This is a genomic window from Marinobacterium weihaiense, assembly GCF_019061305.1.
GTDB lineage: Bacteria > Pseudomonadota > Gammaproteobacteria > Pseudomonadales > Balneatricaceae > Marinobacterium > Marinobacterium weihaiense.
This window is the reverse complement of the sequence record NZ_JAHQZT010000004.1, coordinates 114,189-208,817: the sequence shown is the minus strand read 5'-3', so window position 1 is coordinate 208,817 and position 94,629 is coordinate 114,189. Positions and strand designations below refer to the sequence as shown.

Annotated in this window: 82 protein-coding genes and 4 tRNA genes (1 of these 86 cut by a window edge); 34 read left to right on the top strand and 52 right to left on the bottom strand. The window is 61.7% G+C overall.

Annotation, left to right across the window (positions count from 1 at the left end):
- Positions 1–119: 119 nt before the first annotated feature.
- The 6 genes from KTN04_RS04840 to KTN04_RS04815 form a co-directional block, all read right to left on the bottom strand.
- Positions 120–725 (bottom strand): transglycosylase SLT domain-containing protein, encoded by a 606-nt coding sequence (locus tag KTN04_RS04840; RefSeq protein ID WP_217334071.1) that lies wholly within the window; start codon positions 723–725, stop codon positions 120–122.
- Positions 726–827: 102 nt separating this feature from the next.
- Positions 828–1,694 (bottom strand): bifunctional methionine sulfoxide reductase B/A protein, encoded by an 867-nt coding sequence (locus KTN04_RS04835; protein WP_217334070.1) that lies wholly within the window; start codon positions 1,692–1,694, stop codon positions 828–830.
- An 85-nt stretch (positions 1,695–1,779) separates the two neighbouring features.
- Entirely contained in the window at positions 1,780–2,424 is a 645-nt protein-coding gene (locus tag KTN04_RS04830; protein ID WP_217334069.1) for an ABC-type transport auxiliary lipoprotein family protein, read from the bottom strand.
- A 10-nt stretch (positions 2,425–2,434) separates the two neighbouring features.
- Entirely contained in the window at positions 2,435–3,373 is a 939-nt protein-coding gene (locus KTN04_RS04825) for an MlaD family protein (RefSeq protein ID WP_217334068.1), read from the bottom strand.
- Position 3,374: 1 nt separating this feature from the next.
- Positions 3,375–4,151, bottom strand: coding sequence for an ABC transporter ATP-binding protein (locus tag KTN04_RS04820; protein WP_217334067.1), 777 nt, complete (start codon positions 4,149–4,151; stop codon positions 3,375–3,377).
- Positions 4,148–5,275, bottom strand: a complete 1,128-nt coding sequence (locus KTN04_RS04815; protein ID WP_217334066.1) for an MlaE family ABC transporter permease — start codon at positions 5,273–5,275, stop codon at positions 4,148–4,150. The genes KTN04_RS04820 and KTN04_RS04815 overlap by 4 nt, the downstream gene beginning before the upstream one ends.
- 199 nt (positions 5,276–5,474) lie before the next feature.
- Between KTN04_RS04815 and KTN04_RS04810 the strand changes: the two genes are divergently transcribed.
- Together KTN04_RS04810 and KTN04_RS04805 are read left to right on the top strand one after the other, a co-directional pair.
- Complete coding sequence (locus KTN04_RS04810) at positions 5,475–8,357, top strand: valine--tRNA ligase (protein ID WP_217334065.1); 2,883 nt, start codon at positions 5,475–5,477, stop codon at positions 8,355–8,357.
- A gap of 87 nt (positions 8,358–8,444) precedes the next feature.
- Positions 8,445–8,945 carry a host attachment protein gene (locus KTN04_RS04805; RefSeq protein ID WP_217334088.1) on the top strand — a complete coding sequence of 167 codons (501 nt, stop codon included), beginning with the start codon at positions 8,445–8,447 and terminating at the stop codon, positions 8,943–8,945.
- Positions 8,946–8,951: 6 nt separating this feature from the next.
- On the opposite strand, the gene KTN04_RS04800 is transcribed toward KTN04_RS04805, so the two are convergent.
- A complete protein-coding gene (locus KTN04_RS04800; RefSeq protein WP_217334064.1) occupies positions 8,952–9,335 on the bottom strand; it encodes a group II truncated hemoglobin in 384 nt (127 codons plus the stop codon).
- Positions 9,336–9,526: 191 nt separating this feature from the next.
- Between KTN04_RS04800 and fabG the strand changes: the two genes are divergently transcribed.
- Both fabG and KTN04_RS04790 read left to right on the top strand, forming a co-directional pair.
- Entirely contained in the window at positions 9,527–10,282 is a 756-nt protein-coding gene (fabG, locus tag KTN04_RS04795; RefSeq protein WP_217334063.1) for a 3-oxoacyl-ACP reductase FabG, read from the top strand.
- A complete protein-coding gene (locus KTN04_RS04790; RefSeq protein ID WP_254262369.1) occupies positions 10,269–10,754 on the top strand; it encodes a gamma-glutamylcyclotransferase family protein in 486 nt (161 codons plus the stop codon). Before fabG ends, KTN04_RS04790 begins: the two co-directional genes overlap by 14 nt.
- Here the strand turns inward: KTN04_RS04790 and KTN04_RS04785 are convergent.
- A complete protein-coding gene (locus KTN04_RS04785) occupies positions 10,698–11,012 on the bottom strand; it encodes a DMT family transporter (RefSeq protein ID WP_217334062.1) in 315 nt (104 codons plus the stop codon). The genes KTN04_RS04790 and KTN04_RS04785 overlap by 57 nt on opposite strands.
- 68 nt (positions 11,013–11,080) lie before the next feature.
- Here KTN04_RS04785 and KTN04_RS04780 point away from each other — a divergent pair, with 68 nt between their 5' ends.
- Entirely contained in the window at positions 11,081–11,575 is a 495-nt protein-coding gene (locus KTN04_RS04780) for a MarR family winged helix-turn-helix transcriptional regulator (RefSeq protein ID WP_217334061.1), read from the top strand.
- On the opposite strand, the gene KTN04_RS04775 is transcribed toward KTN04_RS04780, so the two are convergent.
- Positions 11,553–12,479: a LysR family transcriptional regulator gene (locus KTN04_RS04775; RefSeq protein ID WP_217334060.1), complete on the bottom strand. Its 927-nt coding sequence runs from the start codon at positions 12,477–12,479 to the stop codon at positions 11,553–11,555. The two genes, KTN04_RS04780 and KTN04_RS04775, sit on opposite strands and share 23 nt — an antisense overlap.
- A 188-nt stretch (positions 12,480–12,667) precedes the next feature.
- On the opposite strand from KTN04_RS04775, the gene KTN04_RS04770 reads away from it, so the two are divergent.
- Together KTN04_RS04770 and KTN04_RS04765 are read left to right on the top strand one after the other, a co-directional pair.
- On the top strand, positions 12,668–15,172 hold the full coding sequence (locus tag KTN04_RS04770) for a penicillin acylase family protein (RefSeq protein ID WP_254262368.1): 2,505 nt from the start codon (positions 12,668–12,670) through the stop codon (positions 15,170–15,172).
- A gap of 18 nt (positions 15,173–15,190) precedes the next feature.
- Positions 15,191–16,213 (top strand): porin, encoded by a 1,023-nt coding sequence (locus tag KTN04_RS04765; RefSeq protein ID WP_217334059.1) that lies wholly within the window; start codon positions 15,191–15,193, stop codon positions 16,211–16,213.
- Positions 16,214–16,283: 70 nt separating this feature from the next.
- Here the strand turns inward: KTN04_RS04765 and KTN04_RS04760 are convergent, their stop codons facing one another.
- The 9 genes from KTN04_RS04760 to KTN04_RS04720 form a co-directional block, all read right to left on the bottom strand.
- Positions 16,284–17,243 carry an Acg family FMN-binding oxidoreductase gene (locus KTN04_RS04760; protein WP_217334058.1) on the bottom strand — a complete coding sequence of 320 codons (960 nt, stop codon included), beginning with the start codon at positions 17,241–17,243 and terminating at the stop codon, positions 16,284–16,286.
- Between the two features lie 48 nt (positions 17,244–17,291).
- Positions 17,292–18,002, bottom strand: a complete 711-nt coding sequence (locus KTN04_RS04755) for a ZIP family metal transporter (RefSeq protein WP_217334057.1) — start codon at positions 18,000–18,002, stop codon at positions 17,292–17,294.
- Positions 18,003–18,103: 101 nt separating this feature from the next.
- Positions 18,104–18,571 (bottom strand): Cys-tRNA(Pro) deacylase, encoded by a 468-nt coding sequence (gene ybaK, locus KTN04_RS04750; RefSeq protein ID WP_217334056.1) that lies wholly within the window; start codon positions 18,569–18,571, stop codon positions 18,104–18,106.
- Positions 18,572–18,600: 29 nt separating this feature from the next.
- Positions 18,601–19,878 (bottom strand): DEAD/DEAH box helicase, encoded by a 1,278-nt coding sequence (locus KTN04_RS04745; RefSeq protein ID WP_328515959.1) that lies wholly within the window; start codon positions 19,876–19,878, stop codon positions 18,601–18,603.
- Positions 19,879–19,986: 108 nt separating this feature from the next.
- Entirely contained in the window at positions 19,987–21,354 is a 1,368-nt protein-coding gene (locus KTN04_RS04740; RefSeq protein WP_217334055.1) for an SPFH domain-containing protein, read from the bottom strand.
- 47 nt (positions 21,355–21,401) lie between these two features.
- The gene (locus KTN04_RS04735; RefSeq protein ID WP_217334054.1) at positions 21,402–22,241 is read right to left on the bottom strand and encodes an SPFH domain-containing protein; all 840 of its coding nucleotides are present in this window, start codon (positions 22,239–22,241) and stop codon (positions 21,402–21,404) included.
- Between the two features lie 136 nt (positions 22,242–22,377).
- Positions 22,378–23,964, bottom strand: a complete 1,587-nt coding sequence (locus KTN04_RS04730; RefSeq protein ID WP_217334053.1) for an ABC-F family ATPase — start codon at positions 23,962–23,964, stop codon at positions 22,378–22,380.
- Positions 23,965–24,135: 171 nt separating this feature from the next.
- Positions 24,136–24,540: a putative signal transducing protein gene (locus KTN04_RS04725; protein WP_217334052.1), complete on the bottom strand. Its 405-nt coding sequence runs from the start codon at positions 24,538–24,540 to the stop codon at positions 24,136–24,138.
- Positions 24,541–24,587: 47 nt separating this feature from the next.
- Positions 24,588–25,073, bottom strand: coding sequence for a nucleoside deaminase (locus KTN04_RS04720; protein ID WP_217334051.1), 486 nt, complete (start codon positions 25,071–25,073; stop codon positions 24,588–24,590).
- A 124-nt stretch (positions 25,074–25,197) separates the two neighbouring features.
- Between KTN04_RS04720 and KTN04_RS04715 the strand changes: the two genes are divergently transcribed.
- Complete coding sequence (locus KTN04_RS04715) at positions 25,198–25,740, top strand: DUF3087 family protein (protein WP_217334050.1); 543 nt, start codon at positions 25,198–25,200, stop codon at positions 25,738–25,740.
- 101 nt (positions 25,741–25,841) lie between these two features.
- Here the strand turns inward: KTN04_RS04715 and KTN04_RS04710 are convergent, their stop codons facing one another.
- The 4 genes from KTN04_RS04710 to KTN04_RS04695 form a co-directional block, all read right to left on the bottom strand.
- Positions 25,842–26,690, bottom strand: a complete 849-nt coding sequence (locus KTN04_RS04710; RefSeq protein WP_217334049.1) for a pirin family protein — start codon at positions 26,688–26,690, stop codon at positions 25,842–25,844.
- Positions 26,691–26,864: 174 nt separating this feature from the next.
- Positions 26,865–27,278: an alternative ribosome rescue aminoacyl-tRNA hydrolase ArfB gene (arfB, locus tag KTN04_RS04705; protein WP_217334048.1), complete on the bottom strand. Its 414-nt coding sequence runs from the start codon at positions 27,276–27,278 to the stop codon at positions 26,865–26,867.
- A gap of 7 nt (positions 27,279–27,285) precedes the next feature.
- Entirely contained in the window at positions 27,286–27,852 is a 567-nt protein-coding gene (locus KTN04_RS04700) for an NMCC_0638 family (lipo)protein (RefSeq protein ID WP_217334047.1), read from the bottom strand.
- 132 nt (positions 27,853–27,984) lie between these two features.
- The gene (locus tag KTN04_RS04695; RefSeq protein WP_217334046.1) at positions 27,985–28,368 is read right to left on the bottom strand and encodes a DNA-J related domain-containing protein; all 384 of its coding nucleotides are present in this window, start codon (positions 28,366–28,368) and stop codon (positions 27,985–27,987) included.
- A gap of 119 nt (positions 28,369–28,487) precedes the next feature.
- On the opposite strand from KTN04_RS04695, the gene KTN04_RS04690 reads away from it, so the two are divergent.
- Positions 28,488–31,205 (top strand): DUF2339 domain-containing protein, encoded by a 2,718-nt coding sequence (locus KTN04_RS04690; protein WP_217334045.1) that lies wholly within the window; start codon positions 28,488–28,490, stop codon positions 31,203–31,205.
- A 68-nt stretch (positions 31,206–31,273) separates the two neighbouring features.
- Here KTN04_RS04690 and KTN04_RS04685 read toward each other — a convergent pair whose 3' ends face one another.
- From KTN04_RS04685 to KTN04_RS04670, 4 genes are all read right to left on the bottom strand, one after another.
- Positions 31,274–34,405 carry an efflux RND transporter permease subunit gene (locus KTN04_RS04685; protein WP_217334044.1) on the bottom strand — a complete coding sequence of 1,044 codons (3,132 nt, stop codon included), beginning with the start codon at positions 34,403–34,405 and terminating at the stop codon, positions 31,274–31,276.
- Positions 34,402–35,646, bottom strand: coding sequence for an efflux RND transporter periplasmic adaptor subunit (locus KTN04_RS04680; RefSeq protein ID WP_217334043.1), 1,245 nt, complete (start codon positions 35,644–35,646; stop codon positions 34,402–34,404). The genes KTN04_RS04685 and KTN04_RS04680 overlap by 4 nt, the downstream gene beginning before the upstream one ends.
- A complete protein-coding gene (locus KTN04_RS04675) occupies positions 35,643–37,016 on the bottom strand; it encodes an efflux transporter outer membrane subunit (RefSeq protein WP_217334042.1) in 1,374 nt (457 codons plus the stop codon). The genes KTN04_RS04680 and KTN04_RS04675 overlap by 4 nt, the downstream gene beginning before the upstream one ends.
- Positions 37,017–37,117: 101 nt before the next feature.
- Positions 37,118–37,717, bottom strand: a complete 600-nt coding sequence (locus KTN04_RS04670) for a DNA-J related domain-containing protein (protein ID WP_217334041.1) — start codon at positions 37,715–37,717, stop codon at positions 37,118–37,120.
- 95 nt (positions 37,718–37,812) lie between these two features.
- Between KTN04_RS04670 and dacB the strand changes: the two genes are divergently transcribed.
- Positions 37,813–39,225, top strand: a complete 1,413-nt coding sequence (gene dacB, locus KTN04_RS04665) for a D-alanyl-D-alanine carboxypeptidase/D-alanyl-D-alanine endopeptidase (protein WP_217334040.1) — start codon at positions 37,813–37,815, stop codon at positions 39,223–39,225.
- A gap of 77 nt (positions 39,226–39,302) precedes the next feature.
- On the opposite strand, the gene KTN04_RS04660 is transcribed toward dacB, so the two are convergent.
- A complete protein-coding gene (locus tag KTN04_RS04660) occupies positions 39,303–39,443 on the bottom strand; it encodes a hypothetical protein (RefSeq protein WP_217334039.1) in 141 nt (46 codons plus the stop codon).
- A gap of 186 nt (positions 39,444–39,629) precedes the next feature.
- Here KTN04_RS04660 and KTN04_RS04655 point away from each other — a divergent pair, with 186 nt between their 5' ends.
- Positions 39,630–39,824 carry a hypothetical protein gene (locus KTN04_RS04655; RefSeq protein WP_217334038.1) on the top strand — a complete coding sequence of 65 codons (195 nt, stop codon included), beginning with the start codon at positions 39,630–39,632 and terminating at the stop codon, positions 39,822–39,824.
- A gap of 102 nt (positions 39,825–39,926) precedes the next feature.
- Here KTN04_RS04655 and pdxH read toward each other — a convergent pair whose 3' ends face one another.
- The gene (gene pdxH / locus KTN04_RS04650; protein ID WP_217334037.1) at positions 39,927–40,574 is read right to left on the bottom strand and encodes a pyridoxamine 5'-phosphate oxidase; all 648 of its coding nucleotides are present in this window, start codon (positions 40,572–40,574) and stop codon (positions 39,927–39,929) included.
- Positions 40,575–40,688: 114 nt separating this feature from the next.
- On the opposite strand from pdxH, the gene KTN04_RS04645 reads away from it, so the two are divergent.
- Positions 40,689–41,381 (top strand): hypothetical protein, encoded by a 693-nt coding sequence (locus KTN04_RS04645; RefSeq protein WP_217334036.1) that lies wholly within the window; start codon positions 40,689–40,691, stop codon positions 41,379–41,381.
- Positions 41,382–41,383: 2 nt separating this feature from the next.
- Here KTN04_RS04645 and KTN04_RS04640 read toward each other — a convergent pair whose 3' ends face one another.
- The gene (locus KTN04_RS04640; protein WP_217334035.1) at positions 41,384–42,385 is read right to left on the bottom strand and encodes a hypothetical protein; all 1,002 of its coding nucleotides are present in this window, start codon (positions 42,383–42,385) and stop codon (positions 41,384–41,386) included.
- Between the two features lie 189 nt (positions 42,386–42,574).
- On the opposite strand from KTN04_RS04640, the gene KTN04_RS04635 reads away from it, so the two are divergent.
- The 11 genes from KTN04_RS04635 (at position 42,575) to KTN04_RS04585 (ending at position 54,770) form a co-directional block, all read left to right on the top strand.
- Complete coding sequence (locus KTN04_RS04635) at positions 42,575–43,837, top strand: efflux RND transporter periplasmic adaptor subunit (RefSeq protein WP_217334034.1); 1,263 nt, start codon at positions 42,575–42,577, stop codon at positions 43,835–43,837.
- Between the two features lie 3 nt (positions 43,838–43,840).
- Entirely contained in the window at positions 43,841–46,975 is a 3,135-nt protein-coding gene (locus KTN04_RS04630; protein WP_217334033.1) for an efflux RND transporter permease subunit, read from the top strand.
- On the top strand, positions 46,965–48,341 hold the full coding sequence (locus KTN04_RS04625) for a class II fumarate hydratase (RefSeq protein WP_217334032.1): 1,377 nt from the start codon (positions 46,965–46,967) through the stop codon (positions 48,339–48,341). The genes KTN04_RS04630 and KTN04_RS04625 overlap by 11 nt, the downstream gene beginning before the upstream one ends.
- A gap of 75 nt (positions 48,342–48,416) precedes the next feature.
- The gene (gene dapC / locus KTN04_RS04620) at positions 48,417–49,613 is read left to right on the top strand and encodes a succinyldiaminopimelate transaminase (protein ID WP_217334031.1); all 1,197 of its coding nucleotides are present in this window, start codon (positions 48,417–48,419) and stop codon (positions 49,611–49,613) included.
- Between the two features lie 10 nt (positions 49,614–49,623).
- The gene (locus KTN04_RS17025; RefSeq protein WP_217334030.1) at positions 49,624–49,974 is read left to right on the top strand and encodes an ArsC family reductase; all 351 of its coding nucleotides are present in this window, start codon (positions 49,624–49,626) and stop codon (positions 49,972–49,974) included.
- A 64-nt stretch (positions 49,975–50,038) separates the two neighbouring features.
- Positions 50,039–51,070: a 2,3,4,5-tetrahydropyridine-2,6-dicarboxylate N-succinyltransferase gene (gene dapD, locus KTN04_RS04610; RefSeq protein ID WP_217334029.1), complete on the top strand. Its 1,032-nt coding sequence runs from the start codon at positions 50,039–50,041 to the stop codon at positions 51,068–51,070.
- An 81-nt stretch (positions 51,071–51,151) separates the two neighbouring features.
- Entirely contained in the window at positions 51,152–52,294 is a 1,143-nt protein-coding gene (gene dapE / locus KTN04_RS04605) for a succinyl-diaminopimelate desuccinylase (protein WP_217334028.1), read from the top strand.
- Entirely contained in the window at positions 52,291–53,121 is an 831-nt protein-coding gene (locus KTN04_RS04600) for a putative RNA methyltransferase (protein WP_217334027.1), read from the top strand. The genes dapE and KTN04_RS04600 overlap by 4 nt, the downstream gene beginning before the upstream one ends.
- Positions 53,122–53,124: 3 nt before the next feature.
- Positions 53,125–53,421 (top strand): hypothetical protein, encoded by a 297-nt coding sequence (locus tag KTN04_RS04595; protein WP_217334026.1) that lies wholly within the window; start codon positions 53,125–53,127, stop codon positions 53,419–53,421.
- Positions 53,390–53,779 (top strand): hypothetical protein, encoded by a 390-nt coding sequence (locus KTN04_RS04590; protein ID WP_217334025.1) that lies wholly within the window; start codon positions 53,390–53,392, stop codon positions 53,777–53,779. The genes KTN04_RS04595 and KTN04_RS04590 overlap by 32 nt, the downstream gene beginning before the upstream one ends.
- Before the next feature lie 16 nt (positions 53,780–53,795).
- On the top strand, positions 53,796–54,770 hold the full coding sequence (locus KTN04_RS04585) for a zinc transporter ZntB (protein WP_217334024.1): 975 nt from the start codon (positions 53,796–53,798) through the stop codon (positions 54,768–54,770).
- Here the strand turns inward: KTN04_RS04585 and KTN04_RS04580 are convergent.
- Both KTN04_RS04580 and KTN04_RS04575 read right to left on the bottom strand, forming a co-directional pair.
- Positions 54,735–55,652, bottom strand: a complete 918-nt coding sequence (locus tag KTN04_RS04580; RefSeq protein ID WP_217334023.1) for a DMT family transporter — start codon at positions 55,650–55,652, stop codon at positions 54,735–54,737. The two genes, KTN04_RS04585 and KTN04_RS04580, sit on opposite strands and share 36 nt — an antisense overlap.
- 58 nt (positions 55,653–55,710) lie before the next feature.
- Positions 55,711–56,136, bottom strand: coding sequence for a hypothetical protein (locus tag KTN04_RS04575; RefSeq protein ID WP_217334022.1), 426 nt, complete (start codon positions 56,134–56,136; stop codon positions 55,711–55,713).
- A 92-nt stretch (positions 56,137–56,228) separates the two neighbouring features.
- Here KTN04_RS04575 and greB point away from each other — a divergent pair, with 92 nt between their 5' ends.
- Positions 56,229–56,726 carry a transcription elongation factor GreB gene (gene greB, locus KTN04_RS04570; RefSeq protein WP_217334021.1) on the top strand — a complete coding sequence of 166 codons (498 nt, stop codon included), beginning with the start codon at positions 56,229–56,231 and terminating at the stop codon, positions 56,724–56,726.
- Between the two features lie 109 nt (positions 56,727–56,835).
- On the opposite strand, the gene KTN04_RS04565 is transcribed toward greB, so the two are convergent.
- From KTN04_RS04565 to KTN04_RS04530, 8 genes are all read right to left on the bottom strand, one after another.
- Positions 56,836–56,911: transfer RNA gene (locus tag KTN04_RS04565), tRNA-Lys, on the bottom strand.
- A gap of 15 nt (positions 56,912–56,926) precedes the next feature.
- Positions 56,927–57,002: transfer RNA gene (locus tag KTN04_RS04560), tRNA-Lys, on the bottom strand.
- A gap of 43 nt (positions 57,003–57,045) precedes the next feature.
- Positions 57,046–57,121, bottom strand: a tRNA-Asn gene (locus KTN04_RS04555).
- 23 nt (positions 57,122–57,144) lie between these two features.
- A tRNA-Ser gene (locus KTN04_RS04550) sits at positions 57,145–57,232 on the bottom strand.
- An 82-nt stretch (positions 57,233–57,314) separates the two neighbouring features.
- A complete protein-coding gene (locus tag KTN04_RS04545) occupies positions 57,315–60,098 on the bottom strand; it encodes an EAL domain-containing protein (RefSeq protein WP_217334020.1) in 2,784 nt (927 codons plus the stop codon).
- 8 nt (positions 60,099–60,106) lie between these two features.
- Complete coding sequence (locus KTN04_RS04540; protein WP_217334019.1) at positions 60,107–61,060, bottom strand: ABC transporter substrate-binding protein; 954 nt, start codon at positions 61,058–61,060, stop codon at positions 60,107–60,109.
- Positions 61,061–61,501: 441 nt separating this feature from the next.
- On the bottom strand, positions 61,502–61,987 hold the full coding sequence (locus KTN04_RS04535; RefSeq protein WP_217334018.1) for a C40 family peptidase: 486 nt from the start codon (positions 61,985–61,987) through the stop codon (positions 61,502–61,504).
- A 150-nt stretch (positions 61,988–62,137) separates the two neighbouring features.
- Complete coding sequence (locus tag KTN04_RS04530) at positions 62,138–62,878, bottom strand: glutathione peroxidase (protein WP_217334017.1); 741 nt, start codon at positions 62,876–62,878, stop codon at positions 62,138–62,140.
- A gap of 332 nt (positions 62,879–63,210) precedes the next feature.
- Between KTN04_RS04530 and KTN04_RS04525 the strand changes: the two genes are divergently transcribed.
- On the top strand, positions 63,211–64,557 hold the full coding sequence (locus tag KTN04_RS04525) for a DEAD/DEAH box helicase (RefSeq protein WP_217334016.1): 1,347 nt from the start codon (positions 63,211–63,213) through the stop codon (positions 64,555–64,557).
- Positions 64,558–64,892: 335 nt separating this feature from the next.
- Entirely contained in the window at positions 64,893–66,410 is a 1,518-nt protein-coding gene (locus tag KTN04_RS04520; RefSeq protein ID WP_217334015.1) for an acetyl-CoA hydrolase/transferase family protein, read from the top strand.
- A gap of 60 nt (positions 66,411–66,470) precedes the next feature.
- Here KTN04_RS04520 and KTN04_RS04515 read toward each other — a convergent pair whose 3' ends face one another.
- The 3 genes from KTN04_RS04515 to KTN04_RS04505 form a co-directional block, all read right to left on the bottom strand.
- Positions 66,471–68,207, bottom strand: a complete 1,737-nt coding sequence (locus KTN04_RS04515; protein ID WP_217334014.1) for a metallophosphoesterase family protein — start codon at positions 68,205–68,207, stop codon at positions 66,471–66,473.
- 66 nt (positions 68,208–68,273) lie between these two features.
- On the bottom strand, positions 68,274–68,684 hold the full coding sequence (locus KTN04_RS04510; protein ID WP_217334013.1) for a hypothetical protein: 411 nt from the start codon (positions 68,682–68,684) through the stop codon (positions 68,274–68,276).
- 39 nt (positions 68,685–68,723) lie between these two features.
- Entirely contained in the window at positions 68,724–69,998 is a 1,275-nt protein-coding gene (locus KTN04_RS04505) for a hypothetical protein (protein WP_217334012.1), read from the bottom strand.
- A gap of 340 nt (positions 69,999–70,338) precedes the next feature.
- Here KTN04_RS04505 and KTN04_RS04500 point away from each other — a divergent pair, with 340 nt between their 5' ends.
- The 3 genes from KTN04_RS04500 to acnA all read left to right on the top strand — a co-directional run bounded on the left by KTN04_RS04500 (position 70,339) and on the right by acnA (position 76,804).
- Positions 70,339–71,589 (top strand): MgtC/SapB family protein, encoded by a 1,251-nt coding sequence (locus KTN04_RS04500; protein ID WP_217334011.1) that lies wholly within the window; start codon positions 70,339–70,341, stop codon positions 71,587–71,589.
- A gap of 15 nt (positions 71,590–71,604) precedes the next feature.
- Positions 71,605–73,995 (top strand): Lon protease family protein, encoded by a 2,391-nt coding sequence (locus tag KTN04_RS04495; RefSeq protein WP_217334010.1) that lies wholly within the window; start codon positions 71,605–71,607, stop codon positions 73,993–73,995.
- A 94-nt stretch (positions 73,996–74,089) separates the two neighbouring features.
- Positions 74,090–76,804 carry an aconitate hydratase AcnA gene (acnA, locus tag KTN04_RS04490; RefSeq protein ID WP_217334009.1) on the top strand — a complete coding sequence of 905 codons (2,715 nt, stop codon included), beginning with the start codon at positions 74,090–74,092 and terminating at the stop codon, positions 76,802–76,804.
- Here acnA and KTN04_RS04485 read toward each other — a convergent pair whose 3' ends face one another.
- Positions 76,805–78,436, bottom strand: coding sequence for a methyl-accepting chemotaxis protein (locus KTN04_RS04485; protein WP_217334008.1), 1,632 nt, complete (start codon positions 78,434–78,436; stop codon positions 76,805–76,807).
- 105 nt (positions 78,437–78,541) lie between these two features.
- On the bottom strand, positions 78,542–79,807 hold the full coding sequence (locus tag KTN04_RS04480; protein ID WP_217334007.1) for a pyridoxal phosphate-dependent aminotransferase: 1,266 nt from the start codon (positions 79,805–79,807) through the stop codon (positions 78,542–78,544).
- A gap of 179 nt (positions 79,808–79,986) precedes the next feature.
- Here KTN04_RS04480 and KTN04_RS04475 point away from each other — a divergent pair, with 179 nt between their 5' ends.
- The gene (locus KTN04_RS04475) at positions 79,987–80,904 is read left to right on the top strand and encodes a MurR/RpiR family transcriptional regulator (RefSeq protein ID WP_217334006.1); all 918 of its coding nucleotides are present in this window, start codon (positions 79,987–79,989) and stop codon (positions 80,902–80,904) included.
- Here KTN04_RS04475 and KTN04_RS04470 read toward each other — a convergent pair.
- The gene (locus KTN04_RS04470; protein ID WP_217334005.1) at positions 80,901–82,640 is read right to left on the bottom strand and encodes a diguanylate cyclase; all 1,740 of its coding nucleotides are present in this window, start codon (positions 82,638–82,640) and stop codon (positions 80,901–80,903) included. The two genes, KTN04_RS04475 and KTN04_RS04470, sit on opposite strands and share 4 nt — an antisense overlap.
- A 222-nt stretch (positions 82,641–82,862) precedes the next feature.
- Here KTN04_RS04470 and thpD point away from each other — a divergent pair, with 222 nt between their 5' ends.
- The gene (gene thpD / locus KTN04_RS04465) at positions 82,863–83,786 is read left to right on the top strand and encodes an ectoine hydroxylase (RefSeq protein WP_217334004.1); all 924 of its coding nucleotides are present in this window, start codon (positions 82,863–82,865) and stop codon (positions 83,784–83,786) included.
- Between the two features lie 46 nt (positions 83,787–83,832).
- Here the strand turns inward: thpD and KTN04_RS04460 are convergent, their stop codons facing one another.
- The 7 genes from KTN04_RS04460 to KTN04_RS04430 form a co-directional block, all read right to left on the bottom strand.
- Complete coding sequence (locus KTN04_RS04460) at positions 83,833–84,834, bottom strand: dihydroorotate dehydrogenase-like protein (protein WP_217334003.1); 1,002 nt, start codon at positions 84,832–84,834, stop codon at positions 83,833–83,835.
- Positions 84,831–88,475 carry a pyruvate:ferredoxin (flavodoxin) oxidoreductase gene (gene nifJ / locus KTN04_RS04455; RefSeq protein WP_254262367.1) on the bottom strand — a complete coding sequence of 1,215 codons (3,645 nt, stop codon included), beginning with the start codon at positions 88,473–88,475 and terminating at the stop codon, positions 84,831–84,833. Before nifJ ends, KTN04_RS04460 begins: the two co-directional genes overlap by 4 nt.
- 112 nt (positions 88,476–88,587) lie before the next feature.
- Positions 88,588–89,178, bottom strand: a complete 591-nt coding sequence (locus KTN04_RS04450; RefSeq protein WP_217334002.1) for a CBS domain-containing protein — start codon at positions 89,176–89,178, stop codon at positions 88,588–88,590.
- Positions 89,179–89,253: 75 nt separating this feature from the next.
- Entirely contained in the window at positions 89,254–89,580 is a 327-nt protein-coding gene (locus KTN04_RS04445) for a hypothetical protein (RefSeq protein WP_217334001.1), read from the bottom strand.
- Between the two features lie 58 nt (positions 89,581–89,638).
- A complete protein-coding gene (locus KTN04_RS04440) occupies positions 89,639–90,106 on the bottom strand; it encodes a hypothetical protein (RefSeq protein ID WP_217334000.1) in 468 nt (155 codons plus the stop codon).
- Positions 90,107–90,232: 126 nt separating this feature from the next.
- On the bottom strand, positions 90,233–90,583 hold the full coding sequence (locus KTN04_RS04435; protein ID WP_217333999.1) for a putative quinol monooxygenase: 351 nt from the start codon (positions 90,581–90,583) through the stop codon (positions 90,233–90,235).
- Positions 90,584–90,607: 24 nt separating this feature from the next.
- Positions 90,608–91,201, bottom strand: coding sequence for a hypothetical protein (locus KTN04_RS04430; protein WP_217333998.1), 594 nt, complete (start codon positions 91,199–91,201; stop codon positions 90,608–90,610).
- Positions 91,202–91,387: 186 nt separating this feature from the next.
- On the opposite strand from KTN04_RS04430, the gene KTN04_RS04425 reads away from it, so the two are divergent.
- The 3 genes from KTN04_RS04425 to KTN04_RS04415 all read left to right on the top strand — a co-directional run.
- Entirely contained in the window at positions 91,388–92,503 is a 1,116-nt protein-coding gene (locus KTN04_RS04425) for a high-affinity branched-chain amino acid ABC transporter substrate-binding protein (protein WP_217333997.1), read from the top strand.
- Between the two features lie 96 nt (positions 92,504–92,599).
- Positions 92,600–93,526, top strand: coding sequence for a high-affinity branched-chain amino acid ABC transporter permease LivH (gene livH, locus KTN04_RS04420; RefSeq protein WP_217333996.1), 927 nt, complete (start codon positions 92,600–92,602; stop codon positions 93,524–93,526).
- Between the two features lie 27 nt (positions 93,527–93,553).
- On the top strand, positions 93,554–94,629 hold the 5' portion of the coding sequence (locus KTN04_RS04415) for a high-affinity branched-chain amino acid ABC transporter permease LivM (RefSeq protein WP_217333995.1). The gene runs 181 nt beyond the window's last position; the window shows 1,076 of its 1,257 coding nt (coding positions 1–1,076); its start codon is at positions 93,554–93,556; its stop codon lies beyond the right edge, outside the window.

Here is a 94,629-nt window from a genome sequence, read left to right as displayed (position 1 = left end):
CGGACAACATTTTGCCGGAACTCGAAGCCCTTTGGATGAGTTATAAACGAGCAGCTACAGCCAAACTCCGATTCACATTAACGTCCGCTTTGTCTGCATAACACCCCCTGCCCTCCCTCTCAAAACGGCCACCACCAGGATGAGGACTTCAGGCTGCTCCTGCAGCCTCTGAGTTGTTCGCCATACGTGCGGGCGTTCGCGTCCACTTTCTTGGCCACGCCGATCAGCCAGCCCTTGCGGTTGTAGGTTTTCCGCTGCCAGCCCCCGTGCCCTTCGTGGTAGGCCAGATACTGGTTGTAGGCATCCCACTTGGAGATGCCCAAGGTCTTTTGTGATACATCGGCGTACCAGCCCATGAAGTCGACGGCATCGTCGTACTCGTCCCGGTCGGCGCCCCAGTTGCCCGTTTTCTCCTTGTACCAGTCCCAGGTGCCGTCCTTTACCTGGGCGTAACCGTAGGCGCTGGACACGCGCCACCACATGGGAATGCCCAGAAAGGTATCGCGGGGCGGGGCCGCATTATGCTTGAAGCTGGACTCCTGCCGCATGATGGCCAGCTGTACCTGAATCGGTAAGCCATATTTCTGTTCAACGTCCAGGGAGGCCTCAAACCAGTCCGGCTTTTCCCGAAAGATCCGGCAGGCGTTTTCCACGTTGGAGGGCGGTGTGGTCGCGCAGGACGCCAGCAACAGGGGGAGCGTCAGAAGTAACAGGGGCTTGTGCATAGGGGTGTCGAAAACTCAGCTGGAAAGGCGGGTCGGTCCAAGCGCTTCGGGCGGCCCCCTGCCTGGCAGGTTGGCCGCCCGAGCGTGCTGCATCAGCCGCGATCAGAAGCGCTTCTGATACCGGTGGCAGTACGGCACCTTGCCGGTGCGCACGTAGTAGTCCTGGTGGAACTCTTCGGCGCGCCAGAATCGGGTCATCGGCAGCACGCGGGTCACCACGTCCAGGCCCTGGTTTTCCAGCAGTGCGATCAGCTTTTCACTGGTGCCACGCTCTTCGTCGTTGTGGACAAAGATGGCCGAGGCGTACTGAGGGCCGATGTCCGGTCCCTGGCCGTTTTCCTGAGTGGGATCGTGGATCTCGAAGAACAGCTTGGCCAGGGTTTCGAAGCTGATCCGGGCCGGGTCGTAGAGCACTTCCACGGTTTCCAGATGGCCGGTCTGCTTGCCGCACACCTGTTCATAACTGGGGTTATCCACATGGCCGCCCATGTAGCCGGAAACCACGGAGACCACGCCCGGCTGCTGCTGCAACAGGTGCTCCACGCCCCAGAAGCAGCCGCCGGCAAAGTAGGCGGTTTTCAGTTCGCCGCCCTGCTGTTGGGCCAGTTCTTCGGCGCTAAGGAAGTTCATCGACAGGGAGTTGACGCAGTGGCGCACATTTTTGCGCGTCAGCATCTCGCCTTCGAACACATGGCCCAGGTGGCCGCCGCAGTTGGCACAGAGAATTTCGGTGCGGCGCCCGTCGGCATCCACTTCACGGCGGATGGCGCCTTCGATCTCGTCGTCAAAGCTGGGCCAGCCGCAATGGGACGGAAACTTGTCTTCAGAGCGGTACAGGGGCGCATCGCATTGTTTGCAGGTGTATACACCGGCCGCGAAATGCTCGTTGTACTCACCGGTAAAGGGACGTTCGGTGCCCTTGTGCAGGATCACATGGGCTTCTTCGGGGGTCAGTTTGTTGTAACTCATCGCTGCACCATCGGGTTGTGTGGCGGGTGGGCCTGATGATTGGGCCCGCCCGCGAGGCAAAAGGTTCCGCGGCTGCGGGGTGGCTTCAGTCCTTGGCAACGGTCAGCAGCCAGTCACGAATTTCCTGGCTGCTGTTCGCCATCAACGCGGAAAAGGCATCGACCACCTGGTCGATCTCCTTGCCGGCCGCCGGTTGCGTGCCTTCCAGCGCGCGCTCGGCCAGAATCCGGCGACTGTCCACTTCTACCAGCTGCAGATAACCGCGGATCACCGCCACTGGCTGGCCATCGCGGTACTCGCTCTGAAAGGCGTCCAGTCGGCTGACCAGTTCATAGCGCGCGGCCAGCCGCACCTCATCGCTGCTGACGTGGGCAAAGCGGCTGTCCTGTTGCAGCGCACTGACCAGGTAGTCACGCCAGAGCGTGGGTATGGTCGCGCCCCAGCGGGTGCCTTGATAGACGCTGACCGGCTGGTTTTCAGGCACCACCAGCATGTAGCTGCCGTTGAGCAGATCCTGTGCCTGGGGCCGCAGGATGCGCAGCTCGCTCAGCTGTACCTCGGCACGAGGGTGGACGCGTGTGCGGGCCTGAACCTGAGAATGCACGGCTGTTTCTGCAGCAGGCGTCAACGTCCAGCTTTGTACCGGTTTGGCGGCGGGCAGCAGACTGCAGGCGCCCAGCGTCAACGCCAGGCCGGCGATCAATGAGACCTTTCCAATGTGTCGCAACATGCTCAACCTCTCAGGGGGTAAATTCGTTGGCCGGGGCCTTGCCGGTCAGGTAACCGGCCGGATCTTCTTCCAGCCGCGCCAGGATTCGGTTCAGGGTGCCCAGGCTGCGCTGCAGCTCCTGCATCACCGGGCCGATCTCGGCCATGCCCTGGAGGCCGGAGTTCAAGGCACCGGTGTTCTGGCTCAGCAGCTGTTCCAGCTGCTGGCTGATCCGGGCCATGGATTGCATCGCTTGCTGCCCTTCTGCCAGCATGGGTTCGCCGCGCGCGGTCAGCATGCGATCGGCATTGGCCAACAGTTCGCTGGCATCGCGCATCACCGCCTGCGCCTCGCGGGCGGCCTGGGTCAATTCGTTGAGGGTCTCGCCCACCCCGGCACGGGATTCCACCAGCTCATCGGACACCTGCTCCAGGTTGTGGATAATCCGACCGATCCGGCCAATGTTCTCGGCTGACAACAACTGGGTACTCTGCTCTACCAGCGCGTTGACGTTGCTGAACAGGGTTTCACTGTTGCCCAGCAGGGAGCCGATGGCGGATGGCTCGGCCACAATGATCGGCGGTGAGTCCTCGGGGTCTGTCAGCGGCGGCGCCGCCGAATTGTCGTTGCTGAGCAGGATATTGGCCGCGCCGGTAATGTTGGCGATGGCCATTCGGGCACGGGTACCCTGATTGATCGGGGTGGCCGCGCTTACTTCCATATCGGCCCACACTCGGCGCGGATCCTTGGGGTCCAGCTGCAACTGGCGCACTTCGCCCACCCGCAGACCGTTGAACTGTACCAGACTGCCCACGGTCAGGCCGGTGACGGCCTCGTTAAAGACCACCCGGTAGGTGTTGGTTTCTTCCTGCTTGCCCGATTTCACCAGCCAGACGCCAAAGCCCAGCGCCAGCAGCAGCCCCAACAGGGTAAAGAGGCCAATCATTACATGATGCGCGCGTGTTTCCATGTCAGTTCCCCTGCACCGCCGAATAGGCGGCGCGGCCCCGTGGGCCATTGAAGTAGTTCTGTATCCATTCGTCGTCGTAGGCCGCGACCCGTTCGGGTGTATCCGCCACCAGCACCCGCTTCTGCGACAGCACGGCGATACGATCGCAGGCGGTCCAGAGCGAGTCCAGATCGTGGGTCACCATGAATACGGTCAGTCCCAGTGCCTTCTGCAGCGTCAGCAGCAGCTGGTCAAACGCGGCCGCGCCGATGGGGTCCAGACCCGCCGTCGGCTCGTCAAGGAAGACCACGTCCGGGTCCAGCGCCAGAGCCCGCGCCAGGGCGGCACGCTTGACCATGCCCCCGGACAGCGAGGCCGGATAAAGATCACCGGCATGGGACGCCAGTCCCGACAGCGCCAGCTTCACCTCGGCCAGCTCCTCGGCATCCTTGCGCGACAGTCCGGCATGTTCGATCAGCGGCAATGCCACGTTCTCGCGCACGGTCAAGGAGCTGAACAGCGCCCCGCCCTGAAACAGTACACCCATGCGCTGCTCCAGCCTGGCCCGCGCCCCGGCATCCAGCGTCAGCAGGTTCTGGCCAAAGAACTTGACCTCCCCCGCGCTGGGCCGTTTCAGCCCGACGATGGAGCGCAGCAGCACCGACTTGCCAGTGCCCGAGCCGCCCACCACGCCCATGATTTCGCCCCGGTACAGGTCCAGATCCAGGTGCTCGTGCACCACATTGCGACCGAAGCGGTTGCACAGGTCGCGTACTTCGATGATTGTGTCCCGGTTCACCAGCCCATCTCCATGAAGAACAGCGCGGCCACCGCATCGAGCAGAATCACCATGAAGATCGACTGCACCACGCTGGAGGTGGTGTGTCGGCCCACGGACTCGGCACTGCCGCTGACCTTGAAGCCTTCCATGCAGCCGATCACCGCCACCACGAAGGCAAAGATCGGCGCTTTCACCAAGCCAACCACATAATGTTTGATCGGCACGTCGGCCAGAATGCCCAGGTACTGGCTGATCGGAATATCCAGCGACACCAGCGACACCAGTGCGCCGCCGATCAGGCCCGACATCACCGCGACAAAGGTCAGCAGCGGCAAGGTAATCAACAGCGCCAACACCCGCGGAATCACCAGCAGCTCGATAGGGTTGAGGCCCAGCGTTCTCAGGGCGTCCAGCTCCTCGTTGGCCTTCATCGAGCCGATCTGGGCGGTAAAGGCACTGGCAGTGCGGCCGGCCAGCAGGATCGCCGCCAGAATGACACCGAATTCACGCAGAAACGCATAGGCCACCAGGTTGACGGTGTAGATCTCGGCACCGAACTCGCCCAGCACCGTGGCGCCGAGAAAGGCCACCACCGCCCCGACCAGAAAGGTCAGCAGCGCCACGATGGGCACCGCATCCAGGCCGGTTTGATGAATCTGATTGACCAGTGCAGTGATGCGCCAGCGCGAGGGCCGCAGCAGAATGCCGAACAGGCTTTGCAGCACCAGGCCGATAAACCCGCTGAGCTGCCAGAAGTGACGGCCCAGCTGCTCGGTCTGCTGCCCTAGCAGCGTCAGCGCCTGACGGATCGGTGAGATACGCTCGGCCTTGGGTGGCGGCTCACGCTTGAGGGCGCGGGTCAGCGTCTGCAGCAGCGCCCTGCGCTCCGGCTGCAGCTCGGTTTCCTGCGCCAGCATCTGCTCCAGCCGTTCGATGCCCAGCCAGTTCGCCAGTTGGGCCGCGCCGGCGGTGTCCAGTGCTGAGATGGTGTGCAGACGAATATCGGCTGCCGGCACCTCGGTACGTGCCAGCATCGCTTTCAATGCCGCATGTTGTGGCAACGTCCAGTTGCCCTGCAGCAAAACACGACCATCCTGTTCGCGGGTGATCTGCGGGGGGGATTCTTGAGCCGTACTAGGCATGATGTTCACTCTCCTGTGCAGAGGCTATTGTCCCCATGCATGGATACGGCTGCAAGCCCGACTGCCCCCTGTAATCACCCCCTGCCAGCCTGTATAATGCTCGGTTTGACCGAGCTGCCGAAGCTCCGTACCTCAGGGTACGTCGAGCACCCTGTCGGCAACCATCCGAGCGGCCACAAGATCAGAGATACGGACCCCAATGGACAAGACCTACCAGCCACACGAGATCGAGAAATCCTGGTATCAGACCTGGGAAGAGAAAGGTTACTTTGCCCCTTCCGGTGAAGGCGACGCCTACAGCATCATGATCCCGCCGCCCAACGTCACCGGCAGCCTGCACATGGGCCATGCGTTCCAGCACACCATCATGGATGCGCTGACCCGCTACCGCCGCATGCAGGGCCGCAACACCCTGTGGCAGGTGGGCACCGACCACGCCGGTATCGCCACTCAGATGGTGGTTGAGCGCAAGCTGGCCGCGGAAGAAAGCCTGACCCGCCACGATCTGGGCCGTGATGCCTTCATCGAGAAGATCTGGGAATGGAAGGAAGAGTCCGGCGGCACCATCACCCGCCAGATGCGCCGTCTGGGCAACTCCGTGGACTGGCCCACCGAGCGTTTCACCATGGACTCCGGTTTCTACCGTGCCGTGCAGGAAGTGTTCATCCGCCTGTACGATGACAAGCTGATCTACCGTGGCAAGCGCCTGGTCAACTGGGACCCGAAACTGCACACCGCCATCTCCGATCTGGAAGTGGAAAACCGCGAAGTCAAAGGCAAGATGTGGTACCTGCGCTACCCGCTGGCCGATGGCGTGAAAACCGCGGCCGGTGAAGACCACATTGTGGTCGGCACCACCCGTCCGGAAACTCTGCTCGGCGACACCGGTGTGGCGGTGAACCCGGAAGACGAACGCTACCAGAGCCTGATCGGCAAGTTTGTCGAACTGCCGCTGGTGGGCCGCCGTATCCCGATCGTGGCCGACGAACACGCCGACATGGAAAAGGGCACCGGTTGTGTGAAGATCACCCCGGCGCACGACTTCAACGATAACGAAGTCGGCAAGCGCTGTGGCCTGCCGATGATCAACGTGCTGACCCTGGACGGCCATATCCGTAAGGAAGCCCAGACGTTCAACACCGATGGCAGCGACAACAAGGACATCGATCCGAGCCTGCCGGAAGCCTATCAGGGCCTGGAGCGCTTCGCGGCGCGTAAGGCTGTCGTGGCTGATATGGAAGCCGCCGGCCTGCTGGTGAAGATCGAAGAAAACAACATGACCGTGCCCTACGGCGACCGTGGCGGCGTGGTGATCGAGCCGATGCTGACCGATCAGTGGTTCTGCGACGCCAAGACCCTGGCCAAGCCGGCGATCGAAGCGGTCGAGAACGGCGACATCAAGTTCGTGCCCAAGCAGTACGAGAACATGTACTTCGCCTGGATGCGCGACATTCAGGACTGGTGCATCTCCCGTCAGCTCTGGTGGGGTCACCGCATCCCGGCGTTCTACGATGCCGACGGCAATGTCTACGTGGCTGCCGACAAAGACGCTGCGCGTCAGAAATACAATCTGGACCCGGAACTGGAACTGCGTCAGGACGACGACGTACTGGACACCTGGTTCAGCTCCGCGCTCTGGACCTTCGGCACTCTGGGCTGGCCGGAAAACACCGAGCGCCTGAAAACCTTCCACCCGACCGATACCCTGGTCACCGGCTTCGACATTATCTTCTTCTGGGTGGCGCGCATGATCATGATGACCATGCACTTCATGAAGGACGAAGACGGCAAGCCGCAGGTGCCATTCAAAAACGTCTACGTCACCGGCCTGATCCGCGACGAGAACGGCGACAAGATGTCCAAGTCCAAGGGCAACGTACTCGACCCGCTGGACATGATCGACGGTATCAGCCTGCCGGATCTGCTCGAGAAGCGTACCGGCAACATGATGCAGCCGCAGCTGGCCGAGAAGATCGGCAAGCGCACCGAGAAGCAGTTCCCGGAAGGCATCGCCGCCCACGGCACCGACGCCCTGCGTTTCACCCTGACGGCGCTGGCCTCCACCGGCCGTGACATCAACTGGGACATGAAGCGTCTGGAGGGCTACCGCAACTTCTGTAACAAGATCTGGAACGCCGCCCGTTACGTGCTGAGCAACACCGAAGGTCAGGACTGCGCCCAGAACAATGAAGAAGTCCTGCTGACCCTGGCCGACCGCTGGATCATCAGCAGCCTGCAGCGCACCGAAGAGACCGTGATCAAGCACCTGGACGAGTACCGCTTCGACCTGGCCGCGCAGACCCTGTACGACTTCATCTGGAACCAGTACTGCGACTGGTATCTGGAGCTGTCCAAGCCGGTGCTATGGGACGAGTCCGAAGGTGAAACCGACGAAGAGAAGGAGCGTCTGGCCGCCCTGCGTCGCGGTACCCGCGGCACCTTGGTTCGCGTACTGGAAGCGATCCTGCGTCTGTCCCACCCGCTGATGCCGTACATCACCGAAGAGATCTGGCAGCAGATCAAGGGCTTGGCCGGCAAGGAAGGCGACACCATCATGTTGCAGAGTTACCCGCAGCCGGTGGCCGAGCTGATCGACGAAGCGGCCGAAGCCGACATCGAATGGCTCAAGGACGTCATCGTCAGCGTGCGCAACATCCGTGGCGAAATGAACATCGGCCCGGGCAAAGAGCTGGAAGTACTGCTGCATAACGGCAGCGACGAAGACTTCCGCCGTGTCCAGGAAAACTACGTTGCCCTGACCAAACTGGCCAAGCTGAGCGAGATCAAGTGGCTGGAAGCGGACGAGGAAGCCCCGATGTCCGTCACCAAGCTGGTCGGCAAGATGGAAGTACTGGTGCCGATGGCGGGCCTGATCGACAAGGACGCCGAGCTGGCGCGTCTGCAGAAGGAGCTGGATCGTCTGACCGGTGAAATCAAGCGCGTCGAAGGCAAGCTGTCCAACGAGAAGTTCGTCGCCAACGCGCCCGAAGCCGTTGTGGCCAAGGAGAAAGCGAAGATTGCCGATGCCCAGGCGGCATTCGACAAGCTGAAGGAGCAGTACGCCAAGATCGAGGCGCTCTGATCCTGCTCGCAGCATTGCACTCTGGGGCCGGCATTTGCCGGCCCCGTTTGTATTCCCCCGCCGCTTTCCTATTTCCCGTTTTGAACAATACTTGAGGGATACGCAGGCTTCATCAGCCCTGCATATCACACGCACTCAAAACGGAGAATCGCCATAGCTACCTGGTATGTCGTCGCCGATGCCGCCAAGGCACGCATCTTTCAGCAGCACAGCCACAAGGATGCGCTGGACGAAGTCCATACGCTGGTCCACCCGGAGGCTCGCTCACCCAACGCGGCCCTGACCAGCGACAGCCCCGGATCACAGGCCAACGGCGGCTCGGGCAGCCACGGCATGACGGAGAAGGTGTCGCCCCGTGAAGCCGAGGACCAGCGTTTTGCCCGTGAAGTGATCGACCAGGTGCGCCAGGCGTTGAACACCAATCAGGTGCGCCAGTTCTACATGGCTGCGCCGCCCCATTTCCTCGGCCTGCTCAGAGGCGCCATGGATGACCGTGTGTCCAAGGCCCTGGCCGGCGACCTGGACAAGAACCTGTCCAAGGCCACCGCCGAGGAGGCACTGGCGGCGTTCAAGCCCAGGCTGAGCTGACAGCGCTCAATCGCGGTTGCGCACCATATCCGCCACCGCAAACAGCGGCTGTTTCAGCATCTGCTTAAGCTCATCATCGGCGCCGATCTGTTCCAGCGCCCTGTCCATGCACCATAGCCACTGATCGCGCTCCACCGGCCCGATGGCATAGGGCTTATGCGGGTTGGTCATGCACATGGAGCCGTATTTTTCGGCATAGATCGGCGGCCCGCCCATCCAGCTGATCAGATACTCGGCCAAGCGCTCCTTCATCGGCGCCAAATCCGGGCCATGCATGGCACGAATCCCTGCCGCTTCCGGGGCCCTATCCATGTAATCGTAGAAAGCGGCCGTGAGGCGGCGAATGCCGGTGTCCCCCAGGGCTTCATAGGGTGTTCTGTACTGCGTCATGGCGGTTTCTCGGTCTGTTGTTGTTATCGTTCCAAACATAAAACAGCTGCCGCGTCGCTCAAAGCTTCAAACGGAGGATGCTCACGAGGTGATGACCCAGCTCAGCCCCCGGCCGTTCATGGCTTGACGGCCGGAACGTCTACAGGTTCCATGGGGTTTATGCTGATAGCACTGACAACAAGGAGTGAGCAATGTTTGAACTGACAGGCCAGACCGCCCTGGTCACCGGTGGTGCCAAGGGCATCGGCAAGGGCATCGCCGGCGCACTGGCCAAGGCCGGCGCACGGGTGGTCATCGCTGATATCGATACCGAGCAGGGTGCAGCGACAGCGGCTGAATTGGGTGGTCACTTCATCCGCTGCGATGTGACATCTCAAGCCGACTGCCGGGCAGCCGTGGCGGAAGCGGTCAAACTGGGCGGTTCACTGGAGATTCTCTGCTCCAACACCGGCATTTTCCCCCAGGCGCGTCTGGATGCGATGACCGAAGCCGACTGGGACCAGATGCAGAACATCAACCTCAAGGGCATGTTCTTCATGGTACAGGCGGCACTGGAGCCGATGCGCCAGCAGCGCTACGGCCGCGTCGTCATCACCTCGTCGATCACCGGTCCGATCACCGGCTTCCCGGGCTGGAGCCATTACGGTGCCTCCAAGGCCGGCCAGCTGGGCTTCATGCGCAGCGCCGCCCTGGAAGTGGCCAACGAAGGCATCACCCTCAACGCCGTGATGCCCGGCAACATCCTGACCGAAGGCCTGGCCGATCAGGGAGACACCTATCTGGATCAGATGCGTGCCGCCATTCCGACCCATACCCTGGGCGAGCCCGAGGATATCGGTCATGCGGCCTGCTTCCTGGCCTCACGGGAAGCGCGCTTCATCACCGGCCAGCAAATCATTGTCGACGGGGGCCAGATCCTGCCCGAGTCACCGGATGCCATTGAGTAAGCGCGGCAAGCGGTTATGCCTGCTGGCGGCATCGGCTTTGCTGATGCCGCCAGCCTGGCTCTGGTTTACCCTGCTCAGCCCCTGGGGCTATCAGCCACCCACAGGGCTTATGCCCGTACAGCCTAATAGCCGCCATGAGGTATTCGTTTACGGCACCTTGACTCACGCCTGGGTACGCTGGCTGGTCACCGGCGATGCACTGCCTGCACAGCCCGCCACCCTGCCCGACTACCGCCGCGAAGGCCTCAACCTGGCACCAGAGCCAGGTGCCAACACCCCGGGCCTGCAACTGAGCGTAACCGCAGAACAGCTCATCGCACTGGACCGTTACGAACGCCTGGGCATTCGTTACCAACGCGTCTGTCTGCCACTCGCCAGCGACCGATATGCCTGGGTCTACACCCGCCTGCCCGCCTCAGGACACCAGCTTGAGCCCGACCAGAGAGCACAGCAGCATTGCCAGAAAGAATAACCGCAGGCCACTGGCCGGATCGCCAAAGAAGACAATCCCCACCAGCACGGTGCCGATCGCACCAATACCGGTCCAGGTGGCATAGGCCGTGCCCAGCGGAATACTGGCCATTGCCTTGGTCAACAGGACAAAGCTGATCGCACCCATGATGACAAAGGCGATCGACGGCCCCAGCTTGCTCAACCCTTCTGATTGCTTCAGCGCAACCGCAAACCCAACTTCAAACAATCCCGCAAACAACAGATACAACCAGGCCATATTTATCTTCCCAGAAAGATATATTTCCTGATATTATCTTCCCAGGAAGACAAATACAAGGAAAAAGCATGCACCGTGAACGCATCAGTTTCAGTGAATTATCCGACGCTTCTCGTGAAAACTGGCCGGAAGCAGCCGCCGGTAACAGTCTGCTGGCACCGGCGATCTACCGCCTGCATGAACACTTGAGCCGTCTGGCCGAGGCGCTGTTCAAGGAATATGATCTGCAAAGTGCCGAGTTCGAAACTCTGTGTGCCCTGCGCAACAGCCCTCCGCCACACTGCCTGACCCCCACGGATATCTACCGCATGCTGTTGATCAGCTCGGGGGGCATGACCAAGATCCTGACACGATTGGAAAAACGGGGGCTGGTCGGTCGCCCGGCCAACCCCAAGGATGCCCGCAGCCGCATGGTCGGCCTGAGCGTTCACGGCAAAATGGTGGTGGAAGGGATTACCGAGCGACTGCTTAAGGCGGAGAGAAGGCTGCTTGAATGCTGCCCCCAGCCCGACGTACTGGAGCAGCAATTGACCGAATGGCTCACGCGCATCGAACAGGACTGACGGAGATATTGTCTCCCCTCAAGCCCAATGGCCGCTCCATCAGGTTGATCCAGTGTGCCAGCGCCGGGTTCTCATTATCCCGGCGCCACACCCGGTTGAGCCGCGTCTCGTCGCTGAAATCTTCCAGCTCACGCCAGGCAATGCCCGCCCGCTGCATTTGCGGGCTGCCCAGTGGAAACAGGCTGAGACACTCGCTGGCCGCGACCAGCCCCATCACGCTGGCCACATCATCGGCCTCGTACTCCACCCGGATATCCAGCTGCTGCTGGTGACAGCAGTTGAGAAAGTGGTCATAGACGTTGACCCACTTGCCCCGCTTGCCCAGCACAAAGCCGTAGGGTTCCAGATCGGCCAGATGCAGCACGGAACGACACCCGAGCGGATGATCCTCGGCCATGATCAGCAGCAGCGGTTCTCGATGGCACACCTGGATGCGCAGCTCGCTGTTGCGGGTACTGCCGCTGAAAAAGCCCATGTCCAGCTCGCGTGCCAGCAACGCCTCTTCCTGTTCGCTGATCGGCAGCAGATTCAGGTCGACCTGCACCCCCGGATACTCGGCCCTGAAGCGGCTGAGCAATTCAGGCAGGAAGGTTTCCATCGCCGCCCCGCCATAGCCAAGCCTGAGCTGTCCGGTAATGCCCTGGCTGATCTCCCGCCCCACACGCATGGCTGCCTGCTGCTGGCGCAGCAATTGTTCCGCTTCGGTCAGAAAGGCCCGGCCCGCAACCGTCAGCACCACCGAGCGGGTGGTGCGCACGAACAGTCGCGTGCCGACCTTGTCTTCCACCCGGCTGATGATGCGGCTCAGGGTCGCCGCCGAGATGTTCAGCCGGTCAGCCGTTTCCTGAAAGTGCAGCTGCCGGGCCAGCTCCACGAAGGCTTCAAAGTCGCGCAAGTTCAGCATGGGTCCACCTGCATTGTTTCACCTGATACAAAAATTCATGAAATCTTCATCATTAATTATCAAAAAACGGGTTGCTAAGGTGAGTCCGTTACCCAGAGTGACACGCGCAAATAACAACAAATGAACGAGGCGCACCCATGCTGTATGTCCGTACGCGACAGGTTCCGCCTCGCACCCGAGGTAGAACCATGTACAAGAAAATGACGCGTTCCGCGCTGTCCGCCGCCATCCTCGCGGCACTACCCCTGATCGCCGATGCCGGCGAGATCACCATCAAACGTGATACCTGGGGCGTACCCCACGTCTACGCTGAAACTACCCACGACCTGTTTTACGGCTACGGTTATTCCGTCGCCCAGGACCGTCTGTACCAGATGGAAATCGCCAAGCGCTCCACTCAGGGCCGTATGGCCGAAGTGCTGGGGGCCGATTACATCGACTATGACAAGAAGATCCGCACCAACTACGACCCCACCTCCATCCAGCGCCAGATCGACGCCCTGAGCACCGATGACCGTGCCATTCTGGACGGCTATGCCGCCGGCATGAACGCCTGGATCGAACAGGTGCAGGCCAAGCCGAACTCTCTGCTGCCCAAGCAGTTCCACGACAACGGCTTCCAGCCCGAGGCCTGGACGGCGTTCGATGTGGCGATGATCTTTGTCGGTTCCATGGGCAACCGTTTCGGTGACTACAACACCGAAATCGAAAACCAGCAATTGCTGGATGCCCTTATACAAGAACATGGCGAGACGGAAGGCTGGGCCATTTTCAACCAGCTCAACCCGCTCAACGACCCCAGCGCTCCCACCACCGTGCCCAAGGGGGACTGGACAGGTACTTTCGACAAGCGCCATGTGGAACTGGCCGCCCGCCCACCGGTCTCGCGCAAGACCGAGCAGGACATCGCCCGCCTGGCGATCGATCAGGACGGTGGCGTGATGAACCTGTCCCTGGCCGATGCTCAGCGCTACAACGCCCGGCAGTTCCACGATTTCGGTCTCACCGGCGTGGCCGGTTATCCACAGACCTCAAACATGATCGTGGTCGGCAAAAAGAAAGCCAAGGGCGCCAACAGCATTCTGCTCAACGGCCCCCAGTTCGGCTGGTTCAACCCGGCCTATACCTATTCCATCGGCCTGCACGGCGCCGGTTTCGACCTGGTGGGCAACACGCCCTTTGCCTATCCGGGCATCCTGTTCGGCAACAACCCGGAGATCGCCTGGGGCAGCACTTGGGGCGCCGGTGATGTGGTGGATATCTACCGCGAGACACTGAACCCGAACAACCCGGAAGAATACCTGTTCGAAGGCCGCTACCGCCCGATGGAGGTGCGCACCGAAACCATTCAGGTCAAAGGCGCTGATCCGGTCAGCTTCAAGGTGTACAAGACCGTTCACGGCCTGCTGATCAGCCGTGACGACGCGCAACAGATCGCCTACGCCAAGAAGCGCGCCTGGCAGGGCCGCGAGATCGAAACGCTGATGGCCTGGACTCACCAGGGCAAGGCCAGCAACCATCAGGACTGGCTGCAGTACGCGGCGCGCAGCGCCTTCAACATCAACTTCTACTACGCCGATCAGCAGGGCAACATCGGCTATGCCTTCACCGGCAAGTACCCCGAACGCAAGCCGGGTCACGACAACCGCCTGCCCGCCTCCGGCGAGGGTGACCAGGAATGGCTGGGCATCAAGCCGTTCGCGCGCAACCCCCAGGTGTACAACCCAAGTTCCGGCTATATCGCCAACTGGAACAACAAGCCGGCGGACGACTTCATCGCCCCGGACATGTTCTGGTATTCCTGGAGCGAAGCGGACCGCGTCGACACCATGAAGGCGATCATGGACGCCAAGGACAGGTTCACCGCCGATGACGTCAAGCAGATGATGGAGGATGTCTCCTACGCCGACGTCAACGCGCGCTACTTCATCCCCTTCCTGGATGAAGCCACGCGTCATTTGAAGGCGGATGACGCGCGCCGCCAGGCCGTTCAGCTGCTGCTGGACTGGGACATGACCAGCCACGACCGCGACCGTGACGGCCAGTACGACGAAGCCGCCACCACCCTGTTCCAGGCCTGGTTGCCGGAGATGCTGGCCGAGACATTCAAGGATGATATTCCGGGCCGTTTCTTCAACTGGTACGCCTCCGCCGGCTATCCGTCGCCGCAGTCGCCGCTGCGTTCCAGCGTCAACGTTCAGCCGGGCACCAAGGCGCTGCTGCAGGCCCTGCGCGGCAAAGATGCCGGCGTTGAGCAGACCTACGACTTCCTCAACGGCCGCTCCGCCAACGAGCTGGTACTGGCCAGTCTCGAGCGTGCACTAAAGCAGGTGAAAGCGAAGCACGGTGACAACCCGGACAACTGGAAGCTGCCGGTGGTGCCGATGCGCTTCTTCACCAACAACTTCCTCGGCATGCCCCAGGCCGGGGATGACGAAGTTCGCGACACCCATATCGCCATGAACCGCGGCACCGAAAACAACCTGGTGATCTTCAACGGCAAGCGGGTGGAGACCCATGAGGTGGTCGCCCCGGGCCAGAGCGGCTTTATCGCCCCGGACGGCACGCCATCACCGCACTACGAAGATCAGCTGAAGCTGTTTGAAGACTTCGGTTACAAGCAGACCTGGCTGAGCCCCAAAGAGGTCGACGCCAACACCCAGTCCGTGACTCATCTGAACACAGAACAATAAATAAAAAGGCAGTATCCGATGAAAAAACTGACACTTGCATTGATGGTGGCCGCCGCCCTGCCGGCCACTCACGCCTCCCTGGCACACGCCGACACCACGTTGTACGGCTCACTGCGCGTGGAGCTGGATGCCAGAAGCAGCAGCGATCTGGACCTGCGTGACGGCTCGTCCCGCTTCGGCCTCAAGGGCGATGTGGATCTGGGACTGGACCACACTCAGGGTCTGTTCCACTGGGAAGCCAACGTGGACACTACCGACAACGACGGCACCATGTTCAGCCCCCGTCTGGCCTACGTGGGGGCTACCGGTGACTGGGGTACGCTGCTGCTCGGCAAACAGTGGCAGATGCATTACATCTGGACCAACTCCACCACCGATATCTTCAATGCCGCGGCTGCCGATGGCGGCGAGCGTTTCCAGCTGGGCGGCTTTGCCGGCCACTGGCGCCCGGACAACAGCCTGTCCTACCTCTCGCCCACGTTCGGCAACTGGCAGCTGGCCGGTCATCTGGTGATCGCCGGCAGCGGCAGTGACAACGATGGTGAGCAGGACGACACCCTGGACAGCTACGACCTGAACGTGAAATACGAAGGCGAGAGGGTCTACCTGGCCGCGTCCTACGGCAATATCGGCAGCAATGCCGGGGGCGTCGACTATGACCTGGACAGCTGGGCGCTGGGCACCCGCATCAAGGTCAGCGACCCGCTGAGTTTCGTGGCGCGTTACGAAAACCAGCAGGGCAGCGGCACCAGCATCTACGACCTGATCAGCGGCACCAACCCTACGGGTACCTCGCTGGACGTGGATCGAGAGGTACTGGAGGCCGGCTTGCTGTATAAAACCGGCGCCTTTACCTGGAAGGTGCGCGGCACCCGCTACGAGGAGAACAACACCGGGGTGGAACTGAACCAGTGGGCCGCCGGGGTACAGTATGACCTGGGCAACCGGGCACGCCTGTACTTCAACTACATCGACAACGATGCTGACGACAGCGTGGTGTCCTACGACCGCACGGTGCTGGGGTACCGCCTCGACTTCTGACCCCGGCCGCCGTTCAACATACGCTGCAAGAGAAGGATCTCTTTTTCGGCCCGTCATCTGACGGGCTTTTTTATGGCAGGATGACATCATCCAGCGGTCGGCGGGGGGATGCGGCCAATCGCTCTTCCGGGTACCCCATGCGCATCAGGACCTGTGGATAACCTTCAAGCGCCAATGCCTGCTGCAGCCGCGTCCGCAGCTCGGCCACCTGAAGCGGCTGGTTCAGGTAGGAGGCCTGAAGCCCCTCCCGCTGCGCTTCCAGAAGCAATCGCTGCAATGCCTGCCCGGCTTCCAGCCAGGCCTGAGGCTCATCCGTTACCGTTGACAGCACCATCAGTGCCGGTGACTCGTCGGCCAGCAACCCATCCTGAGTCGCCAGGCTTCGGCCCATGTCGAAATGGCGCACCACACCGCGCACCAGCGGCGCGACCAGGCCGGGCACACTGAGTCCCTCCCCCCGGCCCGCACCGTGCAGCCACTGGGCCAGCTCCTGGCGCCAGGCTTCGTTCTGCCACTGGCGGTTATCCCCTTCGCGCACCATCGCTATCAGGGCCTGGCGCTCATCGGCCGTATTAAGCCACTGCAGCGCGGCGCCTTCGCTGCGTACAGCCAGTTCCAGCCGCGTGGCCAGCTCCGGCGTGGGCTCACGGGCCTGAAAGCGGTTGCGGTAGGTACGGCGCAACAGTACGGCTTCGGTCAGCCCGGCCAGCCCGGCTTCCCCCTCGCCCGCCAGCACCTGTACTCGCGCCAGCAGCGCGGGCACGGCCGGATCCGGCAAGCTATTGATGTGCAGCGCCCAGCCAGCCTCGGCCGCGGCCACTCGGAGGTTGAACAGCGCACAGCCACAACTGATATGCAGCTCGCGGCCGGCCGGGTCGTTTACCGGCAGGGTGCGACTGAAGTCCGCATGCAGCTCGATCTGCCCCGTCTGCAGCCGAAACTGCCAGGGCTGGGTGTTGTGGCTCGAAGGCGCCAGCACGGCCAGCTCCAGAAGGGCCTTGAGGTTGTCCACATCCGCAGGTGCCATCATCGGGTGTACTCCGCACAACATGAATCAGAACAGTGTATGCCACCCGGCTCAGACCGTCAGCATGTGCCCGGCAATCCCCAGGGCAAACCCGAGCACGGCACCCATCGGCGGCCCCCAGTGCCGGGCCAGCCTGGCCTGTGGTGCGATGTCCTGGAACACCGAATAAAGAATGCCGCCGGCCGCGAACAGCATCACTGCAGATACAAACGCCGGGTACGCGGCCAGCCAGATGAAACCGACCAGCCCGGCCACTGGCCCCAGCAGGGCCATCAAGGCAAAGGTGACAATGATCCGGTTGGCGGAGTAATGGCTGGAGTGACGCAGTTCACGGAAGGCATTGAACCCCTCGGGCATGTTCTGCAAGCCGATCAGCAGCGCCAGCAGCAGGCCGTTGCTGCCGCCAAGGGCAAAGGCCGCCCCCAGCGCAATGGATTCGGGGATGAAATCGGCCAGCATGGCCACCAACTGGCTGGCCGAGGTTTTGAAAAGGTTCAGCAACACGTCGATCAGCATGAACACCAGCCCGCCCAGTAAAAACCAGATCAGTGCCATGCGCGTGTTCAGATGCTCGATGCCGTCCGGCACCAGTACCAGCGCCACCGCCGACAACAGGGCCCCGCCGCCGAAGGCGATGACACTGTGACGAAACTCCTTTTCCAGCCAGCGGGGATGAATATGCTCCAGGCGGGCAACCAGTGCACCGGCCGGCATGCTCAGCCCGGCCAGTAACGTCAGCAACAGTATTTCCAGCAGCAACATGATGCATGTCCTTGTCGTGTGACCAATACTGCCATCATGCCAGTTGTCCCCGGCTTGGCAAGCGAACCCGCCGCAACCGGTGCTTTTGCAGGTGGGCGTGCTCAGCCCGCGATGGCGGCAAAACGCCCGCCGGTCAGCCTTGCCAGGTCGGCGGGCGCCAGTTCGATCTCCAGCCCGCGCCGCCCGGCACTGACGTGAAGGGTGTCAAACTGTTCGGCACTGGCATCAATGAATGTTGCCAGGCGCTTTTTCTGTCCCAGCGGGCTGACCCCGCCGAGCACATAGCCGGTGGTACGCTCAACCTCGGCCGGATCGGCCATCGATGCCTTCTTGGCGCCGGCGGCCTTAGCAATCTGTTTCAGATTAAGCTTGCCGGCCACGGGGACCACGCCGATGGCCAGGGTCTTGCCATCCAGACTGACTACCAGCGTCTTGAACACCTGCTCGGCGGCCAGACCCAGTTTTTCCACGGCTTCCAGGCCATAGGACTCCGCCGCTGCATCATGCTGGTACTCGTGGATCCGGTGTTCAACTTTGGCCTTGCGGACCAGGTTGATGGCGGGTGTCATCCCTGTATCTCCTACATCTGTTGACTGGGTTATTTCTTGAACATCGAGGGCCGAATGCCCGGTTTTTTGGGCGCACCAACCGAAGCATCCGGCTTGGGTGCCGGCTTTTTCCGGCCCGGTTTGGTCACCTTGGGTTTCTTATCGGCCAATGGCTGGCCCTCGATCCAGCGACCATTCTCGAACCGGGGCACCGGCTGCACCTGCAGCGGCTTGCCGATCAGGGCACTGATCGCTGCCAGGAAGCGTCGCTCTTCCGGCGCCACCAGCGAGACGGCCCAGCCGCGCTTGCCGGCACGGCCGGTCCGGCCGATGCGGTGGACGTAGGCCTCGGCCTGGTTGGGCAGATCATAGTTGACTACCTGCGGCAGCGCTTCGATGTCCAGCCCGCGCGCCGCCACGTCCGTCGCCACCAGCACCTGTACCTCGCCATTGCTGAACGCCTGCAGCGCCGCCAGCCGCTCGCGCTGATGACGGTCGCCATGAATGGCCAGGGCACTGATGCCTTCTCCCTGCAGCTGTTCCGCCACCAGGTCGGCGCGGCGCTTGGTACGGGTAAACACCAGGGTCTGCTGCCACTGGCCTTCACGAATCAGGTAACTGAGCACGTCGGTCTTGTCGGCATTGGTGACCGCGTAGGCACTCTGCTTGACCTGCTGGCTGGCGGCATTGCGCCGCGCCACCTGAATCCGTTGCGGCTGGCGCAGCAGAGACTCGGCCAGGGCTTCCACCGGGCCATTGAGCGTGGCCGAGAACAGCAGCGTCTGGCGCTGTTCGGGCATGTGGCTCATCAGTGTGCGGATATCGTGGATAAAGCCCAGATCCAGCATGCGATCCGCTTCATCCAGCACCAGCACCTGCAGCTGTTCAAGCGACAGTTTCTTCTGCTTGAGCATGTCCAGCAGACGCCCCGGCGTGGCGACCAGAACGTCGGCGCCGCGTTTCATCTTGCGGATCTGGTTGTCGAAACGCACGCCGCCGAAAATGGAGATCACCCGCATGCCCAGCAGGCGGCCATATTCCAGCATGTTGTCGCCCACCTGGACGGCCAGCTCCCGGGTCGGAACCAGCACCAGCGCGCGGATGTGGTGGTAATCGCCCTCGACCGGCTCGCGGCTCAGGCGCTGAATGATCGGCAGCGCAAAGGCCGCAGTCTTGCCGGTGCCGGTCTGGGCTTCGGCTATAAGATCATGCCCGGCCAGTACCTGCGGTATCGCCTGCGTCTGGATCGGGGTCGGCTGCCGGTAGCCAAGATCCTGCAGGGTGGTCACCAGTTCAGGGCAAAGAGAAAGGTCGGCAAAAGCGGTCACGGCGGCATACTCGGCTGGGTAAAGTTGCCATTATCGCATGCCGGCCGCATCGGCCCAACCGAAGACCGGCCCCATATGCGGGTCCGATCTCCGAGGCGCCGGGCAGGTTCAGTCTTTGACCAGATCGCGGTCGTAATTCAGACGCTTGGCCGCATCCAGCGTCAGCAGCTGCATGAACGCCTTGGTTTCGTAGTCGTTGCCGACCGGGGCGCCATCTCCGCCGCTGCCGCCGCCAAAGACATTGGTCGGCACTTGGCGCTTGGCGTAAGCTTCGGCCCACAACTGCTGGATCTTGATTTCCGCTTCCAGCTTCTGCGCCAGGGCGTTATCCGCTTCCAGGATCACCTGTTTCTGGTAGGCTTCGGCCTCCGCCAGCGTACGCTGGGTCTGGGCTTCGATCTTAGCCTTTTCCAGATTAATTTCAGCGGTTTCACGCTGGATTTCCGCTTCCGCCTTCAGCTTTTCAGCCCGGGTAATGGCCAACTGCTTTTCGGTCTGGGCTTCGGTCGTCTTCTGGATCTGGTCTACCTTCGCCTGCGCCTGGCGCTCGGCCACCTCGCGTTCGCCACGGGCAATCGCCAGCAGGCGCTGTTCTTCTTCCTGCACCCGCTGCTCGCGGGCGATGGCACGGTCGGCGGAGGCCTTCTGTTTCAGCTGCATGCGCTCGATGAACTTCTGGTTCGGCTTGATATCGGTCACCAGCGCCGAGACCACGGTGATGCCATAATCAGTGAAACGCTGCTGCTTGCGACGCGGCTGACCGGTTTCATCCAGTACCTTCTGCACCACAAACACGGTCTTGTCGTCTTCGCCGTACTCTTCCTGCTCGGTGCCCAGAGCCACATTGGCCGTGCCACTGGCCAGGCGCCCCGAATTGACGCTGACCTCTTCACGCTTGACCAGGTAGATGCCGTTGCGCATCTGGTTTTCAAACTCGGAGTTGAACTCGGTACGGCCACCGGCGTAGTACTCTTCCGCCGTCATCAGCGATGCGTTGGCCTGCAGGGTTTCCTTGAACACCGGCAGCAGCGCCGTGCGCAGCAGGTTCTCCGGCGAACGGTATTCATGGGCCAGTTTTAGAAAGGACTCTTCATCGGAGGGGATGGAAAAACGCACCGTTGCCTGGGCATGGGCATCCACCTGATCCAGGAACATGATGCTCAGCGGTGGCAGGCTGGCCGAGGCGTTGTTGGAATCCTTTTCCGAGGTAATGGCATCCTGGCTGGAGCCCGACACCGCCTGAACGGTCATGGCCCGCTTCCAGGAGTTGTAGCGCCCGAACGGGTAGAACTTGTAACCGATCTCGGTCACCACGGCTTCGTTACCGGTCACCGTGCGCACGTGGTAGATGTAGCCGGGCTCGGCATAGAAAAAGGATTGTGACAGCACGTACATCAGCACCAGGGCGACAACGCCGCCGGCGATGAACTTGCCCTTCTTGAACGAAAGACGCTGTGTTGGAGTGTGATCATCCATGGAGCGGGTTCCTTGTATGCAAGGGTTAACGGGCAAGGGGCGCTGACTTAGCGTGACTCCTTGACCAGCGGAATACCATTGGTGCCCACCGGGATGTACACCGTGGTGTGATTGGGGGATTCAGCCATTTTCAGCTGGGCGTTGATCGCCTCGTGCTGCAGGTAGTTGGCAGTCAGGGTGGCATTGATGATGCGCTGCGCTTCGGCAATCCCCTTGGCCTCTTCGATGCGGATTTCGGCATCCTTGCGGGCGATGGCCTTCTGGGTCTCTTTTTCCGACAGCAGCTGCTGGGCCGCCAGCCGCTTCTCCACCGCCGTGGCCACGATCTCGGGATAGTTGATATTGCCGATCACCACCTTGGTCAGGCTGAAGGGCGTATCGGCCAGGTAGGCGCGCAACTTCTCGGACACCTCGATGGCGATGTTCTCGCGCTGGGTTTTCAGATCCCGGCTATCGTACTGCTGCACGGCATCGCGCACATAGGTACGGAAGGTTTCGCGCACATAACGCGGATACCAGTTTTCACCGCCGTACTGCTCCACCACCTGGCGCACGCTACCCTCGCGCACGGACAGGATGGCGTGGAAATTGAAGTGGATATTGAGGTCGTCGCGGGCCAGGATGCGGAAGGTTTCGGTATAGGTGTTGGGCTGCATGTCGATGTTCAACACCTGGTTACGCCACAGTGAAAAGCCATAGTTGGCCGGTCCACGGAGCGTATCCTTGTAGCCACCAGCGCCAAAGAATCTAGGCTTTTCAAATACATAGCCTTCATGACCGGCAGGGGTACTGGGGTTGGTACAGGCACTGAGCGAGAACAGACTGACCACGCCGATCAGTATCAGCCCGAAGGCACTGCCCAGGAAGGAGGATTTTTTCTGAAACATGACTGCGCATTCCCTTGTCGTGAGTCCTCGAAACAACCGATCTAGTCTGCAACGGGACCGGCCGGTTGGCAAGCCGCCCACCGGCACGACAGTGCGCGCAGGCCGGCAGGAAGGCGCTCCGTGCCGGCCGCAGTCGTTACTGCGCCTGGGAGCGCAGGTACTCTTCGTAGTCGCCGTGGAAATCGACGATGCCGGTCGGCGTCAGCTCGATGATGCGGGTCGCCAGCGAGGAGACAAACTCGCGGTCATGGCTGACAAACAGCAGCGTGCCCGGGTAGTTTTCCAGCGCCATGTTGAGCGACTCGATCGATTCCATATCCAGGTGGTTGGTAGGCTCGTCCAGCAGCATGATGTTGGGCTGCTGCAGAATCAGCTTGCCGAACAGCATGCGGCCCTGCTCGCCCCCGGAGATCACCTTCACCGACTTGTCGATCTCCTTATGCGAGAACAGCATACGGCCCAGAGTGCCGCGAATCACCTGCTCGTCGTCGCCTTCCTTGCCCCACTGACTCATCCAGTCGTAGAGGTTCTTGTCCTCTTCGAATTCATGGGCATGATCCTGGGCGTAGTAGCCGATCTCGGCGTTTTCAGACCACTTCACCGTGCCGGCATTGGGTTCCAGGTCGCCGACCAGACATTTCAGCAGGGTCGACTTGCCGATGCCGTTGGGGCCGATGATGGCGATGCGCTCACCTACGTTCACCTGCAGATTAAGACCGGAGAACAGTTCCTCGTCGAACGACTTGGCCAGGCCTTCCACTTCCAGCGCGGTACGGTGCAGCTTCTTCGCCTGCTCGAAGCGGATGAACGGGTTCTGACGGCTGGAGGGTTTGATCTCGTCCAGCTGGATCTTGTCGATCTGCTTCAAACGCGAGGTCGCCTGGCGCGATTTGGAGGCGTTAGCGGAGAAACGGCTGACGAACGCCTTGAGATCGGCGATCTGGGCCTTCTTCTTGGCGTTGTCGGCCTGCATGCGCTCCCGGGCCTGGGTGGACGCCAGCATGTAATCGTCGTAGGTACCCGGATAGACCTTCAGCGTACCGTAGTCGATGTCGGCCATATGGGTGCAGACACTGTTCAGGAAGTGACGGTCATGCGAGATGATGATCATGGTGCAGTTGCGCTGGTTGAGCACGCCTTCCAGCCAGCGGATGGTGTTGATATCCAGGTTGTTGGTCGGCTCGTCCAGCAGCAGGATATCCGGGTCGGAGAACAGCGCCTGCGCCAGCAGCACGCGCAGCTTCCAGCCCGGTGCCACTTCGCTCATCAGACCGAAGTGCTGCTCCACCGGAATTTCCAGACCCAGCAGCAGTTCACCGGCGCGGGATTCGGCGGTATAGCCGTCCATTTCGGCAAATTCAGCTTCCAGTTCACCGGCGCGGATACCGTCCTCTTCGGTCATTTCCGCCTTGGCGTAGATGGCATCACGCTCGGACTTGATCGCCCACAGCTCCTCGTGGCCCATGATCACGGTATCCACCACGGTGAACTCCTCGTAGGCGAACTGATCCTGGCGCAACTTGCCCAGACGCTCATTCGGGTCCTTGGACACGTTACCGGAAGACGGCTCCAAATCACCGCCGAGGATCTTCATGAAGGTGGACTTGCCGCAGCCGTTGGCGCCGATCAGGCCATAACGGTTGCCGTCGCCGAATTTAACGGAGATGTTTTCAAACAGTGGCTTGGCGCCAAACTGCATGGTGATATTTGCAGTGGTCAGCAATGGAATGGTCTCGCTTGGTCAAAATGAGGGTTCAGGCCGCAGATCATCGACGGGCGTTTCAGGGGCATGAACACGAAAACATGAAGGCAGGGCCGGTGATGAAGGCATCCCCGGCGAGCGATATTCAAACATTGATTATGCCACACATCGGCGCGGGGTTGCAGTGAAGCATCAGTGCCGGGGTCGTTCGGTAATCGCCCCACAGGCATGACAGCGGAGGCCGTCCCGCACCCGGAACAGCGGAAAGTCGATAGCCAGGAACATCAGAAAGGCCCAGCGCCGCCCGATCAGGTGATGCGCGGTGTTGCGGCTGCCGCATACCGGGCAGGCGGGCCGATCCTCCCCCTCCTGCTCCAGCAGCGGCGCTTCTCGGTCTTCGGCCAGCAGCTGACACGCCCGCTCGACATCCTCGGCCGCAACCTGCAGGCGCACGCCGCCCAGAGCATCGGAGTACAGCCACTGCATGTTGATGGTCTGCTCATCCGCCACAAAGGCTCGGATTCCCTCGCTGTCGAGCAGGGCACGGGCGATCTGCGCCTCATAGGGATAGGTGTAACGGGCAATGGTGACCAGCATCGGCCTCCTTCCTCCTCCGCAGTAGCAGCGGCCAGTATTACCGCCTGTCAGGCGGTCGGCGCATGGTGACGGCGGTGCAGCGCGCGCACCTGATCCACCAATTCAGGCACCGGGCCTTCCACGGCAATGTGCGGCACGATCTCGCGAATCGACAGGGTGTTGATCGGCGGCGGTGCCACGTTCATTTCACTCAGCCAACGCCCCAGCTGCCGGGACGAACTGACGAACACAATGCGGCCCAGCCCGACCCAGCCGTGGGCAGCGGCGCACATGGGGCAGTGTTCCCCCGAGGTGTACAGGGTGGACACGGCCCGCTGCTCGGGCGTCAGGTGCTCCGCCGCCCAGCGGGCCAGTTCAAACTCGGGGTGGCGGGTGTTGTCGCCGCTGGACACTATGCGATTGCGGTCTTCCGCCAGTACCTGACCGGCGGCATCCACCAGTACCGAGCCGAAGGGAGCATCGCCGGCGTTCAACGCCTCTTCGGCCAGCTCGACGGCACGGTGCAGGTGTTTCATATCGGATTCAGGCCACATGCTTCTCTCCTGTTCAACGGTAATGCACGTCTGTGTTCAGTGTATACGCTCAGCGACTGTACCGGGTTTGCCTGTTGCCGGATTACTGCTAGTCTCGGCCTCATTTCACCAACGAGAGACCGGCATGTCGGACATTTTCACCCTTGAGCCCCGTGACCCCGAACAGTATCGCCGCGATACCCGCAAGAGCAACCTGGTCCTGATGCTCACCTTTGCCGTGCTGGGCATGGCGCTGGCGACACTGAGCGTTCGCCTCTTCGGCAGTCCCGAGGGCGGCAATTTCATCTGGAACCTGGCTGGCGTGATCGCCGGGGTTCTCGCCACCACGGCGGTGTTCAAGGGGTACTACTGGCACCAGCCCTGGATGGAATCGGCGCGCTATGGCTGGCAGCTCAAGCGCAACCTGATGAGCGTGACCAATATTCTGCACGCGGTCCAAGCAGGTGTCGAACAGGACAACCCCACCGCCCTGCGGGTGATGCGCTTCTATCACCTGGGACTGGAGCAGATGTATCGCCTGGAAAACAACCAGAGCGAGTTGAGCGACCTGCAGGCCGACAGCCGGGCACTGCTGCCCAGACTGGAGGCCCAAGGCATAGCGCCCGAGCAGACATCACTGGACCCGAGCTGGATTGCGCAGTTAAAACCGAAGAAAGGTAAAAAGTAAGGCCAACCGCGCTGACCTGACGCCCCGACCGCTCAGGGCCTGAGTGGCGCGGGGCAGTATCGCCGGCACCGATGCGGCAGGCGTATCCGACGCGCGGCAGGTTAGACCAGCCGACCGCGTTGATAATCCTCGATGGCCTGATCCAGCTCCTCGACACGGTTCATCACGAAGGGACCGTACTGGGCAATGGGTTCGCCGATCGGCTCGGCGGCCAGAACCAACATCGCGGCACCCTGCTCCCCGGCCTGCAATGACAGTACATCACCAACGCTGAACTGCGCCGCTTCATCAAGGTTCAACGGCTCCTCGCCCAAGCGGCCACTGCCCTCGAACAGATAGACAAATCCGGCCCGGTTGCCTGCCAGGGGCAGCTGCAACCGCATGTGCGGGGGCAGGCGCAGGTCCAGCATCAGCGGATCGCGGCTGATGCCACTGACCGGCCCCGCATGAGTTTGACCATTCAGCTCAAGACTGCCGGCAATCAGCTTGAGGCGAGCGCCACTGGCCGGATCCTCGATAACCGGAATCTGCTCGGCAGCCAATTCCTGATAGCGTGCCGGGGTCATCTTTTCCGCGGCCGGCAGGTTTATCCACAGCTGGAAACCGCGCATCAGGCCCTCTTTCTGTTCCGGCATCTCCTCGTGAATCACGCCGCGCCCGGCTGTCATCCACTGTACGCCACCACTTTCCAGCACCGCTTCATTGCCCAGATGGTCACGGTGACGCATGCGCCCGTCGAGCATGTAGGTTACGGTTTCAAAACCGCGATGCGGGTGGGCCGGAAAACCGGCGATGTAATCGTCCGGGTTGTCGGAAAAGAACTTGTCCAGCATCAGGAAGGGGTCGATGCGGTGCTGAGCCGAGCGCCCCAGACTGCGCAGCAGGCGCACGCCGGCGCCATCACGGCTTTCACGGGCGGGAATGCGACGTTTGAGGGTCCGCTCTATCATGGTGTGTCTCCTGCTGCTCGGCACGCAAGCTGATCATTGATGCCTTCTATTCTGGCTTCAAGGCGGAGCGGGATACAGGTGGGTTCGTAAATGCGAATGATCAGTTTATTCGATGGGTGACCATCACGGGTCACCCCTGCTTCCCACAGACAACAACCAGAACCGTTGCCATCCTCAGGGCTGCACCTTGCCGCGCATGGATTTGATATTGCCGCGCTGCTTTTTCTTTTCGATGCGCTTGCGCTGGGAGCTGCGCGTAGGCTTAGTGGGCCGACGCTTCTTTTCCATTTTGACCGCACCGCGAATCAACTCGGCCAACCGGTTGAGCGCGTCCTCGCGGTTCTGCTCTTGGGTACGGTACTGCTGCGCCTTAAGTACAACCACGCCGTCGCGGCTGACCCGGCTGTCACTCAGTGCCAGCAGCCGCTCCTTGTAGAACGCAGGCAGCGAAGAGGCGCGGATATCAAAACGCAGATGGATGGCGGACGAGACCTTGTTGACGTTCTGACCGCCCGCCCCCTGGGCACGAATGGCGGTCAGTTCGATCTCGTCATCGCTCAGGCTGACGGCATTGGACAGTTTCAGCATCACGGACTCAGCGATCTTCCAGGCTCAAAGACACCATGGCCTGAATGGCCGCCTGAGGGTCTTTGGCCGTTGTCAGGGTCAACTGTAAACGACGCGGCGCATGCTCGGTGGCCCACTGCCAGGACTGGGTCAGGGCTTCACCATTGAGCGGGGTCAGCACCTGCTCCTCTCCCAGCGCACGCGCCTGCAGCGGCGCAGGTGCCGCCATGGCCAGCTGGCGGAACCACTGCCGAGTCGCCACCGCATCACTGCGGCGTGCCATGACGGCACAGAAGCTGTCCCCCTCGGTCAAGACCAGTACATACTGGCCAAACTCCCCCTTGTATGGCACCGGCCAGGCATCACCGGAACGTCCCTGCAGGAAGTGCTGTGCCTGCTGTGGCGGTAGCTTGGGCAGTTGCTGTTCAGTCAGACTGGCCCGCAAGGCACCGTAGTCACTGAAATGTTTGGCACAGAATGACAGGTAGACCTTCTGCAGAAAATCGGAGCGCTCATCCGCCTGTGCCATCATGGGCAACAGCACCAGCAGCGATAGCAGCCCCGCCTGCAGGCGCGACATGAAATGTGTGTGCATACTTCACTCATTGTTGTCGATGACGCAGCAGCGACGACTGCATTCCGGCAGTCGCTCTGCGCGATTGTGTGAGGATGAAGTCTGACGGTCGATATCGGCTTTGGCAAGTCACCTCTACAGCGGGGCGCCGGACTAATGGCGTGGTCCCGTTACCAGACGCATCAGGCGATCAACATCCTCGGCCAGTGTCTGCTCAAAGTTCTGCCAGTCCAGATAATATTCGCTCAACGGCGTATTGCACTGAACACGGTCATCCTCGCCACGAGATTTATGCAATTCGATGTGCAGGGGCGAGATATTGAGCACCCGCCGTTCTTCGTCCCACAGGATTTCCTGCAAGTCGTACAGCGCGTTCATTATGATGAAATGCTTGCGAAACAGCGCAAGCAGACTGTCGTCGGTCAGATCATCGAATGCATGCTGACGCTCCAGTGTCCGCATCAGGTAATACTCACTGACCCCTTCAGGGTGCTGGCGCAATTCGCTGAGCACTTGGGGCAAGACCGGATTGATCATGGAACACCTTCCGCTTATGCCTTTCTGCGCGGGAGCCACATGCAGTATAGTCAAAGTCATCCGACCGGGGGCCTGTCGGTCGGCAGACAAGTGGGGACAGGTGTTCAGCGAGGTGAACAATGGATGGATTCTGGCTGGTGCTGGTGGCACTGCCCCTGTTTGTAGTCATCGGTGCCGGGCTGGGCATGCGCGCCTGGGTGGTAAGTCGCCAGCTGCGCATGCAGATTGCTCAGTTGCAGCAGCGGCTGCACGCTCTGGAGCAGACGCCTCCCGAGGCGGCGCGCGCACCGTCGGCAAGGTCGGAACAGCCTCCGGCCACGCCCTACACCCCTTCCCGGCCGACAGGTGCGGGTGCCGAAACCTCCGCGGATAACCGGTTCGAGCCCGTGTCTGAACACCGGGCCGAACCACCGCCCGACACCTCCGAACCATCGGCCGAGACGGCCTGGGGTCCGGCGGACGCTCCTTTGGCCGCACCTGCCGATCAACCTCCGCCCGGCCTGTTCGCTCGCCTGAGCGACAGCCTCAAGGCCAATTGGATGATCTGGCTGGGCGGCATCTGTGTCGGCCTGGCCGGGGTGTTCATGGTGCATTACTCCATCGAGCAGGGCCTGCTCGGTCCCGAGGCTCGGGTGACACTGTCACTGATCGCCGGGGTCGTGTTGCACGGCTTGGCCGAATGGCTCAGGCGTACGCGCGGCCAGCACGATGTCTTCGCCGCCCTCGCCGGGGGCGCCAGCATCATACTCTATGCCGCGCTCTTTGCCGCCTTCAAGCTGCTCACCGCCATTGCGCCGGGGCTGATCTTTGCCGCCATGGCGCTGGTCTCTTTCGCCACCCTGGCACTGGCGCTGCGTCATGGCCCGGTACTGGCGGCGCTGGGGATGCTGGGCGGCTATCTGGTGCCGATTCTGGTCAATACCGGCTCCGGGCAGATCGAGCTGGCACTGGTCTATATCGGCATCCTGACCCTGTTTGCACTCTGGCTGCTGGCCTATGTCGAGCGCCTCTGGCTCTGGCTCGGCGTCATCATCGGCAGCCTGGGCTGGTGGGCCCTGAGCCTGGGTACGCAGCCCGCCGACGGCGTGCGGGCGCTGTACCTGCTGGCACTGGCCTACCTGTTTCTGGCCGTGCCCGGCTATGACTGGTTGTTGCAGCGCCGCGATGACATCGCCACGCACTGGCTGCAGCTACTCAAGCGGGTCCGGGGCGCTCGCCACTGGCCGGTCATCCCCGCCCTGGGGCTGATCGTGCTGGCGCAGGGCTATACTCTGACCGTGGAGGGCGTGCCGACGGCCGGTTACCCCGCCCTGTTGCTATTGCCGGCCCTGCTGTTGCTGACCGCCAGTCGGCGGCCGATTCTGAACCCGCTGCCGGCCTTGATGCTGATCGTCACCGCCCTGGCGGTGGTGCTGCCGATGCTCACCTATCTGGGCGACCAACTGATGTTCACGCCGCCGGATGCCGCTACTCAGGCCGCGCTGGTGTCCCGTTTCGTGATGCTCAGCATTCTCTACACCGCCGGAGCGGCCTGGCTGTTGCGGCAGCGGGTGGCTTATCCGGCATTCTGGGTCGGGCTGGGCTGCTTCACCCCGCTGCTGATGCTGGCGCTGGGCTACTACCTGTTCACCGCGTTCAGCGCAGACTGGGCCTGGGGCGGCGCCGCGCTGATACTGGGGCTAGGGTACATGGCCCTGTCTAAACTGGCACTGGAACGCCGCGACAGCCCGTTGAGCAGCGATCTGATCCGGGTATTGCTGATCAGCAGCGCCCACCTGGGCCTGTCGCTGGCGGCGGTGATCTGGCTGGCGGATGCCACCCTGACGCTGGCCTTTGCCGTGCAACTGACCACCCTGTCGCTGCTGCAGCAGCGCTATCAGTTACCGTTGCTGCCCTGGGTGATCCGCCTGGTGCTGGCCCTGGTGATCGTCCGGCTGACCTTCAACCCCTGGCTGCTCAGCTACGACAGCGGCAGCCACTGGTCGCTGTGGACCTATGGCGGCTCGACCCTGTGTGCGGCCGCCGGCGCCTGGATTCTGCGTCAGGATCACCGCATGAGCGCCTGGCTGCAGGGCGCCGCCGCCCATCTGCTGGTGCTGACGCTGGCCGCCGAGGTGCGCTACTGGCTGTATGATGGTGATATCTTCCGCCACGAATACTCTTTCCTTGAAGCCAGTCTCAATACCCTGATCTGGGGCAGCGCCGGTTGCGTTTATCTGTGGCGCGTCTGGCTGAGCCAATACCTGCAGCGCTTCTACCGGGTGATCGCCAGCCTGCACCTGATCGCCGCGGCGGCCAACTACCTGATCTGGGTGGTCCTGGCATACAACCCGCTCTGGCATGCCACCGACATCAGCCAGACACCGATCTGGAACCTGCTGCTGCTCAGCTACGGCCTGCCCTGCCTGTTGCTGATGGCCCTCTGGCGCCTGCTGCCCGGCAAGCTGGGCAGGCATGCCGCCATGCTGGCGGGGCTGAACTGGCTGCTGTTTGTGTCGCTGGAGATCCGCCATCTGTGGCAGGGCGAGCTTAGCCTGGCCAACCCGACTCCGGATGGCGAGGTATACACTTATTCGGCTATCTGGCTGTTGCTGGCCTCGGGCGCCCTGCTGGGCGGCCACTGGCTGCAGCAGCGCGCCCTGTATCGGGGCGGCATGGCGCTGTTGCTGGTGGTCGTCGCCAAGCTGTTCCTGATCGACATGTCGGACCTGACCGGTCTCTGGCGCGTGGCCTCCTTCATGGGCCTGGGGCTGGCGCTGCTGGCACTGGCCTGGCTGCATCAGCGCCTGACGCCGAAACAGAGCACCCGCCCGGCAGTGCATAAACAGCAGCCGTAGCAAGCACTTACATTATCTGCTGTTTTGTTGCGCTCTGATCCGACGACTGCGTGTCCGCTTCCGGCTTGTCAGCTGCAGGCTGGCCCAACAGCCCGCGCCCCCAGTCGGCGCAGGTCTTCCAGCAGCATGAAGTTGACCGGCACCATGATCAGGGTCACCAGGGTGGCGAAGATGATGCCGAAGCCCAACGACACCGCCATGGGGATCAGGAACTGCGCCTGCACCGCCTTCTCGAACAGCAGCGGCATCAAGCCGATGAAGGTGGTCAGCGAGGTCAGCATCACCGGCCGGAAACGGGCCACACCCGCCATCAGCACTGCCTGCCGGGTGGCCTCGAAATGTGAGTGCTCACCCTCGTTCTGAAGCTCGCGGCGCCGCTTGTTGGTAAAGTCCACCAGTACCAGGCTGTCGTTGACTACCACCCCGATCAGCGCCATCAGCCCCAGCAGGCTCATGATGGTCAGGTCCATGCCCATGATCCAGTGGCCGATGATGGCGCCGATAGCGCCAAAGGGGATCACTGACATCACGATCAGCGGCTGCAGATAGGAGCGGAAGGGAATCGCCAGCAGGCTGTAGATCACGAAAAACACGAACGCCAGTCCGATCGCCAGCGAGGTAAAGGACTCGCGCTGCTCCCGTGCCTCCCCTTCCAGACTGTAGGAGGCTCCCGGATACTGGCGTACCAGGTCGGACAGAAACTGGTCCAGATCCCGGTTCAACAGGGTGGTGTTGGTGTTCTGCTTGTCCATGTCCGCCAGCACGCTGACGGTCCGCTGCTGATCGATGCGGTAGATGGCCGCGGGGCTCTGCCCCGGTACCAGCCGCGCCACCGCATCCAGCGGCACCTGTCCTTGAGTGGTACTGATGAGCACATTGCGCAGGCCGGCAATGGCCTGACGCTCGGCCAGCGGCAGACGCACCATGACCCGTACGTCATCACGGCCCCGCTGCACCCGCTGTACCTCGATGCCGAAGAACTTCTGCCGCACCTGACGAATGATGTCGCTGCGGGTCAGACCCAGCAGGTGAGCCTGCTCGGTCAGCTCCAGCTGCAGCTCTTCCTTGCCGTCGGACAGGTTATCGGTGATGTCGTACAGCGTCGGATAGGTCGCCAAACGTGCCTTGACCTGCTCCGCCATAGCCTCAAGGTCATCCACCCGGCCGGAGCGCAGCTGGATATCCACAGGATCGCTGGCGCGGCCGATTTCGGCCCGGAAGGTCAGGGTTTCGGCGCCGGGAATCGGCCCGATGCGCTCGCGCCACTGCTGCACGATCCGGCGGGTGCTGATGCTGTCGTCACGCTGCTCCGAGGGCAGCAGCTCGAAACGGACACGGCCCTCTTCCGTACTGCCGCCGGTACCCGACGTGGAGTAGATGTTGAGAATCGCGCTGATGCCGGTTTCCGGGTCACGGTATTCCTCCTGCAGCTCGCGCGCGGCTTCAACCATGCGCACAATGTAGCGATCGGTCACCTCGAACGGCGTGCCGCTGGGCATGGTCAGGGAGGCCCGGGCGGTATCGCTTTGCACCCGCGGGAAAAACACGAAGCGGGTCCAGCCGCTCATGATCATCGCCATGATCAGAATGAACACGCCGATGAACAGGGCCAGCGTGGTCAGACGATGACGCACGGCCACATCCAGCAGCGGGCGGTAGTAGCGCACGATCAGCCGCTCGAAACCGTCGGCAAAGCCCTGCTGCAGACGGGCCAGGCGTCCCTGACGTTCGACGTTTTCATGGCGCAGTTTGAGATGCTTGAGGTGTGCCGGCAACACGAACTTGGACTCGATCAGCGAGAACAGCAGCACCGGAATAACCACCACCGGAATCTGTGCGAAGAGCGCGCCACGTGCGCCCTCGATGAAACCGATCGGCAGAAAGGCCGCCACAGTGGTCAGCACCCCGAAGGTCACCGGCACCGCCACTTCCTGGGTACCGCGAATGGAAGCCTGCAGGCCGGACTCGGCACCGCGCAGATGACTGTAGATGTTTTCGCCGGTGACAATGGCATCATCCACCACGATGCCCAGCACCAGAATGAACCCGAACAGGGACAGGACATTCAGGGTCACGCCAAATACCGGCATCACCAGAAAGGCCCCCATAAAGCTGACCGGAATGCCGATGAACACCCAGAAGGCGATGGAGGGACGCAGAAACAGAGTCAGCAACAGCAGGACCAGCACGCCCCCCTGCATGGCATTGGTCAGCAGGGTATTGATGCGGCTTTTGACCACCTCCGAATTATCGTCCCAATAGCTCAGGTTCAGCCCCTCGGGCAGGCCCGGCTGCTGGCGTTCGATATAGTCCTTGACCGCGTCCGCCACGCCGATAGCGCTCTGGTCACCGACCCGGTAAACCTCGATCATCGCGGCCGGCAGACCGTTGAAACGGGTCCGCAGCGCACTTTCCTCGAAACCGTCGCGCACCTCGGCCAAGTCGCCCAGACGCAACAGGCTGCCATCCGGGTGAGTCTTGATCACCAGCGGCTCGAACTCGTCCCGGCTGTAGGCCTGCCCCTTGGAGCGAATGAGAATATCGCCGCCATCGGTGCGGATGTTGCCCGCCGACAGGTCCAGCGAACTGGCGGCAATTCTGTCGGCCACGTCTGCCAGGGTCAGGTCATAGGCACGCAGCCTGTCCTGGGAAATTTCGATGGCGATCTCGTAGTTGCGCACACCGTCCAGCTCCACCTGGGTCACGCCCTCGAGCTGCAACAGATCGTCACGTACCTGCTCGGCATAACTGCGCAATTCCTGCTCGGACAGTTCGCCGGACACGGCCACGGTAATGACATCATGCTTGAAGGTCGCCAGCGCAATCACCGGTTCATCGGCCTCGGACGGGAAGGTGCCGATCTCGTCGACCCGGGATTTCACGTCCGCCAGCAGCTCGCGTGGATCATAGCCGCTGTCCACTTCGATGGTGACGGTGGTGCCGCCTTCCACCGAGCGACTGCGAATTTCCTTCACGCCCTCCAGATCACTGACGGCCTCCTCGACCCGGGTGGCCAGGCTCAGTTCGGCATCTTCCGGGGTGGCACCACGCAGGCTGATGCGCACACTGATGGTGTCGGACTCGAAACTGGGGAAAATCTCCAGCGGGATGTTGAGCTTGAGCGACATCAGGCCGGTGAACAAGATGGTGACCATCAGCAGATTGGCGGCCACATGATTGCGGGCAAACCAGGCGATCATGTGCGGTCACCTTTAGCGCTGCCATTGTCGGACGCGGCCGCGTCAGCATCGCGCACCTCGGTGCCCTCGGCTGCAGCCTGAACGGCAGTCTCGGCACCGCGTACCCGCACTTCAGTCCCCGATACCACCTGACCCAGCGAGGTCAGGACCAGCTCGTCACCGGCCTGTAGTCCGGCACCGATCAGCGCCTGGCTATCATCCTGCCAGGCAATGTCGACCTCGCGCCGCTGCAATCGTCCGTCCTGCACCAGGTAGACGTAACTGCCCTGGTAGATCGCCTTATTGGGAATCAGTAACGCATGTTCGATTTCGACACCTTCGATCAACGCCGTGACATACTCGCCCACTTTGAGCGGAACCCGATCCAGCGCCTTCTCACCGTAAGGGTCGTCGATTCGAGCCAGCACATGCAGCTGGCGACTGGTTTCGTCGATGGCGCCTTCCGTCTGCACGATACGGCCCTGCCAGCGCTCCGGGCGCACCAGGTCGGATCGGATCTCCACCTTTGGCTGCACCGGTGCCACGCCCTCGATGCGGTACTCTTCCGGCAGCTGCAGGTAGGCCAGATCGCGGTTCTGCAGCGGCAGCCGCACCTCCAGTACGTCAGCCGCAAAAATCTGTCCCAGCGTGGTGCCACTGGCGACGACCTGCCCCAGATCCACCTCGGTACTCAATACACGACCGGCATAGGGGGCACGAATACGGGTCCGCTCCAGGTTGAGTTTCGCCGTCGCCAGGCTGGCTTCCGCCGACGCCACCGCCGCCTTGGCTGCATTCAGTTGCGGCGTGCGCAGCACCAGCGCAGGCGCTTCACCCGCATTGCCCAGCCGCTGCCAGTCGGCCGCCGCCTGGGCGCTGCGGGCCCGGGCTTCGGCCAACGTCTGACGGGCACTCATCAGGCTGGCTTCGGCCTGCGCGACCGCGGCTTGGTAATCACGGCTGTCGAGCCGAATCAGCTCCTCGTCACGTTCGAAAAAGCCGCCGGCCCGAAAGTCCGGGTTGATCCAGACGATCTGCCCGGCAACCTGAGGCAGCAGTACGCTCTGGGTGCGCGGCTGAACGCGGCCATAGCTTTTGACCCGGACCTGAAACGACTGCGGCGCCAGCACCTGCGTATCCACACTGATACGACTGGCCTGGGGCGGCGTGCCGCGCTGCACTTCGGGTGGGTTGTGATAGATCAGCCAGCTGACTGCACCCAGTACGATAATGATAATAAAGGGAAGTAGCCGTTTGCTCATGGGGTATCCAATGCCTCTGTCTGATCCGGAGTGTCGGCCTGAAAACGGCCGCCGAGGGCCCGGTGCAGTTTGATCCGGTTATCCAGTAATTGACGCCGCAGGCTGATCACGCTGGTCTGTGCATCCAGCGCCCGGCGCTGCGCCTCGAGTACGGTGGTATAGCTTTCCAGGCCGTTGCGGTACTGTTCAAAGGCTAGGCGCTCGGCGTTGAGCGCGTTCTCTTCCGCCCTGAGATACAGCGCATGCCGGGTCGTCAGGCTATGGCGTGCCGACAAGGCGTTTTCCACCTCGGTCAGGGACTGGAACAAGGCTTCCAGCCAGCGCTGTTCCTGCTCGCGTCGACTCGCCAGTGCCTGTTCCTGCAACGCCGCCTTGCGCCCGGCATCGAACAGATCCTGTACCAGCGAGGCACCCAGGCTCCAGGCAAGGTTGCCGCTGGATAGCAGATCGCTGAGGCTATCGCTGCTGCCGCCTTGTGCCGCGTTTAAGCGCAATGTGGGAAAACGCGCTCGATGTGCCGCCGCCAGGGCTGCATCGGTGGCCAGCAACGTCAGCCATTGCTGCTGCAGGTCCGGGCGGCGGCTCAGTAGATCGGAGGGCTGGCCGGCCGGCACCGGCGTCTCGATCAGCGGCAGCCGGGCGCTGCTGGTCAGCGTGGCGGACGGATAGCGCCCCAGCAGGCGCTCCAGTTCGCGTTGCAGCTCGCTCAGGGTCTGTTGCTGCTGCGCGACCCGAGCGGCTTCGGCATGCAGGTTGTTGCGCGCCAGGTAGAGATCCAGCGCCTCGTTCAGCCCCTGGCGATAGCCGGATTCGATAATCTCAAGATTCTGTTGCAGATTGTCCCGCCGCTGGCGGTACAGTTCCAGCAGCAGGCGGGCTTCCTGCAGCGCGAACCAGTTTTGTGCCAGTTGCGCGGCCAGTGCCTCGCGCTGCTCCGTATGGGCCGCCGCCGCCACCGCCCGATTCAGTTCGGCTTCGCGCTGGTCGGCCGCGAGCTTGCCCCAGACATCCAGCGTCCAACCCAGCGACAGCTCCAGCGAGTCCATGCGCACACTCTCTTCCTGACGGCGGCTGCCCAGCTCCAGTGAAAGCTGTGGATAACGGTCGGCACCAACCAGACGCACCCGCTGTTCGGCCGCCCGCAGCTGCTGGCGTGCAGCCGCCAGCGCGGGGTTGGCGACCAGGGCTTCCGCCACCAGTGCCGCTAATGTGTCGTCCTGCAGCGTGGTCAGCCAGGGAGGGACAGGGTCATCGGCGGGGGTGTCCGCCTGCCAGGCATCCGGCAGGGTCGGGGATGGAGACTCAAGTTCGGGCGGCGCACTGCAGGCACTGAGCAGCATCAGCAGGGGCACAAAAAGGTAAAAACGCACAGCAATTCCCTGTATCGATCCGTTCGGGTCAGACCTCAGAGCCGCAATGGTAGTGGATTGTTCCCGCCAAGGCAGCGGCTTTTACACTTCTTTACGCGGCCTCAACGGTTTACGTCGGTCCCGCGTAGCAGTTCATAGGCGCGACGGACTTCGATAAAGGCTTCACTGTCTCCGCCCTTGTCCGGGTGTAACCGCGCGGCCAACTGGCGATAGCGGCTCCGGATTTCCGCCTGGCTGGCACCCTCTTCCAGTGCCAGGGTTGCCAGCGCACGACTGCGTGCGCCCGGATTGTTCCAGTGCTCGAAAAAGCCTTGCAGCAGCCGTTGCACATCCTCGGCACTGGTCGCGCCCAATTGCTGCCAGTCCAGGTAATAGCTGCGCAGGGGGTCCTCGGTATCCGGCGGTGCTGTCCCGGCAACCGGCGCCGAGACATCATCTTCATATAGGCGCACGCTCAGAGGCGAAATTTCCACCCGCAGCCGCTCCTCGTGCCACAGCCGTATCTGCAGCGTATACAGGCCGTGCATGATCATGAAATGTTTCTGGAACAGGCACAGCTGATAGTCATCGGCCAGATCGGCAAAAGCCGGGTGGGCTTCCAGCGCCTTCATCAAGCTGAACTCACTGATACCTTCGGGGTGATGGCGCAACAGGGCCATCAATTCGGGGATCAGCGGATTAGAGGTCAATTCCGGGGTCATGCGTGCTCCGGTGCAATATCGGTGGGCGGAGGCTGTCCAGTGGACAGCCGCTTCTGGCACAATGCCCGTTCATCAATCAGCCAGGGACCGACAACATGCTGCTGCGCCTTTTTATCCTCCTGATCCTGGCCCCGGTTGTCCATGCCCAGAGCTGGAAAGAGATCATCGACCTGGCGCCCGAAGGCAGCCAAGTGGCTCTGGTGGTGGAGCCACTGAGTGCTACGGCTCCGCTGCAGATTCACTACCGTGACGACCGTTTTCTGCCCCCGGCCAGCACCCTGAAACTCTTTACTGCCACTGCGGCCGAACTGACATTGGGTGCCGACCACCGTTTTGAAACCCGCCTTTGGCAGCGTGGCCAACAGAACGGCGGACGCTGGCAGGGCGACTGGCTACTCGAGTTTACCGGCGCTCCCGACCTCAGCCGCCAACAGCTGGCACAGCTGCTGGGGGAACTGCGCCGCCGCAACATTCGCGAAATCGACGGTGACCTGGTGCTCGATACCAGCCATTTTACCGGCTACGACCGTGCCATCGGCTGGCCCTGGAATAACCTGGGGGTCTGTTACAGCGCGCCGGCAGCCGCACTGACACTGGAGCGCAACTGTGTTGCCGCCAGCCTGAAAAACCGGGGGGTCGACCAACCGGCAGGCTTCTTTGTCCCCGCTCATCAGCCGGTCGAAGTCACGACGGATGTACAGGTACTGGACCGCGACAGCATCAAGCAGTCACTGTGCAGCCTGGAGGCTCGCCTGGGGCCAGGCAACCGCTACCATCTCAGCGGCTGTATCAGTGACCGCCGCAAGGTGCTGCCGCTGAACTTTGCCATCAACGACCCGCTCAGCTACGGCAAGGCGCTGGCCCGTCAGGAACTGAGCCGTCTGGGCATCGTGCTGCGGGGCGAGATACTCAGCGGTCGTCGTGAGGACGCCGGCTGGCAGCAGGCCGCGCAGGTACAGTCGGCACCGCTGCCGACCCTGCTGACCGAAATGCTGCAGGACTCCGACAACCTGATTGCGGACCTGACGCTCAAGAGCCTGGGTGCCGGCAACGGCACCCCGGGCAGCTTTGCCCGCGGCGTCAATACTCTGAAGGCGACCATTGCAGCCCACACCGGCATCGACCTGAGCCTGGCGAAGTTAACCGATGGCTCGGGGCTGTCACGGGACAACCTGCTGCAGGCCCGTCAGCTTGCGCAGCTGTTGCAGTGGCTGTCGCGCCACCCGGACATGACCAGCTACCGGGTGCTGCCGATCTCCGGCGAAAACGGGACCCTCAAGTACCGCCGCAGCACCCGCGAAGCACCGCTCAAGGGCGCCATTCAGGCCAAAAGCGGCACCGTCAACGGCAGTCGCAACCTGGCCGGCTACATCGATACCGCTTCGGGCGAGCGCTATGTCTTCGTGCTGATGCTCAGCGGTATCAGCCTGCCCGAGCGCATGCCCCGCCCCACGCCAGTGACCGTGTTTGAACGCTCCCTGCTGGAGTGGATCTACCACAACGGCTGAGCCACCCCATCACGCAAGACCCCCGCTCGGGGCGGGGGTCTTCATATATCCAGATCAAGGCGTGAGCAACCGGCGCTTCACTTGCCGTGATGGTGAGCATCCTCGTTCATCAGTTTGCGCACTTTCCAGAACGCCCAGACCATGGCTGAAGCAATGCCGATTACACCCAGAAGGCTCGGCCACAGTGTTTCAAAGCTGTAAGCGTCAATTCCGAACATCGCAATCACCTTTATTGCTGTTTCAAATGATGAATTCAGAGTACTCCCATCCGTAGTAGGGTTTATTGACTTGGCTCAATCAGAATTGATCGGGTTTGTAAAGACACATAAACGCGTTTCATTCACTTGCAAAACGTGGCGAAGCGACCAATATGTGAAGTACACCCTCACGACAGGAGTTGCGGCATGTACAAGAGCAAACACTGGACTCCCGAGCAGATCAGCAAAATGAACGAGGAGAGCTTCCTCGTCGAGATGCTGGATGTCTTTCAGTACTCTCCTTCCAACGAAGACACGCACGACATTGACCAGATGCGGGCCAAGCTGGATGCCGTGGAAGCGGCACTCAAGACCCGCCTGGACGCCAAGCGCAGCCAATGAGCCGCCGATTAAGGCTCAACTGGTCACTATGCAGATGATTGAACGGCGATAATCGAACAGGGCACAACCTGAGCCGGGCACCAGACCCGGCCCATGTGCATCTCAAGGTTGCAGGCGTTCCAACTGCCAGCCTTGGTCGGTCAGGGTATAGCGGAAGCGGTCGTGCAGGCGGTTTTCCCGTCCCTGCCAGAACTCGATCTGCTGCGCTCTCAAGCGATACCCCCCCCAAGTCTGCGGACAGGGGATATCACGCCCGGCATGGGCTTCATCCAGCTCAATCACGCGCTGCTCCAGGGTAGCACGGTGATCAACCGGATGGCTCTGGGTCGAGGCGGCGGCACTGAGCTGACTGCCACGCGGACGCCGGTGAAAATAGGTTTCGCCCTCGCTGAACGGCAGTTGCTCAACGCGCCCGCGGATCCGCACTTGGCGCTCCAGCCCGCGCCAGTAGAACATCAGCTCGGCCTTGGGGTTCTGCGCCAGTTGTTGCCCCTTGTCGCTGCGAAAGTCGGTAAACCAGCTGAAGCCATCGGCGTCATACCCCTTGAGCAGCACGATACGCGCTGCCGGCCAGCCCTCGGCATCTGCGGTTGCCAACGTCATCGATGTGGCGTCGTCCGGGTGGGCCTGTAACGCTGCCTGCATCCAGCGTTCAAACTGGTTCAGCGGGTCAGCCTGCATCTCATCACGGTGCAGCCCCTGGGCCACATATTCGCGTCTCAGATCACTGATCTCGGTGGTATTGCTCATCGCTCTCTCCTCGGACTGACACAGGCCTGTACTATAAACCATCGGCCCGAGGTTATACTGCCCGGGATCATGCATGGAGCATTAAGGTCGTCCACCCACCATGGAGTTTGTTCAATGGCCCTGCCACGCTGTTGCCGCCCTGTGATCTTTGCCCTCGCCGCCACTCTGGTGCTGAGCGGCTGTGTCAGCCAGGGCAAGCCCAGGCCCTTCCAGCTGAAGAACCTGGCCAAGTCGGAAATCGACATGGTCACCGACCTCCATATCGAAACCGTCAACCGGCTAGCCCGGGAGCTGACCATCAAGCTGTACAAGCGCAACCCGCGCGAGCTGGCCAAGGTCCCCGGCATGACGGTGGAGCGGCGCCTGGAGCTGCTGTTCGGTTCGCCCCGGCTGATCACCCATGCCGAGCTGGGCAACCGCTATGCCGAAAAGGCGATTCCGCTGGCGTTCGACCCGGCGTTCAGGGGGGATCGCGTGTTTGCCCTGATGATCGGTATCAGCGGCATGCTGCATGCGTCCTACAACTATCGTGACGAGTTCTACCTGCTGAACGAAATCGACCAGCAGAAGCTCTACAATACTGCCCGCAATCTGGAAGCCGTGGCCTGGCGCCTGAATACCTACCGCCAACCCAATGGCAGGCCGTTCCTCTTGGCCAACGATCCGACCAACCTCAGTTTCGAACGGCTGCTGGGCAAGCTGATCGCGCACCAGGACATGATGGCGCGCATCGTTTCCGATTCGACCAACCGTGCCATCAATACCGTGGTGCACGGTATCGCCTCGACCACCCTGTTGCCGATCTGACTTCAGCAATCGCGCAACGGCTTGAGGATGCGGATGTCGGCTACCTTGTGGTTCTCGTTCAGGAACAGGGTCACGTCGGCCTGATCCGGCAACTGCTGCAGCATGGCGCAGGTCAGGCGTTCGTAATGCTGAATGAAGCGCTTGATTTCATGTTCGTTCATGATGCGCAGATGGTCGGTAGGCTGCTGGGTGTCATAGATATACTGCACCCGCTCGGCCAGCTTCTTCTCTTGTAGCGAGCGCCATTCGTAGACGGCATCCATGCTCGGCACACACAGCATCAGCAGCACATCAAGGCGTGAAAACAGCTCGCGGTAGGGCCCCTTGAGCTGTTCGTTGACATAGCGGCGCCAGATGCCGTCGGGATCTTCGTCACGCTCCAGCGAGTTGACCGGCTCGGCCAGCGAGTCGTCCGGCTGCGGCGGCGCGCCCACGCACCAGCCTTCGAACACGATCAGGTCGGCACCGCCCACCCACTCCTGCCAGACGAAGTCTGGGCAGCGGTCATCGATCGACTTGTCGAACACTGGAATCTTGGTAATCCGCTCGGGGTCATCAGCACAGAGGCTGTCGAGAATGTCCATGCCCAACTGCACGTCGTGGGTGCCCGGCACGCCACGGGTCACGAACAGCGGGTGGATCGCCTCGGCCATCGCCTCGCGGTCGGCACGGGTTTTGTACAGATCATCGATGGAGAAGCCGACCACACGCAGGCCGAAGCCCTCGCCCAGAATCACCTCCAGCAGGTTGAACAGGGTCGACTTGCCCGCTCCCTGAGCGCCGTTGATGCCCAATACCAGCGGCCCCTGCTGCTGACGCTGACGCGCCAGGATCCAGGCCGCCAGGGGCACATAGATCGCCTCGAACAGCTCCTTGAGCCCGATATCGACTTTGAGCGATTCCAGCGTCGCGGCAAAGGCCTGCTCAACCGCCTGAACGGCGTGTCGGCGTTCTTCTTCGCTGAGGCAGAGCTGGTTGCGGGGCCAACGGGTCAATAGGCTCATGGGACATCCTGTGTTCGGCTCGGTCATTGTGAAACATCAGTTTATACCAGTTGAGGCCGGGGCATAAGCCGCCCGGAACAGGCTGTCGGTTCGTGGATACGATTAGCATTTTCTCATATGATGAACGCTTCTTCCGGGCCGAGATGCCCCGCGCATCCCGACTTTCACTTCGTTGATCAAGGATCATCAATGCGTGATATCTCCCGAACGACGCGACGGCTGCAACCCTTCCTGCCCCTGCTGATTCTAGCCCTTGCCGCCTTGGTAACGCTGGCATTGATCAAGACCCGCAGCGCCCCCCAGGCGCAGGATGCGGCTATCAAGCGCTGGAACGTGACCCGCCAGACCTTGGCGCCCGTTACTGCCGCCCCCGAGCTGGAGCTCTACGGCCAATTCGAGGCGCCGCAACTGACCCGCCTGAGCAGTGCCCTGAATGCCGATGTGATCGCCATCCTGGTGCAGGAAGGGGAGACCGTGATTGCCGGGGCGCCACTGCTGCAGCTGGATCGGCGCGAAGCCGCACTGCTGCAGCGCCAGCGTCAGGCTGAGCGGGACGCCATCGACGCCCGCATCGACGCCGAGCACAATCGCCATCGCAGCGACCAGCGCTCGCTGGCACTGGAGTTGGAGGTACTGGCCCTGAATCAGGAGCGCGTGGCCCGGGCCGAACGTCTGCAGGCGCGGAGCCTGCTGAGCCAGGAACAGCTCGACAACACCCGCCTGACCACCCGCCAGCAGGCCCTGGCCATACGGGCACGCCGCCAGGCCATTGCCGATCATCCGCACCGGCTGGCCCAGCTGCAAGCCGAACGGGACCGCATCCAGGCCCTGCTGGAGCAGGCCGAGCTGGACTTGTCCCGCACCGCGCTGACCGCGCCCTTCAATGCCCGTATTGTCAGCATCGATACCGCCGTGGGCAACCGTACCCGCCTCGGCGATCCCCTGCTGACCCTGTACGACGTCGACCGCCTGCAGCTGCGCGCCCAGATTCCGGCCGCCCTGCTGCCGGTGGTGCGCCAGGCATTGCATGCGGCCGGTCAACCGCTCAAAGCCGACGCCACACTGGACGGCCAGCCCCTGACACTGCAGCTGCAGCGCCTGAGCGCCCGCATCAATCCGGGGCAGGCCGGCATGGATGCGCTCTTTGCCCTGTCCGGGGATACGACACCGCCCACGCCCGGTCGCACCCTGAGTCTGCGCCTGCAACTACCGCCCCAACCGGGGCTGTTCGCACTGCCACCGGATGCACTCTATGGCCAGGACCGCGTGTATCGCCTGGCGGACGACGACCGCCTGGAAGCGGTCGAGGTACAGCTGGTCGGGCAACGCTATCTGGCAGACGGCCGCGAGCAGGTCCTGCTGCAGGGCCCTTCGTTGCAGCCGGGTGATCGCATCATCACCACCCAGCTGCCCAACGCCATCGGCGGCCTGCCGGTCAACGTGGTGGACTAAATCATGCTTGCACGCTTTGCCCGCCACCGTGTCGCCGCCAACCTGCTGATGCTGTTGCTGCTGCTGGCCGGCCTCTTCGGCCTGCGCAACCTCAACACCCAGTTTTTCCCGACCTTTGATCTCGACATTGTCACCGTTCAGGTGGTCTGGAGCGGCGCCAGCGCCGAGGATGTGGAACGTTCGATCCTGCTGCCGGTAGAGCAGGAACTGCGCGCCGTCAACGGCATCGATACCCTCTACGCCACCGCCAGCCAGGGCATGGCGTCCTTCCGCGTCGAGTTGGAGGAAGGTACGGATGTCGACTACGCCCTGACCGAAGTGCGGCAGAAGATCGATGCCATTCGCGCCGATCTGCCCACTGACAGCGAGGAACCCCTGGTACAGAAGGTGATCCGTTACGAGGGCATTTCCGATGTCATCCTCACCTCGGATCGTGCCTCGCTGCAGGAGCTGCGCCCCCTGGCCTACCGGCTGGAGCAGGCGCTGCTGGAACAGGGGGTGCGCAAGATCGACTTCATCGGCCTGCCCGAGCAGGAAATCGCCATTCAGGTACCGCCCGAACAGCTGCAACAGCTGGGCCTGACCCTGCACGATATCGCCGGTCGCATCCGCCAGCAGAGCCTGGATCTGCCGGCGGGCACGGCTGCCCGCGACGAGGGCGCCCGCCAGATTCGCAGCCTGGGCCAGCAGCGCGATGCCGAGGGCTTTCGTCAGCTGCCCCTGCTGGCCGATGACCAGGGTCGCCTGGTCCGGGTCGGCGATATTGCCCAGGTCAGCCAGCGCCCGCGGGACGAGCCGGTGCTGCTGTCCTGGCAGGGCCAGCCCGCGGTGATGCTGCAGCTCAAGCGCACCGAAAGCGACGATACCCTGGTGGCCGCCGAGATCCTCAACCGCTGGCTGGCCGAGACCCGCCCGACGCTACCGGAAGGCACCCGTCTGATCGCCTTCAACGAAAGCTGGCAGCTGATCAACGACCGTATTCAGCTGCTGATCAAGAATGGCGTCAGCGGGCTGATTCTGGTGGTACTGATTCTGTTTCTGTTCCTCAATGCCCGTGTCGCCTTCTGGGTCAGCGTGGGCATTCCGGTCTCTCTGATGACCGCGCTGGCGGTGCTCTGGGGCATTGGCGGCTCCATCAACATGATGTCCCTGTTCGCCTTCATCATGGCTCTGGGGATCATCGTCGATGACGCCATCGTGGTGGGCGAAGACACCCTCACCCATGTGCAGCGCGGCGAACCCGGCCTGCAGGCCGCCATCGGCGGGGCCACACGCATGGCCGCGCCGGTGGTAGCATCCTCGCTGACCACCATTGCCGCTTTCCTGCCGCTGCTGCTGGTCGGCGGCATCATCGGCAATATCCTGATCGACATTCCCACCGTGGTGATCTGCGTGATTCTGGCATCGCTGCTGGAATGCCTGCTGATTCTGCCCGGTCACCTCAGCCACAGCCTGCGCAGCGTGCAGGATCTGCGCCCCTCGGCCCTGCGCCAGCGCCTGGATGCCGGTTTCGAACGCCTGCGCGAGCAGCACTTTCGCCCCTTCGTGACCCTAGCCCTCAGGCATCGCGGCACAACCCTAGCCTGCGCCCTGGGCCTGCTGATCGTTGGCGTGGGCCTGATTGCCGGCGGACGACTGCAGTTCACCTTTTTCCCCAGCGTCGACACCAACACGCTCACCGCCAACGTCAAGTTCGTGGCCGGCACTCCTGCCACCCAGGTGGACCGTTTTCTGGCCCACCTGGATCAAACCCTGGCCCGCACCGACGCCGCGCTGGGTGGCGGACTGGTTAAGGTGGCACTGCGTGAGTCCGGCATGGCCAACTTCCCGCGCAGCAGCGCCACCGCCTTTACCGGCGAAGCCTATGGTTCACTGTACGTGGAGCTGATCCCGGCCGACAGCCGCGAGGTGCGCAATCAGACCCTGATTGAACAGTGGCGCGCACGTATCCAGCTGCCGGCAGGCATCGAAAAGTTCAGCATCGATCTGGCCCAGGCCGGTCCGCCGGGCAAGCCGATCGAGATCAAGCTGACCGGCCCGGACGTGGGCACTCTCAAGCAAGCCTCCATCGCCCTGCAGGATACGTTGAGCCGCTACGCCGGCCTGTCCAACATCGACGACGATCTGCCCTGGGGCCGCTCCCAGCTGATCTTCAGCCTCACGCCGGCGGCACGGGCGGCCGGGCTCCAGCTGGAAACCCTGGGGCAACAGCTGCGGGCCGCCTTTGACGGCCTGCCGGTGCAAACCTTCTACGCCGGCCGCGACGAGATCGAAGTCCGCGTGATGTTGCCTGATGCCCGGCGCGACCACCTCAGCACCCTGAGTTCCCTGCCCATCGTACTGCCCGACGGCCGGGTGACCCCCATCGGCAACGTGGTCGAATTTCAGCCCCGCCCCGGTCTGGACAGCTTGCAACGCATTGACGGCCAGCTGGCACTCAACGTGTCGGCGGACCTGGACGAGGCACAGACCAATGCCGACGAGGTCATCGCCCGGCTGCAGGCAGAGGCCCTGCCGTCCCTGACCAGCCGCTTCGGCGTTCAGGCCAGCTTCGAGGGCAAGAACCGCGACCAGCGCGAAACCCTGGCGGACATGAAAGCAGGCCTGGTGTTGGCTCTGGCGCTGATCTACATCATCCTGGCCTGGGTGTTCGGCGCCTGGAGCTGGCCGCTGGTCGTCATGCTGGCCATTCCGCTGGGCCTGACCGGAGCGATTTTTGGCCACCTGCTGACCGGTCAGGATCTGACCGTGCTGTCCCTGTTCGGTCTGTTCGGCCTGTCTGGCATCGTCATCAACGACTCCATCGTGCTGGTGACCTTCTACAAGTCCCTGCGAGACAAAGGCATGGCGGTGCAGGCCGCCATTACCGAAGCGGCCTGTCAGCGCCTGCGCGCGGTGCTGCTGACCTCCCTGACCACCATCGGCGGCCTGACACCGATCCTGTTTGAAACTTCATTGCAGGCGCGCTTTCTAATCCCCATGGCCACCTCCATCGTCTTCGGCCTGGCCTATGGCACCCTGTTGATTCTGGTAGTGGTACCGGCCATGCTGAGTGTACTGGAAGAGCTCAATCCCTTACGCCGCACGACTGCCGCCGGGCAGCCGTCAATCGAGAAGGAAAGCCGACATGAAACCTGACACCCGTACGGAACATGACAGCCTGGGCCCCGTTGACGTCCCCGCCGATGCCCTTTACGGCGCCCAGACCCAGCGCGCTGTGGATAACTTTCAAATCAGCGATCTGCGCCTCGATGCCACCTTCATTGCCACCCTGGCACAGATCAAAGCGGCTTGTGCCCGGGCCAATGCCGAACTGGGCCTGCTGGAAAAAGCCGAAGCGGATGCCATCGTCGCCGCGGCCGATCGCGTCATTGCCGGCGAGCATGCGGACCAGTTCCCGGTCGATGTGTTTCAGACCGGCTCAGGCACCAGCACCAACATGAACATGAACGAGGTGCTGGCCAGCCTGGTCAAGCGCGACGCGGGGCTTGCCCTGCACCCTAACGATCACATCAACATGAGCCAGAGCTCGAATGATGTCATCCCCACCTGTATCCATGTCAGCGCCCTGCTGCAGCTGGAAAACCGGCTGCTGCCGGCGCTGCGTCATCTGGCCGGTGAACTGCGGCGCAAGCGTTCGGCCCTGAGCCACATCACCAAGACCGGCCGCACCCACCTGATGGACGCCATGCCGATCCGCATGGACCAGGAAATCTCCGGTTGGCTGCAGCAGGTGCAGGACAACTGTGCACGCCTGGAAGCCGTACGGCCGCGATTGGCCCAAGTGGCCCAGGGCGGCACCGCCGTGGGCACCGGTGTCAACGCCCCCAAAACCTTCTCCCGCCTGTTCTGCCGTCATCTCAGTGTCCGTACCGGGCTGACCCTGCAACCGGCCGAGAGCCACTTTGCCGCCCAGTCGTCCCAGGACACGGCACTGGAACTGTCCGGGCAGCTCAAGACCGCCGCCACCAGCCTGCTCAAGATCGCCAACGACCTGCGCTGGATGAACTCCGGCCCCCTGGCAGGGCTGGGCGAAATCGAGCTGCCAACACTGCAGCCTGGGTCCTCGATCATGCCAGGCAAGGTCAACCCGGTGATCAGCGAGGCGGTGATGATGGCCGCCGCCCAGATCTGCGGCAATGACACCAGCATCAGCCTCTGCGCCCAGCACGGCAACTTCCAGCTCAACACCATGCTGCCGCTGATCGGCTACAACCTGCTGCAGAGCGAAAGCCTGCTGGCCAACGCCGCCATCGCCCTGGCGGACAAGGCAATCAGCGGCTTTACCGTCAACCAGGCACATATCGAGGCCACTCTGGCTCGTAACCCGGTACTGGTGACCGCGCTAAACCGGGTGATCGGCTACGAACGTGCCGCCGCGCTGGCCAAGCAGGCCTATGCCGAGTGCCGCCCGATCGTGGATGTGGTGGTGGAACAGACCGATCTGGCACGCGACGAGGTCGAGCGACTGCTCGACCCACGTCACCTCACTGGCGCCGAATAGGCGCCATCCGCTATACTTTCGCCCCTGAATGTGACCGAAAACCCTGCACTTTGCAGGGTCTGACAGGAAATGCGCATGAACCTCGATCTCGACAGACTCCAGCCCTACCCGTTTGAAAAGCTGGCCGTGCTCAAGGCCGGTGTCCAGCCGCCGCAAGGCCTCGAGCATATTTCGCTCGGCATCGGTGAACCCAAGCACCCGGCGCCGCCCTTCGTGACCGAAGTGCTGGCGGACAACCTGGATTGCCTGTCGAACTACCCGACAACCAAGGGCATGCCCGAACTGCGTCAGGCGATTGCCGGCTGGTGCGAGCGCCGCTTCGAACTGCGCAGCGGCAGCATGGACCCGGAGCGCAATGTCCTGCCGGTCAACGGTACCCGTGAGGCGATCTTCGCCTTCACCCAGGCGGCCATCGAGCGCAAGGATGATGCCCTGGTGGTATCGCCCAACCCCTTCTACCAGATCTATGAAGGCGCCGCCTACCTGGCCGGTGCGGAGCCGCACTACCTGAACTGTCTGGCCGAGAACGGCTTCATCCCCGACTATGACGCCGTGCCCGACGAGATCTGGCAGCGCTGCCAGCTGCTGTTCGTGTGCTCGCCGGGCAACCCGACCGGCGCCGTGCACAGCATCGAGACCCTGAAAAAACTGATTGCGCTGGCGGACGAGCATGACTTCATCATCTGCTCCGACGAGTGCTATTCCGAGCTGTACCCGGACGAACATGACAAGCCGGCCGGCCTGCTGCAGGCCTGTGCCGAGCTGGGCCGCGACGACTACGCCCGCTGCATCGTGTTCCACAGCCTGTCCAAGCGCTCCAACCTGCCGGGCATGCGCTCGGGCTTCATCGCCGGTGATGCCCGCCTGCTGGAACCCTTCCTGCTGTACCGTACCTACCACGGCTGCTCGATGCCGATCCAGCACCAGCTGGCGTCCATCGCGGCCTGGAACGACGAGGGCCATGTGCTGGAGAACCGCAGTCAGTACCGCCACAAGTTCGATGCCGTGCTGCGCGTACTGCAGCCGGTGATGGACGTGAAGCAGTCCGATGCCAGCTTCTACCTCTGGGCCCCGACGCCGATCGCCGATGACGCATTCGCCAAGGGACTGTTCGAACAGCAAAACCTGACCGTACTGCCGGGCCGTTACCTGTCCCGCGAAGTGGACGGCGTGGTACCTGGCGAGGGCTTCGTGCGCATGGCACTGGTGGCTAGCGTGTCCGAATGTGTCGAAGCGGCCGAACGCATTCGCCGCTACATCGAATCACTCTGAGGAGCGCGGCGTGACCACCCTTTACGGCATCAGCAACTGTGACACCGTGCGCAAGGCGCGCAAGTGGATGGAAGCCGAAGCGATCAACTTCGTGTTTCATGACTTTCGCAAGCAGGGCCTGAGCGCCGAGCAGGTCGAGCGTTGGTGCGCCGCGCTCGGCCTGGACAAGGTCCTGAACAAGCGCGGCACCACCTGGCGCCAGCTGCCGGACGACATCAAGGCCAGTACCGATGAAGCTGCGCTGAAGGCGCTGCTGGTGGAGCAGCCGACGCTGATCAAGCGCCCGGTACTGGAACTGGCGGACGGCCGCGTTGAAGTGGGCTTCAAGGCCGAGCAGTACGCGGCCCTGTTCGCGCGCTGAGCCCTCGGCGCCGCACGACCGAATTTTTGAACCTTTTCTGACGACTAGAACAACGGAGTAAACAATGGCGAATTTCGCACTGGGTCTGGGTGTAGGTACCAAGTCTTCTGCCGGTGAGTGGCTGGAGGTGTACTACAACGCACCGCTGCTGAATGCAGACGATGCCCTGATCGCGGCCGTGGCCGACAAGGTCGGTTACGCAGGTGGCAACCAGACCATCGAACTGAACGCCAGCCAGCTCAAGGCACTGGAAGCCGCGTTCCTGTCCGTGGATGCCGAAGATCAGGCGGAAGTGGTCGAGATCCTGGAAGGCACCCAGCAGCCGCTGGTGCTGTGCATCCTGGAAACCGATGCCGCACCGCAGACGACCGCCGAGGTGTACCTGAAGCTGTCACTGCTGTCGCACCGTCTGGTCAAGCCGCACGGCATCGACCTGAGCGGCATGTTCCCGCTGCTGCCGAACGTGGCCTGGACCAGCGAAGGGGCCGTGGCACTGGAAGACCTGCCGCGCCGTCAGCTGTCCGCCCGCGCCCAGGGCCGCGTACTGGACGTGCTGTCTGTGGACAAGTTCCCGAAAATGGCCAACTACGCGGTACCGGCCGGTATCCGTATCGGTGATGCGTCCCGCATCCGCCTGGGCGCGCACGTCGGCGAAGGCACCACTGTAATGCACGAAGGCTTCATCAACTTCAACGCCGGTACGATGGGCGTGAGCATGGTTGAAGGCCGCATCTCCGCGGGCGTTGTGGTCGGCAACGGCTCCGACATCGGCGGTGGCGCCTCCACCATGGGTACCCTCTCCGGTGGCAATAACGTGGTCATCTCCGTAGGCGAAAACTGCCTGCTCGGCGCCAATGCCGGTCTGGGCCTGCCGCTGGGCGACCGCTGCACCATCGAAGCGGGTCTGTACGTGACCGGCGGCTCCAAGGTGACCCTGCTGGATGACCAGAACAACGAAGTGGGTGTAGTCAAGGCGGGCGAACTGGCCGGCAAACCGGATCTGCTGTTCCGTCGCAACTCCCAGAACGGTCGCATCGAGGTGAAAACCAACCAGAGCGCGATCGAACTGAACGCCGAGCTGCACAAGCACAACTAAGCGCTCGTCGCAGGCCCCTCATTACCCCGCACGCCTCACGGCCTGCGGGGTTTTATCCGTTTGCAACACAGGACTCCTCGCATGACACAGCTTTCGCCGACCCTTGAACTGGCCAAGGATCTGATCAGCCGCCCTTCCGTCACGCCCGAAGATGCTGGCTGTCAGGAACTGATGATCAGCCGCCTCGAAGCCCTGGGCTTCAAGATCGAACGCCTGCCGTTTGAAGAAGTGACCAACTTCTGGGCCCGTCGCGGCGACAGCGGTCCGGTGTTCTGCTTTGCCGGCCACACCGACGTGGTCCCCAGCGGCCCGGAAGAGAAGTGGCAGTTCCCGCCCTTTGAACCGGTCATTGAAGAAGGTTACCTGTGCGGACGCGGCGCCGCCGACATGAAAGGCAGCCTGGCAGCGTTCGTGACCGCCGTGGAGCGCTTCGTGGCACACCACCCGGATCATGAGGGGTCCATCGCCCTGCTGATCACCAGTGACGAGGAAGGCCCCTTCGTCAACGGCACCACCCGCGTGATCGATCACCTGGAAGCGCGCAACGAGAAGATCGACTGGTGCATCGTCGGCGAGCCGTCCAGCACCGACAAGGTCGGCGACATCATCAAGAACGGCCGTCGCGGCTCGCTCAGCGGCACCCTGAAAGTGCGCGGTATCCAGGGCCACGTGGCCTACCCGCACCTGGTGCGCAACCCGATCCACGAGGCCGCCCCAGCGCTGGCGGAACTGGCTGCAACGGTCTGGGACGAGGGCAACGAATTCTTCCCGCCGACCAGTTTCCAGATCTCCAACATCCACGCCGGTACCGGTGCCACCAACGTGGTCCCCGGCCATGTGGATATTGCGTTCAACTTCCGCTTCTCCACCGAAGTGACAGCGGACGCACTCAAGACCCGCGTGCGCGACATCCTCGATCGGCATGGCCTGGAGTGGGACATCGACTGGGTTCTTTCCGGCAACCCCTTCCTCACCGCGGCCGGCAGTCTGGTGGATGCGGCACGGGAATCAATCCGCACCGTGCTGGGCTACGAAACCGAGCTGTCCACCTCCGGCGGCACCTCCGACGGTCGCTTCATCGCGCCCACCGGTGCGCAGGTGGTCGAACTGGGACCATGCAACGCCACCATCCACAAGATCAACGAGCGTGTCCGCACCCGTGACCTGGATGATCTCTCGGCGCTGTATGAAAACATTCTCGCACGCCTGCTGGTCAAGGCATGAGCCGCACCCGCCTGATCTGCCCGGTCTGCCGCGAACCGCTCGAGGCTGTGGATAAGCGCCTGCAGTGCGGCCACAACCACAGTTTCGACCGGGCCCGCCAGGGCTACTGGAACCTGCTGCTGGCGCAGAAAAAACGCAGCAAGGCCCCCGGCGACAATGCCGAAATGGTGCAGGCGCGTCAGCGCTTTCTTGAAGCCGGGTACTATGCCCCCCTGTGCGATGCCATTGGTGAACTGCTGCAGGCTTGGCTGCCCAACGCAAAGGCGGCCAATCTGCTCGACCTGGGCTGCGGCGAAGGCTGGTATACCGACCGCCTGCAGCGCCAGCTGGGTTGCGAGATGACCGGACTGGACATTTCCAAGGAGGCCATCAAGACCGCCTGCAGGCGCAACAAGGCAATCACCTGGCTGGTGGCGACCGGGGCCGATATTCCGCTAGCCGATGACTCGGTGGACGCTGCCACGCTGGTCTTCAGCCGCCTGATGCCGGCCCCCACGGCCCGTGTCATCACGCCAGGTGGCCTGCTGCTGGTGGTCTATCCAGGCGCGAACCATCTGCGCGCCCTGCGTCAATTGATCTACACCGACGTGCGCGACGGCGGCGGGCTGGATCCGGCCGCCCAGCTGGCCGACGGGTTCGAGCCGGTTTGTGAACAGGCGCTGGCATTCGAGTTTACACTCGACAGCCCCGACACCGTGCAGGATCTGCTGGCAATGACACCGCACGGCCAGCGCCTCAAGGCCGATGCGCGCCAACGCCTGGCGGCCTGCACCAAACTGCACGAGCAGGCTGACTTCCGGCTCGCCCTGTTCCGCAAACGCGCCTGAGCCATGCGCGGAACCACCCTGAAAGCCTGGCTGCGCCGGCGTGCGCAGGACCCCAGAGGCAACCTGCGCCTGCTGATCAGCGGAGCCGCGCTGTTCTTCGTCGGCATGGGCAGCATCCTGCTGGCCCAGCACCGCCTGCCGCCCGGCCTCAAGGCCGAGCTGGTAGCACTGGCCGGCTTGATCCTGCTCGGCCTCGGCAGCATACTCGCACTACTGGGCTACCTCAGCCTGAGCCTTTTACGCATCTGGCATCTTCTGGACGACAACGATGAGCAACGACACCCGCCACCCCGACATTGAAATCTATATCAAAGGCCGCTCTCTGGAGCAGATTCTGGACTGGCTGCGGGCACGTTGCGACAGCCTGACACCACAGCCGGGCGGCGGTGGCCTCCATGCCTTCCAGACGGTTCTGGACGGTGCCCGCGTCCCGGTGATGATCAATGAAAAGGCGGTCGGCAAGGCCTGGACCAGCGTCTGGTTCCGCTCCGACGCCACCCCCTGGCAGCGCGACCTGGACTGCGCCGAAGAGGCCGCCCGCTCCCTGCAGACCCAAGTGCGCTGCATTGTGTCCGGCTGGCAGGACGGCGATGACCCGGATGAATGGTGGAAAATCGAAGACGGCGCTACCGAAAAGATCACCTGGCGTACCGAATAACTCAAGGAGAGCCGCCATGACCCTCGAACTGAATCCCCTGCATGCATTGCTGCTCGATGGTCAAGGTGGCGCCCAGCCCCTGACACCGGCACAAGTAGACGCCTGGCGCCCGGAACAGGGCACCCTCTGGCTACACCTGGACTACACCGATACCGGCAGCCGCACCTGGCTGGAGCAGCACAGCGGCCTGCCCGAATTGGCCGTGGAATCACTGCTGGCCGAAAATACCCGCCCCCGTGCCGCCGTGCTCAATGAGTATCTGCTGCTGGCCCTGCGCGGCGTCAACACCAACCCCGGTGCCGACCCGGAGGACATGGTCTCGATTCGTCTATGCCTGTCGGCCAACCGTATCATCTCCACCCGCAAGCGGCGCCTGATGTCCATTACCCGTCTGTTGGACGACCTCCAGCAGGGCTGCGGCCCGGCCAACAGCGCCGAGCTGATCGTGCAGCTCAACGACCGTCTGGTGGAGCGCATGGGCACCACCGTGGAACAGCTGGACGATGCGCTATCGGAGCTGGAACTGGATCTGCTGGTCCAGCCCGGTGGCGAGATGCGCCAGGCCGTGCGCACCCTGCGCCGCCAGACCATCAGCCTGAGGCGCTATTACGCCCCCCAACGCGATGCCTTCAACCAGCTGCAGGGCGAACGACTGGGCTGGCTGACCCTGGATACCAAGTTGGCCCTGCGCGAAATCAGCGACCGGCTGCTGCGTCATATCGAGGATCTGGACATGCTGCGCGAGCGGGCCGCCATGGCGCAGGAAGAACTGGCCAGCCAGCAGGGCGAACAGCTCAACCAGCGCATGTATGTGCTGTCGATCATCTCAGCAGTGTTTCTGCCCCTGGGCTTTCTCACCGGCCTGCTCGGCATCAATGTCGGCGGTATCCCGGGCGCCGACAACGACAACGCCTTCGTGCTGTTCCTGGTTGCCCTGACGCTGATGGTTGCTGGGCTATTCTGGCTGTTCCGTCGCTGGCGCTGGCTCTGACCGCGCCGCCCGCTGCTGCCAGACCACGGCGGTGACGATCAGCGCCAGGCCGATGAACGTGGCGGGCGCGATCGGCTCGTGCAGCAGGAAATGTATGAACACCAGCGACAGGAACGGCGATAAAAAAATCAGGTTGGAAATGCGGCTGACATGGGTCGCCGCCCGCATGGCGCCCAGCCAGAGCATGAAGGTCAGCCCCATCTCGAACAGCCCCACATAAGCAGCTCCCAACAGCCCCTGCCAGCCCGGCAGTACCCATTCTCCCTGCCAGGCCATCAGCCCCCACACCAGCGGCGTGCCACACAGGAAGCACAGCAGCAGCGTCACGGCCGGGCTGGCCTCGGCACGGGTGTTGAGGATCCAGTACAACGCCCAGATCAGGGTGCTGAACAACGCCAGCATCACCCCCGGCACACTATCGAACGCCAGCCCCAGCAAATCCCCGCGAGTAGCGATCACCAGGGCACCACTGTAGCCCAGCAGCATTGCCAGCAGATCCACGCGCTGCAGGCGCTGCTTCAACAGGGGCACCGCCAGCAGCGCCAGCGTCAGCGCCCAGGTGTAGTTCAGCGCCTGCGCCTGCTGCGCCGGCAGCAGATCATAGGCCCGAAACAGCACCAGATAATAGAACGCCGGATTCAACACCCCCAGCCCGAGGTAAAACAGCGGCCGCTGCCGGGCCTGGGCCAAGAGTTCGCCCCAGCCTCGCTGCCAGCTGACCCCAACCATCAGCACCAGGGTGGAAAACAGCCCGGCCCAGCCCAGCAGCTGCAGCGGACTCATCTGCTGCAGGGAAAGTTTGAACGCGGTAGCCACGGTGGACCAGAGCAGCACGGCACTCAGGCCCAACAGGACGGCTCTGGATTGAGATTTGTTCGACATGCCACAGGAATCCCGGCGAATTGAAAAACGCCTAGGAGAGCATATTTGAACGCTTCTGTCAGGCTGTGACGCTGATACTCTGGCGCGAGGTTTCGATCTGGTCGACCAGATTGCTGGCCGCATACAGGGCGACCTGCTCGAAACGGTCGGATGCCAGGGCCTGGGCACGTGGGGTACGCGCCTGCACATCCAGTCGACTGACCATGAAGGCATAGTCACCGGGAATGGGGTCGTTGATCGAGTGATTGAGGCGATCCACAACGGTGGGCGTATGCAGCTGCGCCGGATCGGGGTAGTTCAGGGCAGGTTCGGGCAGCGCGAAGCCTGCACCGGCCGCCGCCTGAGGAGCCGGACGGTAGATTTCCTGATTGGAAGCAATCAGGCTGAGCAGAAACGCGAATTCGGCCCCATTGGGCGCCTGCACCGCCGTGGGCAGTGAGGCCGTATAGGTCTCGATGCGTGTTTGAATACTGTCCGTCTGCATATTACCTCCGCTGGAGCTGGTAATATCGGCAACCGATTGTAATTCTTTACACTTTTCTTCATTACCCGAGACAGGCCGGAGGTACGTGCATCATGGGACGCTGGCGACCGCCACAACCGAAAAGCTCACCCTATATCACCCTGGAAGGCTATGAACGCCTCAACGAGGAACTGAAGTACCTGTGGAAGGTCAAGCGCCCGGAGGTCACCCAGGCCGTCAAGGAAGCCGCTGCCCAGGGCGACCGCTCCGAGAACGCGGAATACATCTACGGCAAGAAACAGCTGCGTGAAATCGACCGGCGGGTGCGCTACCTGTCCAAGCGACTGGAACACATCAAGGTGGTCGACCGCGTACCGGATGACCCAAGCCGTGTGTTCTTTGGTGCCTGGGTCACGCTGGTGGGCGAAGAGGACCAGGAACGGCGTTATCGCATCGTCGGTGGCGATGAAATCGATCCCGCCAAGGGGCATATCAGCATTGACGCGCCGCTGGCACGACAGCTGCTGAAAAAACAGGTCGGTGACGAGGTATGCCTCGAACGGGCGGATGCGGACGAACTCTGGCTGGAAATCATCGCCATCGATTACTGAATGACGGCAACGCAAAGCCTCGGCAGGGACGCCGATCATTGATCAATAGCGATCTGTACACTTCAAGATGGTGACTGTACGGGAGACATGCAGGAAAGGAAACCGGAAATGGTGGGTCGTATAGGACTCGAACCTATGACCAATTGGTTAAAAGCCAACTGCTCTACCAACTGAGCTAACGACCCTCCGGTTGCGAAGAGTGGTGGGTCGTATAGGACTCGAACCTATGACCAATTGGTTAAAAGCCAACTGCTCTACCAACTGAGCTAACGACCCGCTCTTTGCGTGTGCCAGGCCAAACAGGCCAGGCTTTATGATTTGGCTCCTCGAGCTGGACTCGAACCAGCGACCAATAGATTAACAGTCTACTGCTCTACCAACTGAGCTATCGAGGAACTGTCCAAATCATCATCCTTAGTGGCGGAGGGGCAGGGATTCGAACCCTGGGAGCCTCTCGACTCGTCGGTTTTCAAGACCGGTGCTTTCGACCACTCAGCCACCCCTCCAAAGGATGGGCGCAGATTCTACCGCCTAAAGATTTCCTGTCAACACCCCTTGCCAAAAAAATTGCATAATTGGCTGAAATGGTTAATTTTTTACCTGTTGTACACCCAATTCGGACAGCGGGCGCGGTGCCGAGAACAGATAGCCCTGCAACTCGTCACAACCGCGTGCGCGCAGGAAGTCGGCCTGGGCACGGGTCTCCACCCCTTCGGCGACCACCTGCAGCCCTAATGAATGCGCCAGCACGATAATGGTCTCCACGATGACCCGATCATCGGCATCGGTTTCGATGTCGCTGACAAAGGAGCGATCGATCTTGAGGTAGTCGATCGGCAGCCGCTTGAGGTACTCAAGCGACGAGTAACCGGTACCGAAATCGTCGATGGCCACCTCCACACCCAACGCCTGCACCTCTTCCAGCTGGTGTGCCGTGGCCTGGAAGTTTTCCACCAGCGCACTCTCCGTCACTTCGATACACAGCTGCTCCGGCTGCAGCCGGTGCTGTTCGATGGTCCTGCGCAGCGTATCGGCCCAGTTACCGGTCTGGAACTGCCGCGGCGACAGGTTAACGCTGATCTGCTTGCCGCCCAGTACCGCGCTGCCGAGATCGTCCACCACCCGCTGCAACAGCCACTCGGTCATCTGCTCCAGAATGCCGGTCGTTTCGGCCACGGGGATGAACTCGGCCGGTGACACGGCACCCAGCTCTTGGCTGTGCCAGCGCAGCAGGGCTTCATAGCCGGTCACCTGCTCCGTATCCGCCAGCACCCGCGGCTGATACACCAGACTCAGCTCGTTACGCGCCAGCGCCTGATTCAGGCCAGTCTTGATCTTCATGGTGCGCTGGTTGCGGGCATTGATCTGCGGGTCGAAAAACGCATACCGGCCGCGCCCCTGCTCCTTGGCAAAGTACATCGCCGCATCGGCATGTCCCAGTAATGTGTCCCGGTCGACGCCATCACGAGGGTAACTGACCAGGCCGATACTGCAGCCGATATACAGGATCTGGCCATCGACAATGAACGGCGCTTTCAGGCGCTTGATCAGTTTTTCGGCTACGGCCGTCATATCACTGTCATCCTGCACAGCCGGCAACATGACCGTAAACTCGTCCCCGCCCAGTCGGAACGCCCGATCGGAATCCCGCAGGCAACCGCGCAGACGCTGGGCCACTTCACACAACAGCCGATCGCCGGCGGCATGACCGAAGCTGTCATTGACCTCCTTGAACAGATCCAGGTCGATGAACAGCAGCCCAAAGTGCTGCTGATAACGCGCACCACTGTCCACCGCGGCGTCCACTACACGCATGAACTCGGTACGGTTGTACAACCCGGTCAGGATGTCATGGTAGGCCAATTGGTGCAGGTCCTGCTGGGAACGCTTCTCTTCGGTGATGTCCTGGAAAATGCCGAAGTAGCCATCGAGCTCGCCTTGACGGTTGGTGATGGTATTGAGTGACAGGCGTACCGGATAGCAGCGGCCGTCCGCACGCCTGTTCACCAACTCCCCGCTCCACTTGCCCCGGGTGTTGAGCGCCTCCCACATCTGGGCATAAAAACGGCTGCTCTGCTGACCGGACTTGTGCATGGCCGGCGACTGCCCCAGCAGCTGCTCGCGCCGGTACCCGGTCATGGTGATCAGTGACTGGTTGACGTCCACGATGCGGTTATCCGCATCCGTGATCATGATGCCCTCGGCCGTGTGTTCAAAAATACGCTGGGCAATCCGGGCCAGGTTCTCGTTGCGTTCCTGCTCGGTTACATCCGTGGCTACGGTGCAAATTGCATAGACCCCACCATGCTCGTCCACCAGCGGAAACTTCACCATGAACCAGTTGTGCAGCTCACCCTGTACCGGAAAACTGATCTGAAACTGATGCGCCCGACCAGTGTGCAGTACGTCCTCGTCCCGCGCCGCGATGTCAGCCGCATAGGGCTGGGGCAACAGGTCAAATACGGTACTGCCATTCGCATCCGGCTCCCCCAGCACTTGGATGAAACGTTCGTTAACCAAGCGGTAACAGCCGTCGGGGTCCTTGATGTACACCATCGAGGGAATGAAGCGCAGGATATTTTCCATCTGTCGGTTGGTCTGTAGCAGCTGGTGCCGGTTCTGCTCCAGGTGCTGCGCCATCCGGTCCAGAGTCTGGCCGATCTGACTGAGCTCATCCTGCCCCTGCAGCCCTGTCCGGCAACTCAGGTCATCGGCTGCCAGCCCCTGAACGGTCTGAGTAATGCGCAGCAGACGCCGACTGACGGCACGCTCCAGCAGTAACCAAGCCAAAGCGGCCATCACGATAACCGCCACACTGACCCACAGGAACAGCTGGTCCAGGCGGTAGTACATCTGACTCAGGGTACGGTCAATATCAACCTCGACCAATACGACCCCACGGCGGTCACGGAAGCCGCTTTCAGGGTCAGGATAGATGAATGGTGCCACACCGTAGATAGTGTTCTCGCCCTGATCTTCGTGTCTGTATACCGGCATCCAACTACGTGCCCCGCGATTGATGACCTGCCAATCCACATGCAGGGGCAATGCGGCCAGCGGCTGGCCCACATGGCTTAGCCGGCTGGCCGCCAGCACCCGACCTGCGGCATCCGCCACCAGCAGGTGCTTGACCTCGCTGTTAGCGCTGGTCGCCGCCACTTCACGCCGCAGTCCTTCCAGATCCCCCTTGCTAAGCATGTATTCACTGGCACCCTGCAGCCGATTCAGGGTCGATTTGAGGCCGGATTCAAGATTGGAATACAACAGCGTGCCCACATAGGGCTTGATCACCACAAATGCCAGGACCAATGTCAGCAGTGCAAAGGCCAGTATGGTGACGGGCACCAGGCGGCGCAACGGAACAGTTGTCATGAACCTCATCAATCGGGATACCGGCTGTAGATCAGCCCCTCCAGGTCGGGTTGTTGCTGAATCAGGCCATGCTCACGCATGAGCGATGCCAGCCGATCGGCCTGCTGCATCAAGACGGGCGGCGCGCCAATCATCAGTGCTGCACTGGCGTCCCCACCCGGCATTTCAAGTTGCCCCAGGCCCTGCAGTACTTCATCAGGTGGCAGCTTCAGGCGCGTTGCCATAATGCGTGCCGCCGCTTCAGGATCCGCCTTGAGACGCACCAGGCTTGCCTGCCAAGCTTGAATCAGGTGCTGGATCTGGGCATGGTGACTGTGCAGCAACTGTTCACGCACCACCAGTACATCGACGATTTCACCGGGGATCTGGCTGGAATCAAATACCGGCACAGCACCGGCCTCCAGCAATTGACTGCGTACCGGATCGAAGGTTACCACGGCATCCACACTGCCGCTGACAAAGGCCTGTTGATGCTCGTGAACTTCAAGCTGCACCGGCGTGACATCGTTCAAATTCATGCCGTTCAGCGTCAAGGCCCGTGACAGCATGTAAGCCCCCAACGCGGTACCCTCGACACCGACGCGCCGTCCTCTTAAGTCCTCGACCCGGGTGAGCCCCGGCCGGGCCAGGATGACATCCGCCCCGGCGGAAATATCGGCAACCTGAACAATCACCGGTCGCATACCCATTTCACGCAGCGTAATCACTTCGTCCAGCGTCAGGGCCGCCGCATCGATGGCACCGTTGCGATACGCCCGCATCACTTCGCTGGCCGATAACAGCTCCACCAGGCCCACTTGACGGGCATCCAGCACCCCCTGCTCCCGGGCCAGATAGAGAGGCTCGTAACCGGGCCAGACATTGGTTCCCAGCTTCAAAACCGGCGCGGGTGCCGACAGGCATCCGGCCAGCACAGCTGCCAATACACACAAGGCCAGGCATCTCCGCCTGATAGCATTCATGCACTTCTCCTTTGTCATGGCGCAACAGTTTACCTCAAAGGGGCCATGACGAAACCTGCGGTAGTAGCTCGACGAACAATCCAACCGGTGCCTAAATCAACCTGCCCACACAATTGCCCACACGATGACGCCGAGATCACGGCTGTTGAAAACCCGAAGTATTTTGCCCACACATTCTGTGCATAAACCACAGGATAAGTTTTGGAAAGCATTAAGAGCTATCTGATAAAATATTGATTTTAAAGAAAATTTAAAAGTCGTACATTTCTTATACGTCCAGGTGATAATTTTGAATCATGACTTTTTGTCAACCCCAAGCGACCGATCAAATATTCATCAAACTGGCCGAAAAACAAAATAATCAAGCCGGTTCATCCACATTTTCGCGACTGCTCCAATTCAGTGCTTGGCCTACCGTGCCTACACTGTTGATAACCTGCTTCAGCGGTCAGCGGGCAAACGCCGCGCCATCCACCAGCTGCCTTCCCAGTAAGGGTTGTCCAGACGCGAAATCATGACCCCGCGACTGGTAGAGGCATGCATGAATTCACCACCTCCCAGATAAATGCCGGCATGGCGCTGCTTCCAGCCGGTTCGAAAGAACACCAGGTCGGCCGGCCGCAAGCGGTCGCGCGCGACCCTGTCGCCGAGCCGCGCCTGGGCTTCAGTGGTTCGCGGCAGCTGGCGTCCGTCCAGTTGCCGATACACCTGCTGGATAAACCCCGAACAATCGACGCCCCGGCGGTCATCGCCGCCATAACGGTACGGGGTCCCGGCCCATTGCGAATAGCTGATCAGCAGACGATTGCGCACCGGATCATCCACCGCCGCCGGGGCATAACGAGTCGACGAGGTCGAGCTACAGCCGGCAAGCAGCATCAGTCCGAGCAGCAGCAGCGCCCGCCCCTTGTTGAAATATACGAACATGGTGTCTCCGTACAAGTTGGTCGTCCACCAGGCAGCCGTGAAAGTAATGTAGCAAGCAGGTTTTCGGCTGTCTGTGTCCGGTTTCCCCGGCAAGGCACAAAAAAACCGGAGCCAGGCTCCGGTTTTTTGTCAGTGAACTGCAGGACAAGTTCAGCCCAGGCGCGCCAGCCAGGCTTCCAGTTCATCCGCGGTCCCGATCAACTCCCCGTCCACGAATACCTGTGGCGTCGTGCCACGGCCGGTCAGGGCGTTCAGAGTCGAAAAGCTGACGCCGTGGCTGCCCAGCTCGATGGTTTCGAACTTCATGCCCCTGTCTGTCAGCGCCTGCTTGGCCCGTACACAGTGGGCGCAGCCCGGCTTGCTGATCAGGGTAATGCGGTGAGGGCACTTGGCCTGGGGGTTGATGTAATTGAGCATGGTGTCGGCATCGGACACTTCAAAGGGGTCGCCCGGCTTGTTCGGCTCCACGAACATTTTTTCCACCACGCCGTTTTTCACCAACATGGCGTAGCGCCAGCTGCGCTTGCCGAAGCCGAGTTCATGCTTGTCCACCAGCATATCCATGCCCTCGGTAAAATCGGCATTGCCATCGGGCAGCATGTAGATATTCTCCGCGTGCAGATCCTGTGCCCAGGCGTCCATCACGAAGGGGTCATTAACCGACAGGCAGATGATGCTGTCGACGCCATTGGCCTTGAGTACCGGTGCCAGCTCGTTGTAACGAGGCAGATGGGTACTCGAGCAGGTCGGCGTAAAAGCGCCCGGCAACGAGAAGAGCACCACGGTCTTGTTCTGGAACAGGTCATCCGTGGTGACATCGACCCAGTTGTTGTTGATGCGGGTATGAAAGGTGACCTGAGGGACCGGCTGTCCTTCGCGGGGGTGTGACATGGTTGAGGCTCCTGTCATGAATGAGATTGCATTCAGGATGCCAGCACAGCGTGAATAAATACAATCAACTATTTAAACCAAATTGATAGCAAATAACTATCAATAACACCTTCTTTCCCGAGCCGACCATACCTGGTCTGCCCGCTTCAAACTATGCACAGATTATGTGGACAACTCCATGGACAAGCCTCCGCCAATGCCGCTCAGGCAGCATGGCGACTGGCTTGGCCCGCTGCGTTCATTTTTTGACCCTGCGCAGTCAGCGCCGCGCTTTTCTGCTAGCATAGGCGCATCTGATTTCAAGCGAGTGAAAGTACGTGTTTGCAGACCTGATGCTTCATGACCGCCTGCTCAAGGCGATCGACCAACTGGGCTTTACCCAACCGACACCGGTACAGCAAGCCGCCCTGCCACCGGCCATGGAAGGACATGACCTGATGGTGGGTGCCGAAACCGGCAGCGGCAAGACGCTGGCCTTCGTTGTGCCCATGCTGCAGCACTTTCTGGACCGGCCTGCCCCCAATATCGGCACCCGGGGTCTGATCCTGACCCCCACCCGTGAATTGGCCGAACAGGTGTGCGAAGCCGTCAAGTCCATGGCCGCCTTTACCCGCATCGGCTGCATGACCGTCTGCGGCGGCACCGGCTTCAAAGAGCAGGCGGCCGAAATCCGCAGGAACCCTGAAATTCTGGTGGCTACCCCCGGTCGTCTGGCCGAGCACCTGGAGCGCCGGACACTGGACTTTGACGACCTGGAATTCCTGGTACTGGACGAAGCCGACCGCATGCTCGACATGGGCTTTCGCGACGAGGTGATGGCGATCGTGGATATCTGCCGTCCCGAACGCCAGTCAATGGTCTTTTCCGCTACCCTGACCCACCCCGGCGTACGCGCCCTGCTGCCGCAGGTGCTCAACGAACCGAAGGAACTGCTGCTCAACACGCCGCAGAACGCACAGGAGCGCATTCGCCAGCAGATCATTCTGGCCGATGACGACAAGCACAAGGAGCGCCTGGTCGAGTGGCTGCTGGCACATGAGCAGTACGACAAGGCCATTATTTTCACCAACACCCGCGACAAGGCCCAATGGCTGGCCAAAAGCCTGCAGCGCCAGAACCGCCGCTCAGGCGTACTGCATGGCGAGATGAGCCAGGACGAGCGCAAGCACGTCATGGGATTGATGCGCAGTGGCAAAATCAACATCCTGGTCGCCACGGATGTTGCCGCACGCGGCCTGGACATCGACGGCCTGGACCTGGTGATCAACTTCGACATGGCGCGCAAGGGTGACGAGCACCTGCACCGCGTCGGCCGTACCGGCCGCCAGGAACGCGAAGGGCTGGCGATTTGCCTGATTGCACACAATGAATGGAACCTGATGGCCAGCATTGAGCGCTACCTGCGCCTCGAGTTCGAACGCCGCACCCTCAAGGGGGTCGAAGGCAGCTACAAGGGCCCCAGAAAAGTGAAGGCGTCCGGCAAGGCCGCCGGCAACAAAAAGCGCAAGCCCGATACCAAAGGCAGCAAGGACACCAAGGGCGGTAAGAAAGGTGTACGCCCTGCCGGCAAGCAGCGTACAACTGATCGCAAGCAGACCGGCAAGCGCCGCGGCAGCGATGCTGCCTCATCCTCTCTGGGCGATGGTTCTATGCCGATGATGAAGAAAAAGCCTCGGTGATCCGCCGAGCCTTGTAGATTACAGAAACGGGCCACAGGCCCGTTTTTTTATGCCTACGCTCGGGAGCTGAAAACCCGGAGGGCATGTGACGGTAGACACACGCCTAATACCACCTGAACGGCAACAGGTTGCGCATAATGCAACTTAGTTTCCACGAAACTGCAACAATGTCTACAATTTTTTGCTAATCCTAGACTAAAGAACTACTATCCCAAGCTTGTCGGGACTTAAAACCCTCTGAATCGCTGATAGAATGGCACATCTTCACTCTTGTGCAAAAAACAGCCACAGGGTTGCCGCACAAGATTGTCAACAATGTGACATGAGATTGAATTATGTCTGATAACGCACGAATTCTTTGCCCGGTCCTCAGCAAGCGTCTGATGAGTGCCGAAGAAGCTGCCGAACTGATTCCGGCAGGCGCCAATGTAGGCATGAGCGGTTTCACCGGTGCCGGTTACCCGAAGGCCATCCCGGGTGCTCTGGCTGACCGTATTCGCCGCCTGAACGCCGAGCCGAATGCCAAGCCGTTCCGCATCAACGTTTGGACTGGTGCGTCTACAGCGCCGGAACTGGATGGTGTGCTGGCTGAAGTCGACGGCATTGAAATGCGTCTGCCGTTCCAGAGCGATCCCATCTGCCGCAGCCGCATCAACAATGGCACCATGGATTACGTCGATTACCACCTTTCCGAGGTGTCCCAGTACGCCTGGTCCGGCTTCCTCGGCAAGATGGATATCGCCCTGATCGAAGTAGCTGGCATTCGTGAAGACGGCAGCCTGATTCCCTCCTCGTCCATCGGCAACAACAAGACCTGGATCGAGCAGGCCGACAAGATCATCCTTGAAGTCAACTCCAAGCAGAACGCCAAGCTGGAAGGCATGCACGACGTGTACTACGGTACCGCCCTGCCGCCGAACCGCAAGCCGATCATGCTGACCGATCCATCCGATCGCATCGGTGAAAAGTACCTGGCGTGCCCGCCGGAGAAAGTGATTGCCGTGGTGGAAACCGCCGCGCCGGACCGCAACTCGCCGTTCAAGCCGAGCGATGACGTGTCTAAGAAGATTGCCGGCCATATTCTCGATTTCTTCAACAAAGAGATTGAGCTGGGCCGCCTGCCGAAAGAACTGCTGCCGATCCAGTCCGGCGTGGGTAACATCCCTAACGCCGTACTCGAAGGCCTGGATGCAGGCCCGTATAAAGGCCTGACCGCGTTCACCGAGGTGATTCAGGACGGCATGCTGAAGATGCTCAAGTCCGGCACCCTGAAGGTCGCCTCCGCGACAGCGTTCTCCCTGAGCCCGGACGGCATTGCAGAATTCGATGAGAACATCGACTTCTACCGTGACAAGATCATTCTGCGCCAGCAGGACATCTCCAACCATCCGGAGCTGGCCCGTCGCCTCGGCGTGATCGCCATGAACGGCCTGATCGAGTGCGACCTGTACGGCAACGTCAACTCCACCCACATCATGGGTACCCGCATGATGAACGGTATCGGTGGTTCAGGCGACTTTGCCCGTAACGGCTACCTGTCGATCTTCGTATCGCCGTCGACCGCGAAAGATGGTGCCATCTCCGCGATCGTGCCGATGGTCTCCCACGTCGACCACACCGAGCATGACGTCAAGATCATCGTCACCGAGCAGGGTCTGGCAGATCTGCGCGGCCTGTCACCGCGTCAGCGTGCCCACGAAATCATCAACAAATGTGCGCACCCGGATTTCCGCCCGGCGCTGATCGACTATTACGAGCGTGCACTGCACTCCGGTCGCGGCATGCACACTCCGCATCTGCTGGAAGAAGCGCTGAGCTGGCATCAGCGCTATGAAGAAACCGGGCAGATGTAACGATTTTTCCTGATGCTCTAAGCCCTTGGGCGCCCGCTGGGCGCCCTTTTTTTACCTGTACTACACGCCCTTGGGCATGCGCATGTACAGATCGGCCGGGAAATGATTGGCCTTCATCCGTTCAACCACCGGCTCGAAGTCATACTCCAGGCTTTCGAACCGCACCTCCTCGTTGATCGGATCATACACTGCAAACTGCGTATGCGGCGTGCCGTTGCGTGGCTGGCCCACCGAACCGGGGCACACCAGAGCATGACTGAACGCCTGCAATGAAACCCGCGGCTCCACCCAGTGACGGTCCTGTCCCTTGGCATCACGCCCATAGACGCCCGGCATGTGTGAATGACCATGCAGGCACAGCTTGCGCCCCAGTGCAGCGAGCTTGTCGAGGTTGTCACGGTAGGTCATTTCATAGACATAGCCGTAAAAGAATTCCGGATCCAGAGGCGCGCCGTGCACGGCCATCCAGTGCTCGGTATCCAGCACCGGCGGCAGCCTTTTAAGCCACTCGCGCTGCTCTTCGGACAGCTGTTCATGAGTCCACTGGGCCACGTGGCGGGCATTCTTGGACAGCCCCCGCTGAAAGCTGCCCAGCGCCACGGCATGGTCATGGTTGCCCTTGATGATCTGCAGACCGCTGCCACGCAACCGCTCGATGACCTCCGCCGCGTCCGGCCCGTACCCTACCAGATCGCCCAGTACGATGCCGCGCTCGATACCCTCTCGCTGCAGCCATGCCAGTACTGCTTCCAGTGCCGGCAGATTGGCATGCACATCCGCCAGGATCGCCCAGGGAGCGGTAGCATCGCCATCAGGCGTGGACGGCGTCTCTACAGCAGGTATCGGCGGTGCCACTGCAGGCGCTGCCGCAACCGGCACAACGGCCGCTGCGGGTGCTGGCGCAGGTGTCAGGTTCACGGCGGCCGGTTGCACCGGCGCTGGCGCCACATTCGCCTCGTCGCTCGAGGACATGGCGGCTGGCGGGACTGCCGGTGCGACCGGCTCCTGCTCAGCTTCGGTCAGTGCGCTGCTGATCAGGTTAGCCAGATCTCGTTTTTTTCCGGCAGGCATGAACGCCGACCGCAGCTGATAGGCCACACTGGCGCGATAGTTGAGGTCGCCGAAAATACTATCCAGCTGCTGCCCCAGATCATATGCCAGTGCACGGGCAAAATCGCGCTCAAGCCAGTTAAGCTTGCGAATCAGCACGCCCAGCATCATGGCAAACGAGATGAACTTGTCCCAGCCGTAGAATTCGTCATCGACGTAGTAAAGTCGGTCCTGGGCATCAATGGCAAAGTTCGACAGGCCCTCATCCAGCTTGACCCCGAACTGGTGGGCAGTCCGCAGGTAGAGGCCGAACATGTGATCCAGGAGGCTGCGTGCTCGGGCCGTGGCAGCGACGTCCGAGGGCGCTGCTTCCAACACCTTGTGCAAGGGCTGCAGGCGGGGCGTGATGTTACCGATCAGGACTTCTTCATTCTCCAGCTCGACACCATCGCGCTCGGCATAGATGTAGAACCAGGTCTTGGCCGGATGGTACACACCCAACTCTCGCTCCTTGGCCATGACACTGGTCAGCCAGGGCTGAGCCTGACGGGCTGTCAGCTTGAGCTCGCGGCGGATTTTGACCACCTGAACGTCATTGGCGTAGATGTTGGTTGCGGGTCGCCCCATGAAATCGCTGTTGATCGACAGCACCTCCATCCCCTGCAGGATGGTCGCGCGAATCTGCTCGGGGCCGAAGTGTAGTCTTTCCCCGAGCGCACCTACTATTTTAAGTTTCTTTTTCAACATCATCCTGACCTGTCAGCAAAAAAAGAGCAGCTATCCAGCTGCTCGGGGGCTCTCGATGACGGTCTTTCAGGAGGGGCAGAACTCGCCAATACGCGGCAGATTGGTCCGTACCGCAGCCCAGCCCATGCCCAGGTTAGTATTGCGGCTGGTAATCAGCACCACCAGGGAGTTTGGTTTCTCCGGCACAATCGCCATGAAGTGATAGGTACGTTCGGTACTCATCTGGACTTCCTGGATCATGTGGCGAACCGGCTGACCTCGCTGGTTGGACAGCAGCGACTCTACGGCACGTACGTTACGGCCACGCATCATGTCGACGGCTGCCGCTGCCACCGCTTCCAGGTAGGAAGAGGTGAAGTATGGCACGTTGTGTGCCACGGACAGCAGCAGACCACTTTCCAGGTCGACCACGGCACACCCCAGTGCACCGTCTACATCATTCACAATTCCCTGAAGCACATCGTCCAATTTTGACATCGTCTTTTCTCACTTGAGCAAGAGGGGGCATACCCCATGTTATCGTTTGATGGTACGCAGTATCTGGCGCCAGAACCCCTTGGGTTGTTCCGATGCCGGTACCGCTTCACTCTTCTGTTCACCGTCCTGCTGCACCAGACCCTGATAACGGCAGGCCTCAACAAATGTTTGAATATCCGAAACCGCTATACCCGTTTGGTCCGCAATCCGTTTAATCGTGGCCGGCTTGCCGCGCATGAACGCCGCCAGTTTGAGGTGTTCCTGTCGCAACCCTGGTAGTTGGCTGTCCGGCCACCCCGACAGGCTGTAGGTTTCATCTTCAGCCGGCAGCTCGGTGCCGCTGATACCGGAATACAGTGCCAGAAACCACTGCAGGTTGGCCAACGGCTGTTCATCACAGTACTGCTTGCTCAGTTCAGCAGAAAACTCAGAGCGCGACAGCGTTGAAATATAGGATATGCGGTTATCTTCGAGCCGCACGAGAAAGCTCTCCAGCACACGGTTGCTGTAAAACCGGCCCTGCTCGAAGTCCAGCAACATGACATCCCCCGACTGTAACAGGATCTTGTGCCAGCTGCCCTCATTTGGGGCGCCCTGCACGTAGAGTGCCAGCTGCTCCAGACATTGACGGGTCACCACGGCTCTGGCCACTTCGCTCATGACCGGCTGCAACACGGGCACGATGGTCGCTTCAGCAGGCTCTGGTACCTCAGCTTCGACCGGTGCAGGAGGTTCTTGCTCAGCTATGGCTAAGGCACCTGCGGGGCTCTCGTCCTCCGAGTTCACGGCAGCGCGCGGTTCGAAAATCGGCACTGCCAGCTCCTGAGCGCGCTCCTCCTCCGTCGGCAGTACCACGTCCAAGCCTGCTGCTACAGGCAATGCCTCAATCGGCTGCACGTCCGCAATAGACTCATCCACAGCAGTGGCCTGATGATCGGGCGTCGCAGCAGGTGTCTGCTCGGCGGGCACTTCCTGCAACCGCGTTTCAACCTGCCCGAAAACATGAATCAGTTCTGAAAAGCTTGGCATGCCATTGCTGTCGAGAACCAGTTCAAATAATGGATACCCGGTGCCCGACTCGGCCTCGGCGATTGTTTCGGTCGCCGGACGCAACAAAATGACGGGGCGTTTTTCTTCCGCACTCACGGCGGTCAGGTCTCTGCATATGACAACATTCGCCTGACCCGGGCGAGTACTTTCTACCCAGCTGGCATTCAACCGAATTTCGGCGAGCACCAACACGGCCTGCAGCTTTTCACTTTCGCTCCTGTCCATCCCTGGGGTGGCAAATGTAATTTCGTGCAGTGGATTCATGGATCGCTCCGATGTGCAAAGAGGCACCGGGCTCGGACTGCGCAAACCGGCCTTCAACTATGCAACAAAAGTATATGTGATTTAAGTGATTATGAGGGTGTATTTAATGCAGATCATATTATTCGCACATTATAAAACCAAAACCCTGACGAATGAACTGATATTGAAAACCAATAAAACCTTTCAACTCAATTAAACGCATGACTTAAACATCTGAATAATGCTTTCCGTATCCATTTAATAACACTTACATTGAAGCTCGCATTTTAAAACTGACACTGCCCCTCCTGCATGGATCTGTTAGGCTGAGATAAAGCTTGTCTTGGTATCGGGAGGCCTCATGGACCACGCGCAACTCTGGCAACTGCTGGTGGCACTGGCACTGGGCATGCTGATCGGGCTGCAGCGCGGCTGGCATGAGCGCAATGCCCCCGTCGGCGGCCGTATCGCCGGCATTCGCACCTTTGGTCTGCTGGCCCTCACCGGCGCTCTGACCGCGATTCTCGCGACGCCGTTCGGTCCCGGCATCGTGATCACGACCGCCGCAGGCATCATTCTGGTGCTGGGACTGGCACACTGGCTCGATTCCCGTGAAGACCATGACCTGGGGCTGACCACCGTCGTGGCCGGCCTGGTCACCTACTTACTCGGCGTACTCGCCCTCAGTGGCGAGCTGCAGCTGGCCGTTGCCACCGCTGTCATTGTCACTCTGGTGCTGCATTTCAAGCAGAGCCTGCACCATGCCCTGGACCACCTGAGCGACTCCGAAATTCGTGGCATTCTGCAGCTGGCCTTGATTGCCGTAGTCCTGCTGCCGGTGCTGCCCAACCGTGCCTATGGCCCCTGGGCCGCACTCAACCCCTATGAAATCTGGCTGCTGGTGGTCCTGATCGCCGGTATCAGTCTCGCCGCCTACTTCGCCATGCGCCTGACAGGCCCCGACAAAGGCGTCATGATCACCAGCCTGCTGGGCGGATTGGCCTCCAGCACCGCCCTGACCCTGAGCCTGGCCCGCATGAATGCACGCCTGCCGCTGCCCCGCCTGCTGGCCAGCGGCATTCTGCTGGCCGCCGCCATCATGTACCCCCGCATTCTGCTGGAAGTAGCGGTGGTCAACCCGGCACTGCTGCCGGCGCTCTGGCCACCAATGCTGGCCATGACCCTGGGCTGCGCACTGGCCGCGAGTGCCTGCTGGCGTTACCGGGAACCCTTTGGCCGCATCGATACCTCGACCCTGGCAACCCAGCCCTTTCAGCTGCTGCCGGCGCTGCAGTTCGGCGCCCTGCTGGTTGTCATCATGCTGGTGGCCCACGGCATCAAGGCCAATATGGGTGAGCAGGGACTCTGGCTGGTCTCCATCATTGCCGGGCTGACCGATGTGGATGCCATCACCCTGACGCTGGCGCGTATGGCCCGCGACACCATCAGTACCGACACCGCCGTCACCGGCATCACCCTGGCCGCCATTACCAACACGCTGGTCAAGGGCGGACTGGCCCTCTTTGCCGGTCACTGGCCCCTGTGTCGCGCGCTCTGGCCCGGATTGGTGCTCGCAGTCGCGCTGGCCCTGCTAACCTTAAGCCTGATCTGAGCAAAGGACATCGTTATGGATACCCGCCTGACGCCTGAACAACTGCGCCACGGCTGCGACCTGACGCCCTTCGGCATCAAGTCGAGCGCGGACCTCAGCCCCGATCAATCGGTGCTGGGCCAGGGCCGTGCACTGGATGCCATCCAGTTTTCCATCGGCATGGACCATCAGGGCTACAACCTCTTTGTCAGCGGCTCCACCGGGGTCGGCAAGCGAGAGCTGGTCTCGCGCATCATCAGTGCCGAGGCCGCCAGCGGCGAAGCGCCGCATGACTGCTGTTACATCCACAATTTCGATCGCCCCAATCAGCCGACCACACTGATCCTGCCGCAGGCAACCGGTCAGCGCCTGCACAACGACCTGCGCCGCCTGATCGAAGTGCTGCTGTTACGCATCCCGGCCCAATTCAAGAGTGATGAATACCGCAGCCAGCTGCAGGCCCTGAACGACGAATTCCAGCAGCGCGAGGAGATGGGCTTCAAGGCACTGGGGCAAAAGGCCCACGAGCTGGGCATTGCGCTGGTGCGTACACCGGGTGGCTATACGCTGGGACCGGTACACGATGGCAAACTGATGACACCGGATGCTTTCAAGCAGCTGCCCGATGCCGAGCGCGAGCGCATCAAGCAGGCCATCGATACGCTCAACGAGGAACTCACCGAACTGGTGCACGAGGTGCCGCGCATGCACCAGGAGCATCAGGCCCGTATCCGCGAGCTGGAGCAGGACACCACGCGCGGCGTAATCGACCCCGCCCTGAACAACCTGCGCCAGACCTACGGCAGTCATGCCGGGGTACTGGCCTTCCTGGATACCATTCATCAGGACATGATCGAAAACGTGGATGATTTCATGCCCGGTGAAGAGGAAGACCGTATCCCGCTGCACAAGCGCGCACGCTCGGCACGCTTTCGCCGCTACCAGGTCAACGTGCTGGTCGGACACGCCGACAACGGTGGCGCTCCGGTGGTCTTCGAAGATATCCCCAGCTACCAGAACCTGGTCGGCCGGGTCGAATACGAAGCCCACATGGGGACCCTGACAACCGACTTCAGCCTGATCCAGCCCGGCGCGCTACACCGGGCCAACGGCGGCTATCTGATCGTGGACGCGCAGAAACTGCTGGCCTTCCCCTTTGCTTGGGAGGGGCTCAAGCGTGCGCTGCGCAACCGTGAAGTGCGCATCGACCCGTTGGAAAAGATCTACGGCATCAGCGGCACCCGGTCGCTGGAACCGGAGCCGGTACCGCTGGACGTGCGCGTTATCCTGATCGGGGAGCGCCGCCTCTACTACCTGCTCAAGCAGTACGACCCCGAGTTCGCCACCCTGTTCAAGGTCTATGCCGATTTTGCCGAAGGCCTCGACCGCACCCGTGAAAACCTGGACAGTTATCTGGGCCTGATCACCCTGCTGATCCGGGAAGAGGGGCTGACCCACTTCGAGCGCGGTGCCCTGGAAGCCGTGATTGAACAGAGTTCGCGGCAGATGGATGACAGCGACAAGCTGTCGCTCAACCGCGGCCAACTGCTCGACCTGCTTCGCGAGGCCAGCTTCTGGGCGCTGCGACAGGGGGCATCCCTGGCCAGCCGTGAGCATGTCGACAAAGCCATTGCCCAGCAGCGTTACCGCAGCAGCCAGTATGCCGAACTGCTGCAGGAACAGATTGAACGCGGCACCCTGATGATCAGTACGACAGGCCAGGCCATCGGCCAGGCCAATGGTCTGTCAGTGTTCCAACTGGGCGATCAGCGCTTCGGCAAACCGGGACGCATCACCGCCACGGCCCGCATCGGCAGCGGCCGCATGCTCGATATCGAGCGCGAAACCAAACTCGGCGGCCCGCTGCACTCCAAGGGCGTGCTGATTCTGAGCGCCTGTATCGGCGCCCGCTATACCCGCCACCAACCCCTGTCGTTGAACGCCAGCCTGGTATTTGAGCAGTCGTATGGACCGGTAGACGGCGACAGCGCCTCCGCGATCGAGCTCTGTGTACTGCTCTCCGCCATCAGCGGTTTACCGATAAAGCAGAGTCTGGCCGTGACCGGCTCAGTCAACCAGCAGGGTGAAATTCAAGCCATCGGTGGCGTCAACGAGAAGATCGAAGGGTTCTTTGAACTCTGTCACGCCCGTGGCCTGGATGGCAGCCAGGGTGTCATCATCCCGGCCGCGAACGAACCGCACCTGACTCTCGACCCCGCCGTGGTGGACGCCTGCCGTGATGGGCTGTTCAGCGTGCATGCCGTCAGCACCCTGGATGAACTGATCGAGTTGCTGTTCGACCGTGACGCCGGGCAGGCCGACAGCGAAGGGCGTTACTCGCCAGCCACCGTCAACGGCTGTGTACAAATGCAGCTGCAGGACTGGGCCGAACAGGCACGCCACCTGGCCGGTCCGGCACGGGATTGATCCGGCCGGGGTTGAATCTCGCGACCGACATCCCAAGTTCATGGTGTAGCGGCCAAGGCCATACACCCACGCCAACCTTCATGGGAGGACTCGTATGAGCATACCCGACACCCGCCAGACCCTGAGTCTGGGCGAGCGACACTACCGCTTCTACAGCCTCAGACGGGCCGAGGAGGCACTGGGCGACATCAGTCGCCTGCCCCGCTCGCTCAAAGTGCTGCTGGAAAATCAGTTGCGCGGGCTGGACGCCGGTACCGCCACCGCAGACGACCTCCGGGCCCTGGTCGACTGGCAGCATCAGGGCGGCCACAGTGACCACGAAATCGCCTTTCGCCCTGCCCGTGTGCTGATGCAGGATTTTACTGGCGTGCCCGGCGTGGCCGACCTCGCCGCCATGCGCGATGCCTTCACGGCCCTGGGGGGGGACGCATCCCGGGTTAACCCGTTGTCGCCGGTGGATCTGGTCATCGACCACTCGGTGATGGTGGACCACTACGCCAGTGAGGATGCTTTCCGCGCTAATGTGCGCACCGAAATGCAGCGCAACCATGAACGCTATGCGTTTCTGCGCTGGGGCCAGAGCGCCTTCGACAACTTCCGTGTGGTGCCGCCCGGTACCGGCATCTGCCATCAGGTCAATCTGGAATACCTGGGCCGCAGCGTCTGGACAGAAGAACGGGATGGAGAGCTCTGGGCCTGTCCCGATACCCTGGTCGGCACCGACTCGCACACCACCATGATCAACGGCCTGGGAATACTGGGCTGGGGCGTCGGCGGCATTGAAGCCGAAGCGGCCATGCTCGGCCAGCCGGTGTCGATGCTGATCCCCGAAGTGGTCGGGGTCAAGCTCAGCGGTGCCCTGCGCGAGGGCATTACCGCCACCGATCTGGTGCTGACCGTTACAGAACTGCTGCGTCGGCACGGCGTGGTCGGCAAGTTTGTCGAATTCTATGGCGATGGCCTGGCTGCACTGCCGCTGGCCGACCGCGCCACCCTGGCCAACATGGCGCCCGAATATGGTGCTACCTGCGGCTTCTTCCCGGTGGACGAGGAGACCCTTCGCTACCTGCGCCTGTCTGGCCGCAGTGACGAGCAGGTTGCGCTGGTGGAAGCCTACTGCAAGGAGCAGGGGCTCTGGCGCCACCCCGGCGACGAGCCGGTGTTCACTGCAACATTGAGCCTGGATCTGGGAGATGTAGAAGCCTCGCTGGCCGGCCCCAAGCGCCCGCAGGACCGGGTGGCACTGGGAGAGGTGAAGTCCCGCTTTGATGAACTCATGGCCCTGAACCTGACACCCGCCGCCGATGCGGTCGGTGAACTGGAGGCCGAAGGCGGTCAGCCGGCGCCCGGCGCCGAGGGCGCTGCTCAGGTCAACGTGGGTGACCGGTCGTTCACATTGAATCACGGCGCCGTGGTCATCGCCGCCATCACCTCCTGCACCAACACCTCCAACCCCGGGGTCATGCTCGCGGCCGGCCTGCTGGCGCAGAAGGCGCTGGCGCGCGGCCTGAGGCGCCAGCCCTGGGTCAAGACCTCGCTGGCACCGGGCTCCAAGGTCGTCACCGACTATCTCCGGGCGACCGGGCTGGACCAGTCACTGGATCAACTGGGCTTCAACCTGGTCGGTTACGGCTGCACCACCTGTATCGGCAACTCCGGCCCGTTGGATGCGCCGATCGAGCGCGCGATCCGTGATGCCGACCTGACCGTCGCCTCGGTGCTGTCCGGCAACCGCAACTTCGAAGGTCGCGTGCATCCGGCGGTCAAGACCAACTGGCTGGCCTCCCCCCCGCTGGTGGTGGCCTTCGCCCTGAGCGGTCGCATTGATATCGATCTGGCACAGGAACCATTGGGGCAGGACCCCGACGGCCAACCGGTATTTTTGCGTGATATCTGGCCCTCGCCGGATGAAGTGGCCCAGGCGCTGCAGCAGGTAGATACCGACATGTTCCGACGCGAGTATGCCGCCGTATTCGACGGCGATGCCGACTGGCAAGCAATTGAAGTGGCCGCAGGCGACACCTACACCTGGCCCGATTCGAGCTATATTCGCAGGCCGCCCTTCTTTGACGGCATGCAGGCCAAGCCCGATGCACCGGCCGACATCGAACAGGCCCGCATTCTGGCCCTGCTGGGCGACTCGGTCACCACTGACCATATCTCGCCCGCCGGCGCCATCAAGGCCGACAGTCCTGCCGGACGCTACCTTCAGGCCCAGGGCATCGAACCGTCGGACTTCAACTCCTACGGTTCCCGACGCGGCAACCATGAAGTCATGATGCGCGGCACCTTTGCCAACATCCGCATTCGCAATGAAATGCTGGCGAACGTTGAAGGGGGCGAAACCCGTCATTATCCCAGCGGCGAGCAGCTGTCGATCTATGATGCCGCCATGCGCTATCAGCAGGACCATGTGGATCTGGTGGTGATCGCCGGCAAGGAGTACGGCACCGGCTCCTCCCGTGACTGGGCGGCCAAAGGGACGCGCCTGCTGGGGGTAAAAGCCGTGATTGCCGAATCCTTCGAGCGTATCCACCGCTCCAACCTGCTGGGCATGGGCGTGTTACCGCTGGAGTTTATCGATAGCGACCGACACCGGCTCAAGCTGACCGGCGAGGAGCGTATCAGTCTGAAGGGGCTGGATCAGCTACAGCCGCAGCAGCGGCTGACCCTGACACTGACCCGCCCGGACGGGCAGGAGGAAGAGGTGGCAGCCCGTTGCCGCATTGATACCGGCAACGAGTTGACCTACTACCGCCACGGCGGCATCCTGCACTACGTGCTGCGCAGGATGCTCCAGGACGGATGATCAGGTGCGAAAGTGCACCACGCTGTCATTCAGCTCCACCGCCAGTCGGGACAACTCTTGGCTGGCGGCGCTGGTCTGATTGGCCCCGGCCGCCGTCTGAGTGGCCAGATCGCGAATATTAACCAGGTTCTGATCCACTTCGCGGGCCACCTGGGCCTGCTCTTCGGCCGCGCTGGCAATCACCAGGTTACGGTCGTTGATCTGGCTGATCGATTCGAAGATCTCTTCCAGCGCGCTGCTGGCGTTGGCCGCCCCGGTCAGCGTACGTTCGGCCCGTGCACGGCTCTGTTCCATCGACTGCATCACATCCGTGGTGCCCTGACGCATGGCGGTGATCAGCTTTTCGATTTCGGTGGTCGACGACTGGGTACGCTGGGCCAGCGTGCGGACCTCATCGGCGACCACGGCAAAGCCCCGTCCCGCTTCACCGGCCCGTGCGGCCTCGATGGCCGCATTCAGGGCCAGCAGGTTGGTCTGCTCGGCCACGTCCTGAATCACGTCGAGAATCTGGCCGATATTGCGGCTGTGCTGCGCCAGCTCGGCCACCTGTGCCGCGGTCTGTTCAACGCCATCGGAAACCGCCTGGATATCGGTCGTTGTGACACGCACCCCCTCGCGGCACTGGACGGCCAGCTCATTGGAGGCCTGGGAGGCTTCCGAGGTGGTCACGGCATTGCCGGCCACGTCATCGACCGCCGTGCTAAGTTCGGTGATCGCCGTGGCGGCCTGCTGTAACTGATCGCTCTGTTCCTGCAGGCCGCGCTGACTTTCCTCGGTCACCGAGTTGAGCTCTTCTGCCGCTGACGCCAGCTGGCTGGAAGATTCCATCAGCGAGCGAATCATGGCACGCTTGCTCTGTTGCATCTCCTGCAAAGCCACAAACAGTTCACCGATTTCATTGCTACTCGACGTATCAATATCGCGACTCAGGTCGCCCGCCGCCATCACCTTGAAGTGGTCACTGGCCTGCTGCAGTGGCGCCACGATCTGTCGGCGCACAAACCACAGGCTCAAACCCACCAGCAACAGCGACAGGAGCGTCACGCCAATCGCCTTGAGCACAGCGGTATCATAGCTGCCTTGCGCTGCTTCCATTCCCGCCTTGCGGGTAATATTCATCTGCTGCTGAAACTCGAGCAACGCACTGTAATACCCCTCACTGGCGTTGCGTGCTTTGAGGTTTGCAGCTAGAAATGCATCACGGTCACGGTTGTCCAGTGCTCGATTGAGGGCGCTGACCGCCTGCTCGAAGTCGGCAAATTGCTGTTCCATGCGTTGTGCCAGGCCCCGTGTCGCATCGCTCTTGCGGGAGACCATAAACGGCTTGAACAGGGCCGCTGCCTCTCGTGCGAAGCGGGCAGAGGCTTCATGGCTGTGGCGGGCATTGGCCAGGTTGCCGTTCTGATATTCGGCTTCCGCGGCAATCACTGCCAGGCGTGCCCGCAACACGGTGATCAGGGTATTGGTAACGGGCACGGTCTGTTCTTCCGTGACCCGATTCAATTCCGTCAGGGCTTGATGGGCATTGCGCGCCGCCCGCCAGGCATCAATGGCCAACAGAACCAGCATGGCACTGAAGACCAGCAGTATGGTCAGGAGCGTGGTACGAATTTTGATATGCTTGAGTGACATGGGGCAATGAAACCGTTGTTTAAGTGCGACATTTGTATTTTGCGATTATCGCGCATTTGATACAGGTCTCATAACCCCAAGGCACAATTCTGTGTTGCTTTTTTCTCAGGCCGCCAACTTCACACTGTTCTGCAGCCAGGACACGATCGCCGCCAGACCATCGATGACCGGCTGGGTCACGGCTATCATCTCATCAGCTGCTGCCGTCAGGGCGGCAGCACCGTCGAAGTTGACATAGGACAGACGTGCCGTCAGCACCTCCTGTGGCATGCCGAAGGCCGTCCCCGGCAACAGCGCGACGCCCGCCTCTGTGAGCAAGCGCTCGCACAGCTGATCCGAAGTGTGAATATTCAGCCGCGCCAGGGCTTCGCGCCACTGACCGAAGTCCGGAAACAAATAAAAGCCCCCTTGCGGCAGCGCCGTACTGATGCCCGCTTCGTTCAGCACGCCGGCCGCCTGCTGTCCCAGCGAAGACAAAATTTCACGCTGGCGCTGCACATAGCTGGCCACCTCGGGGCCGAACGCATAGGCTTCCACGGCCGCATACTGCACCGGTGCTGTCACACAGGACCAGGTTTCGGACGCCACGCCCAGCAGCCGCGGCAGCAGGCTCTCAGACAGTGCCTCCGGCACATGCAGCACACCCAGGCGCCAGCCGCCCGCTCCACACCACTTGGACAGGCCGCCCGTCACCAGCGTGCCTTCCGGATAATAACGTGCCAGCGAGCGATGACCACCCTGATGGTGCAACATGCCGTAGATTTCATCACTGATCACCAGCACGCCATGATGACGCAGTACATCGGCCAGCGCCTGCAACTGGTCTTCGCTGTAGGTGGTGCCACTGGGGTTGCCCGGGTAGTTGAGCACCAGAATAAGCGGCAGTTCGGGGGTTTCCCGCTGGTGGCAGAACTGATCCAGCATCTCCGGCGTCAGCCGCCATTCGCTATCAGCGTTGGCCTGCAGCCTGGATACCTTGTGACCGGCCAGCTTGGCCTGGGGTTCGTAGGAGACCCAGCTGGGCGATACCAACAACACTTCGGCCCGAGTAAAAGAGGCCATTACCGCATAAATCAGCAGCTTGCTGCCCGGTCCGATGAGTACGCGCTCAGGCTGCCAGTCGACGCTGTCTTGCTGACGGTGGAAGGCCGCAACTGCTTCGCGCAGTGGTTTCCAGCCCTGTACCGGCAGGTAAGCCTTGGCATTGGCCTGCTGACGCAGCCCCTCGGCCACGCAGGCCGGGACCGGGAAGGGAGACTGGCCAAAGCCGAAGCGGAAGACGCGCCGGCTGCTTTCCAGTTGCTCGGAGCGTTCATTGATCAGCAATGTTTCGGAGTGGTTGATCGGGCGTAAAAAAGCGTCAATGGACATGATCGGGGTTCCTGATGTTCAGCGATGTGCTGTACTATGGACCCTGTGAAAAATGCTTCAATACTGAATAGCAAAATGGAAATTTATTTTCATAATACGGCATGACGCCCGGTTAACTTCAAAAAAAACTTTATGATTCAAAATCTTAAATAACCATGTGGCACGAAGGTAAAAAGGCATTGAAATCGGAATCCACGCCCCTAATCACCTTCCCGCCAACCTCTCTGGCGGAGCTGCGCAAACTTCCCTCGCTGCTCAAGCGTGGCGAACTATCGCTGCCCATGGGCAAGCGGCTGCTGGTCGCGCTCTGCGCCATGCTGGATGACCCGCGTTTGGTCGCTACCCATAGCATAACAGAGCTGGCCCAGGTCACCGGCGTCAGCCCCGCGTCCCTGACCCGGCTTGCCAAGCTGCTGGGGTTCAGAGGGTTCGTGCAGTTTCAGGCCCTGTTCCGACATTCACTCAGCGAACCGGGGCGTTATTACAGCGTTCAAGCCTCTGCGCTGGTCAACACACACGAGGATGTGCCCGTCAGCGACCGGCTGAATCAACATCTGGACGTGCAGGTCGGCAATCTGTCGCGCACCACCGCACAGCTGAACGAACGGAACCTGCGCCAGGCAGCCGAAGTCCTGGTCAAAGCGCGGCGGGTGCGGATTTCGGGGCGGCGCCAGTCCTACGGCCTGGCCGTCATGTTCAGCTACATGCTGGGATTGTTGCGCGAACAGGTCAGCGTGGTCGGCTCGGCCGGTGAAGGCCAGGCACAAGCCCTGGCCGAACTGGACACACGAGATGTATTGGTGATGTTCGGTTCAGAGCCCTACAGCCGCGACTCGGTAATGCTGGCACAGGTGGCCAGCCAGCGCAGGCTGCCGCTGCTGACATTAACCGACAGCCATCACTCACCGCTGGCCCAGCTGGCCGAGATCAGCCTGATCAGCAGTGGTGACAGCCCGTTGTACACCAACAGCATGATTGCCACTCAATTTCTGGCCGAAACCCTGCTGCTGCAGGTGGCGCGTCTGCTGGGCGATACAGCCGTCGAGCAGCTCAGTCGGCGGGAAGAGTTGATCAACCGTTTGAATGACGAGTTCTAATCGATGCTTACCGGGTGATCCGTTGATTGCCGAGCCCCTGTCACGACCTCAATACGATAGTCGTTGCGCCCCGCCGCCTTGATCTCATAGAGGGCCGCATCCGCCAGCCGCAGCAGCTGCTCCAGGTTGCCGTCACAGGTGATGCAGGCGCCAATACTGAAGGTCATGCACAAGTGCGCCCCCGAGTCGGTTTCCAGCGTACGTCCGCGAATGACCCGCAACAGGCGTTCACAAACCTGCTGTACTATGGCGTAGTCGGCATCACGCAGCATCAGCAGAAACTCGTCTCCGCCCCAGCGGGCCGCAGCATCATACTCGCGCACCACAGAGCGCAGCACCTGAGCAACCAGTTTCAGAGCCTCGTCACCGACACCATGACCATAAATGTCATTGATCTCCTTGAAGCGATCCAGGTCGATCCAGATGACGGCCAAAGGCCTATGCTCGCGACGGCTGCGGGCCAGCTCCTCCTGCAGGCGCACATCCATGCCACGGCGATTGAACAGTCCCGTCAACTCGTCCGTTTGACTGATACGGTGCAGCGCCTCGGTGCGCTCGCGCACCTTGTGCTCCAGCGAAGTACGCGACTCATGAACTTCGGCCGTCATCTGTTCAAACTCCCGCACCAGCCGGCCAACTTCACCACTGGCACGGACTTTGAGCGGGCCGCCGGTATACTGACCGTTACGCACCCGACGCATGGCCGCATCCAGCGCCTGCAGGGGCGCGAGTACCACACGCCCAAGAACAATCTGAAAGATCAGGATGGTGATTAACAGGGAAGCGCCGAACGCCAGCAGCAGGGTATTGAAGCGACTCAGCGGCAACAGCTGATTGAGATCCATCAGCGTGATTTCGTACCAGTCGATTTCGGGCAGATAGGCGATGCCGGCCAGGTAGCGCACACCCTCCATGGTGACAAAGCGGCTGGCGACCTGCTCAGGCGCCGCCTGCACCTCGGCCATGGCCGAGGTGAGCCGGCCCAGATCGGCCGCCGACAGCATGCGGTCCAGGTGCAGCTGATGCTGTTCGGGCTTGGTCAGGCTGGCAAAGTCGATCAGCGACTGGTCCCGGTACAGCTGTATCGCCCGGTTATGATCGACAAACAGGCTGCTGATGCCGGCTTCGCCTGAATCCACGAAGTCATTGAGAAAGCCCCCCAGATCCAGCCCTGTTCCCGCTACTGCCAAGACCTCACCATCATCAGGGTTGCGCAGCAACACATCTATCCAGAGTTTGGTGACGCCCAGGTGCTGATCCGGATTGACATTAATGATCAGGTCGCGTCCCTGCTCGATGACCTGATAGAACCAGCGATCTTCCGGAGCGTCCGGCTGCAGGGTATAGCGCAGCTGGTCCGATCCATATTCGTTTTCGGCATTATTGTAGTAATAATGGCCGCTGCTGCGTACACCGATGAAGTAGTTCTTGTTCTGGAAGGATTCGCGGTAGCGCTCCAGCTCCATCAGGGCATGATACTCCTGTACCAGGTCATCCGGCTGCTGCAGCCACTCCAGCAGCACCGGCGAGCTGGCCAGCTGCTGCGCTAGCGCGATTTCACGCAGCAGCGGCTGCATCACCCGCTGCTTGTCGTAACGGACCTGCTTGTCCACATAACGCTGCGCCCATTCGGTAATGATGTCTTCGGCCAGGGTCTGAACGGCCGCCCATACCGCCAGCCCTGATGTTAGCATCAACACCAGCGCCAGAAGACTGAAGCGTGCCTTCAAGTTCAAGCCGTTACCTCCCGCATACCGAAATCTCCACCGCTCGCTACTTAGCCGGAATAATATAGCCTAATTGACACAGCAAGCCTCGATTTACTGGCGTTTTTTACACATCGACTTGAAATCACCGTAATCGTCCCCACATGAATTGCGTCTTTATTGTCTTTCACCGGTGCGCAGCCATCATGCCGCCGGCATGTCCGCGCTGTGCCACAAGCAAGGAGGTAAGCAATGCAGACTCAGGATCTCTATCCATCCCGCACCGGCCATCAGACCCGCTGTCTGGAGCGACAGGATCCCGTCATCCATCAACACTACCGCGATGGCGCCCCCCTGAGCAAAGCGCAGCTGCAACAATACAACCGTGAGGGGTATTTGCTACTGCCCAACCTGTTCGGCCGTGCAGAGGTCAGCAGGATGCTGCAGACACTGGAGCAGATGCAACAGGATTCAGACCTTATGGCCTCCGAAAGAGCCATATCCGAACCGGGCAGTGGCGCTCTGAGATCTGTTTTCCAGGTGCACCTACACAATGATCTATGCCGCCGCGTCGCCGCTGATCCGCGAATCACCGATATCGCCCGCTTTATTTTGAACGATGAGCTGTACATTCACCAATCCAGGCTCAACTTCAAGCCCGGCTTCAATGGTCGCGAGTTCTACTGGCACTCAGACTTTGAAACCTGGCACGTGGAAGATGGTATGCCACGCATGCGAGCCCTGAGTGCCTCTATCCTGCTGACCGACAACACACTTTTCAATGGTTCACTGATGGTGATGCCCGGCTCGCACCGCACGTACATCAGCTGTGCTGGTGAAACCCCGGAGCACTATTACCGGGATTCACTCAAGCAGCAGACAGTAGGCACACCGGATAATCACAGCCTGGCCCGATTGCACCAGCGTCATGGCATTCGCTCAACCGCAGCGCCAGCCGGCTCGGTACTGCTGTTTGACTGCAACCTGATGCACGGCTCCAGCAGCAACATCTCACCGCAGCCACGCAGCAACCTGTTTTTTGTCTATAACGCCGTGAGCAACCGCTGTGTTAAGCCCTACAGCCCCTGCCCACCCAGACCTGAATTTCTGGCCACGCGGGATAGCTTCGAGGTCCTGGAGTGCAGCGCTGAGCCCCCGGCCCGCGAGGTCGGTTGAGTAGCGGTAACCCGGCAGGGTGTTCCCTGCCGGTCACTGGTCCCCGTCAGGGGTGCCACAGATCCAGTGTATCCAGATAGTTGGCCCGTTCCCAGCCGGACGGATCAGCGGCATTGGCATGACAGACACTGCCACGCAACTGATCGAGCGACTCATATTCATTCTCATCCAGCCAAGCCAGCATGGCCGTTTGCATTGCGCCCAGCACCTCAGGGCCACGGCGCATGAGCACACTGGCCAGCTGTGCCACCTGCGCGCCGACCAGCTGGGTTCGGATCACATCCTCGCCCGTCTGTACGCCGCCGGTGATGGCGATATCCAGCGCCACCTGGGCACGCATGATCGCGGTCCAGCGCAGGCGCTCGTTCAACTCCAGCGCCGATGACAGCTGCAGCTGCGGCAGAATCTTCAGCGTATCCAGATCCAGCGAAGGCTCCAGGAAACGGTTGAACAACACTACCGCATCGGCGCCCCGTGCCTGCAACTGCGCCACCATGTGCACCGGACTGGAGAAACGCGCGCCCAGTTTCAGCGCCAGCGGCAGTTCGGGCACCGCCTGGCGTACCTCGGCCAACACATCCAGATACCGCTGCTCCACCTGAGCGCCGCTTTCATGTACCGAAGCGGCAATGTGGTAAACATTCAGCTCCAGTGCATCGGCACCGGCTTCGGCCAACTGGCGGGCGTGGTCCGCCCAGCCGCGCGGACTGACGCCGTTGAGGCTGGCGATCACCGGAATCTGCAGCCGGGACTTCAGCGCGTGCAGTAATTCCAGGTAATGCTCTTCGGCGGTCTTGAACGTATCCGGCACCGGCAAGTAATCATCCGCTTCCAGGTGGCCGATCTGCTGCTCATAGAGAAAGCTGTGCAGCAGCTCGTGATCACGGGTGCACTCCTCCTCGAACAGGCTGTGCATCACGATGGCACCGGCACCGGCCTCCTCCAGCCGACAGCCGCTGTCCAGGGTGGCGGTCAGCGGTGAGGCTGAGGGCACCAGCGGGTTGTCCAGTTCCAGCCCCAGGTAACGGGTATGCAGTCGTTTAGTCATTGGGGATTCTCCTGGTCGTGGCCCTTCTGGTCTGCATCCTGGGTCGGTTCATCCGGTGGGGACTGGACGGCATCCCAACTCAATCCGGCCAACTGCTCATAGCGGTGGTAGCGCTCGCTGACCTCCCGCTGCGCCTGTTCAAGGAAGGTTTTGGCCGCCTCGGGATTGGCCCGCGCCAGCATGCTGAAACGGGCTTCGGTGCGGGCAAAGGCCGCGTAGGGAATGGATGGCGGCTTGGAATCCAGCTTGAGCGGATTCTGCCCCTGCTCGGCCCGGCGCGGGTCGTAGCGCAGCAGCGGCCAGTGACCAGATGCCACCGCCAGACGCTGATGTTCATGGTTGTCGGCCATGTCAAAACCGTGGGCGATACAGGGTGAGTAAGCGATGATCAGCGAGGGCCCGTCCCAGGCCTCGGCCTCCTGGAAGGCGTGCAGGGTCTGCACATCCTTGGCGGCGTAGGCCACATGCGCCACGTAGACATGCTCGTAATCCATGGCGATGCGCGCCAGATCCTTCTTCGCCACCGGCTTGCCACCGGCGGAGAACTTGGCCACGGCCCCACGCGGCGTCGCCTTGGAGGTCTGGCCACCGGTGTTGGAGTACACCTCGGTATCCAGCACCAGAATGTTGACGTTGCGGCCTGAGGCCAGCACGTGATCAAGGCCGCCGTAACCGATGTCGTAGGCCCAGCCATCACCGCCAACGATCCAGACACTGTGGCGACAGAGCTGATCGGCCAGTGCCGCCAGGGTGTAGGCACGGGGATCGTCCATCACCTGCAGCCGCTCACGTAATTTGGCGATGCGCTCGCGCTGGGCCTGAAGACCGGCTTCATCGCTTTGATCGGCGTTCAGCAACTCTTCGACCAGATGTGCATCAAGCTGATCGCTTAACCCGGCCAGCAATTCACGGGCATACTCCTGTTGCTTGTCCAGCGCCGCACGCATGCCGAGGCCGAACTCGGCATTGTCCTCGAACAGGGAGTTGTTCCAGGCCGGGCCACGACCATCGGTATTCAGGGTCCAGGGCGTGGTCGGCAGGTTGCCGCCATAAATCGAGGAGCACCCCGTGGCGTTGGCCACCAGCATGCGGTCGCCGAACAACTGGCTGAGCAGGCGGATATAGGGCGTTTCGCCGCAGCCCGAGCAGGCACCGCTGAATTCGAACAGCGGCTGCATCAGCATCGAGCCCTTCATTGTATTGGCTTTGAGCGCGGTGCGGTCGAACTCCGGCAGCTGGCTGAAGAACGCCCAGTTGGCCCGTTCGCGTTCGATGATCGCCTCTTTCGGTACCATGTTCAGCGCCTTGCGGCTCTGGTTGGTCTTGTCGTGAATCGGACAGATCTCGACACAGAGGGTGCAGCCGGTGCAGTCATCCGGTGAAATCTGATAACTGATCAAAGTGTTCTCAGGGAAATCCTTGGCACCCTTGATCGGCACCGCTTTGAAGCCCTCGGGCGCGGCGTTGAGCTGCGCCTCGGGAAACGCCTTGGAGCGGATCACCGAATGCGGGCAGACAAACACACATTTGCCGCAATGGGTACACAGATCGGCTTCCCACTGCGGCAGCTCCCGCGCCAGATCGCGTTTTTCATAGGCGGCAGTGCCGCTGGGCCAGGTGCCGTCCACCGGCACGCGGCTCACCGGCACGGCATCACCGCGCCCGGCAATCAGCTCGGTCGTTACCTGCTGTACGAAGCGGCCGGCGTCCTCCGCCTGCACCTGATGCATGGGAATGAGGCTGTCGGCCTGCTTCGGCACCGGGAACCTGACCAGATGGATGAGCGCATTATCGATCGCGGCCAGGTTCATGTCGGCGATGCGACGGCTGCGCCGACCATAGCTGGCCTCCACCGCAGCCTTGATCTCGGCAAAGGCCTCTTCTTGCGGCAGGATATCGGTGAGGGCAAAGAAACAGGTCTGCATGATGGTGTTGATGCGCTTGCCCAGCCCCGCCTCGGCAGCCACCTTGTAGGCATCGATCAGGGACACCTTGAGCTGCTTGTCGATCATCATCCGTTGCACCGCGCTGGGCAAACTGCGCCAGAACGCCTCGCCTTCCAGATGCGTATTGATCAGCACCTGTGCACCGGGAGCCGCCTTGTCCAGCATCGGATAGCGCTGCAGAAACTGGGGCTGATGGCAGCCGACAAAGTCGGCTTCGCCGTTTTGGATCTCGTAAGTGGAACGGATGGGATCGGGCCCGAAACGCAGGTGAGACACGGTGACGGCGCCGGACTTTTTCGAATCATAGACAAAATGGCCCTGGGCATAATGTCCCTCGACCCCGCCGATGATCTTGATGCTGTTCTTGTTGGCCGAAACGGTGCCATCAGCGCCCAGCCCGTAAAACACCGCCTGTATCTGGCGCTGCGCCGCATCGGTCCGGAAATTCGCATCCCAGCGCAGGCTCAGGCGGGTGACGTCGTCCTCGATGCCTACGGTGAACTGGCGCTTGCCGCCGGGCTGGGCCAAACGGTCAAACACCGCCTTGACCATCCCCGGAGTGAACTCCTTGGACGACAGACCGAAGCGCCCGCCCAATACCCGCGGCAGGCCTTCGCCGGGCCAGCGGCCTTCGCTGCAGGCCTCGAACACGGCGGTGGCCACATCCTTGAACAGGGGCTCGCCGTCGGCGCCCGGTTCCTTGGTGCGATCGAGCACGGCGATCGCCCTGACGCTTGGCGGCAGCGCGGCCAACAAGCGATCCGATGCAAAGGGGCGGAACAGACGCAGGGTCAGTACGCCGACCTTGTCACCCCGAGCATTGAGATGATCCACGGTTTCCTGCACGCAGGCCGCTGCCGAGCCCATCACCACGATCACTCGCTCGGCATCCTCGGCGCCATGGTAGTCATACAGCCGGTACTGGCGCCCGGTGACGGCGGCAAAGCGGTCCATGGCGTTCTGCATGATCGCCGGGAAGGCATCATAGAAGGGGTTGGCCGCTTCGCGGGACTGGAAGAACAGATCGGGGTTCTGCGAGGTACCGCGAATAAAGGGGTTGTCCGGCGACAGTGCCCGTTCACGGCAGGCCTGCACCAGGCGCGGATTGATCAGGTTGTGCAGTTGCTCGCTGCTGATCCCCTCCACCGGGCTGATTTCGTGGCTGGTACGAAAACCATCAAAGAAGTGCAGCACCGGCACCCGCCCTTCCAACGTCGCCATCTCGGCGATGCAGGCCATATCCATCACTTCCTGGGCATTGACCGAGGCCAGCAGGGCAAAGCCGGTGGTACGGGCGGTCATCACATCGCTGTGATCACAGAAGATCGACAGCGCATGGGTCGCCACCGAGCGCGCCGCCACATGGAACACCGTCGGCGTCAGTTCACCGGCGATCTTGAACATGTTGGGGATTTTCAGCAGCAGCCCCTGGGAAGCGGTAAAGGTACAGGTCTTGGCACCGGCCTGCAGCGCGCCGTGCACGGCACCGGCGGCACCGGCCTCGCTTTGCAGTTCGATCACCTGGGGCACGGTGCCCCAGAGGTTGCGCCGGCCGCGCTCGCTCCAGCTGTCGGCCAGCTCGCCCATCACCGAGGCGGGGGTAATCGGATAGATGGCGATAACATCATTAAGCTGATGGGCGATGGTGGCCGCCGCTTCGTTGCCATCCATCATCCGTGTTGTTGACCGGGCCATGCCTCACTCCTGTTCCCCTGTGTGTAGGCAACAGTATGGCAGATACGACAGCGGCGGAGATTGACCTGCGCCAAGCTCCACCGCCCGCGATCGTATTCAGTCCCGTCGCGCGTTACACCGCTTCACCACGACCGAACAGGGCATCCACCAGGCCCCGGAAGCTGGTGGCCTGCAGGTTGATCTCTACCGGCACCTGGAGGCGGCGTGCAATTTCACTGGCGGAGATAATGCCGCAGATTTCTTGCGCATCCGGGTCCACCACCAGCATGTGCATGCTGCCCTCGTTGCGCAGGGTCTTGAGCAGATCACCGATACTGCCCTGCTGCAGCGCCGACAGGGGCACACCGCGCAACTGTTCACGGCTGACCATCACATCCTTGATGCTCAGATCGTCACGTTTGAGGCCCAGGCTGGTGGCCTGGCTGAGGACCTTGCGGCTTTCCAGGTCCATGACGGTGAGAATGCCACGGAAGTCGTCGTTGCTGTCGGTAACAATGACCGAGCGCACATGCACTTTGCGCATCGCCTGGTTAGCATCGTTGATGCTTTCGGTCAGGCGCATGGTCAGTGGCTGTACCTGACGAAAATCGGTCATCACCGATTCGGCCGGGGAATCCAGTCCGGTCACGTCACGGCCCTTGCCGGCGGTCAGGCGGCGGTAATCTTCAAGTCCGGTGGTTTTGAGTTCATGGAAACGTTGCATGCTGAAGCTCCTGGCGCCCTGTCGGCGCTGCGTTTGAAAGAGGTGGGCACAAACCTGTGCTATGCGAACAGGATCTCAAACGCAGGGAGGTGCGCGGGGCCAGCAGCCACCGGCAAAGGCCGACTGCCGCGCGAAGATGCGCGCCGGGAAAAAACCAGTGATCGTGTCAGGATGGAGCTGGCCAATCGCCTGTAGCAGTGCCGCCGGCGTATCATCGCCCTGCCCGTCATCACCGTCGCTGCTCAACTCCCCGCCAAGCATCACAGGCGCGTTCGACTGCGCCGTGTCGGCAATGGCAAGGGGCAACGGCATCGACGCCAGCAGCAGCGTCAACAGCAGTGCAAGCAGGGTGACCCGTGCAGGGCCGGTGGCAGGCAGGATACCGGTGATCTCTGATCGCAATGGATCATCCTCGGACAACAGGACGTTCATCCTCAGAATAGACGCATGGGACGGGCTGTCAATCCCTGGCGGGTTTGACCACTCGCCCTCGGTATACCCTCAGGGTCTGTGCCGGGGCGGCGGGCGCGGCTGCTTCAGACGCAGCCTCCGGCGTCACTGCCGCGGTCGCCGGAACAGGGCCAAGCTGTTGCAGCTGTTGCAGCTGTTGCAGCTGTTGCAGCTGTTGCAGCTGTTGCAGCTGTTGCAGCAGTTGCCGCGACTGTTCGGGCAGCAAGGTGTCCGGCAGCGGGTACACCAGCTCCGGCGTGAAGGAAAACCGCAGCGGTACCCGCTCGGCCAGCAGCGCCAGTGCCTGCGCATTGCTGCGGCCATCACAAGCCACGCCCAGTAACTGCCCCCGCACCAACACAATCTGGGCGGCGTGATTGTCGGCGGTCGCCACGAACAGGGTGCCCGTGAGATCGCGGGCCACCAGTTCATACAGGGCTGCCGTTAAAGTACTGAAATCCGTTGCTCGCTGTTCCATGATCCCTCCATTGGTGACAACACGTCAGGGAACAGGCAAGCAAAAAGCGGACCAGCTCCCAACCGGTCCTGCCGGCTGGAAACGGGTCCGCCTGGGACAAGGCATGCACCCTGATGGTGCATCGGCTTATCCGATTTGGGGCGCGTCGAAGTCTTCCGGCTCATCTGTGTAGATGCACACGTTCCAGTCTTCCGCCAGACCATCCTCGGCCTTGCAGTAACGTTCGAAGAACTCGACGATCTCGCGACGCTGGCAGTGCGCTTCAAAGCTTTCCATGTCGCTCCAGATCTCGTGGAACACGATGGGGAAGCTGGTGCCCTCGGCGAAGGGACTGCTGATTTGGCGGGTCACCGTGTACTGCACGCAGGCATCTTCACGGTGGGCGTTGGGTTCGAGTGACTGCAGTACCTTGAACAGTTCACGCTCCTTACCGGGCTTGGGCTTGAACTGGGCCGTGCAGTAAACCAGTGATGACATCTTCAGCTCCTTGTGGGTAGTAGGTCAGTGTGCGAATGCCCGGTCCAGCCGGGCAATGAAGGGGCGAACCCGGGCCTTGTCCTGTGCCGGCACCTGCGCCAGCGCCCGCGCCACCAGCAATGCCTGCTCGAGTTCGACGCGCTGCTCCGGCGGCAACAGCTGCAGCAGCTGCGGATTCATACCCTCTGCCTGCCGGGCCAGCAGCAGAATTTCGGGGCTTTCAGCGTCCGCCTTGACCGCCCCATAGGCCAGTACCACCCGATCTCCCAGCCGCGCCCAGCTGTTCGGACTGGTAAAGCCATAAGGGCGTAACAGCTGCTCCAGACGTGCGAATTCATCCGGCTGCTCGCGGCGCAGCGCTTCCACCGCACGGCGGTGCGGATCGAAGCGCTGTCCGGCACGGGGCATGACTTCACGGGCCAGAAAGCCCCCCTTGCCTTCGGCCTGCAGACGTTCTCCGAAGGGACGTACGTCTGTCAGCGAACCGACATAGGCGTCGATGCTCGCGGCCTCCAGTGGGGCTGCTTCCAGCCCAGCGGCCTGCACCCACGCAGCCTGTAGCAGTGACAAGAGTAGTACCAGGCCGCACAGGCTGCGGCGGCAAAGGAATCCATGCATGGGGTCGGCTCCGGCGCCAGAAAAGAGTTGTGGCCTTCAGTCTACCAGAACCGCCCGGCCTCGCCTAAGCTGCTAGTAACCGGTACGCCGAACGCAGCGCTGTACGCGTGCACAGGGACATATAACAAGCATAAACATGCATGTCCGCCTGCCGGCCATGCGCACTGATCCACGAGGGGGAACAGAATGAAACCGACCATAGGACTCTGCTGCAAGACCTGGCTGGCCGCCGCCCTGCTGACGTCTCTGGGGGTACAGGCCGACACGCTCAGAATCGGCGTTGCCGGGCCGGTCACGGGGCCGGTGGCCCAGTACGGCGACATGCAGAAGATCGGCGCCATGATGGCCATTGACCGCATCAATGCGGCCGGCGGCGTCAACGGCATGACGCTGGAGGGCGTGATCTACGATGATGCTTGCGACCCCAAACAGGCAGTCGCTGTGGCCAACCGCATCGTCAATGACGACATCCGCCATGTTATCGGCCATCTCTGCTCAAGTTCGACTGAACCGGCATCGGATATCTACGAGGAAGAAGGCGTGATGATGATCACGGCGGCTTCCACCTCCCCCGGCATTACCGAGAAGGGATATGAACTGATTTTCCGCACCATCGGCCTGGACAGTCTGCAAGGGTCACTCGCGGCCGCATACATCCGCGACCACGTCCAGCCACAGCGGCTGGCGGTAATCCATGACAAGCAGCAGTATGGCGAAGGGCTGGCCACCACCGTCCGCGATCTGCTAGCCCAAGCCGGGACCGAGGCGGTAATGTTCGAAGGGGTGACCCCGGGCGACAAGGACTTCTCCGCCCTGATTGCCAAGCTCAAGCGCAACAATGTGGACTTTGTCTATTACGGCGGCTATCACCCCGAGCTGGGGTTGATCCTGCGCCAATCACGCGAAAAGGGCTTTGATGCCGCCTTCATGGGGCCCGAGGGCGTGGTCAACTCCGACCTGGCCGCCATTGCCGGTGATGCCATGGAAGGGGTACTGGCCACGGCGCCGAAGAGCTTCGACCAGAGCCCGGACAATGCCGCCCTGGTGGACGCCTTCAAGGCCCGTGACGAAGACCCGTCCGGTCCCTTCGTGTTCCCGGCCTACACCGCCATTCAGGTGATGACCCAGGCCATCGAGGCGACCGGTGAAACCGACCCCTACGCACTGGCCAGCTACCTGCGCAGTACCCGCTTCGAGACCACCATCGGCGAAATCGGCTTCGATGCCAAAGGCGATCTGACCGAGCCGACCTTCCAGGTCTACCGACTGCATGCGGACGGCAGCAAGACCGCGCTCGACTGACCTACGCCAGGCGACGCCCGTTTCGGCCCGATTCCGAAGCGGGCGCTCCGCCGCTCACCGGATGCCAACCGGGGCACGCGAACAGGAGCAGCGAACATGCATGAAACCACTCTCTATGTACTGCAGCAGCTGATCAACGGCCTGACCATCGGCTCGACCTACGCGCTGATCGCCATCGGTTACACCATGGTGTACGGCATTATCGGCATGATCAACTTCGCCCATGGCGAGGTGTATATGATCGGCACCTACACCGCGTTTATCACCATCATCGGCCTGCTGACCATGGGGGTCGGTTCACTGCCGATCGTGCTGTTACTGGCGCTGATCACCGCGGTCATCATCGCCTCCACCTATGGCTATGCCGTGGAACGGGTCGCCTACCGCCCGCTGCGCGGTGGCCCACGCCTGATCCCGCTGATCACCGCCATCGGCATGTCGATCTTTCTGCAAAACTATATCCGCCTGGCACAGGGTTCTCGCGACCTGGCCATGCCGGTACTGATCTCCGGCGGCATCGAATTCGGTGACCCGGCGGTCTTCGAGGTCAGCATCTCCTGGATGCAGCTGATCATCTGGGGGGTCACCCTGGTGGCCATGACGGCGCTGGCGCTGTTTATCTCCCGCTCCCGGCTGGGCCGGGCCTGCCGCGCCTGTGCCCAGGACCTGAAAATGACCAACCTGCTGGGCATCGACACCAACCGGATCATTGCCCTGACCTTCATTATCGGCGCGGCACTGGCGGCCGTGGCCGGGGTATTGCTCGGCCTCTATTATGGCACCATCAACCCCTACATCGGCTTCATGGCCGGGCTCAAGGCCTTTACCGCGGCCGTACTGGGCGGTATCGGCTCCATCCCCGGTGCCATGCTGGGCGGGTTGATTCTGGGCGTCACCGAAGCACTGACCGCCGCGTTCTTCCCGTCGGAGTACAAGGATGTGGTGGCGTTCAGCCTGCTGGTGCTGATTCTGCTGTTTCGTCCCACCGGTCTGCTCGGCAAACCCGAAGTGGAAAAGGTCTAACCCGAGGCGATGTAACAGGAGTCGATGATGCAACGAGCCCTCTTTCCCGCCCTCTTTGCAGCGGGCGTAACCTTTCTGCTCACCTGCCTGGTGATCGGTGTCAAACTGGTGCAGGGCGGGCCGACGCTGACTGTGGTCGGCGCCGATGCCGACACCTGGAGCTGGATCGCCTTTGCCGTGGTGATCGTGTTTCTGGTGCAGCTGTTGAAAGAGCCGCTGCTGGGTCTGAAACAGCGCCTGCCAATGCCCGATGTGACCGGCCTGCTGCCGGATGAGCAACTGCGCAACCGGCTCAAGCCCTGGCTGATCGCACTGATCGTGGTCGGCTTGTTCGTCTGGCCGTTCATGGTGTCGCGTGGCGCCGTGGATCTTGCCACCCTGACCCTGATCTACGTGATGCTGGGGCTGGGCCTCAACATCGTGGTCGGCTTTGCCGGGCTGCTCGATCTGGGTTACGTGGCCTTCTATGCCGTGGGCGCCTACACCTATGCCCTGCTGTCGGAATATTACGGTTTGTCGTTCTGGGTCTGCCTGCCCATTGCCGGGCTGTTGGCGGCCACCTTTGGCTGCATTTTAGGCTTCCCGGTACTGCGTCTGCGCGGTGACTACCTGGCCATCGTCACCCTGGGCTTTGGCGAGATTATCCGCATCCTGCTCAATAACTGGACTAATGTCACCGGCGGCCCTAACGGGATCGGCGGCATCGACAAGCCCACCCTGTTTGGGCTGGAATTCAACCGCCGCGCCAGCGAGGGCGCCCAAACCTTCCACGCGTTTTTCGGCATCCAATACGACAGCAGCTACAAGGTCATTTTTCTCTATCTAGTGGCCGTGTTGCTGGTGTTGCTGACTATTTACATCATCAACCGCATCCAGCGCATGCCGATCGGTCGCGCCTGGGAAGCACTGCGCGAAGACGAGATCGCCTGCCGCTCGCTGGGCCTCAACCCGACGGTGATCAAACTGTCCGCCTTTACCCTGGGGGCCTCCTTCGCCGGTTTTGCCGGTTGCTTCTTTGCCGCCCGTCAGGGCTTCATCAGCCCGGAATCCTTCACCTTCATCGAATCGGCGATCATCCTCGCCATCGTGGTACTGGGCGGGAT

Coding starts and splice junctions, on each gene's coding strand:
- KTN04_RS04840 (WP_217334071.1), bottom strand. CDS start 725: ATGCACAAGCCCCTGTTACTTCTGACGCTCCCCCTGTTGCTGGCGTCC.
- KTN04_RS04835 (WP_217334070.1), bottom strand. CDS start 1,694: ATGAGTTACAACAAACTGACCCCCGAAGAAGCCCATGTGATCCTGCAC.
- KTN04_RS04830 (WP_217334069.1), bottom strand. CDS start 2,424: ATGTTGCGACACATTGGAAAGGTCTCATTGATCGCCGGCCTGGCGTTG.
- KTN04_RS04825 (WP_217334068.1), bottom strand. CDS start 3,373: ATGGAAACACGCGCGCATCATGTAATGATTGGCCTCTTTACCCTGTTG.
- KTN04_RS04815 (WP_217334066.1), bottom strand. CDS start 5,275: ATGCCTAGTACGGCTCAAGAATCCCCCCCGCAGATCACCCGCGAACAG.
- KTN04_RS04810 (WP_217334065.1), top strand. CDS start 5,475: ATGGACAAGACCTACCAGCCACACGAGATCGAGAAATCCTGGTATCAG.
- KTN04_RS04800 (WP_217334064.1), bottom strand. CDS start 9,335: ATGACGCAGTACAGAACACCCTATGAAGCCCTGGGGGACACCGGCATT.
- fabG (WP_217334063.1), top strand. CDS start 9,527: ATGTTTGAACTGACAGGCCAGACCGCCCTGGTCACCGGTGGTGCCAAG.
- KTN04_RS04790 (WP_254262369.1), top strand. CDS start 10,269: ATGCCATTGAGTAAGCGCGGCAAGCGGTTATGCCTGCTGGCGGCATCG.
- KTN04_RS04785 (WP_217334062.1), bottom strand. CDS start 11,012: ATGGCCTGGTTGTATCTGTTGTTTGCGGGATTGTTTGAAGTTGGGTTT.
- KTN04_RS04780 (WP_217334061.1), top strand. CDS start 11,081: ATGCACCGTGAACGCATCAGTTTCAGTGAATTATCCGACGCTTCTCGT.
- KTN04_RS04775 (WP_217334060.1), bottom strand. CDS start 12,479: ATGCTGAACTTGCGCGACTTTGAAGCCTTCGTGGAGCTGGCCCGGCAG.
- KTN04_RS04770 (WP_254262368.1), top strand. CDS start 12,668: ATGTACAAGAAAATGACGCGTTCCGCGCTGTCCGCCGCCATCCTCGCG.
- KTN04_RS04765 (WP_217334059.1), top strand. CDS start 15,191: ATGAAAAAACTGACACTTGCATTGATGGTGGCCGCCGCCCTGCCGGCC.
- KTN04_RS04760 (WP_217334058.1), bottom strand. CDS start 17,243: ATGATGGCACCTGCGGATGTGGACAACCTCAAGGCCCTTCTGGAGCTG.
- KTN04_RS04755 (WP_217334057.1), bottom strand. CDS start 18,002: ATGTTGCTGCTGGAAATACTGTTGCTGACGTTACTGGCCGGGCTGAGC.
- ybaK (WP_217334056.1), bottom strand. CDS start 18,571: ATGACACCCGCCATCAACCTGGTCCGCAAGGCCAAAGTTGAACACCGG.
- KTN04_RS04740 (WP_217334055.1), bottom strand. CDS start 21,354: ATGGATGATCACACTCCAACACAGCGTCTTTCGTTCAAGAAGGGCAAG.
- KTN04_RS04735 (WP_217334054.1), bottom strand. CDS start 22,241: ATGTTTCAGAAAAAATCCTCCTTCCTGGGCAGTGCCTTCGGGCTGATA.
- KTN04_RS04725 (WP_217334052.1), bottom strand. CDS start 24,540: ATGCTGGTCACCATTGCCCGTTACACCTATCCCTATGAGGCGCAGATC.
- KTN04_RS04720 (WP_217334051.1), bottom strand. CDS start 25,073: ATGTGGCCTGAATCCGATATGAAACACCTGCACCGTGCCGTCGAGCTG.
- KTN04_RS04715 (WP_217334050.1), top strand. CDS start 25,198: ATGTCGGACATTTTCACCCTTGAGCCCCGTGACCCCGAACAGTATCGC.
- KTN04_RS04710 (WP_217334049.1), bottom strand. CDS start 26,690: ATGATAGAGCGGACCCTCAAACGTCGCATTCCCGCCCGTGAAAGCCGT.
- arfB (WP_217334048.1), bottom strand. CDS start 27,278: ATGCTGAAACTGTCCAATGCCGTCAGCCTGAGCGATGACGAGATCGAA.
- KTN04_RS04700 (WP_217334047.1), bottom strand. CDS start 27,852: ATGCACACACATTTCATGTCGCGCCTGCAGGCGGGGCTGCTATCGCTG.
- KTN04_RS04695 (WP_217334046.1), bottom strand. CDS start 28,368: ATGATCAATCCGGTCTTGCCCCAAGTGCTCAGCGAATTGCGCCAGCAC.
- KTN04_RS04690 (WP_217334045.1), top strand. CDS start 28,488: ATGGATGGATTCTGGCTGGTGCTGGTGGCACTGCCCCTGTTTGTAGTC.
- KTN04_RS04685 (WP_217334044.1), bottom strand. CDS start 34,405: ATGATCGCCTGGTTTGCCCGCAATCATGTGGCCGCCAATCTGCTGATG.
- KTN04_RS04680 (WP_217334043.1), bottom strand. CDS start 35,646: ATGAGCAAACGGCTACTTCCCTTTATTATCATTATCGTACTGGGTGCA.
- KTN04_RS04670 (WP_217334041.1), bottom strand. CDS start 37,717: ATGACCCCGGAATTGACCTCTAATCCGCTGATCCCCGAATTGATGGCC.
- dacB (WP_217334040.1), top strand. CDS start 37,813: ATGCTGCTGCGCCTTTTTATCCTCCTGATCCTGGCCCCGGTTGTCCAT.
- KTN04_RS04660 (WP_217334039.1), bottom strand. CDS start 39,443: ATGTTCGGAATTGACGCTTACAGCTTTGAAACACTGTGGCCGAGCCTT.
- KTN04_RS04655 (WP_217334038.1), top strand. CDS start 39,630: ATGTACAAGAGCAAACACTGGACTCCCGAGCAGATCAGCAAAATGAAC.
- pdxH (WP_217334037.1), bottom strand. CDS start 40,574: ATGAGCAATACCACCGAGATCAGTGATCTGAGACGCGAATATGTGGCC.
- KTN04_RS04645 (WP_217334036.1), top strand. CDS start 40,689: ATGGCCCTGCCACGCTGTTGCCGCCCTGTGATCTTTGCCCTCGCCGCC.
- KTN04_RS04640 (WP_217334035.1), bottom strand. CDS start 42,385: ATGAGCCTATTGACCCGTTGGCCCCGCAACCAGCTCTGCCTCAGCGAA.
- KTN04_RS04635 (WP_217334034.1), top strand. CDS start 42,575: ATGCGTGATATCTCCCGAACGACGCGACGGCTGCAACCCTTCCTGCCC.
- KTN04_RS04630 (WP_217334033.1), top strand. CDS start 43,841: ATGCTTGCACGCTTTGCCCGCCACCGTGTCGCCGCCAACCTGCTGATG.
- KTN04_RS04625 (WP_217334032.1), top strand. CDS start 46,965: ATGAAACCTGACACCCGTACGGAACATGACAGCCTGGGCCCCGTTGAC.
- dapC (WP_217334031.1), top strand. CDS start 48,417: ATGAACCTCGATCTCGACAGACTCCAGCCCTACCCGTTTGAAAAGCTG.
- dapD (WP_217334029.1), top strand. CDS start 50,039: ATGGCGAATTTCGCACTGGGTCTGGGTGTAGGTACCAAGTCTTCTGCC.
- dapE (WP_217334028.1), top strand. CDS start 51,152: ATGACACAGCTTTCGCCGACCCTTGAACTGGCCAAGGATCTGATCAGC.
- KTN04_RS04600 (WP_217334027.1), top strand. CDS start 52,291: ATGAGCCGCACCCGCCTGATCTGCCCGGTCTGCCGCGAACCGCTCGAG.
- KTN04_RS04595 (WP_217334026.1), top strand. CDS start 53,125: ATGCGCGGAACCACCCTGAAAGCCTGGCTGCGCCGGCGTGCGCAGGAC.
- KTN04_RS04590 (WP_217334025.1), top strand. CDS start 53,390: ATGAGCAACGACACCCGCCACCCCGACATTGAAATCTATATCAAAGGC.
- KTN04_RS04585 (WP_217334024.1), top strand. CDS start 53,796: ATGACCCTCGAACTGAATCCCCTGCATGCATTGCTGCTCGATGGTCAA.
- KTN04_RS04580 (WP_217334023.1), bottom strand. CDS start 55,652: ATGTCGAACAAATCTCAATCCAGAGCCGTCCTGTTGGGCCTGAGTGCC.
- KTN04_RS04575 (WP_217334022.1), bottom strand. CDS start 56,136: ATGCAGACGGACAGTATTCAAACACGCATCGAGACCTATACGGCCTCA.
- greB (WP_217334021.1), top strand. CDS start 56,229: ATGGGACGCTGGCGACCGCCACAACCGAAAAGCTCACCCTATATCACC.
- KTN04_RS04545 (WP_217334020.1), bottom strand. CDS start 60,098: ATGACAACTGTTCCGTTGCGCCGCCTGGTGCCCGTCACCATACTGGCC.
- KTN04_RS04540 (WP_217334019.1), bottom strand. CDS start 61,060: ATGAATGCTATCAGGCGGAGATGCCTGGCCTTGTGTGTATTGGCAGCT.
- KTN04_RS04535 (WP_217334018.1), bottom strand. CDS start 61,987: ATGTTCGTATATTTCAACAAGGGGCGGGCGCTGCTGCTGCTCGGACTG.
- KTN04_RS04530 (WP_217334017.1), bottom strand. CDS start 62,878: ATGTCACACCCCCGCGAAGGACAGCCGGTCCCTCAGGTCACCTTTCAT.
- KTN04_RS04525 (WP_217334016.1), top strand. CDS start 63,211: ATGCTTCATGACCGCCTGCTCAAGGCGATCGACCAACTGGGCTTTACC.
- KTN04_RS04520 (WP_217334015.1), top strand. CDS start 64,893: ATGTCTGATAACGCACGAATTCTTTGCCCGGTCCTCAGCAAGCGTCTG.
- KTN04_RS04515 (WP_217334014.1), bottom strand. CDS start 68,207: ATGTTGAAAAAGAAACTTAAAATAGTAGGTGCGCTCGGGGAAAGACTA.
- KTN04_RS04510 (WP_217334013.1), bottom strand. CDS start 68,684: ATGTCAAAATTGGACGATGTGCTTCAGGGAATTGTGAATGATGTAGAC.
- KTN04_RS04505 (WP_217334012.1), bottom strand. CDS start 69,998: ATGAATCCACTGCACGAAATTACATTTGCCACCCCAGGGATGGACAGG.
- KTN04_RS04500 (WP_217334011.1), top strand. CDS start 70,339: ATGGACCACGCGCAACTCTGGCAACTGCTGGTGGCACTGGCACTGGGC.
- KTN04_RS04495 (WP_217334010.1), top strand. CDS start 71,605: ATGGATACCCGCCTGACGCCTGAACAACTGCGCCACGGCTGCGACCTG.
- acnA (WP_217334009.1), top strand. CDS start 74,090: ATGAGCATACCCGACACCCGCCAGACCCTGAGTCTGGGCGAGCGACAC.
- KTN04_RS04485 (WP_217334008.1), bottom strand. CDS start 78,436: ATGTCACTCAAGCATATCAAAATTCGTACCACGCTCCTGACCATACTG.
- KTN04_RS04480 (WP_217334007.1), bottom strand. CDS start 79,807: ATGTCCATTGACGCTTTTTTACGCCCGATCAACCACTCCGAAACATTG.
- thpD (WP_217334004.1), top strand. CDS start 82,863: ATGCAGACTCAGGATCTCTATCCATCCCGCACCGGCCATCAGACCCGC.
- KTN04_RS04460 (WP_217334003.1), bottom strand. CDS start 84,834: ATGACTAAACGACTGCATACCCGTTACCTGGGGCTGGAACTGGACAAC.
- nifJ (WP_254262367.1), bottom strand. CDS start 88,475: ATGGCCCGGTCAACAACACGGATGATGGATGGCAACGAAGCGGCGGCC.
- KTN04_RS04450 (WP_217334002.1), bottom strand. CDS start 89,178: ATGCAACGTTTCCATGAACTCAAAACCACCGGACTTGAAGATTACCGC.
- KTN04_RS04440 (WP_217334000.1), bottom strand. CDS start 90,106: ATGGAACAGCGAGCAACGGATTTCAGTACTTTAACGGCAGCCCTGTAT.
- KTN04_RS04435 (WP_217333999.1), bottom strand. CDS start 90,583: ATGTCATCACTGGTTTACTGCACGGCCCAGTTCAAGCCCAAGCCCGGT.
- KTN04_RS04430 (WP_217333998.1), bottom strand. CDS start 91,201: ATGCATGGATTCCTTTGCCGCCGCAGCCTGTGCGGCCTGGTACTACTC.
- KTN04_RS04425 (WP_217333997.1), top strand. CDS start 91,388: ATGAAACCGACCATAGGACTCTGCTGCAAGACCTGGCTGGCCGCCGCC.
- livH (WP_217333996.1), top strand. CDS start 92,600: ATGCATGAAACCACTCTCTATGTACTGCAGCAGCTGATCAACGGCCTG.